This window comes from Ruegeria sp. HKCCD6426, assembly GCF_057221115.1.
Window position 1 is genome coordinate 1 of the sequence record NZ_JBWVBF010000010.1, and the last position, 113,462, is coordinate 113,462.

Genomic DNA, 113,462 nt, shown 5'->3' on the forward strand with positions numbered 1-113,462 from the left:
CACCGGCGATGATCAGCTTGGGGTTATGTTCCTTCGCCAGCGCCTCGACCTGATCGTAATCCAGCATGTTGTCCTGCTGGCGCACGCCGTATTGCACCGCGTTGAACCACTTGCCCGACTGGTTCGGGCGCGCGCCGTGGGTCAGGTGGCCGCCGGCATCCAGGCTCATGCCCAGAATGGTGTCACCGGGTTTGATCAGCGCCTGAAACACGCCCTGGTTGGCCTGGCTGCCCGAGTTCGGCTGTACGTTGGCGAAGTTGCAGCCAAACAGCTGCTTGGCGCGGTCGATGGCCAGGTTCTCGGCGATATCAACGAACTGGCAACCGCCATAGTAGCGACGGCCCGGATAGCCTTCGGCGTATTTGTTGGTCATCACGGAACCCTGCGCCTCCATCACGGCGGCAGAGACGATGTTCTCGGACGCGATCAGTTCGATCTCGTCGCGCTGGCGGCCCAGTTCCGATGTGATCGAGCCAAACAGCTCAGGGTCACGGTCCGAGAGGGACTGGGTGAAAAAACCGGTGTCACGAAGGTTGGCGTTCATGGGGGCTCCGAATGGCTGGGGTATCGTTGGCGGATTTCCTATCGGAAACCGGGTACTCTAAAAAGACTGTAAAGCGACGAAATGGCCCGCTATGGCGTCAAGTCTGGCGTAATGCGGAAAGGTGTGTTTGTTTCGGAACCAAATGTGCAGCACCGGAAACCACAAATCATGACTAAGAGAATCGCCTTTCTTGCCAGCGACGTCCAAGTGGCGCAATCCGCGCGGGACGTGCTGGTGGCGCGCTATGGGAATGTGGCGCCCCGGGACGCAGATGTTGTGGTTGCCCTTGGTGGAGATGGGTTCATGTTGCGCACGTTGCATAATACCCAGCATCTGAACACTCCGGTTTATGGCATGAACCGCGGCACAATCGGTTTTTTGATGAATGAGTTTTCCGACACCGACCTGATGACCCGGTTGGCGGAGGCCGAGGAAGAGGTAATCAACCCTCTGATCATGACAGCGATGGATCAATCGGGGAAGCTGCATGAGGCGCTGGCAATCAACGAGGTTTCTCTGCTGCGCGCCGGCCCACAGGCCGCACGCCTGAAAATCTCGGTCGATGGCCGCGAGCGTTTGGACGAACTGGTCTGTGATGGGGCGCTTTTGTCCACGCCGGCGGGGTCAACGGCTTACAACTATTCCGCGCATGGTCCGATATTGCCAATTGGCTCTGACGTTCTGGCCCTGACAGCCATTGCTGCATTTCGACCGCGGCGTTGGCGAGGGGCATTGCTGCCCAAGACGGCTCAGGTGAGATTTGATGTCATTGAGGCGGACAAGCGTCCGGTCATGGCGGATGCCGACTCGATCTCAATTCCCGATATTGACTGGGTCGAAATTAGATCGGAGCCAGCAGTGCAGCATCGCATTCTGTTCGATCCGGGTCATGGGTTGGAAGAACGCCTAATATCTGAGCAATTCACATAAAAATTCTCTCAGATCGCACATTCGAGCACATTGTGTGAACCAGTTCACATGCAGGGTAGAAGCCGTTTGTTACCGTGAACTTGCCCGGAGAACACGCCAGGATGGAAGTGAGTGGCCATCCAACGGTGTTTTCGAACGATTGCGCAGTTTACGCGCTGGCGAGGGTGGGTGGTGCTACGCTCGTCATCAGAAATCCGGGCATATTTTAGTATGCGGACCCCGGGCACAAAAACCCGGGGTCTATTTTTTGTGGGGGGGGTGAGCTGCCGGCTCACGCTTCCGCTGCCATCTTATCCCACAGGATCGGCGCCATTTGTCCGACTCGCGCTTCGATTGCAACGGCGGCGTCCACTGCCAAATCTTCGCGCCAGCGCTGTGCTGCGATTTGCACGTTGATTGGTTGAGGCCCCAGCGGTAGTTCCGCCAACCCGGCAGGGACGCATGCCGCGGGTAACCCAAGAAAGTTCATCGCATAAGAATAGACGGCGCAGCCAAGAACTTCGTGTACGCCTTCAACCCCTTCGGTGTCCCGGTCAGGTTTGAAAAAGGGCTGGGGTAGGAAAGGCGAAAGCACCAAGGGGTAATTCTGCAGAAACAGTGACCACTCGCGGGCGTAGTGGCTGCGTTTTGCCATCATGCGAAGCAGATCGGCTTCAACGATAGGTGGGAATTCCTGAAAGTAGACCTCAAATACATTGCGGATCGTTTCAGACCCGGCGGCCTCGATGTCGCCTTTCATCAGGGTCAGAACCTCGCCCATCAAAGCGCGATAGCCGTTGCGGCCACACTCGAATACATCAGGCGGATCGATTTCTTCCACTAGGTAACCGGCATCGACCAGCGCGTCCCGCGCTGTATCGAGGGCTTTTTCGACTTCCGGGTGCAGAGCGTATCCGAAAGTGTTTTTGGTAAACGCCACCCTGATCGGGCCTTCCAATTCCTCTCCGCGCCACGGCATCGGAACATGGAAAGGATCACGCGGATCGGAGGCGATCAGACTGGGCATGGACAGGTGCAAATCCGCGGCCGAGCGTGTGATCAACCCTTGAACCGACATGGACTGCGCCAGTAATCCCCGTTCGGCCTTTTGTCCGGGGTTCCACGCAGGGACGCGACCAAGACCAGGTTTGATCGTCACCGCTCCGTTGGCCGCAGCAGGAAAGCGCAGGCTGCCGCCGATGTCATTGCCATGACCCAACGCTCCGATGCCCGTCATCACCGCTGCCCCCGCGCCGCCGGACGAACCACCGGGCGAGATATGCCGGCCCCAGGGGTTATACGTGCGTCCGTGCAGGGGATTGTCGGTATCAGCGCGGAAAGAAAACTCCGGGGTGTTGGTGCGCCCGATCACCACAGCGCCTGCGTTTAGCAGATTGGTCACGACCGGAGCATCATCCGGCGCGACGGCCTCTTTCAAGGCTATCACCCCATTGGTCGTGGCGTGACCTTTCTGGTCAACGTTCACCTTGATGGTTACGGGAACCCCGTGCAGGGGACCTGCTGGTTTTCCACTTGCACGGGTCCGATCCAGATGCCGGGCGCGTTCCAGCGCTTCGGTACGCAGGTCTTCAACCACCGCGTTCAGGCCGGGATTTGCCTGATCCATCCGGTCCAGAGCGCTGTGAACGGCGTTTTCAGCGCTCAGCTCTCCGGTGCGTGTCAGTGCCGTCAGCTCTGTGGCGCTCAGACGCCAGAAGTCGGTATGTGTCATGTGCCCTCACTGCTTTGGCACGACACTAGGGGGACTGTGACGGGTTGCAAGAAAAACAAGAGAGTAGGGCGGCGTGGCCGCCCTTCCGTGTTTATTGTGCGTAGCCGATGGTTTGCAGGGCCGAGGTGATCTCGTCCAGAATGACCGGATCGTCGATTGTGGCCGGCATTTTGTAGTCCTTGCCATCGGCAATCGACACCATCGTGCCGCGCAGGATCTTGCCTGAGCGGGTCTTGGGCAGCCGATCCACTACGACCGCGAGTTTGAAGGCTGCGACCGGGCCAATCTTCTCGCGCACCAGCTTTACGACTTCCTGCACGACTTCGCCGTGCTGGCGCTCGGCACCAGAGTTCAGGCACAGGAACCCAACCGGCATTTGACCCTTCAGCTGATCAGATACTCCGATCACCGCGCATTCTGCCACGTCCGGGTGGGCTGCCAGAACCTCTTCCATCCCGCCGGTGGACAGCCGGTGACCAGCCACGTTGATCACGTCATCGGTGCGCGCCATGATGTAGAGGTATCCATCCTCGTCGATCATGCCCGCATCGCCAGTTTCGTAATATCCTGGGAAGTGTTCCAGATAGGATTTTTTGAATCGATCTTCTGCGTTCCAAAGGGTCGGCAAAGTACCGGGCGGCAGAGGTAGCTTGACCGCGATTGCACCCAGTTCGCCCGGCTTCATCGGATGGCCGCCTTCGTCCAGAATCTGCACGTCGTATCCGGGCATTGGTTTTGCGGGCGAGCCCAGCTTGACCGGCAATTCCTCGATCCCCATCGGGTTTCCGGCAATGGCCCACCCGGTTTCGGTCTGCCACCAGTGGTCGATTACCGGCACGTTCAGTGCCGCCTGCGCCCAGGTGATTGTGTCCGGGTCCGCCCGTTCGCCGGCCAGGAACAGGGCGCCCAGGCAAGACAGATCGTAGTTCGCCAGTAACTCGCCCTTGGGGTCTTCACGTTTGACAGCACGAATGGCCGTAGGAGCAGTGAAGAAGCTTTTGACCTTGTGTTCGGATATCACGCGCCAGAAGGTTCCGGCATCCGGAGTGCCAACCGGCTTGCCCTCGAACACGATTGTGGCGTTGCCGTGGATCAGCGGGGCATAGCAAATGTAAGAGTGTCCCACGACCCAGCCCACGTCTGAGGCCGCCCAGAAGACGTCACCCGGATCGACATTATAGATGTTCTTCATCGACCAGTTCAGGGCTACCAGATGCCCAGCAGTCGGGCGTACAACGCCTTTTGGTGCGCCGGTCGTGCCCGAGGTGTAGAGGATATAGGCAGGATCATTGCCATCAACCGGGACGCATTCCGCAGGCTCTACCCCGTACTGGAAACCGTGCCAGTTATAGTCGCGCCCTTCGACCAGCTGGGCTACCTCTTGCTCGCGCTGGAAGATCACACAAAACTCGGGCTTGTGGCTGGCCATGTCGATAGCGCCGTCAAGCAGGGGTTTGTAATGCACCACACGGCCGGGCTCCATTCCGCAAGACGCGGCGATAATCGCCTTGGGTTTCGCGTCGTCGATCCGTACCGCAAGCTCGTTACTGGCGAAGCCACCGAATACGACCGAGTGCACCGCCCCGAGCCGTGCACAGGCCAGCATTGCCTCCAGGGCTTCGGGGATCATCGGCATATAAATGATAACCCTGTCGCCCTTTTCGACACCCTTCGCACGCAACGCGCCTGCCAGATTTGCCACGCGGTTGCGGAGCTCGACATATGAGATTTCCCGTTTGGTGTGCGTGATCGGGCTGTCGTAGATTATCGCTGTCTGTTCGCCTCGCCCGTTTTTCACATGGCGGTCGACTGCGTTCCAGCAGGTGTTTACCTTGGCGTCGCAGAACCATTCGTAGAGCGGCGCATTGTCATCAAACAGCGCTTTCGTGGGCTTTTGAACCCAGTCGATCCCCTTCGCGGCTTCCATCCAGAACGCCTCGGGATCGGATTTCCAACTCTCATAAACGTCCTGATACGTCATGGCGTCCTCCTCCTGATATCCTCGGGCATTGTGTTAAGCATCCCCGACTCAGTGGACAAGCTGTGCGATAGAAGGCGCGTCAGTTTTTCGCAAAATCTTTGCAGAATGTTACGAAAACGGCTGCAAATTTTTGCAAATAGGTTAATTTTAGTCGATCTGGTTCGGGTTTCCCTCGCATTTTGCAAATGTGCAAACTCTGGGATGCAAAGCTGATAGCGCCCCCAGAATCACACTGGTCCCGATTTTCAGCCGCGACAATGCCACGTGGAGTATCAGCCAAGCTTACGCGTAGTGCGTGACAGGTGTTCCAGCAATAGCTGCCATATTCAGTAGCCCGCGAGCCGTGATCGACGGTGTCACGATATGAGCCCTATTGCCCATACCCATCAAAATCGGCCCAACCTCCAGGCCGTCGGCCTTCATCTTCAGAATGTTGCGAACACCGCTGGCCGCGTCCGCATGCGCGAAGATCAGGACATTCGCGGCGCCCTGTAGTCGCGAGTTTGGAAAAATGCGGTCGCGCAGTACAGGGTCCAGCGCGACGTCCAGGTTCATTTCCCCTTCATAGACAAAATCCTGCTGTCTGGCGTCCAGAATTTCAATCGCTGCACGCAGACGTTTCCCGGACCCTTCGGCCTGGTTGCCGAATTGCGATTGCGAGCAGAACGCGATCTTAGGCTCGATCCCGAACCGTCTCACATGTCGTGCGGCTCCGATGGTGCTTTCAGCCAATTCTTCTGGCGTCGGTAGTTGGCGCACATGTGTATCAGCGATGAACAGCGGGCCGTCTTCGAGGATCATAAGTGACATCGCGCCATGCGGGTACATGTCGCCATTACCCAAGACCTGTTCGACATAATTCAAATGCCAGCGGTATTCGCCAAACGTGCCACAAATCAGGCTGTCCGCTTCGCCACGTTGCACCATGATTGCGCCAATTGCGGTCGAGTTCGTGCGCATAATGGCCTTGGCCAGATCAGGTGTCACGCCGCGCCGCTGCATGATCTCGTGATACGAATTCCAATAGTCGTAATAACGCGGGTCATTTTCCGGGTTTACGATTTGGAAATCCTGACCAGGACGTACAGTCAGTCCCAACCTTTCGCAGCGAGCGCTGATCACGTCCGGACGTCCGATCAAGATCGGTGTTTCGGTTGTTTCTTCCAGAATGGCCTGCGCCGCACGAAGCACGCGCTCGTCCTCACCCTCGGCAAAGACGATCCGTCGAGACGCGGCTGCGGCAGCTTCAAAGACAGGCCGCATCAGTAAGGCGGATTTGAAGACGGTCTGGTTCAGTTTTTCCTTATAGGCTTCGATATCATCGATGGGCCGTTTCGCCACGCCGCTGTTCATCGCGGCCTTTGCCACAGAGGAGGACACCACTCCGACAAGACGCGGATCAAAGGGTTTGGGGATCAGGTAATCGGGGCCGAATGTCAGTTGTTCACCCTTGTAGGCAGCGGCCGCCTCGGCGCTGGTCGTAGCGCGGGCCATCTCGGCAATTCCGTCTACGCAGGCGATCTGCATTTCGTCGTTGATTTCTGTCGCGCCAACGTCCAGCGCACCCCGGAAAATGAAAGGAAAACACAGAACGTTGTTGACCTGATTGGGAAAATCGCTGCGTCCGGTCGCGATAATTGCGTCTGGTGCGACCTCGCGTGCGGCCTGCGGCAGGATTTCCGGAGTGGGGTTGGCCAGCGCAAAAATGATTGGTGTCTTGGCCATTTTCTTGACCATTTCGGGTTTCAGCACATTGGGGCCGCTGAGCCCAAGAAACAGATCCGCGCCGTCCATCACATCATCCAGTGTACGCAGGTCGGTTTTTTGTGCGAACTGATCCTTGTGCGGATTCATGTCCTCGGCCCGGCCTTGGTAGACCAGCCCGTGAATATCACACAGCCAGATGTTCTCTCGTTTGACGCCCAGTTTGACCAACATACTCAGGCAGGCGATCCCCGCAGCGCCCCCCCCGGTCGAGACGATCTTGATGTCCTCGAATTTCTTTCCAGCCACGTGTAGGGCATTCTTGGCAGCTGCACCGACAACAATGGCGGTGCCGTGCTGGTCATCATGAAAGACGGGGATATTCATCCGCTCGCGGCACAGTTTTTCAACGACAAAACAATCCGGTGCCTTGATGTCTTCAAGGTTAATCGCGCCAAAGGTCGGTTCCAATGCACAGACGATATCAGCCAGCTTTTCCGGATCGGGTTGGTCAACCTCAATGTCAAAACAGTCGATGCCGGCAAACTTCTTGAACAGGACGGCCTTGCCTTCCATCACTGGCTTGGAGGCCAGCGCGCCAATATTGCCAAGACCCAGTACCGCCGTTCCGTTGGAAACCACAGCCACCAGATTCCCACGCGACGTATATTTTTCGGCGTTGTCCGCATTATCTTTGATTTCAATGCTGGCCTCTGCCACACCCGGCGAATAGGCCCGTGCCAGATCGCGACCGTTAGCCATCGGTTTGGTAGCCTTGATTTCAAGCTTTCCGGGCTTTGGATAGGCGTGATAGTCAAGCGCGGCCTGTCGCAGGCTGGGTGTATCGGACATCGTTGGACTTCCCGTTTTGCAATTTAGTTTAGTGTTAAACTAGTTTTGACGCCGGGGAAACCTTGAATTGGAATTGATCGACGCTCGGCTGTGTCTTGCAAATTCCCAAACCGACCCCCACTGTCCGGCGCAGAGGAGAACAGCATGACCGACACCATAGCCGAGTTTCGTATTCCCACAAACGAATTGCGCGATGACATTCCCTTTTATACCAAGGTGCTGGGTATGCGGATGGACATGATTTATCCGGCGGATGATCCGCGGGTTGCCGTGTTTTCCGGCCACGGTTTGCGGTTGCGTGTCGAAAAGGACGCGCCCGAAGCGCCCGGTACGTTACGCATTCTCACCGAGGATCCGAACAGTTTTGCCGACGGTAAAAGAAGCCTGGTGGCGCCAAATGGCACGCGCATCGAAATCGAAGAGCGTCATCCGCCGCTGGTGATGCCTGAGACGGTTCACTCGTTCGTAGTACGCAGGCTCAAGGATCAGGCACCATGGATTATTGGGCGCGCCGGGATGCACTATCGTGATCTGGTGCCGGATCGTCTGGGTGGTTCGATTATCGCCAGCCATATCCGTATTCCGGACGGTGGACCCGTGCCCGACATGGTGCATTTTCACAAAGTCGGGTTTCAGCTGATCTTCTGCATCCATGGCTGGGTCGATGTGGTTTACGAGGATCAAGGCGAAAAGATGCGTTTGACTGCTGGCGACTGTTTCATCCAGCCGCCGGAAATCAGGCATCGTGTGCTGGAAGCGTCTGACAATGTGCAAGTGATCGAGATTGGTGTCCCGGCCGAGCACGTCACGGAGATTGACCACGATATGGAATTGCCGACTCCGCATCTGCGGCCGGATCGCGAATGGCAGGGTCAGCGGTTTGTTTACAATCAGGCCAAGGATGCCGAGTGGATGCCGTTCCGTCTGCCGGGTTACATTTGCCGGGACACGACGATTGCCGAGAATACAAAAGGAGTCGCGGGTGTTCAGGTGGTGCGCCGGGGGCAGGGTGACCCGGTCTGGGCTACCCACGACACGGATATTCACTTTACCTTTGTGATGAATGGTGAGGTGACGCTCGAGGGTGAAGGCCGCGAGCCCTATCGATTGGAACAAGGCGATGCCTTTGTCATTCCGCCTGGAATGTGGACGCGGCTTTCTGATCCGTCAGATGACGTTGAACTGCTCGAGGTCACTCTGCCCGGAACCTTCAACACGACCCTAGGTTAGGCTGAAAATCGCTGTGGAAAAAGGTCAGGTGGGGCTTCAATTCCCCGCCTGCTTTCATTTAGGGTATGTCATTCTGACCAGATGATCAAAAATTGGGGAATCGCCATGCCTCTTAAAGATGCTGCCTTGTCTGTCCGCGAAAACGCCTATGCGCCCTACTCGAACTTCAAGGTCGGAGCGGCGATCCGGTCTGCGTCTGGGGTGGTTTATTCGGGCTGCAACGTCGAAAACGTGGCTTACCCCGAGGGAACTTGCGCCGAGGCCGGAGCGATTGCCGCCATGGTTGCCGCCGGTGAACAGGACTTGGTAGAAGTTTACGTGGTCGCCTCTAGCCCGCAGCCGGTGCCGCCTTGCGGCGGATGTCGACAAAAGTTGGCCGAGTTCGGCAAAGGTGATGTTCCGGTAACGCTTGCGACAAAGGACGGCGCGGAGTTTAAGACGACAATTGGTCAGTTATTGCCGGGCGCGTTCGACGCCTCGCATATGGAGGGCGCGTGAACCTATGGATGCGCGCTCGATTATTTCCAAACTGCGTCGGCACGAAGTTCCCAATCGCGATGAGTTGATTTGGTTCGCGCAGGGGTTGGCGGACGGTGGAGTCAGCGATGCGCAGGCCGGGGCGTTTGCCATGGCCGTATGCATGGGCAGCCTCGGCGCCACGGGACGGGCCGATCTGACCGTTGCCATGCGCGACAGCGGTGAAGTTTTGTCCTGGGATATGGGCGGCCCGGTAATCGACAAGCACTCGACCGGCGGTGTCGGAGATTGCGTCAGTCTTGTACTTGCCCCAGCGCTGGCTGAGTGTGGGGCCTACGTTCCGATGATTTCTGGGCGTGGATTGGGGCACACGGGCGGAACGCTCGACAAACTTGAGGCTATTCCCGGCGTGACGACGCAGATCGGGCAGAGCCGCCTGACGCAAATTCTGAAAGAAACCGGGGCGGCTATCGTCGGTGCAACGGGCCAGATCGCACCTGCTGACAAACGCCTCTACGCGGTGCGCGATGTAACGGCGACGGTGGAAAGCCTCGACCTGATCACCGCGTCGATCCTATCCAAGAAACTTGCGGCCAGTCCGGATGCTCTGGTTCTGGACGTCAAGGTTGGCAGCGGCGCGTTCATGAAATCACATGAAGAGGCCCGAAAGCTGGCGCAGGCGTTGACCGAGACGGCCAATGCTGCCGGGTGCCGGACCTCGGCCGTGATCACCGATATGAACCAGCCTCTGGCTTCTGCTCTGGGTAATGCGTTGGAAGTGGCCGAGGTGATGAAGGTTCTGACAGGCGGGGGCGTGTCGCCTCTTGCTGAAGTCTCTGCCGAACTCGGAGGTACACTGCTGGTCGATGCCGGCATGTGCGATTCATTCGAGGAGGGATATTCACGGATTGCAGGTATCATTCGCGACGGTCGCGCAGCAGAGCGCTTTGGTCGCATGATGGCGGCAGTCGGAGGGCCAGTTCATTTCGTCGACACGTGGGAACGCTTTCTGCCCGAGGCGAACGTCATTCAGGAAGTGCCTGCACCTCAGGATGGGTACGTCACAGCAATCGATGGTGAGGCGCTGGGCCTCGCCGTAGTCTCGCTGGGGGGCGGGCGGCAGGTCGAAAGCGATGAGATTGACCCGGCTGTTGGCCTGTCAGATATCGTACGGCTGGGAGAACGCGTTGTTAAGGGCGCACCGTTGGCCGTTGTCCACGCCGCCCGCGAGGAAGCTGCGCGCCATGCGGCGACGACAGTCTTGCGGGCAGTGACCATCGGTAAAAAGGCCGACGCCATGCCAGATCTCGTTCACGAAAGGATCACTGCATGAGCCGCGCATTTTTGGTGGTGATGGATTCGGTCGGCATCGGTGGCGCTCCGGATGCGGATAAGTTCTTCAACGGCCAAATACCGGACGAGGGCGCGAACACGTTAGCGCATATTGCGCAAGCCTGCGCTGAGGGGCGCGCGGAAGACGGGCGCTCTGGTCCCATGCATGTACCGCACCTTGATTCATTAGGGCTAGGGGCCGCCACTCGTTTGGCGTCAGGCGCCACGACTCCTGGCCTCGAGGCTGACCCGACAGGCCTATGGGGCTGCGCGCGTGAGCATTCACCAGGCAAGGATACCCCCTCAGGCCATTGGGAGCTGGCTGGATTGCCTGTGCCGTGGAATTGGCACTATTTCCCGGAAACCGTTCCGACCTTTCCCGCTGATCTAAGCCGTGCTGCGGCCGAGGCTGCAGGGACGGATGGAATCCTGGGAGATTGCCATGCATCGGGTACGGCTATCATCGCCGAGCTGGGTGCCGACCACATGCGAACTGGTCGACCGATCTGCTATACCTCTGCTGACAGCGTTTTCCAGATTGCCGCGCATGAAGAGAGCTTTGGTCTGGACCGGCTGTTGGAAATGTGCCGTACCCTAGCGCCGCGTCTGCACGAGATGAAGGTGGGTCGTGTCATCGCCCGCCCCTTCGTCGGCTCGCCCGAGGCGGGTTTCACACGAACCACAAACCGCAAAGACTTTGCAATTCTCCCGCCTGCGCCGGTTCTGACCAACTGGGTGCAGGATGCGGGGCGTCGGGTTCACGCTGTTGGCAAGATCGGCGACATCTTTTCGATGCAGGGGATCGATACCTTGCGCAAGGGATCGGACGCCGAGCTGATGAACCACCTGTCCGACCTTGTAGATGAGGCCGAAGACGGCAGCCTGACCTTTGCAAATTTTGTCGAGTTCGACAGCCTTTATGGCCATCGGCGCGATATCAGCGGCTATGCCCGCGCGTTGGAGTGGTTTGACCATGAGATTGGTTCGATCCTGCAAAAGTTGCGCCCGGACGATTTGCTGTTGCTGACCGCAGATCACGGCAATGATCCAAGTTGGACCGGTACCGACCATACGCGTGAACAGGCACCGGTATTGATCGCTGGTCAAGTTTCGGGCCAGATCGGCCAGGTCGATTTCGCCGACGTCGCTGCCAGCATCGCGCATCACCTGAATATTCCGGCCCAAGGGTCGGGAAGGACCTTCCTATGACCGTCGCTGACCTACCGAAGATCGAATTGCACCTGCACCATGAGGGCGCTGCTCCACCTGCCTTTATTCGGCAGCTGGCGCACGAAAAGCGCATTGACCTGAGCGGTATTTTCAAGCCAGACGGGTCGTATGATTTCCGCGACTTTACGCATTTCCTCAGCGTTTATGAGGCTGCCTGCGAGGTGTTGAAATCGCCCGAGGATTTTCGTCGCCTGACGTTGGCAATCCTCGAAGAAAGTGCTGCAAATGGAGTGGTTTATACCGAAACCTTCCTCAGTCCCGATTTCTGCGGGGGTGGTGACCTGCAGGCCTGGCAAGACTATCTAAGCGCGATCCGTGATGCCGCCGACCAAGCCGAGCGCGAATTCGACATTACGCTGCGAGGCGTTGTCACTTGTGTGCGCCATTTCGGGGCGGAGCAAGCCAAACGCAGCGCTTATTGTGCCGCTGAAACCGCTGGCGACTGGATCACCGGCTTTGGCATGGGGGGAAACGAATCCGTTGGTACGCAGGGCGATTACAAATGGGCCTTTGATTGCGCGCGCGAGGCGGGGCTGCGCCTGACTACACATGCCGGAGAATTCGGTGGACCCGAAAGCGTCCGCGACGCAGTACGCGATCTGGGCGTGGAACGGGTCGGTCATGGCGTTCGGGCCATCGAAGACCCGGATCTGCTGTACGAACTGAAGGACCGGGGCGTCACGCTTGAGGTTTGTCCGGGTTCGAATGTGGTTCTGGGCCTGTTCCCTGACTTCAGCTCGCATCCTATTGCCCAACTTCGGGACGCAGGTGTCAAAGTCACCGTGTCCACCGATGACCCGCCGTTTTTCCATACTACAATGCGGCGCGAATATGAGATGCTGAACCAAGCCTTCGGTTGGGAAGCCGAGGATTTTGCTGCGCTGAACGAAACTGCCCTGAATGCGGCCTTTTGCGATGAAGATACCCGCGAGCGGGTCAAGAAAAGACTGGAGAAATCATGAGCGAACATCTGACCGTCGTTGATCACCCGTTGGTGCAGCACAAGCTGACGCTCATGCGGGACAAGGGCACCTCAACCGCCGTGTTCCGTCAGCTGCTGCGCGAGATCACGCTTCTGCTGGCCTATGAGGTCACGCGCGAGCTGAAACTGACCACGCGCCATATCGAAACGCCAATGGAAGAAATGGACGCGCCTATTCTTGCGGGTAAGAAACTGGCACTGGTCTCGATCCTGCGTGCGGGCAACGGGATGCTGGATGGCGTTCTGGAGCTGATCCCCTCGGCGCGCGTAGGCTTTGTCGGCCTTTATCGCGATGAAGAAACGCTGAAACCCGTGCAGTACTATTTCAAGGCTCCCGAAGGGTTGAAGGATCGTTTGGTCATCGCCGTAGACCCGATGCTGGCGACTGGCAACAGCTCGGCGGCGGCGATCGATCTGCTGAAAGAGGCCGGTGCGACCGATATCCGCTTCCTTTGCCTGCTGGCCGCGCCCGAAGGGGTTGCGCGAATGAAGGAGGCCCACCCGGACGTCAAGATCGTCACCGCAGCGCTGGATCGAGAGCTGAATTCCAAGGGCTATATTATGCCGGGATTGGGCGATGCAGGCGACCGGATGTTTGGTACCAAGTAGTCGAATTATTCGCCGCAGATGTTTTGCAGCCGGACCCAGTCGCGGTCCGGCAGAACTTGCTCCAAAGTCCGGCCTGCCATCGGGTCGGCCTCGATCAGCCCCAGAACCGTCTCACCGGTTATGTCGCGCGCATAGGCGTAGGGCGTCGTGGGCAGGGCGGCTTGGGCAAAGACAGCCAGCAGATCGTCATCGTTGATTTCCGGGCGGGGTTCAGTGAGAACCAGTTCGGTATATGCATCCACGTTGTCGGCAGTGAGCTCACCGGTTGTCAGTAAACGAAACGCTGCTGTTGGACCGGTCCGATCCAGCAGATCATCCAGAGGGTCCTTTAGTTCTGCGCGTGCACGGGCCGCAATGATGTAACCAGCCGCGACCGCCGGATCTTCGTGGTCCTCGATCAGTGCGCGGTTCAGCAGAACTGTACCACCCGGCAGGCTGAGGCTGTCCGGTACACCAGCCGGAAGAATGACAATCTGACGAACGCCTGTGCGTCTCGCCAATTGGTCCAGAGATGTCTGAGCGTCTCGGGACGAACAGGCCTGTCCCGAAACCCGTTCGATACGCTGCAAAATCGTCGCGCCGATCTCCTGCCGTTTTATGTCAGGCACCACGGAAACTACGTGGCGCTGAAGCGCAATCGGCAACCATAGCAGCAGAACGGCCAGCACGGCCAACACGACCCCAGCGACCGACAACCATCGCAGCCGCCCAGGGTGTGGACGCGCGCGGTCGATGGCGCGTTGCAGACGGTCGATGGCCTCGAGCATTGTCGTCTCGGACTGCGCCAGTTCCAGTGTTTCGCCGGGGTCGCCATCGGGATTGAAAAGCGCCGGGTAAGCACCGGGATTCTGCCGTTCCAGTGCAGCCAGCGACCAATGCGTTAACGCCCGGTCGTTGAAATCCGAAATGGTCAGCGTAGCCTCACCAATAGACACCACAACCTCGCGCCGCTGTTCCTCGGGCGAGGGGCGCCACAGACCGGTAGCTTCGATCCGCTGGTACTGTTTTAGGGCCGTCATCTGGATGAGGTCTGCTCACTTTTTTGTTTTCCGAAGCATAGCATGGTGAAATCGAAAGGCGCAAACCAGTTGCGTCGCAATTCGGATTTGTGCTGGATAGCGCGGAAGGTCAGAGCAGCCGAGACTCAGATTTCAACCGAGGTGCAGATTGCAGTCAGTTAAAACCACTTCTCCAGTACTGGCGTCGATGCTGATGGTCGGTGCCATGGCGATCATCGGCGTGATCGACAATGTTGTGATCCTGCTGGCCGATACTATCGGCCTATGGCAGTTCCACCTCAGCCGGGCATTGCTAATGTTGCCTCTGATCATTGGATTGTCTCTCTTGGGGCTAGGAGGGTTGCGCCCGAAGCGTCTGGGCCCTGTCGTGTTACGCAGTGTTTTGATCACGACGGCCATGCTGTTCTATTTTTCTTCTTTGGCCTTAATGCCAATCGCGCAGGCATTGGCGGGGCTGTTCACATCGCCGATTTTTGTTTTGTTGATTTCCGCATTGGGGATGAAGCAAACTATTGGCCCGTGGCGGATAGCTGCCGTGATGATCGGATTCATGGGCATTTTGTTTGTGCTGCAACCAAACCCGGCTGATTTTGATTTCCTAACATTGCTTCCGGTTGCAGGTGGGTTTTTCTACGCCTTTGGCGCGATTATCACACGCAGCCATTGTTCAGAAGAAAGCACTACCGCTTTGCTGGCCAGCATGTCTGTTACGCTTGGTCTGGCCGGTGCAATTGGATTGGCATTTTTTACTGTTCTGCCTGTTGCAACTCTTGATGGGGCAGACGGATTTGTCACCCGTGGCTGGGTTTGGGCCATGCAACCAGCTTTGCCTTGGATTTTCATTCAGGCATTTGGTTCGACTATCGCTGTATTCATGTTGATCAAGGCCTATCAAGTTGGGGAGCCATCCTATGTTGCGGTCTTTGAGTATTCAGTGATGATATTTGGCCCACTCTTCGCTTGGGTGGCCTTGGGTCAGACGATTGGCATTATGCAGGTCGCCGGTATTGGATTAATCGCAGTCGCTGGTGCATTGCTGGGGTGGCGGGCAGGGCGTTCACCCGTGGAACTGGAAGCCTCGTGACCAACTGATTGGGTAGCGACCATGAAATTTTCTCGAACACCGCTAGGAAATCGCAGATGTTTTTTGGATCAGCGAGAGAAGAAGAATGACACGTGCACAGTGAGTGATCAGTGTTGTGGATTAACCATTGATCTGGACGCCGAACCGTTGTTCAGCCTCTGAAGCTCTGGTCCGAAACCGCATCAAAACCCGGCGGAGCATTATTTCGATTACCAGTCGTGGTAATCCCGACGGACCAGAAAACGGTTGCGCAAGCCAGCGTCGAAGACCTTCAGATATTCGGAATATGGCTGCATCATTTCGTTGTTGGCGATAGTTTCCAATTTTGAGCTAAATCCAGCCTTTAGATTGCTGTTGTTTGGATTAAAGGGCTAAAAAGGTCCCTGCATTGCCTCAATTTGGACAAAATGTGGCAAAACTAAGTCGGTCGCTTGTTTTCCATGATAGCTCTTTTGGATCGTTTTGTTTGTGCCATAAGGGGGTGAGGCACGTGTTAGAAGTAGTGAGTATTTCAAGTTTTTCTGATCGCTCGGCCAGTGTTGAGCCAACTATTCAGCGTAATGCTGTTACTGCGCGTAGAGGTGGTCTTGTGCATGGCACCAAAATCGCGACGACCAGTGGCTGGAAGAGGGTAGAGCGTCTTAAAGTCAGTGATCTGGTGCGTACACTTGATAATGGTTTCAAAGAGGTGCGCCGAATCTCAACTGATTTGATTACCATTCCCGCAGGTGAAACACGTCCCGAGAACCTGCCGGTTCAGGTACCGTCGCGCGCGGCATATAATGGTCGCGTTGTCTGGTTGATGCCGGAACAGGGGATGGCAGTGGATCATAAAAAGATTGATCCGTCCCAGGTCGGTGTTTCAGTTGTTTCAGCAAGGTTGCTGAGCGGTATCTGCCGGCTCAGGTCCCGGGCACCGGGGGCAGGTTTCGAAGTCAGCACGCTGTTTTTCGACGAAGACGAAGTGATCTATATCGAGGGAGGTCTGCAAGCCTATTGCGCTGCCGCGAGATTTGGGACGCGGGCCGGGACCAACCAAAAGATCTATCCGGTAGTAGATGGTGAGATCGCCACATCAATAATTGATGCTATTGCCGACACGGGAAGCATTTCCGCTCTTGCTAATCCGTTGGGCGCGCTGCCTGTTCCTGTTCCCGAAGAACCGATCTTTCCGATAAAGCCTTTGAAGGGGCGACGGCGTCCCGGGCGCCCCGGACGGCCTCCGCCGCCAGTACTATTTCTGCGACCCGAGTGGATGATGTTGACCCACCAGTAAAATGACGGGGGCACATGAATACATGTGCCCGCACCAATAATTCAGGCTGCTTTCGCAGAGGTATCGAAGCGACCGTAGAAGCTCTGACCTTTGTCGGCCATTTCGCGTAGCAACGCAGGGCAGGCAAAACGATCGCCAAATTTCTCAGCCAATTGATCGCACCGTTCAGCTGCGTATGGTGTGCCGAGGATGTCCAGCCAGCTGAGTGGGCCACCTGACCACGGCGCAAAGCCCCAGCCCAGGATAGCGCCCACGTCGCCTTCGCGGATGTCTTCGAGAACACCTTCCTCCAGTGCTCGGACGGCTTCCAGCACCTGTGCGAACATCAGGCGTTCCTGCACTTCGATCAGGTTAGGCTGGTCCTCGGCCAGCGGGTATTTTTCCTGCAGCCCTTTCCAGTATTCGACGCGTTTGCCCTTCTCATCATAGTCGAAGAAGCCGGCATTCGCTTTGCGTCCCAGGCGGCCCTGTTCCTCCATCCAGAAGATCAGATCATCCGAGGGACTTTCCGGATAGGCATCACCCATCGCTGCCTTGGTGGCACGGGCGATCTTGGCGCCCAGATCGATCGAGGTTTCGTCTGTGAGTTGGATAGGTCCAACCGGGAATCCCAGCTGACGCGCGGCGTTGTCGATCAGCACGGGGCTGACACCTTCTGTGACCATCCGCGCACCTTCATTGATGTACGGAATGATGCAGCGGTTTGCGTAGAAAAAGCGCGCATCGTTGACCACGATTGGCGTTTTGCGGATTTGGCGGACATAGTCCAGCGCCTTGGCCACAGCGCGATCACCGGTTTCCTTACCTTTGATGATCTCGACTAGGAACATCTTCTCGACCGGTGAGAAGAAATGGATGCCGATGAATTGGTCCGGGCGCACGCTCGCTTTGGCCAGATCCGAGATCGGTAGGGTCGATGTGTTCGAGGCAAAGATGCAGTCCTCGGGTATGATCGCCTCGACCTTTTTGGTCATCTCGGCCTTGACGCCCATGTCTTCAAACACGGCTTCGATGATCAGGTCGCAGCCTTTCAGATGGTCCAAATCCGGGGTCGCAGTGATGCGGCGCAGCATGGCCTCTTTTTTCTCGGCCGTGACCTTGCCGCGCTTCATACCCTTGTCCAGATAGGTTTCGGTATAGGCTTTGCCCTTGTCCGCCGCTTCCTGATCGCGGTCGACCAGCACGACTTCCATGCCAGCCTGAGCAGACACCAGCGCGATACCCGCACCCATCATACCTGCACCCAGAACGCCGATCTTCTTGACTGACTGATCCGGCACCCCTGCAGGGCGCACCGCGCCTTTTTCCAGCGCTTCCTTGTTCAGGAACAGCGAACGGATCATGGCTCCAGAAGATGGATTCATCAATACAGAGGTAAACCAGCGCGCTTCGATCTTCAGCGCAGTGTCAAAATCAACCAGCGCGCCTTCGTAAACCGCGCTCAGTAGAGCCTTGGCCGCCGGGAAGGCGCCTTGGGTCTTGCCGTTCACCATCGCCGAGGCACCGACGAAGTTCATGAAGCCAGCTGGATGATAGGGCGCGCCTCCGGGCATCTTGTAGCCTTTGGCGTCCCAAGGTTTAACGATGTCGGCATCCGTGGCGTTCAGCACCCATTCTTTGGCTGCGGCAACCGGATCAGCGGCGATATCGTCGATGTATCCCGCGCCCTTGGCTTTCTTGACGTCCAGCATCTTGCCTTCCAACAGCAGCGGAGCCGCCGCGAGCGGACCAACCTTGCGCACCATGCGGGTAGTACCCCCTGCGCCGGGGAAGATGCCGACCATGATCTCGGGCAGGCCATACTTTGCCTTGGGGTTTTCAGCGGCAAAGATCCGGTGCGTGGACAGCGGCAGTTCCATCCCAATGCCGGCGGCAGTACCGGGCAGGGCTGTGGCAATCGGCTTGCCACCCTTCTTGGTCTTGGGGTCCATACCCGCCATCTCGATCTTGCGCAGCAGGGCGTGCATTTGCATCGTGCCCTCGAACAAACCTTTGGCCGGGTTGTCGCCCGCCTGCTCCTTCATCACGGCCAGCAGGTTCAGGTCCATGCCGCCGGCAAAAGACCCTTCCTTACCCGAGGTGATGACAATCCCTTTGACTTCATCATCAGCCAGCGCCTGATCAATCAGGTCACTCAGCTGCGCCAGTCCGTCAAACGACATCACGTTCATGGTTTTGCCCGGGACGTCCCAGCTGATAATGCCAACGCCATCGGCGTCTTTGGTCAGAGTAAACTCGGTCATTCGTCTTCTCCAATCTGGTCAGCCGTCAGCGGGCTGCCGTCTTTGCGGGTGAAGGCGAATCCATTCTCATCATCCTTCACCATCATGTCTAAGTCGCTGTAATACGCAGTCTCGGTTGGGGTCCGTGTGCCCACCACAAGAAAACTCGCTGGCGCATTGGTCTTGTTCACAAGGTGGTGGCCGTTGGCCTCACCCGCAGGCCAAGCGGCGCAATCGCCGGGCAACATCTCATGCTCGCCATCATCATCGATCAGCGTGCAGGTGCCACTTAACATGATCGCAAATTCGTCCTGCTCCATATGGTAGTGGCGTAGAGACGACAGGCCGTTTGGCTCCAGCCGCACGATATTGACTCCAAACTGAGTCAGGCCGTTCGGATCGCCAATGCGTTGCACATAGCGGTCGTCACCGACCCTTGCGAGTTTACCGGGATAGCCCGAGCCGTTTTGAAACGGGATTTGAGAAAGATCGATCTTAGGCATCAGACGCGCTCGATAATCGTTGCCGCGCCCATTCCGGATGCGATGCAGAGTGTGGCCAAACCGGTTTCTTTGTCTTGACGCTCCAGCTCGTCCAGCAATGTGCCGATGATCATCGCACCGGTCGCGCCCAGCGGGTGACCCATCGCGATCGAGCCGCCGTTGACGTTTACCAGTCCGGGATCGACGTCGAACGCCTGTTGGAACCGCAGAACGACCGAGGCGAAGGCTTCGTTCACTTCGAACAGGTCCAGATCGCTGATCTTCATGCCGTTGTCGGCCAGAATCTTTTCGGTCACCGGAACCGGGCCGGTCAGCATGATGGTCGGGTCGGTGCCGATCTTGGCGGTTGCCTTGATGCGCGCGCGGGGCTTAATGCCGTGTTTCTCACCGAATTCCTTGTTGCCGATCAGGACCGCCGCCGCTCCATCCACGATGCCCGAGCTGTTGCCGGCGTGGTGGATGTGGTTCACGCGCTCAAGATGCGGGTATTTCAGCATCGCCACCTTGTCGAAACCCGGCATTTGTTCACCCATCATCGCAAAGGACGGGTTCAGCGCGCCAAGGCTTTGCATGTCGGTGCCGGGGCGCATGTATTCGTCGCGGTCCAGAATGGTCAGGCCGTTCTGGTCCTTGACGGTGATGACCGATTTTTCGAACCGGTTGTCTGCCCATGCTTCCGCGGCGCGTTTTTGCGATTCAACCGCCAGAGCGTCTGCGTCATCACGGGAGAATCCGTATTCGGTCGCAATAATGTCGGCCGAGATGCCCTGCGGCACGAAATAAGTGTCCATCGCCAGCGAGGGGTCGACGGCAATCGCCGCACCGTCGCTGCCCATGGCCACGCGGCCCATCATTTCGACGCCACCAGCGATGTAGGCCTCGCCCGCTCCGCCTTTGACCTGATTTGCGGCCAGGTTCACGGCTTCCATGCCCGACGCACAGAAACGGTTGATCGCCAGACCGGGGATCGATTCATCCAGATCCGAGGCTAGAACGGCCGAGCGAGCCAGACAGCCGCCTTGCTCCATCACTTGCGTGACGTTCCCCCAGATCACGTCTTCCACGGCGTGGCCTTCGAGGTTGTTCCGCTCTTTCATCGCGTTCAGGGTCAATGCAGACAGACGCACCGAGGTTACCTCGTGCAGGCTGCCATCCTTGCGGCCCTTGCCGCGCGGAGTGCGCAGGGCGTCATAGATATATGCTTCGGTCATAGGGGTCTCCTCAGGCGCGGTCCGACGGTTTGCCGGGCATCAGGTCATAGGGGTGTTTCCAGCCGGGCTGCTCGGACATGCGTTGCAGCCAGGCGTCGATGTGGGGCCAATCGGAACGGTCAAAGCCGAATGGTTCGGGATAATAGAGATAGCCACAGCAGCTGATATCAGCGTTGGTTATGCCGTCGCCGACGATCCATTCGCGGCCGTCCAGATGGTTGTTCAGCACCTGATACGCCGCCTTCAAGCGCCCTTGGTTGAAGGCGATGACGTCAGGATTGCGATGTTTTTCGGGGAGGAAATTGATCAGGAAACGAGTCAATCCAGCCATCGAACTGAGCTTATGGTTGTCCCATAGCACCCACCGCAGGATGTCATAGTTTTCTTCGTGGGTCTTGCCGCCGAACTTCCCCGATTTTTCTGTAACATATGCCTGAATTGCACCAGATTGACTGGTGCGGAAATCACCGTCAACCAGTACGGGCGCTTCGCCCATTTCGTTAACTTCAGCGCGGTACTCAGGGGTGCGGGTCACACCATTGAAGAAATCGACAAATACCGGCTCCCACTCCAAACCGGACATCTCCAAGGCAAGTGCGCCTTTGTATGAGTTCCCGCTTTCTCCGAAACAATGAAGTTTGATGGTCATGCGATTGCCCCTCCCAAGGCGCAGATTGCAGATGCTGAATTCCGCGTATTTCGAGCAAACCGAACCATCTGGACCGTTGCCAGCCACGGTCATCATTGTGGGGTTCGTCTTGCTGAAAACACGCCGTCCCAATTCAGGAATGGCAGTATTGGTTAGCGCTTTCGCGCCTCAAGTTCGGAATTGAAGATGCGTAGCCGGTGGGTCAGGTTCTCCTCATCTATGACGCTGTTGAAATTTTCGAACAGAAAGGACAGTGCTTCGCCTTCATCCAAGCCAGCCTCGCGCGCGAAACCCTTGAGTTTTCGATACCCGTCTTCGGTCATCGCGACGGGAAAGCGGCGTGTCAGGCGAAAGCGCTTTGGCATTTAGGTCCTCCGGTGAACTGGTTCCGGGCGATGTAGCCCGGAACCAGAGTGAGTTCAGAAATTCGCCGCGTCCAGTACCATTACTGTGTCCGCGCCGGTTTGAATGCGCGCCAGATGCATGCCCGTGGCAGGCAGACGGCGCGCCATGTAGAAGCGGCCAGTATTGATCTTGGTTTCATAGAAGTCTTTGTCCGATGCCCCGCCGTCCAGTGCTTCCTGTGCAGCCTTGGCCATCTGTGCCCACATCAGGCCCAGGCAGACATGGCCGAACATGTGCATGAAGTCATAAGACCCGGACAGCGCGTTGTTGGGGTTCTTCATGCCTTCCTGCATGAAGTACATTCCAGCAGCCTGCAGATCCTTGGATGCGGTTTTCAATGGTTCGATGAAGGCCTTGTCATAGGCTTCGTTCTGCCCGCCATTCTCTTTGCAGAAGGATTTGACCATCTCGAAGAACGCCATAACGTGCTTACCGCCGTCCTGCGCCAGTTTGCGCCCCACCAGATCCAGCGCCTGAACGCCGTTTGCACCTTCGTAGATCATCGCGATACGGGCATCGCGGGTATATTGAGACATACCCCATTCTTCGATGTATCCGTGACCGCCATAAACCTGCTGCGCCTGAACGGTCATGTCATAGCCTTCGTCCGTCAGGAAACCCTTGATGACCGGGGTCAGCAGCGAGATGAGACCATCCGCATCCTTGTCACCCGAACGGTGCGCCTTGTCGATCATCGATGCGCCCCACAGGATGAACGCGCGTGCGCCTTCGGTGAAGCTTTTCTGGTCCATCAGGTTGCGGCGGATATCCGGGTGCACGATCAGCGGGTCGGCGGGGCCATCCGGGTTCTTCACTCCAGTCACATCACGACCCTGCAGTCGGTCCTTGGCGTATTCCAATGCGTTTTGAAATGCAGCTTCGGCTTGAGCCAGACCCTGCATGCCGACACCCAGACGCGCTTCGTTCATCATGGTGAACATGGCGCGCATGCCCTTGTGCTCTTCTCCCAGCAGCCAGCCGGTGGCTTCGTCATAGTTCATGACGCATGTCGAATTGCCGTGGATGCCCATCTTCTCTTCGATCTTTCCGACCGAGACGCCGTTGCGTTCACCCAGCGAGCCGTCTTCGTTGACGATGAACTTGGGCACGATGAACAGCGAGACACCCTTGATGCCTTCAGGGCCACCGGGGATTTTGGCCAGCACCAGATGGATGATGTTGTCGGCCATGTCGTGATCTCCGGACGAAATAAAGATCTTCTGACCGGAAATCTTGTAGCCGCCATTGCCTTGCGGTTCCGCCTTGGTGCGCATCAATCCCAGATCCGTACCGCAATGCGGCTCGGTCAGGTTCATGGTGCCGGTCCATTCGCAGCTGACCATGTTGGGAAGATAGGTATTTTTCTGCTCGTCGGTTCCATGCGCCAGAATGGCCGAGGCCGCGCCATGGGTCAGGCCCTGATACATGGTGAATGCCTGATTGGAAGCCGAGAACATCTCGCCCACGGCAGTGCCCAGAACGTAGGGCATGTTCTGACCGCCATATTCTTCGGGCATATCCAGACCGGTCCAGCCGCCTTCTTTCATCTGCTCGAAAGCATCTTTGAAACCGGTGGGGGTATAGACCACGCCGTTTTCCAAACGGCAGCCTTCGGTGTCTCCAACCACGTTCAGTGGATGCAGGACGTTGGTGGCAACCTTGCCCGCTTCTTCCAGAACCGCGCCTGTGAATTCGGTTTCAAGCTCGCTGTACCCTGGAATATCCGATTCCGAGACTTTCAGTACATCGTGCAGAATGAACTGCATATCTTTGGTCGGCGCGTTATAGACGGGCATGTGAATCTCCCTTTTTTCATATGTCCGGACGGGCGTGCGATCTTACTCGGCCGCCTTCTTTTCCTGTTTCATCGAGGCAATGACCTTTTCGCCCCAGCGCAACTGCTCTTTCAGATCGTCAATCGCCTGTGTCAGTTCCTCGCGACGGGCCTCCATATCTGCCAAACGCTCGCACGCGATCTCAAAGGTGCGGGACATCTGGGTTAGTTGCTGGTCCCCCACGTGGTAAAGATCCAGAAGCTGGCGGATTTCTTCGAGGCTGAAACCAAACCGCTTGCCGCGCAGGATCAGTTTCAGGCGTGCACGGTCCCGTTTGGTGAACAGGCGTTTTTGCCCCTCACGGATCGGAAACAAAAGCTCCTTGGCCTCGTAAAACCGCAAGGTGCGCGGCGTGACGTCATAGGACTCGCACATTTCGCGGATGGTCATCAGATCTTCGGTCATGGTTCAAACTCTCATCACTTGCGTCATACTGATTGAGTTGCGCAGTCGATGAGCGTTTTACAACATACAATTGACGTTTACGTAATGCGGACGCTGCGTCACAAATTGGTTGACGTAACATCCGAACGCGTAAGTCGCGTAAAACGCAATTTTCTTACCCTACGTAAAGGGTCGGAGCGACTAATCCCGATAACATAATTCCTGAGAAATAGGGCAGACGCGGCCTTGGTTGGCCCCTCGGGGAAGTCTATTCAAGCAGGTCCATTGTTTGGTTTCGCAATTGCTGCAGTGCGTCCATCGCCTCGTCCAATTGCTGGCGCTGCTGGCGCAACTCCTCCATCTGTCGGTCGGCCATTTCGATAAAGGCAGCCATCTGCGCCTGATTGCCCTGATCTTCATAGATCAAAAGCCACTGACGAATCTCTTCCAGCTGGAATCCGAATTTCCGGCCTCGAAGGATCAGTTTCATGCGCGCGCATTCCCGCGGGCCATAAAACCGAGACCGACCTTCGCGGTCGGGCTGCAGCAATTCGATATATTCGTAGTAACGCAGCGTGCGCGGGGTTACATCGAACTCGGCGCACATCTCTTTGAATGACAAACGGTTGCCGGACATTCCTGATCTCCTCGGCAGCAACCTAGGGCGTCGGTGCGGCAAGCGCAACAGGTGGGCTTGCCCTTTACGCAGAAGCAGTCTCATAAAGGGGCAGGCAAGAGGACAGGATCCACCCCATGGTCGACAAGACAGTACTGGCGCGGCAATTCATCGAAGCGATTCCGCATGCGAAGGCGCTGGGGCTTGAGCTGACCTACATCGGAGAGGGCGAGGCGGAACTTTCCATGCCCTACAACGAACAACTGATCGGTGATCCCAGAACGGGGGTGATACATGGGGGGGCTGTTTCGACCATGTTGGATACGTGTTGCGGAGCGGCAGTGATGAGCCATCCATCGGCGCCGGGAGGTACGGCCACAATTGATCTGCGGATCGACTACATGCGGGCGGCAACGCCGGGGCAGAGCATACATACCAGCGCCACCTGCTATCACATTACTCGCAATGTCGCTTTCGTACGGGCGACGGCCACTGACGAGGATTCAGGTCGTCCGGTGGCCACGGCCTCCGGCGCATTCACGGTGGAGGGCGTATAAATGGCGCGTCCTCGTCCTGAACCCATGCAGGTGGTCAAACAACGCCGTGACGCGGCGCTGACGGCGCTGGTCAAAGGTGTGCCATATATCCGGTTCCTGAACATCAGCTTTGACCGTCGCGGGGATGAGCTGACCGGTGTTCTTAATTTCGATGAAAAACTGATAGGTAATCCGTTCCTGCCCGCACTGCACGGCGGTGTTACAGCCGCGTTTCTTGAGGTGACAGCCGTAATCACGTTGAGCTGGGAGAACATGTTCCCGCGCATCGAAAGTGGAGAAATCGGGGCCGACGACATTTTGACTGATGTGAATATTCGGTTTCCCAAGACAATTGACTTTACTGTCGACTACCTACGATCAGGCTTGCCGCGCGATGCTTATGCGCGTGCGTTTATCAATCGGTCGGGCCGACGTTATGCTTCAGTCCGGGTCGAAGCCTGGCAGGATAATCACGCGAAACTATTCGCGCAGGGGACCGGTCATTTCCTGTTGCCGCAAGCCCCGGCGATTAAAGAGTAACCGTGCAGGGCTCGGCAGCGCCAATAACGCATCGGCGCGTTCTGAAAATTGCGCTGCCGATCGTGTTGTCCAACGCGACAGTGCCCATCCTCGGCGCGGTGGATACCGGCGTGGTCGGCCAGCTGGGGCAGGCGGCTCCAATTGGCGCCGTTGGCATGGGGGCGGTGATCCTGTCGGCGATCTACTGGATCTTCGGCTTTTTGCGTATGGGTACAACCGGGCTCGCGGCTCAGGCGCGCGGGGCAGGGGATACTGCAGAAACCGGTGCACTGTTGATGCGTGGCCTGCTGTTGGGGACTGCAGCCGGGATGGTGTTTGTGCTCACACAGGTCGGTTTGTTCTGGGGGGCCTTTGCGCTGTCTCCAGCCAGCCCTGAGGTCGAGGCGCTGACGCGGGATTATCTGGAGATCCGCATTTGGGGCGCCCCGGCAACGATTGCGCTTTATGCCGTAACCGGATGGTTGATTGCGATTGAAAAGACGCGTGGCGTATTTGTCCTGCAGGTTTGGATGAACGGCCTGAACATCCTGTTGGATTTATGGTTCGTCCTGGGGCTTGGTTGGGGCGTCGAAGGCGTTGCCATCGCGACGCTGATCGCTGAATGGACCGGGTTGGCACTGGGACTTTGGCTGTGTCGAGAGGCGTTTTCTGGAAACCAGTGGAAAGACTGGCCACGCATTTTCGACGCCGCTCGGTTGCGTCGGATGATGCAGGTCAATGGGGACATCATGGTGCGTTCGGTCCTGCTGACCGGTGCTTTCACCACTTTTCTGTTCGTAGGTTCGGATCTGGGAGATGTGAATCTTGCGGCCAATCAGGTGTTGCTACAGTTTCTTGAGATTACTGCTTTCGCACTGGATGGGTTCGCGTTTTCGGCCGAGGCGCTGGTGGGCGGAGCAGTTGGCGCCCGGGACCGCCATAAAGTGCGTCGAGCGTCAATAATGGCCTCGCAATGGGGCGTTGGCGGAGCCTTCGCGCTGGGCCTCGTGTTCTTTCTGACCGGACCTGCGCTGATCGATGTGATGTCGACATCGCCCGAGGTCCGCGCGGCAGGGCGCGAGTACCTGTTCTGGGCTGCAATTGCGCCAGCGATTGGTGTGGCCAGCTGGATGTTCGACGGGATTTACATCGGCGCGACCTGGACCCGGGCCATGCGCAACGCCATGATCCAGTCGGTTGCGATTTATGTGGTCGCGCTGTTCATTCTGGTGCCGACATTCGGCAATCACGGGCTTTGGGCCGCGCTGATGGTTCTGAACATTACGCGCGGCGTGACCATGGGCTGGCGCTATCCTCGGCTCGAAGCGCAGGTCGCCTAGAGAAGATCCAGCAATGTCTCGGGCGGGCGACCTATCGCAGCCTTATTTCCGGAAATAGCCAAAGGACGCTCGATCAGGATCGGGTTTTCAGACATGGCGCTTATCAGGTCTTCTTCGCTTGTCGTTTTGGTCAGGCCCAGCTCTTTGAACCGCTTTTCTCCGGTGCGCATCATTTCGATGGCCGAGCGGTCCAAAAGCGCCAGCGCAGCACGCAGCTCATCAGCAGACGGCGCGTCTTCAAGGTATTTGCGCACGTTCACCTGCGCACCTTTTTCCTTTAGCAACGCAAGCCCCGCCCGGGATTTGGAGCAGCGGGGATTGTGCCAGTATTCGATCATAACCATTCCTCACGTTTGCTGCCCACAGCCTGCGCGACCGTGTCGAAGCCGTCACGGGCCAGCAACTGGTCCAGACCTTCGGCAATCTCGGCGGCCAAAGATATACCGCCATAAACCATGGCAGTGTAGAACTGAACGGCCGAGGCCCCGGCGCAGATTTTGGCATAGGCCTGCTTGGCGGTGCTGATCCCGCCTACACCAATCAGGGGTACGTCATCGCCCATCACTTGGCTGAGCTGCGCGAGAACGCGCGTGGACTTTTCGAACAGAGGCGCCCCTGACAGGCCACCTGCCTGATCCTTGTGAACGCTTTGCAACCCATCCCGTGACAGGGTTGTGTTTGTAGCGATCACAGCGTCCACACCGCTTTCACGGGCGACTTCGGCTATATCCTGAAGCTCGGATTCGGTTAGGTCCGGTGCAATTTTCAGGAAAACCGGCAATGGGCGAGGCAAACCGTTGCGCGTTTCGATTACTCCGGCTAGCAGCGCGCCAAGCGCGTCTTTGCCTTGCAGATCGCGCAGCCTTTCGGTGTTGGGAGACGAGACGTTGACCGTGGCGAAATCCAGATACTGAGCGCAATGGGCCAGCACTTTGGCGAAATCCCCGGGCCGGTCGTCGCTGTCCTTGTTTGCACCAAGGTTCAGACCGATCACCGCGTCTTTAGGGCGATTGGCCAGACGCGAGGCCATAACCTCCATCCCTTCATTGTTAAAACCGAACCGGTTGATGGCGGCCTTGTCTTCGGACAGACGGAACAGGCGTGGTTTAGGGTTTCCCGGTTGCGGGCGCGGGGTGACAGCGCCAACCTCGATAAATCCAAACCCGGCGCGCGACAGAGGACCAAGAACTTCGCCATTCTTGTCAAACCCGGCAGCCAATCCCACGGGGTTGGGTAGGTCAAGCCCGGCAACATTAGTTCTTAGCCGCGAAGACGTCACCGGCCCGGGTGTGGGCGCAAGCCCAGCTTTCAACGCTTTGATCGAAAGCCCGTGGGCAGCTTCCGGGTCCAGTTTGTGAAGGGCAGCAAGCCCCAGTTTCTCAGTTAGTTTCATCCGAATGTGGTTCCACTTGTTTCGGGGGAGCAGCGGATCAGCCGTGAGGTTTGAACCGCAGCCTGCCTGTGAACAACTGCCTTTTGGTAATCGGCGTCAGTCACCATCTTTAGAAAAGCGTGGGCGGTGGGGTAGCGTGCAATAAAGACTTCATCCCACTCTTCGTTTTCAGGCCCGATCAGCATGGTCTGATACGTTCCGCGCCATAGGATCGATGCGCCCAAGCGGGAGATTATCGGAGACGTTTCGGCCCCATAGCGGTGATAGGCTTCGGCACCGCTCAGCCTTACGTCAGCCAGCTCGTGGCCTTCAGGGTACACGGCGAATTCGCGAAACCGGACAAGGTTCAGCATCTCGATCGGATGGTCCCGGTCCAGTGCTTTGAATGCTTCGAATTGGGACCGTTCCGGATCGACGAAAGCAGTCATTCCATCTCCTTCGGGAACTTATGTGCGGCGCCATCAAAGGGAAGGGCGCGTGACCAGATCACATCCGACATCCGTAGTTGGCGATAGAGATGCGGAAACAACGCGCCGCCACGTGACACTTCCCATTTCAAATCGTCACCCATTGCATTCGCGTCACAAGCCAGAAGGGTTAGTCCTTCAACCCCGGAGAAATGTTTGGCTGCGGTTTCAGCGGCCTGTTCTGCAGTCGAGAAATGGACATAGCCGTCTGAAACATCAATTGGCGCGCCGTCGGTAGCACCTTCGGCCTGCAGGGTGGCCCATTCGTCGGCCCGGAAAATCTTATAGATCAACATGGGGTCGTGATGCCTCGCGCTGCGGGTAGAATCAAGCCGGATTTCCCCCTTTGACTCTTTGCTGTCCTCGGCGCACGATCTGCTCAATCAATAATAGGGAGTCTCATATGTTTACCCGTTTTCTGACGTCTGTTGCCGTCTTGGGCCTGACTGCGGGCATGGCCGCCGCTGAATACAAGCTGACCATACTGCACACCAATGATTTTCATTCCCGCTTTGAGCCGATCAACAAATACGACAGTGGCTGTGGCGATGAAGATAACGCCGAGGGCAAGTGTTTTGGTGGCTCGGCTCGTCTGGTGACCGCGGTGGAAGAGGCACGCGGTCGGGCTGAAAACTCGATACTGGTGGATGGCGGGGATCAGTTCCAGGGGTCGCTGTTCTATACCTACTATAAGGGCAAGGTTGCGGCAGAGTTCATGAACAAGCTGGGCTATGACGCGATGACCGTGGGCAACCACGAATTCGACGACGGTCCGGAAGTTCTGCGCGGCTTTATCGACTCGGTTGATTTTCCGGTGCTGATGTCGAACGCCGACATCACCGACGAAGAGCTGCTGACTGACAAGATCAAGAAATCCACAGTGATTGAAGTAGGCGGTGAAAAGATTGGCCTGATCGGTCTGACACCCGAAGACACCCATGATCTGGCGTCGCCCGGTCCAAACATCACTTTCTCGGACCCGGCTCCAGCAGTCCAGGCCGAAGTGGATAAGCTGACCGGTGAGGGCGTGAACAAGATCGTCGTACTCAGCCACTCTGGCTATGGCGTCGACCAGCGCGTTGCGCAAGAGACGACCGGAGTAGACGTGATCGTCGGTGGCCATTCCAATACCTATCTGTCGAACGAGTCGGACAAGGCTGCGGGCCCGTATCCCACGGTCGTCAACGGCGTGCAAATCGTGCAAGCCTATGCCTATGGTAAGTTCCTCGGCGAACTGAACGTAACTTTTGATGATGACGGCAATGTCGTTGAGGCATCAGGTGAACCTCTGATCATGGACAATTCCGTGGCCGAGGACCAAGGAGCGCTGGACCGTATCGCTGAGCTGGCGCAGCCACTCGAGGAAATCCGCAACAAAGTGGTTGCCAGCGCGGCGGACTCGATTGAAGGCGACCGTGCGATTTGCCGGATTCAGGAATGCCAGATGGGCAATCTGGTAGCAGACGCCATGCTGGCACGTGTTGCCGATCAGGGCGTTCAGATTGCCATTGCCAACTCGGGTGGCTTGCGTGCTTCGATTGACCCGGGCGACGTGACTATGGGGGAAGTTCTAACGGTTCTGCCATTCCAGAACACACTTTCAACCTTCGAGATCAGCGGTCAAGGCGTCATTGAAGCGCTGGAAAATGGTGTCAGTCAGGTCGAAGAAGTCAAAGGCCGGTTCCCGCAGGTCGCAGGCATGACCTTTGTCTGGGATCCTTCGGTAGCACCGAACGAAGGCCGCGTCAGCGAGATAATGGTGGCCAGCGGCGATGGGTTCGAGCCTATTGACCCAGCCGCCACATACCTGGTTGTGACCAACAATTACGTTCGCAATGGCGGGGACGGCTACAAGATGTTCTCGGGCGACGACAAGAACGCCTATGACTTCGGTCCCGATCTGGCGGATGTAACAGCGGAGTATCTGGCAGAAAATGCGCCTTACCAGCCTTACCTGGATGGGCGGATCAAGCAGAAATAATAGCTTGGACACAATAGCATAGGCCGCCTTTCCAAGGCGGCCTTTTTTCGTTTTGGTTGTCAGCTGAAATCGTATTCCGGCCAGAGTTCTGCGTCGAAACCGTTCAGCATCGGTTGGATTTGATCTGCAACTTTGCGCCATCCACCGATGGATTTGGTGGAGATTTTGTTGCGCACCTGATCGATGCTCGCTGTTAGAACCTGCTTGGTGTTTTCTTCCGGACGCAGCATCCGCTCGTGCCACGCAATTCCACAGAATTCGGCAACCTTACGGCTGTATGTATCAGGGTCTGCGACCAGTTCTTCGTAGGGGACAGTCAGAATACGGTCGCCAAACACCCGATCCCAATGCGCCATGTATTTACGGTACATATTGGCAGAATGCGCGATCGCCTCCAGGTTCGACGCGTAGCGCAAACCCGGAGCCGGGAACCGCCTGATCCATTTCGACAAACCGACATCGCGCGGATCGCGCATCATGTTGATCACTTTGGCATTCGGGAATGCCGTCAATAGGAATCCAACCCTTTGGTAGTTGTGGGGCATTTTGTCGACAAATGCCGTTGAGCTTTCAGGGATCGGCGGCATAAGCTCTCTGAATTCCCGCGCGAATTCCTTGGCAGCAGCTGCGTCGAATGTCTTCTCTTCTTCGACAAAGTGGTGCGACAGATCTGCGCCAATCTTCAATTCACCGCACCCTGCGATATTAGGCGCTGAACTCAGCATCATTTCCATCAAAGTGGTGCCTGAGCGAGGTTGGCCAATTACGAAAACTGGCGACGGCTCTTCGGATAGACCGGATGTAACAGCTGACGAACCGTCCGGGAACAGGTCGCAGACCTTCTGAAGGTTCCTCTCTTCCGCTCCAAAGTCATAGGGGTTTGTTTCATGCTGCGATGTATTGGCAATGTTGAATAGTGGCATTGCGGCCTCTAGGCCATCGCGCTTGGAGATCAGCTGCGCCTTGGCAAATTCCAGAACAGAGTTGACATGGTCACTTTTGGAAATTGCCTCATCAATGGCATCCATTAGGTCATCCAACTTATCAGAAGGCGCCATGTCGGACATTTGCAACAATGTGGCAGGATGAAGAGGTTCCCTTTCCAGAATGCTCTGAAGAATATCGGCACTTCCCTTCTTGTCACCCGACTGATGCAAATCAATCGCTTTTCTGAATGCGATACCAGTACTTTCTGGTTCCAGTTCATAAGCGCGCGAAATGTCCTTGGAACTGCGTTCGACAAACCCGATAGATGCATAGGCGCGGCTGCGTGATGACAGCAACTTGGCGTTGTCTGGGTCGCTCTCCAGCTTTTGCGTCGCATAATCAATGATCATGCGCCAGTTATGCCCTTTCAGCTGAATTTCGTCGATGACGCGGACCAGTTCCTTATTGTCCGGAAACTGTTCCAGTTTTTGTTCGGCATAAGCCAGCGCACGTGGAATCTGGGCAGTCTGCATCAGGGCGTTGGCCAGGTTTTCCACAAATTGCGGATCATCCGGTTTCATACGTGCGGCTTCGACGAAATGCGGAATGGACTGTTTGTAGCGTTTCATCTCTGTCAGGACGAAACCAGCGATGGCGTGGTAATCCGAATCCTTGGGGAACTTTTTGACACCCAACTGGGCTTTCTTCAGCGCCTGCGGTAGTTTGCCTGCATCCAGATCGCCGAGGGCTTTGCTCTTGAGGGAAGTCGCTGTTTGTTGTGCCATATGACCGCGTGGAACCCTGTGCCTGTGTGAAACAATTGTCGAAAGTTCATTACCGATGTGCGGACGGTTTGCAATAACTCTTCCGAATGACGCGATGGCGCAGCTGTTTGCCGCCCGCCCAGCCAATGCGTTGCCTGACGTGCCGAATTACAATGTTTGTCCGACCAATCAGGTCCACGTTGTCCGTTCGGATCAAAATGGGCGCAAGCTGGATTCTCTGCGCTGGGGGTTCCTACCGCACTGGTACAAGGCGGAAAATGCCGGACCACTTCTTATCAATGCGCGTGCAGAAACGCTTGCGGAAAAACCCGCCTTTCGGGCAGCGTGCCGCGAACGTCGATGTCTGATAGCGGCGACCGGGTTTTACGAATGGACCAAGACCGAGGATGAACAGCGGCTGCCGTGGTACATCCACAGACGCGACGGAGCCTCGATTGCGTTTGCAGGGGTATGGCAGGACTGGGGGCCGGAAACCGCGCGGCAGGGTACATGCGCAATCGTGACCACGCCTGCCAATTCCCATCTCCGAACGATCCATCACCGCATGCCGCTGATACTCGAACCAGAGGACTGGCCATTGTGGCTGGGAGAGGCAGGCAAAGGGGCGGCGCGCTTGATGCGGCCCGGCCCCGACGATGTACTGACGTTTCACCGTGTCGGGCGGGATGTGAATTCCAATCGGGCCAGCGGACCAGAGTTGATTGATCCAGTATCGCCAGACTGAGCCCCAACCGGCTTTCCATTCACTTCTATGCAGATTAGATCACGGGTATGGTTCTGAAATTCTCCAACTTGCCTGAGCTTTACGCGCATTCATTCGACACAGTGATCGACGTGCGTAGCCCGGCGGAATATGCCGAGGATCACTTGCCGGGCGCGATCAATCTGCCTGTGCTGGACAATGAAGAACGTGCGCGGGTCGGCACCATATACGTTCAGGAAAGCCCGTTTCTGGCGCGCAAGCTGGGGGCTGCACTAGTGTTTCGCAACGCTGCCAACCACATCGAAAACAGCCTAAGCCACCACGAGGGCGACTGGCGTCCCTTGGTATACTGCTGGCGTGGCGGTCAGCGTTCTGGCTCATTCACTTGGATGTTGCATCAGATCGGTTGGCGAGCCGACGTGGTTGAGGGTGGATACCGGACTTACCGCCGTCTCGTGAACCGATACATGTATGACGATCCATTGCCGCACCGTTTGATTGCAGTTGATGGGTATACAGGCACAGCCAAGACCGAATTGCTGGCCCTTTTGCACCAGCGCGGCGTTCAGGTTCTGGACCTTGAGGCGCTGGCCAACCATCGTGGTTCGCTGTTGGGGGAAATGCCGGGCGGGCAGCCCAGTCAGAAAGCGTTCGAGTCAGCGCTGGCCGCTGCCCTGTGCCAATTGGAGCCGACCTGCCCGGTAATCGTCGAGGCCGAATCCTCCAAGATCGGAAATCTGAATCTACCACCGAGCGTTTGGGCCGCATTACGTGCGGCACCTAGGATCCGGATTTGCGCACCGATTGAGGTCCGCGCACGTTACTTGGTGGAGGCCTACGACGACATCCTGTCAGATGCCGAGCGGCTCCGTGACCGCTTGTCGCCGCTCCGGTTCCACCGTGGCCATGACGTGGTAGACGGCTGGCTGGCTCTGATCGATGCCGGGGATAAACAAAGTTTGACGCAGGCGTTGATGCAGGACCATTACGATCCGGCCTATACCAAATCGCGCAGGACACAGAACGCGGATGTGCTGGCGAAAATCGAGGCCACGACCCTGGACGCCCCCGGACTGTCAGAAGTAGCTGATCAGATCGGACAGGTTCTGGATCAATTCTGAAGACGCAGCCCAGGCGAGTCTGTAAGGCTCCCGATGATGGCGGCCGGATAGCCAGCGTTTTGGAGGCCGGAACACAGCTTTGCCGCTTGATTGGCAGGTACGGCGGCCAGCAATCCCCCAGCGGTTTGCGGATCAAACAACAAATCGGCTTTACCGCCGATTGGCAGTTCCGGCGTGATTGAACGGTTGGCGGTGAAAATTGTGGACCTGTATCCACGGTCATTAAGCACCTGCGCGCCAGTCATTATCGGTACGGCATCAAGATCGAGTTTGGCACCGCACCCTGAGGCTTCGCACATGCCATTCAGGTGACCCGCCAGTCCAAACCCGGTCACGTCGGTCATCGCATGGGCTTTGGCCAGAATATGGGCGGCCTCGGCTTGAGGTTGGACCATGTGACGGAAAGCATCCACTATCCATGCGCCTTCGGCTTGGCCTGCCATTTCCGCGGCCATTAATACACCGCTGCCCAAAGGCTTGGTCAGGATTAGCGTGTCGCCCGGTTGGCCGCCAGTCAGGGTAATCGGATCACAGTGGCACAGGCCGGTCAGGGTAAAGCCGATGGTCATCTCGTCGCCCATCGAACTGTGGCCGCCGACGATTTCCGCTCCTGCTTCACGCATGACCATGTTTGCCGTCGCCATGATCCCAGACATAGTTCGATGCTGTAAGTCCGCCGACATTCGAGGCAAGATGACTGTGGCAGTTGCAGCCTGCGGAGCGGCGCCCATTGCCCAAATATCCCCCAGTGCATGAACAGCGGCGATGTGTGTCATAAGCACTGGATCGTGCATGAAGCTGCGCAAATGGTCCGAGGTCATAACCTGCCTTACCTCACCCGTCCGCAGCAGTGCGGCATCATCTCCGGGCAGGGGGGTGACATCCGTCCGGACCGGGGGCGGAAGCGCCTGCAATGCAGTACGGAGTGCCTCGCGCCCGATCTTGGCCCCGCATCCGCCACACATGGGTTTGTCACCCAACGCCTCGATCAGCCCGGCGGCGTGCAGACGCGGGGCAGGTGGCGTTTTCATCTGCGGCAATTGTCGAAATTTGTTCATGAACTTCTGATCAATGTGGTCCTTCCATTTCCACATCAAGGGGCCGCTGAAAGAAGTTCCCAACCGTTCGGCCAGTGCGGACTTTTCACCCAGTGAGATCAGTTTCAGGTAATCCTTCTGGGGTTTGTAACGCCGCAAGCTTCCTGCACCCAGGGCGGCGCGGAGGTTGTTGAACAGTACTGGTGCTTCTCGCACCGCATAGACACCTGCTTTGGGGCGCGGGTTCTTTGTTAGATGCGCGCAATCCCCGGCTGCAAAGATCGCCGGATCGCTGGATTGCAGAAACCCATTGACCCGGATGTAGCCGTCTTGCAGGTCCAACCCGGTTTTTGCGATCCAGTCATAGGCGCGTGCGCCAGCGGCGCCCGTGACAAACTTTGCTGCAACACAGCGGCCATCATCCAGCTCTAAATGATCCGACGTGATCTGCGTGATCCCCACGTTTTCGATTACATCGATGCCCAGGGCATCCATGGCCCGCCTTATAGAGGCCGCCGCTTTTGGGCCGGTGGCTGTCAGGGCTGATGCATTGTCGATCAACGTAACCTGCGCTGCTCGGTTTCTGGCGCGCAAAGCATGAGCCATGGCCATGACCAGTTCGACACCGGCGACCCCACCACCTATTACCGCAACAGCAGCCGGACCGCTTCCGTTCAAATATGTCGCCCATCGGGCCGCGAAGGGTCCAAGGGGCTTGGCGGGAATCGCGTGTTCCGAGAAACCCGGCAGGGCAGGCATGTCAGACGTGATCCCGATATTGACCGAAGCAACATCGAACGCCACTGGCGGGTGCCCCGGTACTTGGACCACGCGTTCCCCGGTGTCGATCCCGGCCACCGGACCAAGTACAACGCGCGCACCGGCAAACCGTGCCAACCGGACCAGATCAATATCAAGGTCCGAACGTTCGTAGTGCCCCGCGACAAATCCTGGCAGCATTCCGGAATAGGGCGCTGTAGGGCCGGGGTTGATCACAGTCACACGCGCGCCGGGCAAGGGATTCATCCCCCATTTCCGCAATAGGAGGGCGTGAGTATGACCGCCGCCGATCAGAACCAGATCGCGGGTCAGGGGCAGCGGAGGTGTATGCATAATTCTCAGTTCGTGCTGTGGTCCGGGACGTCTTCGACCTGCTCGACCGCGTGGGTGGCCCAAAGCTCATCCTCACCCGCATCCGGCAGATTCTCAGGCTTTTCATGGCGATGTATGTGCCACTTTGCAATGAACAGCGCCGTGATAGGGGCCGTCAGGAACAGGAAAAGGGTGATCAACAGCTCGTGCAGCGACAAGTGGTTTTCGATCAAAACCGAATGGCCGATAGAGGCTAACAGAACGCCGCCCACCCCTAGCGTGGTCGCCTTGGTGGGTGCGTGCAGGCGCGACATTGGGTCTTTCAGCTTTATCATGCCAAACGAGCCCACAAATCCGAAGATTCCCGAGACAACGAGAAAGACTGTGATAAGCAGTTCGAAGATGACCGTCATTCCGCCCTCACTCGATAATGTTGCCGCGCAGCATGAAGCGTGCGTAGGCCACAGTTGAAACAAACCCGAGCATGGCGATGATCATGGCGGCTTCGAAGAAAATCTCGGACCCGATTGCCAGCCCATAGAGGATCATCAGGGCGATGGTATTGATGACCATGGTGTCCAGCGCAAGCACACGGGTGCCGACGCCTTCGGCGGTGATAATCCGCCACAGGCACATCATGATTGCGGCACCGAAACAGGCGAAAGCGAAGTAAACAGCATAGGTGATCATTCGAATATCTCCTTCAAGCGACGCTCGTATCGGCTTTTGATCTGGTCGCGGACGCTGTCGGGGTCAGGCGCGTCCAGACAATGAACCAGCAGGTTGTGACCCTGGGCCGACAGATCACAACTAACCGTGCCAGGCGTCATGGTGATGGTTCCGGCAAGGACGGTGATAGCCTCGGGTGTACGCAGCTCCAGCGGGACACAGATCCAGTTCGGTTGGCGGTCCGCGTCGCGTTTGAACAGGATGATCCGGGCGACCGTGATGTTGGCCATCACGATATCCCAGAGCACCACCAGCATGTATTCCACGATCATTGGCCAGTTTCGCAGTATCGGGCGATCCGGCCAGTAGGGTTGCGTGATGAACGGGATGATGATTCCAAGGATCAGCCCGAATACCAGCGAATTCAGCGAAGGCTCGTTCGCCAGCAGCATCCAGACCAGCGTCAATAGGACCGTCAGGTGAGGGTGTGGAAAAACTCGGCGCAGCAGCTTCATTACTCTTCCCTTCCCAATACGGCCGAGATGTAATCATCCGGCGTGAACAGTTGATGCGCAGTTTTGCTGGTATACTCCAAAGCCGGTCCAGCAAAGAGTGTAAGCAGGACGAGGCCTAAAACAGCACCAAAGACTGCGGTAAAGGCGAGCCCCGGCTGCGGTTCAGGTGCGGCAGATTGCTCGACCTCTTCTTCGGTCTCGGTCTGAGGGCCGTTTACCGTGTCATAGCTTTTCCAGAAGATCAGCGAGCCAGCACGGGCAAGACCAACGATCGTGACGAATGACCCGATCAGGATCACCGCCCAGATCACATTGGCGTCTGGGGCGTTCCGCGCGGCATCAAGTACGAGCAGTTTTCCGACGAAACCCGACAATGGCGGCATCCCTGCCATTGCAATTGCGCCCACAAAGAACAGCGAGGCGATAAGTCCGCTCTGCGGCATGGGTGGTTTGGCCGCGATTGCACCGCCCTGACGCTCCATCACCATGTCGGCCACAAGGAAAAGCAACGCCGTCGCCAACGTTGAATGGAAGATGTAATAGAGTGCGGCTGCCGTTGCCGTTTCGTCGAACAATGAGATCGCGATTAGCAAGGTGCCCATAGATGCAATGGCGCAAAAGGCCACCATCCGCGCGATATGCCGTGTACCCAGGATACCAATTGTTCCGACGGCCAACGTCAGCAAGGCGGCAGGTTGCAGCCAGTCGCCGATCAGACCTTCAGTCGCTGCAACGTCCGGTCCGAAAGCAAGAGTATAAACCCGCAGGATCGAATAGGCGCCCACCTTGGTCATAATGGCGAACAGCGCGGCCACGGGCAGCGGCGCGTTGGCATAGCTGGCCGGCAGCCAGAAATGCAAAGGCAAGACAGCAGCTTTGATGCAGAAGACAAGTAACAACAGGACGGCACCGACACGCAGCAGCGCGGTATCTTCTGGCGGTATCTCTGCGACGCGTACGGCCAGATCGGCCATGTTCAAAGTCCCGGTCACGCCGTAAATCGTGCCCAAGGCAAACAGGAACAGGGTCGATCCGATCAGGTTATAGGCGACATATTGCACCCCGGCCTTCAGTCGTACTGATCCGCCGCCATGGGTCATCAAACCGTAAGAGGCGATCAACAAAACTTCGAAGAAAACGAAAAGGTTGAAGGCGTCCCCCGTCAGGAACGCACCGCAAACGCCCATCAGCTGGAAATGGAACAGCGCGTGGAAATGTTTGCCCCGGTCATCCCATCCCGAAGCAATGGAATATAAGACAATGGGCAGCGCAAGCAGCGCGGTCAGCAGCACCATCATCGCCGACATTCGATCCAGCACCAATACGATGCCGAAGGGGGCAGGCCAGTTTCCGAGCTCATAAACCTGGATGTCTCCGCCCGAAGCCTGGGCGGTGATGGTCAGCGCAATACCCAGTAGGCCGATAACCCCGGCCACCGAGAAGATACGCTGCAGGTCCAGATGGTAACGAAGTACCATGATGATAAAGGGGGCCAGGATCGCGGGCAGGACGATCGGCGCAACGATCCAGTGGTTCATGCGTCTTCTCCCGGCGCGTCCACGCTGTCCTGTGCGGTCATGTCGATATGGTCATCCTTTGAGGACAGATAGGCGCTGAGCGCGATCATCACGATCACAGCCGTCATCCCGAACGAGATCACGATGGCCGTCAGCACTAGCGCCTGCGGCAACGGGTCTGTGTAAGGGACATCTTCGTACTTGTTCAGGACTGCTGGCGCGTTCAGCGCCAACCGTCCTGTTGCGAACAGAAAGACGTTAACGGCATAAGTGATCAGGGACAGGCCCAGAATGACGGGGAACGTCCGACGGCGCAGGATCAGGAAAATCCCGGCAGCGGTCAAAACGCCAACGGCAGAGGCTACGAGCGCTTCCATCAGGCCTGCTCCTTCTCTTGTTCTTCTTCCGGCGGATCATCCCGCAACGGGTTGATATCCATCGGATGTTCTTGCGCCATGCCCGGTTGCCAGGCAAAACGCGACAGGCTGTCGAGCGCCAGCATCACCGCGCCTAGAACAGCAAGAAACACGCCTGTGTCGAACAACATGGCCGTGGCCCATTCGAATTCTTCCAGTGGCGGCCAGTTGATGTAGCCGAAATCGCTGGTCAGGAAGGGCCGTTCGTTGAACCACGCGCCCAGACCGGTGGCAGCGGCAATAAGAACACCCCAGCCGATGGTGCCGTGATAGTAGAAACGTTGTCGCTCGATTGCCCATGTGTATCCGCTGGCCATGTATTGCATCAGATAGGCAATGGCGACTATGAGACCGGCGATGAAGCCGCCTCCGGGCTGGTTGTGCCCGCGGAAGAATATATAGGCCCCGACCATCAGTGCAATCGGCATCATTACTCGCGTTGCGACCACCATCATGAGCGGATGCGAGTCACCTGATTGCGGCCAGTGCGGTTTGCGGTTCAGCAAGTAGCTGCGGACATTGGTGCCCAACACTGCCTCGGTCAGGGCAAAGATGATCAGCGCGGCGATGCCCAGAACGATGATTTCGCCAAAAGTATCAAATCCCCGGAAATCCACGAGGATCACGTTGACGACATTGGTGCCACCACCGCCTTTGTACGAATTCGCCAGATGAAAGTCCGAGATCGTTGGAAAGGCGAAATCGCGCAACATCAGAGCATAGATCAAACCACCTGCGCCCAAGCCCGCCACGACCGAGATCGCAGCATCCCGCCAACGTCGGGGCGCCGTGCTGTCCCACGGTGTTTCGGTTGGAAGGAAGTTGAGCGAGAGCAGCAACAGGATCATCGTTACCACTTCGACCGAAATCTGTGTCAGTGCCAGATCCGGCGCGGACAGGTAGTTGAACGCCATCGAGACGATCAGGCCGACAACTCCGATCAGCACCAGCGACAACAGGCGGTTGCGGTGGAACCACATGATCGCCAGGGTCGCGCCGACAAGGCAAATCCATCCGATGATGGGAATGATCGGCGCCGGCAACGGCACCCGCGTTTCAAGGCCGATGGTGCCGGTGGCGTAGGCATAATACCCCAACCCAACCGTGAATGTGATCAAGATGATCGCATAGCGGCTGATGACGCCGTTATGCAATTCGTCCGTGATCCAACGGCTGACCCGAGTCATCGCACCGATCACCGCGTCAAAGATAGTTTTAGCCTCGGGGCGGGGCAGGGCGTTCCAGATTTGATCACCCCGACGATGCAGCGAAAGCAAGAAAAGACCACCGAGTGTTGCAACGACCGACATATAAAGCGCGGGCGTAAATCCATGCCATAGTTTGAGCGAGTAGTAGGGGAGCTTCTCACCACCGATCACCGCACTTGAGACGACCGCAACCAGGGGCCCGACAATTGCGGCAGAATACAGTCCGATCAGGACGACCAGAACCACCAGAAACGCGGGGGCCAGCCATAGGCCTACCGGCGGATCATGCGGGTGCGCGGGGTAGTCGTCACGCTGCGGTCCGAGGAAGACATGCCCGACAAACCGGAACGAATACGCGGCCGAGAACACTGCAGCCAGCAAGGCCAGGCCGGGCACCAGGTATTGTGAATGCAGCCATGTGGTGTGAACGGTTTCTTCCAGCATCATTTCCTTGGATAGGAAGCCGTTCAGAGGTGGCAGGCCTGCCATCGACAGGGCCGCAATCGTACCGATCGTGAATGTGATTGGCATCAGATGGCGCAGCCCACCCAGACGTTTGACATCGCGCGTGCCGGTCTCGTGATCGACGATACCGGCGGTCATGAACAATGCGGCTTTAAATGTTGCGTGGTTGATGATGTGGAAAACAGCGGCAACGGCCGCAATCTGGGTGCCAAAGCCCAGCAGCATTGTCACCAATCCCAAATGCGAAACGGTGGAAAACGCCAAAAGTGCCTTCAGGTCATCCTTGAACAGCGCAATCACTGCGCCGATCAGCATGGTCACCAGACCGGTCGTGGCCACGATATAAAACCACGCCTCCGTACCTGCCAGAACCGGCCACATGCGTGCCATCAGGAACAGACCGGCTTTCACCATCGTAGCTGAGTGCAAGTAAGCCGAAACCGGTGTCGGCGCTGCCATCGCGTGCGGCAGCCAAAAATGGAACGGGAACTGTGCGGATTTGGTAAAGCACCCTAGCAGAATCAGGATCAGCGCCGGGAGGTAGTAGGGCGAGTCCTGAATGAGTTCCTTGTTCTGTAAAATGACGCTCAGGTCATAGGACCCCACGATATTGCCCAGGATCAGCATCCCGGCGATCATTGCCAACCCGCCTGATCCGGTCACGGCAAGCGCCATTCGAGCACCTTGGCGACCCTCGGGCAGGTGCTTCCAATAGCCGATCAGAAGGAATGAACTTAGCGATGTAAGCTCCCAAAAAACAATAAGAAGTAGGATGTTGTCGGATAGCACAATACCGACCATCGCGCCCTGAAACAGCAGCAAATAGGTATAGAACTGCCCCATTGGGTCTTCGCGCGACAAATAGAACCGCGCATAGAGGATAATCAGCAGGCCAATGCCGAGGATAAGCAGCGCAAACAGGAACCCCAACCCGTCCAGCATGAAATTGGCGTTCAGCCCAAGCCCGGGGATCCAGTCAAAGCGGGCAGTCACCACCTCGCCACGCATTACGGCGGGAATGTGGATCAGCAGCCCGGCCAGCGCCAGGAAGGCGGTCAACCCTGCGGCCGAGGCGGCTGCGTTGCGTCCTGCGCGGATCAGCAGGGCGGGAAAGACAGCTCCGAGGAAAGGAAGGGCCGCGATAAGGAATAGGGACAACAGCGATACTCCGGAATTGGCGGTCATTGCGATAGAACTCGTAGCGATAATTTAATGACTGCTCAACAATTGCAAGGTTTCCAACGACCTCCCAATGCACCTATCACATATGTTTCCCCTGCGTGATAATGACGCGAACTTTACCTGCTGCTCCAAATTTGACGCGGTATCGGCCTTTTGGCTGTGGTAAAAGCAGCTGGCGAACTTGGAGAAAGCGGCGTGGCGGACAAAACGTACCGAACTCGGAGGTGGGTCATATTGGGCGGTGGTTCCGTCGTAGCCGCTGGATTTGCCATCCGCGAATACCGCCTGATTCCTCAGGATTATGCCGGCGGTCAGCTGAGTGTGTCAGACGCTCACGCTCAGGCCCTGTCTGGAAGCATCCTTCTCGTCGACATCCGAACACCGCGCGAATGGCGCGCGACTGGTGTCGGTGACGCTGCCATGCCGCTGGATATGCGTCGCGCGGATTTCGTGCAGGCGTTGACGCAACTGGTGAACGATAACAAGGCCGCCCCAGTGGCGCTGATCTGCGCCCGCGGTGTTCGGTCAGCGCGGCTGAGCAATCAACTAACCGAGGCCGGGTTTTCCAACATAATTGATGTGCCCGAAGGTATGCTTGGCTCAGCCGTCGGACCGGGTTGGGTGCGCGCAGGATTACCTGTCGACCGTTACACAGGGAACGAATGATGACAGTGAAATATTGGCTCGCCCTGGGTTTTGCGTTGGCTGCCCAACCTGCTTATGCCGCCTGTGACACAGACGAGGGGCTGTGCGAAACGCCCTCGGGGTCCTATCAGATCGAACTGCCCGATGTGGACAACCCACCCCTGGTCGTGTTCCTGCACGGGTACGGCGGCAGCGGCTCTGGGACGATGAAGAACCGCAATATGGTCGATCCGTTGCTGGAGCGAGGCTATGCGGTGATGGCGCCAGAAGGCGCGTTGCGCAACGGTCGAAAGAGTTGGAATTTTTATCCCGGGTGGGAAGGGCGGGACGAGACCGCCTTTTTAACCGAAGTGGTCGACGATGCGGCCGAGCGTTTTGGTATCGACAATAACCGGGTGATCCTGGGTGGGTTTTCGGCAGGCGGTTTCATGGTGAACTACCTGGCTTGTGCAGAGCCCGATGCATTTTCAGCCTATGCACCTGTGTCCGGTGGGTTCTGGCGACCGCATCCCGCAACCTGTGAAGGACCAGTGCGACTGTTTCATACTCACGGCTGGACTGACAATGTCGTCCCGTTGGAAGGGCGCATTCTGGGCGGAGGCCGGTTTCATCAAGGTGACATTTTTTCAGGGCTCGAAATCTGGCGGGTGGCCAACGAATGCCCTGACACCAAACCCGATGCATTTGCAACTACGGGTGACTTCATGCGCCGCAAATGGACACGATGCGCAGAAGGCAGTGCGTTGGAGTTTGCCCTGTTTCCCGGTGGCCATGGCGTACCCAAGGGCTGGGCGGACATGATGGTTGACTGGTACGAAGGGTTGCCCGGCAGCTAATCACTCTGCCGGGGTCATTGTGCCTTTGCCTTCGACCAGCCGTTTCAATTCATCTCTGTAACGGCGGGCCGAGCGGGTTATTGCGGGTTCCCTGAAATCCTCGCGCATGCCGACCATCCGGCGCGCCGCTCCGGCTGATACTCCGCTGAGCGCGGACAGAGGAATCGCTAACGCCAGACTGATGGCGATCGGGGCCAGCCAGACAGACACCAGCCCGGCCAGAATGCCGATGCTCAATGCGATTCCGCTGACGGTCTCCAACGCGTGACACAGGATCAGAGTCCGCAATCCATAAGTGCCACCGTCGCGGGCCTGCGGTGACCAACCCTTTTGAATGCCCAGCGCAGTGCGGAAGACGGCAATCATTTGCTGCACCATCAGAATGGGAGCGTAGAGAACGGACAGGACGACTTCGGACAGGAATGAAGTCAGAAACCGCCACCAGCCGCCGAAATCTGAGTAGCGCACACCGCTGAGTGGCAGTGCCGCAACGCCTAGAACCTTGGGGGCCAGAAGCATTGCGTACATAACCAGAATGATCAGAACATGGCGCGTTTCGGACATTTCCGGCCATTGCGGGAACAGTGGATTGTCCGGGCTGAAATAGTGCAGAACGGACGCATCCTTGCCCTGACCGATAAGTGCCCACATCACTAACAAAGCAAACCACAGCGGCGACATCAGGTACCCGACCGCTCCGTGGAACATGTGAAATCGTGACACGGCGCGGAACCCGGTCGAGCCCAGCAGTTTGAGGTGCTGCAGGTTGCCCTGACACCAACGGCGATCCCTCATGGCATGGTCGATCAGGGTCGGAGGTGTTTCTTCGTATGAGCCACGAATGCGCGGCAGGAACCGAACTCCCCATCCCGCGCGGCGTAGAAGACCCGCCTCGACGAAGTCGTGGCTCATGATCAGTTTGTCCTGACCACTGATCGAACGCAGTTTAGGCAGGCCCGCGCAGGACGCGAAGGCGCTGGTACGAATAATAGCGTTGTGACCCCAATAGTTGCCTTCCTGCCCGCACCAGCGCGCCAGGCCTTCGGCAAATGCTATACCGTAAACGCCATTGGCGAATTGCTGCATTCGGGCGAACACCGATTGCGCACCGATCAGTTGCGGATAGCTTTGGATCAGTCCCGCGCCGGGATCACGCGCCAGCGAGTCCGTCAGACGGTAAATGGCGCGACCAGTCATCAGGCTGTCGGCGTCCAAAACCAACATCGCGTCCCAATCGGCGCCCCAACGGCAAACCCAGTCGGCAATGTTACCCACTTTGCGGTCGGTATTCTGTTCACGGCGGCGATAATACAGCTCAAGCCCGGGCGCCAGAGTGGTGCGCAGCGCCTCGACGCTGGCTTGTTCCTGTGCTGCGATTTCCGGGTCACGTGTGTCGGATAAGATAAACATGGCGTAGTGATGCTGCCCGCCACGCGCGCGCAAGTCTTCCAGCATGGTGCGAGCATTGCCCAGAACGAACCACGGAACTTCGTTATACACCGGCATCAGCAAGGCCACCCGCAGAGGTTGGGGTCTGGTCTGGCTTTTAGGTTGGTCCTGACGGGAAAGCGATACCATGCCTAACAGAACGGTGCAGACGGTAAACGATATCCAGAAGAAATTGAACGAGATCAGCGCCAGCAGTATCCCCTCAATCAGATTGATCCCCTGTGCTCCGAACCAATCTGTCATTATCCAAAGCAACGCTATGGTCGCCGCCATGGCGGGTGAGAAGGCCAGTGCGCGCCAAAACCCTGCAGAAGGCTTGCTTCCGCCAATAGGTACCTGTGCATCGCGGAAATCAGTACTGAAATCCTGTGCCGGCATCGCCAGAGGTGCCTCAGGTGGCATGATATGAAGATCGTGGCTCATGCGGTCCATCTGTAAAGCCAGACCTCAGAGGCCGGCTGCTTATCTTTCAGCAACTGCGCCCGCAGTTCGACGTGATTGCGGTCGCCGGGCTCAAACGAAAACGCCAACCGCAAGCCACCTGTATCCGGGTTGTGCTGCAGGACTCCGTCCGATGTTTCGGCATGGGGCGAGTCAACAAAGATCGTCATCGTTTCGGGATCGTCGAACAGCTCGCTGGCTTCGAAATCGACGACGGCTAGACGACCTTCGCCAAAGGTGTTTTCACCCATTGCGGTATTGATTACGCGCGGCATCGGCGTCCGCTGGGGTTCTTCCCCCCAAATCAGGCGATAGGACATATCGAGCTGCTGGCCAGCGGCATACGGCTCGGCCGGGCGCCAATAGGCGACGATGTTGTCGTAAATCTCCTGATCGGCGGGAATCTCGACCAGTGTCACGGAACCTTTGCCCCAATCGCCGTTGGGTTCAACCCACAGTCCCGGACGTTTGTGGTACTTAGCCTCGAGATCGGCATAGTCCGAGAATTCACGCTTGCGCTGCATCAGGCCGAACCCACGCGGGTTCATGTCCACGAACGAGGAAATTTGCAGACGCGTCGGATTCGCCAGAGGACGCCAGATCACCTCTCCCGCACCGTTGCGGATAAGAAGTCCGTCGCTGTCATGCACTGCAGGTCGGAAATCGTCAAATCGACTGTGATTGGTCTGATCGAACAGGAACATCGACGTGCCGGGTGCGATGCCCACGTGGGTCAGCTCTTCTCGCGGGAATAGCGTAGCCTCGATGTCCATTACACAATCGGCACCTGCGGTGACATTGAACCGATACGCACCAGTTACACTGGGGCTGTCCATCAGGGCGTGAACCACCATATCGCGCTGACCGGGTTTGGGACGCTCCAGCCAGAACCGGATGAATTCGGGGAATTCCTCGCCATCCGGGTCGCCGGTTTTCAAGGCCAGACCACGTGCGGACAGGCCGTAAACCTCATGCAAGCCAATCGCGCGGAAATAGCTGGCACCTTGCCAAACGCAGAATTCATCGGTCTTGCCGGGACGGTGCATCTCGGTGCGCAGACGTAGCCCGGAAAAGCCCAGCGTGTCGTCGATGGGCAGATGCGGTACGTCCTCGGATTTGTCGAACATGGTCAGGTCGAAGGCGACCGGAGTGGCCATACCGTCTTCGATTGTCGAAACCTTAACGGTGCGCGGAAAATAAAGCCCGGGCGTGAAGAAATCGACATTGAACGGTGTATCGGTTTCATACCACAGCGCACGGTCCAACCGGAACCGGATCGAGCGGTACTGTTCATAGGTCAGGTCCTGCCATTCCTGCGGCACCATCTCACGCTCGGCGTAAGGGTGGTTGGCCAGATCGCGGGCCAGTGCAATCACGTCGTTGCGGTCAAAGGGCACCTCGCCACCCGTGGCATACGCGGACGGGGCGAAAGCCAAAGCCGTTGACGAGGCCAGAAATGCGCGGCGCGTAAAATTCATTTTTTCGTCTTCCAAGGATGTGACTTGAACCAGGCGGCCAGATAGGCCACGCCGATGATCATGGCAAAGCCAATCATGTTGGCGGCAAAAACACTGGCAACATCCCGCCCACTCAGGTCCAGTCCGACGCCGATAAGTCGTGCTGCGGCCATGGAAAACACGAACACAGCCAGCGATTGCTGCCCGACCTTGGAGATCACGGCCAGCAGCCATTGCCAAACCCGCGCACCCAGAGTGTGGCCTGTGGCGATCAGGCGTTGACCATGCTCACCAGCAGCGACCCAACCCAGATAAGCCAGCGACAGGAAGTGGAGATAGCGGAGCAGGCCAAACTCGGTCTTGCCACGCAGTTCCTCTGTCAGCGGCCAGGCCTTGCGGATCAGGGCACCAAGATCTGGCCAAACAGAATTGACCCACAGGAAAACTTTCCACGACCCGAAGGGCGCGGACAGGAGCAGGAACAGCGCTGCGGCCCAGATCAGGGTTTTTGAAACCGGAGGGGCAGGAATCCAGCCGCGCATAAGCGCGAAGCCGGTGAAGAACAGCAACTGCCAGCCGAAGGGATTAAAGAACCACTGTCGGTCTGACCAGGGTTCAGCGGGCAATGCCAGAACCCCGGTTTGTGCAACAAGCCAGATTGCTACAGATGCCCCGGCCATAGCCCAGAAGTTGATCCGGTACAGAGCCATGAACAGGGGCATCATCGCCAGCACCACCAGATACATCGGAAGGATGTCAAAGTAGTTCGGCACGTAGGTCAGCGTAAAAAGCCCCACTATCTGCGAGGCTGGGTCATTGAAGAAGTGCTGTAGGTTCAGGGACGAGATGTAGTTTTTTTCAAATCCACCGGACTGATTCAGCGCAGCCATAGTCATGGCGACAAAGAAAAACAGACAGATATGCGCCCAGTAGACCTGCCAGATCCGGAATGAGACACGCGCCGTGCCCATCAACCATCCTTTGCGCATGAATGCTCCGCCAAAGGCTATGGCTGAGGCCATGCCCGAACAGAAAACGAATATCTCTGTCGCGTCGGAATAACCAAACCTCGCGGGAATCCATTTGGCCCATGGGTCGTTTGGTATATGGGCGATCAGGATGATGAACATCGCGATGCCGCGATAAAAATCCAGCCGCGGATCGCGCGTGCCGGCAGCCGCTGCGGCCGAGGCCGCAACAGGTGCAAAATCAGAAGCGGGCGATGCAGTCGCCATACAGTTTCTGTCCTTCTTGGTTTTTTGTCTTTTTTGTTATTCGGCGGGGACGCTTTGTGCGTCGCCACTGTCGCGGGCCGCTTCGATCAATGCACGGCGCGCAAGTGCGTAATTGTCTTCGCCTCCGGCGCGTTTGGCGCGACGGTCATCCAGAATGCGCTCGACTTCATCCAGGCGACCGGCACGCAGGCCGGAATCAATTGTGATGCGCTCGAATACATCACGTTGGGCGTGGCTGCCACCAGCCAGCTGCATTGTACCACGGGCACTTGCAAGGTGGTCAAATGCAAGCCCATACTGACCGTCGCCAAAGGCTTCAAGCCCCATCGCGGCCGCGACACCCGGGTCGGCCATGCGGCGCGTCGTGTCATTGTCGGCTTGCGATGCGTCCTTGTGAATTCGGCTCAGCATCCTGGCTGTCGCCTCGTTGCGATTGTCACCAGTCAAGGCCAGCAGGTAATGCAGGTCGGCAAAGATCAGGCAGCCATCTTCGGTCCGCGCGGCACTGAGGTCCGCCAGTTCTTCCCAACGGTTGCCGACGTCAAAACCTTCAAGCTCCAGCCGCGACAACAGTGAAGTTGCGTTCGAGATATCGCGGTAGTCGTCGGTCTTATCCTTGCGAATATACTCGTCGTACAGGTTCATCACATGATCGACCTGCCCCAGATCCAGATGCATCAGGGCTTTGTGCCACCAGACGTGATAGCGGAAGTTGTTGCAATGCGCCCAGGCGTCCTCGCGCCCGGCCAGCCAATCGAGGCCCAGTTGAGCATTGCCGGTCATCTCGTGCACATGCGCGACTGCGTGCAGACCCCAGGCATCATCGGACACCATCCACAGAGCCTGGCGACCAGCGATCTCGGCCTTCTCGTAGGCGCCTGTTTCTTCCAACGCAAAGGAATGGCAACCCAGAAGGTATCCGCGGCCCGGGTGGTCCGGTTCATAGGCGGGCATGACCCGTTCCAGCGACCGGCGCATACCTTGCGCATCGCCCAGGACAAAGCGCGCCGCGTGGCTCAACTTCATTGCCAATGTGTCTTGCGGATGCTTGCGCAGGATCTCTTCGAATTTCTGAACAGATTGCGAGGGGTGACCTGCCAGCCAGATCGCCAGAGCGTCGACATACAAACGCTCGCGCTCAGACACCGGCTGTTGTTCCATGGCCGTGTTGGCGGCAGCCAGAGCCTCGACGGCAACCGGCAGTATCTCGCGCCGCCCCAGCAGAACAAAGAACAAGCCCTTGACCGCATGACCCAGTGCGAACTGGGGCTCAAGCTCGAGCACTTTGCCAAGATGCTGCGGAGTAACTGCGGCATGCGCCATGAACCCAAGCAGAACACCATTCCAGGCTTCGACACTTGTCGGCTGGCTCAGGGTATTCATCTGTCCAAAAACGTCTTGTTTCATGCTTGGGTCCAATCCGGTTGCAAAATTCTACACTGTTCGATGTAGCAGAGTGTGTCAGCGGGTCGTAACAGTATCGACCCTGCTCTCGAATTGGTGAAAAGCTGTGTGTGGAAAACGCGAAAAAAACCGCCGATTCAAGGGCATGTTTCAGCAACATGCCGCTTAAACCTGCGGAGTGTTTCAATCCTCAAAGGGGTTTTCGGCGTTCAAGACGGCCTCAGTATCCGCACCAAAGGTCGGCGGGGCACTGCGATATGTTACAGGTGTGCGGGATAGGTTCAGGGGATTTCCGATCAATTGCACTGCGCCCGGCGCAGCTTGCATGGTGATTTTCATCTGCCGCGCGGCCACCTGATCCGTTTCAAATACCTGATCCAAAGTTTGCACCGGACCAACTGGCACTTTCAGCGCTTCAAGCCCTTCGATGACCTTGCTGGTCGCAAGGGACTGAACTGCCGGACGCAGGACGGCGTTTAACGCATCCCGGTTTTCAAGCCGGGCGGGGTTGGTTGCAAAACGGGGGTCGTTGGCGAGATCGGGTTTTTCAATGAACCCGCAGAACCTTCGGAACTGGCTGTCATTTCCGACCGCCAATATCACATGCCCGTCGGAGGTTTCATAAACGTCGTATGGCACGATATTCGGGTGACCGTTGCCGCGCCTCTGTGGGACATTGCCCGATGTCAGATAGTTCACGCCCTCATTGATCAGCCAAGCAACCTGAGCGTCCACGAGGGCAAGATCAATCTGCTGGCCTTCGCCAGTCAAATCGCGGTGCCGCAGGGCAGCCAAAATCCCGACACATGCGTACATTCCGCACATGACGTCTGCAATGCCGACGCCGACTTTCATTGGCGGTCCTTTGGGGTCGCCCGTAAGGGACATGACCCCACCATAGCCTTGAGCCATAAGGTCGTAGCCTGGCTTAGAAGCGTTTGGTCCGGTCTGGCCGTAACCCGAGATCGAGCAATAGACCAAGCTCGGAAGCTCCTGCGACAGGGATGGATAATCCAGCCCATATTTGGCCAGACCGCCGGGTTTGAAGTTTTCGATCAGAATATCCGCATGTGACGCCAGCCGCCGGATTTCGGCCTGGCCTTCGGGTGTGGCGATATCGACGGCGACCGATTTCTTGTTGCGGTTCGAGGACATGAAGTAAGCGCTCAGGTCCGAACGGTTGCCGTCCGCGTCCTCGGCATAGGGCGGTCCCCATTGCCGCGTGTCGTCGCCCCCGGTGGCGGGGTTTTCGATCTTGATGACGCTTGCACCCAGATCCCCAAGCAACTGAGTGCAGGTGGGTCCGGCTAGAATGCGACTAAGGTCCAGAACCTTGACGCCCTTCAGGGGGCCTTCAGATGCGGCCATCGTAGCCTCCGCGGTCGATCTCTGCTGCGATAACTGTGAACTTGTCGGCTTTCATGGCCTCATTCAGTGCGGTGCGCAGTTCTGCGCGGTTGCGCACTGTATGTCCATTTCCGCCGAACGCGCGACCCATGGCGGAAAAATCGTGACGGTCGAAATCAACACCACGATTCCCCATCTGGCGCTGGCGCTGTTTCAATTCGATTAGCGCAAGGCTGGCATCCACAAAGACCAGAAAGATCGGGTTGCCGCCCATTTCGGCGGCCGTTGAGAGCTCACCAGCCACCATCAGAAATCCGGCATCGCCGGAAAAGCTGATCACGGGGCGCTCGGGTTCCGCCAGTTTAAGACCTATCGCCATCGGTATTGCACAACCCATGGTGCAGAGGGCCGAAGACTGGATCAATCCGCGTTCTTCGGAACATTCCCACATCTGGCTCAGCAGGATACGGTGCGCGCCGCTGTCCGCTGTCGCCAGCGTATCAGCGGGCAGGGCGGCTCGTGTTTCCGCAATAACGGCGGCAGGGCCCCAGTCTTCGTCGGTCGGAAAGGCTTTGACCAGCGCTGCTTTGACTTCCGCAGGTTCGCCACCAGACCATGTTTCGCGGGCCGGATTTCCTTTGGCAATGGCCTCCAGCGTTGCGCTGGTGTCTGCGACCAGATGCAACCCCGCCTGATGCATGTAGTGGTCATTGACCACGGCAGAGATATCGATGACGCGTTTTTCCTCGGGATCCCAGATCTCGCGCCAGCCGGGGCGCATCTCGATCGGGTCATAGCCCAGACACAAAACCAGATCGGCTTGTTCGATCAGAGGAACCAGATGCTTGTCAGCCAGCGGCGACAACCCTGCACCGCCCAGACAAAGCGGGTGATCCTCGGGAATAACGCCCTTGGCCTTGTAGGTCGTGACAAACGGTATGCCGAAATGTTCCAGAAATGCCCGCACCAGGCAGCGTGAGTCGTCGTACAGAATGTCCAGACCCAGAATTGCTATTGGGCGTTCGGCCTCGGCAACCCAGCGGCGGGCCCTTTCCAGACATTCTCCTTCGGGAGAAACAGGAGCAACCTTGGCCAACCTGCGCCGTTTCACGCCAGTCACACGGACATCTGCAACCGAGATCGGCACATCGACATGCACCGGGCCGGGGCGCGGTTGTGTTGCCAGAGATACCGCTTTGTCCGCGACTACGTCGGCACCTTCGGCGGTAAGCAGGTATGTACCCTTGGTGATCGAGCGATAGACCTGAGAATGGTCCATCACCTGATGGGTATAGGTCAGCGCCTCATGTGCATCGACACAACCGGTCAGCACGATCATTGGCACACGGTCTTGCAAGGCGTTCGCGACTACGTTGATTCCGTTCATCGCACCGGGGCCCAGCGTCGCGACAAGAATGGCTGGTGCACCGTCACGGTGATGTACGGCCTCGGCCATGAAACCTGCGGCGTTTTCATGTTTGGTCAGATGAAAGGTAATGCCTGCCGTCTCCAGCGCATCCACCAGTGTCAATACTTCGCCGCCGGGCATACCGAATGCATGGCGGCAACCGGCCTCGTACAACCTTTGGGCTAGAAGATCCGCGGCGCGGGGAGAAGGATCCTGCATCAGTCATGCTCCGAAGTGTTTATTGGCAAGCAGATTGCGGAGGACGCCCCCGGACGCAAGGTGGTTCACGCCAGTGTGACTATTTGACTGCGGATTCGGCCACGGCCTGAAACTTGGCGTCCAGCTCGTTGGCAATTTCGGCCAGAGCCTGCCCGCCTTCTGCCGCATAGGGTGCAAAGACAAAGCTGGGCGTTTTGTAAGACAGGGTGGCGTTTCCGTCCTCATTCTCGGTCACGTAGAACCGGATTGGAGCTTCGATCATCGCAGCGGTGGAGATTTCCAAAACGCGTACAGCGTAATCATTGTTGAAAGCACCGATCACACGGTTGCCCGGTATGGTGATGCCACGGGCCGCTGCTGCCTTGGTGGGACCAGCCTGCGTGACAACGATCAGGCCGTTTTCCTTCACAGCAGTCTTGGTGTCGTCCACCAACTGTTCATAGGTTTTTTCGGTCGGATAGACGGCCCACCCGGCCAAAGGCTCTTGGGCCAAGGCGGGCAAGGCCAGCATGAAAAAGACGGGTATGAGTGCTTTCATCGCTGCGCCTCCTATGGTTCGGGTGCGCGATTGTTGCCAGAATTTGCTGTGTGGCGCACTCACATTCTTGTGCGTGAAAGCGCGGCCGAGGCTTGCACCGCAGAACCGAAACACGCAAAAACGCGCAGATGCATCGATGTGAGGCCGAGTTGAACAAGATTCGTTTACTGATCTGTGAAAGCTGCGCCGGCACGCGCGATCGCGGTGCCGAACGTCAGGCCGTACAAGCGGCACTGACCAAGTCAGGCCTGGAGGATCGGGTCCAGATCAGTGCCCATGCCTGCTTCAGTGGCTGCGAAACGCCAACGGCTCTGGCATTGCAGGGGCAAGGGATCGCCTCATACGTTTTTACAGGAATTGATGTCGTTGCGGATGCAGAAGACATCGCGGCGACATGTCAGACGATTTTGAACAGCCCGTCCGGCTGGATTGACGACGCCCGACCATGCGGACGCCTTCGAATGTGTCTGCGTGCACGCATTCCGGCGTTTTAGTCGACCTGAACCGTAACTGCCGTACTGACCGGCACGTTATCAACCATCAGCGGGCTGTGGCTGTTGGCGTTCAACGAAACCGATACCTCGACTTCTCCCTTTGGCAGATCAGAGATATGCATCCAGTTGCCGTATAGCCGCGCCAGTTTTTCGCCATTGATATAAACGTGAGCGTGACCTTCACCGTCTTTGTCAGCCGCCGATGCGTTTTCCGGCGAGAACCGGAAGTTCTGAGGCATGACGTGCAAGTTCCATCCTGCCATGGGGTCCTGGATCACCGCGATCTCCAGACCGGGTGCGTTCGGGCCGGCTGGCAGATTAACAGCAGTGGAATGGTCGTGGGCCATCGCTTCGGCTTGGCCGCCGCCGTGTTGAGAAGGATCGGAATGGTCATGGCCGTCGAAAGTGACGCCATTGGCCGCGGCCAGTACAAAACCTGCGCCTCCGCCAAAGACCAGACCAATTGCAAACAGAGCGAGTGAGCGGGACATTTCTTATCCTTGAAAAACAAAAGCCCGCCGGGATTGTCCCGACGGGCATTATTTGAGGCTGATCAAGCGTTCGCTTCAGCGTGCTTAGATTCTTTCTGCCAAAAGTACCCGGCGAAAGAACCAACAAGAACCCACGCGACCAAACCTATACCAAAGGCACGGGCTGCAAACAGGGCACCGATTTCCGTTGGCACAGGACCGGTGAAGACATCAGGTTCCGGTGCACCGATCACATGCGGGGCCATCAGCAGAGCGGCCGCGACCACGTAACTGATGAGATTGCCTCCAAAGGCGATCAGCCACATGGCAACGCTGGCTGCAGCCACTGTCGCGAACCACCAGACTTGGCGGGCATAGACGTCGGCAGCCGCAACACCGGGAACTTCCGGTGCCAGTGTAAAGCCAGGTGCCATATGGAAGGCTATGAAACCCGCGAGGCCCCAAAGCACTCCAGTTCGGCCATCGATTTTATGTCCCAGACCTTCTGTCACCGACATCACGGCAATCAGCACGAGCGCATAACCGGTATAGGTCAGCATGGTGAAGATCACGCTCAGCGCGTCGCGGGTCAGGTCCGAGAACATGCCCGGCAATTCGGGATGGGCAGACACTGCCTCGGCCCCGAAATGCACCAGCTCTCCTGATTCATACAGTTCGGCGTGCAACAGAACAGGTTGCACAAACGCAAGCTGCAGCAAGGCGGCAATCAGCCCCGCTGCAGCACCAGCGAACAACGCGCTGGTCAGAATGCGACTGAACATTGTCTCAGTGGCAGGGGAAGCCGGTTGCGTGGCGTACGTCATGTGCCGCGTCATGCAGCGCAGCCGCCTGAACGTGGCCGGTCAGGGTGATGATGCCCAGACCCAGCGCAACAGCGAACAGAGCCGAGAGTACACCTGTGCGTGCGACTGATGCCGTTTGAGTTTGTGTTGTCATTTCTTGTCCTCCAATGCCGCCGCACCCGACGGCCGGTGTTTCTACGTTCGCCTGGCAGGTCTCCTGGCTCGCGGGTCAGTGCCTCTGTTCGCCTTCCCCCCAAGATCGGGAGTGGCTGGTTGAACAGGGCTCACCGCTTACAGTCGCGGGGGCGGCTTTGGATTTGACCTGCGCGCAGGCCGCACCAAATTCCCTCTTAGCATCCGGATGACTCCGGCAGGACCAGACGTTTTCATTTAGCCGCGATAAGCCCGTGCACGCAATGACCAATTGCGACGTTTTCGGTCAGTTCTCGCGCTTTTTCAGCAAATAGATATCCATGATCCAGCCATGCGCAGCCCTGTGCCGAGCGCGACTGGCCAGAATCTCTTCACATACATCATTCAAAGGGCCGTGGATCAGGATTTCCTCTTTCATTCCCACGTAAGCCCCCCACCAAATGAAGTATTCCGCCATCTCGAGGCTTTGAAAGGAGCACTCGCCGTCCAACATAACCGCTACGGTTGACGCCGCCTTGGGCCAGCCTTCGTCGCGCAATCGGCGTCCGGTCGTCACGACATAGGGCGCGCCGATGTCGTTGATCGGTATTGCGTGGGCGGCCGTCAGCGCTTGCAATGCCGTTATGCCTGGAATCACACGCGTTTTCGGCTGCGGGTTCAGCCGCGAGGCAATCCGAAGCGAGCTGTCGTAGAGCGAAGGATCGCCCCAAATCAATAACGCAACGGTGTGCGCTTCGGGATGGGCGTCAATCACTTCACTCCATCGCCGCGCGATGGCGTCATGCCATTCATCCACTCCGCGCAGGTATCCGTCTTCGGCCCGCCGTTGAGGGATGTCAAAATAGGCAATCTTTGGTTGCGTGTCTGCCACATGCGCGATGATTTGCTCGCGAATTCCGGCCAGATCGGCTTTGTCATCACCTTTACGGGGGATCAGAATCAGATCAGCCGCTCGAATCGCCTGCGCGCCCTGATAGGTCACGTGATCGGGATTTCCGGTACCAACGCCGACGAGGTTCAGTTCAATCATCGCCGAACTCAGCCAGCGGTCCATACAGGATCAGAGCAGGGGCGGTTCCGATTTCTGTTGCCAGCTTCTCTGACAGGGCGCCGATTGTGGAACGGTGCAACGCCTGATCAGGGGTCGAGACCGACTCGGCCATAAGAGCAGGCGTGTCCAACGACAGACCGTGCGCATGCAGAGCTTCGACCAGCAGCGGAAAAGTACGCTTGCCCATGAAAACAACGGTAGTCGCGCCGGAATCAGCCAATGCTGGAAGGTTGAGGTCTTTTGGTAACTTGCCGCTGACATCATGGCCGGTGACAAACTGCACACGCCGCGCGGTCATGCGACGGGTTAGGGGAATGCCTGCCGCGGCAGCTGCGGCAACTGCCGAGGGAATACCGGGAATGATCTCATATTCGATCCCGGCGTCGCGCAGCGCGACAAGTTCTTCTTCCAAACGCCCGAACATGCCGCCATCACCGGATTTGAGGCGCACCACATGCTGTCCGGTTTGTGCATATTCCACGAGCAAACGGCTGACATGGTCCTGCTTGGGCGAAGGACGGCCAGCGCGTTTGCCCACGCCCACCAGATCGGCGTCCGCGCGTGCATGGGTCAGGATTGGGCCGCTGCTCAGGTCGTCGAACAATACCGCATCGGCTTTTTGCATCCGGTCCACGGCTTTGAGTGTAAGCAACTCCGGATCGCCGGGACCCGAGCCGATGAATGAGACGAAGCCGCTCATGCCGATGCCTCTGCGATCAAGTGAAAAAACGTGCCGGTGACGTTGCCTCGTTGCGAGCCCGTCTGCGGGCCTTCTGCCCCTTCGGCATCAAAAACGCGTGCAAGCGGCGCGTCCGGCTGCTCAACAATCGACGAATAATGAAACTCATGACCGCGCATCGCTGTTCCGGCCGCAAAACCCGGCATCGGCGCCAGCAGTTCCGCCCGACGATAACCAAGGTTGAACTTGCGCTTTTCATACGAAGTCACCAACCCCAACAGGCCAGCCATCTGGTGTGCGGTCCCTTCCTTGTCAATCAGGACCTCGCCCAACGCCATATATCCACCGCACTCACCGTGTACGGGCCGTGTTTCAGCGTGCTTTCGCAGGCCGGTCAGGAACCTGTTGGCAGCCGCCAAAGTTCCCGCATGCAGTTCCGGGTAACCGCCAGGTAGCCAGACCAGATCTGCATCTTCGGCAGGTGCTTGGTCAGCCAAAGGGGAAAATGGCAGGATCTCTGCCCCTGCGGCACGCCAACCTTCCAGAAGGTGCGGGTAGGTAAAGGAAAACGCCGCATCCCGCGCCAGGGCAATTCGCTGAGCCGGAGGGCGCGGCAGCGCGGCAGACGATGGCCCAATTGGGCCTGAGGAAGCCGCACCCTTGATCGCCTCAAGATCTACGTGTTCGCGCAAAAAAGCGGCGTATCCGGCGATCGCATTTTCCAGATCTGGATGCTCGACCGCTTGGATAAGCCCCAGATGCCTTTCGGGCAGGGTCAAGTCGCCGCGCCGGGGCAGAACGCCCAGAACCGGCATGCCAGCACGTTCCATGCCCAGCCGGGTCAGGCGTTCATGCCTTGGGCTTGCACAGCGGTTCAGGATCACACCGGCAAACGGCAGGTCTGGGTTATACATGCGGAACCCCAGCGCTGTTGCCGCTGCAGATTGCGCCTGACCGCCCACATCCAGCACCAGAACCACCGGCCAGCCCATGCGCAATGCAGTCTCGGCGCTGGACCCGTGGCCCAACTCTCCGAGCTTGGCAACGCCGTCAAACAGGCCCATCGAACCTTCTGCGATGACGATGTCTGCCCCTTCGGCTTGGGTCGAAATCGCACTCAGCAAGGGCTCATTCATTGCCCAGCTGTCCAGATTGAACGAGGCCCGCCCCGCTGCCGCCCTGTGAAAGGCGGGATCAATGTAATCCGGTCCGCTTTTGAAGGGTTGCACGGTCATGCCGTCCTCAGCCAGCGCCCGTAGCAATCCCAGCATAACGGTGGTTTTTCCGGTGCCCGACGAGGGCGCGGAGATTAATAAGCCCGGAGGGTTAGTCATCGCCATGGCTCCAGCTCGACCACGGGCTGTCGGCGCTTTGCGGGCGGTAACGGCGGTCGTAGGTTTTGGAGTACAGGCAGCTTTCGTCAAACCCTTCACCGGCCAGCGCTGGGCCTACCAAGATCAGCGCGGTGCGCGAAATGCTCTCGTCCAATCCGTCTTTTAGCGTCTCCAGCGTCGCGCGAATGATCTGCTCATCCGGCCAGCTGGCACGGTAAACAACGGCCACCGGGCAGTCTGCGCCATAGGCTGGGGTCAGGTCAGCGATTACCTTGTCCAGATTGCCGATCGAAAGGTGGATGGCCAAAGTTGCCCCGGTCCGTGCGAAATTCTCCAAAGTCTCGCCTTCAGGCATTGACGAGGCGCGACCCGGTGTCCGGGTCAGGATCACCGACTGCGCCAAACCAGGCAAGGTCAGTTCTGTGCCAAGTGCGGCGGCTGCAGCGGCGAACGACGGCACGCCGGGGGTGACGCTGACTGGTATGCCCATCTCTTTCAGGCGGCGGATCTGTTCGCCCATCGCCGACCAGACAGACAGGTCACCTGAATGCAGCCGCGCCACATCCTGACCCGCTTTGTGCGCGGCTTCGATTTCGGCCATGATCTGATCCAAGTCCATAGGTGCCGTATTCACGATCTTTGCGCCTTCGGGGCAGTGGTCCAGAATTTCCTCTGGCACCAGAGACCCGGCATACAGGCATACCGGACAAGAGGCGATGATATCCCGTCCGCGCAGGGTCAGAAGGTCGGCAGCGCCCGGTCCGGCGCCGATGAAATGAACGGTCATGATTGTCCTCCGATGGCGACGGCGCAAGTGGCAAGCCGGTCGTCCGAGATTTGTCTGGGAGAGATCAGCCGCGCACCGGGTCCGGCGGCGGCAAGGGCGGATGCTTCGGCCACACTGCCAGTGCCATATGTGGCGCGGCTACGGGGCGAGCAGGTGAGGGTACGCTGCCCGGTTAGATCGTTGGTTTGAACGAAGTGCAGGGGCAGGCGAGCGGTCTCGGCGAATTCGGCAAGCGCCGGGTGTCCCTTTTTGTCTGCGGCTGTTGCCAGTGCTTCAATGTGTTGACCAACGGACGCCAGATTGAATGCGGCACGCAGGCTGTCCGCAGTTGCGGCGGAGGAAAATCCGATACCGGCCACGATCATAGTGTCGCGCTCCATTGCACCACCGGATATGCGGATTTCCAGCCACGCCGGGGACCAAGGGGGCCTGCTTGCGCCAGTTCGATACGCAGCATGTCCCCGCCCAGTTTCGCGTGCCACTCTGAAAGCAGAGATTCGCTTTCCAATGTAACGGCGTTGGCGACCAGACGGGTGCCGGGAGGCAGATTTTCGTGCAGCCAGCTCAGGAGTTGGGTACTTAATCCACCGCCGATGAAAACTACGTCCGGCCGGGGTAGACCAACCAAGCCTTCAGGCGCAGTGCCGTGCACCACGTCCAGCCGGTCCTGCCCCAGAGAGTCCGCATTGCGCCGGATACGCTCCGCGCGGTCCGCGCGCGGTTCAATCGTGGTGGCGGTCAGCGTCGGATCACACATCAGCCATTCGATGCTGATCGATCCAGTGCCGCCACCGATATCCCAGAGACGCTCACCTCTTTGCGGCGCCAGAGCCGACAATGTTAGTGCGCGGATCGGGCGTTTGGTGATCTGTCCATCCGTTTCGAAGATGTCGTCCGGCTTGCCCGAGGCCTTTGGGAAAGCGCGACCAGGACCCGTGACCTCAAGCCCGACGCAAACCGGATGGTCAAACGTCCCCATCAGCGCCTCGGTCAGCGACACAATCTGAGTGTTTTCACGCGGCCCGCCCAGAGCTTGCATGACGTGAAGCTTACTGTCTGCAAAGCCGGTCTCAGTCAGGTAGGAAGCTAGCTCGGCAACTGCCTTGCCGTCTCGCAGCAGCAGAATGGCATGTAGTCCAGTGGAAAGATGAGGTCGCAGGCGAGTCAAAGGCGCGGCGTGCAAGCCAAAGGTCAACGTGCTCTCCAGCGGCCAGCCCAGCCGGGCAGCTGCCAGCGAAAAGGTCGACTGGCCGGGCAGGGCGGTCCATTCTCCGGCTTCGAAATTGCGCGCGATAACCGATCCGGCACCAAACCAAAAGGGATCACCCGAGGCGAGAACGACTGTGCGGCGCCCACGCAGATCGTTCAGGATCGGTAAGCCATTGGCGAACGGAACCGGCCATTCAATGCGTTCTGCGCTGGTTTCAGGGATCAACGACAGATGTCGTGGCGGTCCCATGACAACTTCGGCGTTGTCCAGCACTTGACGGCTTGCGGGCGACAGGCCATCCAGTCCATCTTCGCCCAGTCCCAGAACGGTCAGCCACGGAGCCTCACGCATGTCCAACCTCCTGATCCTTGGTGGTACGACCGAGGCCAACGCATTGGCCAAAACTGTCGCAGAACAGGGTATTACAGCCACCTACTCTTACGCCGGTCGTGTAGACAGCCCGCGCCCACAACCCTTGCCGATGCGTATCGGCGGCTTTGGGGGTGCAGAAGGGTTGGTGCAATACATCCGCGAAAATGGTATCAGCCACGTGGTTGATGCAACCCACCCCTTTGCGGCGCAGATGAGCCGAAACGCGGATGTAGCGTGCAGCCTGACGAATACACCAATGGCGGCGCTGACGCGCCCCGCCTGGATCCCTCAGGCCGGGGATCGTTGGCACCACGTTCCCGATATCACGGACGCGGTCGATGCCCTGTCGGGTCACACGCAGCGTGTCTTTCTGGCTGTTGGTCGGATGCACCTTGAGGATTTCGCCGCTCAACCCCAACACAACTACTTGCTTCGGCTGGTGGACGAGCCGGGAGAGTTGCCTCTGCCGGACTGCGACGTGGTCGTTTCGCGCGGTCCGTTCACAGTGGAAGGTGACCGGGCGCTGATGGAACGCCACAGGACCGAACTTGTTGTGTCCAAGAATGCGGGCGGCACAGGCGCGCGGGCCAAGCTGGACGCCGCGCGGGCGCTGGGTGTGCCAGTGTTGATGATCGACCGCCCCGTCCTGCCGGAGCGGACGGAACTGTCGAGTGTGACGCAGGTTCTGGACTGGCTGGCTCATTCCGGAGTAAACCTCGGCGTGTAAACAATCGGGGTGTTGTTCCGTTCAATCACGCGTGTGCGCGAAGATCCGACGATCACCACAGTCTGCATGTCTGCCATGTCCGGTGTCGCCTCGGTCAGAGTCGAAATGCGGATCGCCTCATCAGCGCGCGAGACGGCGCGGGCGAACAGGATCAGGCGTTCGGGTTCGCATTCCTCACGCAGGATTTCCAGCGTCTTTACAAACCCTTCCGGCCGAGACTTCGACCGAGGATTGTAGAAGGCCATCGAGAAATCGGCCTGAGCTGCCAGACGTAGGCGCTTTTCGATCAGAGACCACGGTTTGAGGTTGTCGCTAAGGTTGATGGCGCAGAAATCATGTCCCAGAGGGGCTCCGGCGCGAGCGGATGCGGCCAGCATCGCGGTGATCCCCGGCAGAACGTCGATCTGAATATCGCGCCACTCTGTAGGGCCGTTTTCCAGGGCTTCAAACACCGCCGCCGCCATGGCGAAAACACCTGGGTCACCCGAAGAAACCACGACCACGCGCTTACCTTCGGCAGCCATCTGCAACGCGTGTTGAGACCGGTCGATCTCGACGCGGTTATCGCTGGCGTGCAAGGTCAACCCCTCGCGCTCTGCCACACGTGCAACGTAGGGAATGTACCCCACCACATCCGTTGCTTCAGCCAGCGCCGTCGAAACCTCTGGCGTCACCAAGTCTTCGTTGCCCGGCCCAAGGCCAGCGATCTTGACCCAGCCGCTCATGGACGACGTCCCTGACCATGCACGATGATAATTGAGAAATACGGTGTCACTTTCTCGCATGCCTCGGACAGTTTCGTCACGGTTTGGTTTGGCATCTGTGCGTATTCCACAATCCACGCGCGATCATAGAGGCCCGCCGTTTTCAGGGCACGCTTCACCTTGTCGATGTTGCGCCCGATCTTCATCACCACAAGAGCGTCAGTCTGAGCCATACGTTCTGCCAAAGTGTCTTCAGGCAAGGTGCCAACCAGCACCGTCAGAACGTCATCGCCCCAGGTGATTGGGTCGCCCGTCGCAGTCCAGGCCCCAGACATCCCGGTGATGGCAGGTACAACATTGACATCAACTTCATCGCGCAAGCGACTGTAAAGGTGCATAAAAGACCCGTAGAAAAACGGATCTCCCTCACAAAGAACAACAACGTCTTCTCCGCTGTCCGCCAGTGCTTTTAGATGCGCGGAGCAATCCTCATAGAATGCGGCGAGCAGTTCATTGTAGCGCGGGTCGGTCACGGGGATTTCCGTGGTTACGGGGTATTCCATAGGGAATTCCACTGCTTCGCTGGGGATCATGCCGTTTACGATCTTTCGCGCCTGCCCGCTGCGGCCAGGTTTGCGGAAGAACGCGACGTGGCGTGCATTTCGCAACAGTCGATCTGCCCGAACGCTCATCAAATCCGGGTCGCCGGGACCGAGGCCCAGACCATATATCTTGCCCGCGCTCATTCCGCACGGCTCGCAATGGCGTTGACGGCGGCGACAGTGATGGCGCTGCCGCCGAGACGGCCCTTTACGATGCAAGACGGCACGGGCTGAGCCTCCCACAAGGCGTCCTTGGATTCCACCGCGCCAACGAAACCTACCGGGCAGCCGATGATGGCCGCCGGACGCGGGCATTCAGGGTCTTCCAGCATGTTCAGCAGGTGGAACAGAGCTGTGGGTGCATTGCCGATTGCGACCAACGCGCCTTCCAGCTTGGGCCGCCATAGCTCCAGCGCGGCGGCGGATCGGGTGTTGCTCATTTCGGCCGCCAGAGGGCGAACGCGTTCATCATGCAGGGTGCAAATCACTTCGTTGTCCGCAGGCAGGCGAAAACGGGTGACGCCTTCGCTGACCATGCGCGCGTCACACAGAATCGGCGCGCCGTTTTCCAGGGCGGTACGGGCAGTCGAGACGAAGCCGGGCGAGAAATGCACGAATTCCTCCAGCCCGACCATCCCGGCGGCATGGACCATGCGGACGGCGACCTGTTCCTCATCAGCTTCAAAGCGGGCCAGATCGGCCTCGGACCGGATCGTGGCAAAGCTTTCTTTGTAGATCGCCGCGCCATCAGTTTCGTATTCATAGGGCATCAGGTCAGGTCCATGGTCAAAAGTGTTTCGGGGGTCAGCCCGCGCTGGCTGGGCTCATCCCCTGCGCGGCCTTGTTTGACAAGATCAAATCGTCCGGAATTGCCAACCAAAGTTACATCCGCCGGGCGCGTCCGGGCGCAGCCCTTGGCGCAGCCAGACACGTGCAGGCTGCCAGATACGCGCGGCGCCAAACTGCGGGCAATTTCGCGTGTTGTCACCTGCGCCTGCGGGCAGAAAGGCGCGCCGGGGCAGGCATCCGTGGTCATCAGTGCGTCTGCACTATCGGTAACAAAGTCCAAGGTCGGAACCGTCGCGCCGCCCTCCAGCAGGATCAACCGCCAAGGGGAGACCCGCAAAGCGGAAGCACTCGATTTTTCAAACAGATCTTTCAGTTGCAGGGCGGGCAATTGACCAAAAGGTGCGCCATAAAGCGTGCCTAGGGAATGATCGCCCGGCTCGATACGCTCTCCGACTGGGCCGGGGTCGCTGCCCTGCCAGTCTTGCGGCAGGCTCAGCTCTGCCACCAGTCGCGCCATACGGCGGGTGTCGGGCGTGAAATTTCCGGCGAACCAACCGGCCAGATCGATCAGGCGGTCGATAGCTTCGGCTTCGGTCACGCGGCGTCCGGTCCCGGATCCGTCTGCCCGAAGAATTAGCCCATCCGCGCCAAGCTCCAGCCGGATATCTGCCGAATCTGATACCAACAACCGTGCCGGGCCGGTGTCGATGGCAAAACCAAACTTGGCGGGTAGGCTGGGCAATTCCTCCAGGCGGTCAGTCAGTTCCTGAGCCAGCCGCGTGGTCAAATCACCCGCTTGATACAGAGGAGAGACCAGAATGTTGCGCCGTACTTCGATGCCGGGCTCAGAGTCCAGCAGGTTCAGGGCAGCCAGTTCTTTAAGCAGAGGCCCATGGTCAGATTCCTGAACGCCACGCAGTTGCAAGTTGGCGCGATTCGTCAGATCGATGGTCCCGTTGCCAAACCGAAGGGCCAGATCGCACAGACCCAACGCTTGATCCGCGTCCAGCCGCGCTAGTCTGGGTCGCACTCGTACGACCAGGCCGTCGCCCGACATCATTGGTCGATGTGCACCAGGGCACCAGCCTTTTACGATCGGAGCGCTCATCCCAATCCCTCCAGATCTGCCCGTATCGAGTTACGGCGCGTGTTCCACAAACCGGCATCGAGCAGAGCCCGAAACCGATCCTGCATGGCTTGATAGGCTTGCGGATTAGCCTCCTGCAGGAAGGCATCCACTTCGGCATCTCCCAGCGTTGCATCGTGGTAGAGATCGAACAAATGCGGTGCAACAGTGCCTGACAGATGTGCAAATGAGGCCATGTGATCCAGCGTTGCCGCTATCTCGGCGGCGCCACGGAATCCGTGACGTTGCATTCCGGCGATCCAGTCGGGGTTGGCAGCCCGAGCATGGACTACGCGGCTGATTTCTTCTGGCAAGGTGCGCGCACGAGGGTTTTCCGGGTTCGTGTTGTCGAGGTGATAAAGCTGCGCGGCGCCGCCGGTAATCTTTTTGGCCGCCGCAAACCCGGCCTCATGGGTGGCGTAGTCGTTGGCGAGCAGAAGATCTGTCTCGGTCAAGTCTTGCAGGTGCACAAAGCTGTCGGCGTCGCTGACGCGTTGCGTGATGCCTTCAACGTCCTGTGCGATATGTTCACCTTCCAGCGCAAAGGAACTGGCATCCAGCCACGCTTGTCCGGCCTGGGCGCGGGCCTCGTCCGTGTAGGTCTCGGATAGGTGGGTCATACTCAGACCATAACTGCCTGGTGCCGGACCATAGACTCGGGCCGCAGGGGCATGTCCCGCATATGGATTCCAGTCGGGCGCCTCGTCGCGTTCGGACAGTGCGCGCACTGCCTGACCAAAAAGTGCCGACAGCGTCGGGAACACATCCCGAAACAGACCTGAGACGCGCAGGGTCACATCCAGGCGCGGGCGGTCCAGATCGGTGATCGGCAGAACTTCGATACCTGAAACCCGTTCCGATCCTTTGTCCCAAACGGGTTTCACGCCGAGCAGATGCAAAGCCATAGCGAACTCTTCACCTGCCGTACGCATGGTGGCCGAGCCCCAGAGATCGACGATCAGACCCTTCGGGTAATCGCCTTCTTCCTGTAGGTGCCGCCTGACCAGTTCTTCGGCTAGCTTCACACCCTGCGTATATGCTGCGCGAGTTGGCACTGACCGCGGGTCGGTCGTAAAAAGGTTGCGCCCGGTCGGCAGCACATCAGCCCGCCCACGATGAGGCGAGCCTGACGGACCTGCCTCGATCCGCTGTCCAGCCAGAGCGTCCAGCAGCGCGGCGCGTTCGGCATGCGCAGACGGCGTAGCATTGAAATTACTTTTCGCTTCGGGCACGCGACCAAAGATATGCAGCCCGTCACCGAACTGGCTTTCCTTGATATCGCAAACAAAGCGGTCGATGCGAGTGATCGCCTCGGCGGTGCTGGTGGCTTGATCAAGACCCAGATCGTTTTCCAGCCCGATGGCCTGCGCCTCGTCCCGGATATCGGCTTGCAACCGGTCGCGGCGCTTGGGATCCAGCCCGTCGGCGTTCGAGAATTCATCGAGCAGAGATTCCAGCCGCACCATGCGATCCGGAGTGCCGCTTTCCTTCATCGGAGGCGGGATGTGGCCCAGCGTAACGGCCCCGATCCGGCGTTTGGCCTGCGCGGCCTCTCCGGGATCATTGACGATAAAGGGATATATTACCGGCAGGTCGCGGATCAGTGCTTCGGGCCAGCACTCAGATGACAAGGCAACCGATTTTCCCGGCAGCCATTCCAGCGTTCCGTGCGCACCGATGTGGATCAGCGCATCTGCGCCGAGGCCTTGGCGTAGCCACAGATAGAACGCGACATAGCTGTGGCGCGGGGTGCGCGACAGGTCATGGTAGTCGTCATCGCGCAGCTCGGGTATGCCGCGTTCGGGTTGCAAGGCCACAAGGGCCTTACCGCGACGAAGGGCGGTAAAATGAATTGCGCCTTCTGCAAAGGATGGGTCGTCCTCAGGCTTTCCCCAGACCGTTTCGAGATCCGCGCGCAGCTGTGCAGGTAAACCCGATAGGGCCGAAAGGTAGTGGTCCAATGGCCATGAAATCTGCGCGTCCAACAACGTAGCGGCAATAGGTTCAGCGGGGGCAGTGTCGTAGCCTGCGCCTTGAAGGTCAGACAATATCGCTTCGGCAGATGCCAGTGCATCCAGACCAACCGCATGCGCCATCTGCCAGTCTTTACCGGGGTATGTGGACAGCACCAAGGCTGGTGTTTTCTGTGAATTGGGCGTGTCTGACAACTTCAGCCAGCCGGAAACGCGATCGACGATGGCCTCGATCCGCTCTGGCTCGGCCCGATGGGCAAAGCGAGAATATTCCAGGTGCGGATCGCGCTTTCCCGGTTCCTTGAACGAGGCGATGCCTGCTGAGATCCGCCCGTCCACTTCGGGCAGCACTACATGCATGGCCAGATCGGCAGGTGACAGACCGCGTTCTGCCTCGATCCATGCCTTGCGGCGAGAGGTGGCCAGCGCAACCTGAAACACCGGAACATTGGCAGCGTCCAACGGAGAGGTGCCCGACGCGCCTTTGCCTGAAAAAGAGGTGGCGTTGATGATCGCCGATGGGGCCAATTCGACGACCTGTTCGCGCAGCCAGCCGGCAGCTGCCGGAGCTTTTAGTGAAGGAGCGAAAAGCCCGATCGCCTCGAAGCCACGTGCACGCAGGCACCGTATCAGGGCGGCAACGGGAGCGGTGTCGGCCGACGTCAGGTAGGCGCGATAGAATGTAACCAAGACGCATTTGGCGTTACCCGTAAACGCGGTTTCCACTGGAATTACCCCGCGATCCGGGCACCACGCGCCGCAATCGGGCAAGGTTTTTGCGCCCATCACCGGTCCGGCGTAAAGCCCAGCCGCCAACGCCAACTGCGCAAGCGCCGCTTGTGCCGCAACTTCTCCTCCTGTGTCACACAGGTGCGCAAGTCTTCGTAGGGTCGAGACAGGCAAGGTGGAATACTCGTCCAGCCGTGTATCCTCGCGCCCGTCGGCTGGTAGCACGGCCAGAGCAATGCCTTTGGCCTGCGCTAGCGCCAGAACTTGCTGTAAGCCGTATGCCCAATAGGGGACACCGCCGATGAGACGGATCAGGATACCCCTGGCGCCTTCAAGCGTGTGCTCGACATAGGTGTCGACAGACAAGGGGTGCTTCAACGCTGTCAGGTTGGCCAACCGCATCGTCGGCATCCGACCATCAGGTCCCCCGCCGCGATGCCAGCCTGCCGCGAAAGCACCGAGGTCGCTGTCGGAAAAGGACAAAACCACCAGATCCGCCGGGCTCTGACCCAGGTCGGTTGGGGTTTCTGTCTCTTCTAGCCCGTGGCTTTCGCGGAAGACGACGTGCATTTTCTTTTACTCAGCAGCTTCGGTGACACCGACAAGGATATCGCGAATCGCGACCTCGTTGATGTCGTCATGCTCGGCAATCACCACCAGACGCGAGCGACGCTCTTCACCCGTTTTCCAGGGGCGGTCATACTGGTGGCGAACGCGGGCGCCAACAGCCTGAATCAGCAGGCGCATAGGTTTGCCGGAAACAGCAGCGTAACCTTTGACGCGTAGGATGTTCAGTTCATTGGCGAGACGCTCGATATTGGCAACCAGATTGGCGGGATCGGTCTGTTCGGGCAGTTCAACCACGATGCTTTCGAAATCGTCGTGTTCATGGTCATCATGATCGTCGTGATGCGACGGACGAGCGTCCATGTCATCCTCGGCGGCCGCCTCAAGCCCCAGTACAACCCGGACATCCACGGCACCTTCGGCAACCTCGACAACCGGCAGAGGGCGAGGGGCCTCGGCGGCAATGATCTCTTTGGCTTTGGCTACGCCTTCGGGGCCCGCAAGATCTGGTTTTGTCAGCAGAATGATATCTGCGCAGGAAATCTGATCCTCGAACACTTCGGAGAGGGGTGTTTCGTGATCGATCGAGTCGTCGGCCAAGCGCTGGGCGTCTACAGCTTCGACATTCGGCGCAAAGCGACCGGCTGCAACAGCTTCGGCATCGGCCAGGGCGATTACACCATCCACGGTAATTTTCGAGCGGATATCGGGCCAGTCGAACGCTTTCAGCAGCGGTTTAGGCAGCGCCAGCCCAGAGGTTTCGATCAGGATATGATCGGGGCGCGGCTCCAGTGCCATCAAGGCCTCGATGGTTGGAATGAAATCGTCGGCCACGGTACAGCAAATGCAGCCGTTGGCCAGTTCCATTATGTTTTCCGCCGGGCAGTCCGGGATAGCGCAGGATTTCAGGATGTCGCCGTCGACGCCAACGTCGCCGAACTCATTGACCACCACTGCCAGACGCTTGCCTTGCGGGTTCTGCATCAGGTGGCGGATCAGAGTGGTTTTACCCGAGCCCAGAAAGCCGGTGATAACGGTGACGGGGAGTTTTTCGAGGTTGCTCATTCATCAGGCTCCAATCGGGGGAATACGGGCCGCACAGTTCTTGCGGAAATGTTCAGGACGTTCGCGCCACTTCACCAGACCATCTTCAGTGGCCAGGTATTTGGTTGCGCCTTCGACGATGATTTCGACATCGTTGGCTTCGTTCAGGTTTTCATAGACAAAAGTCCAGCGCGCGGGCCCACCGCGCAAGACGATCGAGCAGCCCTGGTCGCAGTTCGACAGACACTCGACAGGTTTCAAAGTGATGCCCTCGGGCCACTCGACACCAGCCAGAGCCTTGTGCAACAGCGCTCCGGGTCGCTGTGCGTCCTCTTCGACCGGCTCACCGCGTCGACAGGTTGTGCAGACCAGCAGTTCGACTGATGCGGTCTCGTTCAAGTCTCTCATCCACCCAAACCTCTCGTGGGGGACGGGGTCTCATGCGGGCCACGTGTCTCGACATGGACCCGACACCGGAACACCCCGTCCGGTTTCTACTTCGGGTGTTGGCAGGTCTCCCGGCTTGCAGATGTCAGGGTGATTACCCTGTCGGATGTCCCGCCTTCCCGGCCTGCAGGCCAGTGGCATTGGGCACCCTCTCCGGTCACGGTCGCGGGGGCGGCTGCGTTTGACGGTAGACCGCTGACGCATTCCCTTTTCATCCATAAAATGGACACCAACGGAAGCGACATGCGGTACGGGCGGGCGCCTTGTCAAGCGAGTCGCGTGCATCTTGTGCATAAGGGGGTAAAAAGCGACGTGACGGCGTCGCTGGGCGGCATGACGCGCCGTGGATGGATGTGGTGCCATGAACTGCTGAACTCGAATGGGGAGTACTTATAAATGAAAGTTGGTTTTATCGGCTTGGGGAATGTGGGTGGTAAGCTCTCGGGTTCACTGCTGCGCAACGGGGTCGATCTCACGGTGCATGACCTGAACTCGGATCTGGTTTCAGGTGCTGTAGCCAATGGGGCGAAGGCCGCAGACGGACCAGCCCAGTTGATGCGCGACTGTGATGCCGTCATCACCTGCCTGCCTTCTCCAGCCGCATCTGATGCGGTCATGCAAGAGATGCTACCCGAAGTCGGTCTGGGCAAAATCTGGATGGAAATGTCCACAACCGACGAAGCCGAAGTCAAACGTCTGGGTGCCCAAGTGATCGCGCGTGGCGGTGCGGCGGTTGACTGCCCCGTTTCTGGAGGGTGTCACAGGGCAGCAACCGGCAATATATCGATCTTCGCGGGTTGTGATCGCGATACGTTCGAGCAAATTTTGCCATTTCTGACAACGATGGGTCGGCGCATCCTGCATACGGGAGACCTCGGTTCGGCCTCAGTTCTGAAGGTGCTTACCAACTATCTGGCCACTGCCAACCTCATCACCTGCGCCGAAGCGCTGGTCACGGCCAAGGCCGCGGGGATGGACCTGAGTACGACATATGAGGCGATCAAGATTTCCTCGGGAACCTCTTTCGTGCACGAAACGGAAAGCCAGGTCATCCTGAACGGTTCGCGCGATATTTCCTTTACTATGGACCTTGTGAAAAAAGATATTGGCCTATTTCAGGACGTCGCGGACCGCGCTGGGGTGCCGTTGGAAATTAATCCGGTAATGATCAAGATATTCGAGGATGGAATAGCGCGGTTTGGTGAACGGGAACTGTCGCCCAACATCATCAAACGATTGGAAGAAGTTACTGGTTTGGACGTACGCGCACCTGGTTTCCCGCCTGAGATGCTGGATGATGAACCCGAAGAGCCAGGGTATGAGGTAATCCCGAATAACAGGGTGACTTATTAACCGTGTAATGCTCTGCCCGGATGCCGGTAATCCATAGACCAACATATGTGGGCCGTTGTATTGAATGTAGCGGCCGCACAATCTGAGCAGGTTGATTCAGGAGGGATACCCGCACATTCACTCCCTTGTCCGTAAGTTCCGTCAAAAACTGCCTGCGTCCGCTATGCGAGCTAGCGCCCTTAATGCCTGCCGCGCAAAATTTGGCAAACAGGTTCACAATCGTCTGAGGGCTGAACCTGCCACGCTTTGCACTGAAGAACAATGGAGCGTCAGGTTTGCTAACGTGGCGTAGATAGGTGTTTGCGTAGACAGTAAGAGCTTTGCCCAGCCTTTTGCTGACGAGAACGGTGCCAGCTTCATCACCCTTGGTTTGTGCCGCCGCAAGAAAAACTGTGTCACGAGGTTCACCGTTGCCATCAAAAACATCACTAACCTTCAATCCTGCAATCTCACACGCGCGCAGGCCAGCAAAGAAGCTGAATGCGAAAATGGCGCGGTTGCGAGCGCTGTAACGGTGCGCATCAATGACGGCATATGACCTGCGGCTTTACGACGCCCGTGGTGCGGCAGCCACGAGGCTTTTGCGGCAGGTCTATCGCTCTCACAGATTGCAGGATGCATGGGGTGGTCTCTACGCACTGCTGCGGTAATGGTTGAGCGTTACGCGCAGGTTTCGCCGGGTGAAACTGATGACGTTTTGACGCTTCTAAGTGAGGCCAAAGAGAGCAATGCGTGAACGGAATTGTAAAATGGATTGTAAAATGCGCTTCGGCAGAAATTGCCAATGCTTCTAACCCATTGAAAAGTAGTGGAGGCGAGTACCGGAATCGAACCGGTGTACACGGATTTGCAATCCAAGTAGTAGCAATCGTAGCGCCAAATCACGTCAATCAGAAACGTGATTATCGCTCATCATCAGTGGTTTACAACTTTTATATCCGCCCAGAAAGCGCACAAGTGTACTCGCCGATCTTTTTGTGGCCCCGTGGCGGCCCCATCGGTCGACACAGTTTAGCCAAAGAGTTCGCCGGCCTTGCGAGCAGCCTCAGCAGCTGCTTCTTGATCTTCCGCAACGTAGAGATCGAGAGTTGTAGTCGAACGGGAATGACCCATCAACGTTTGCAGAGTCTTAATGTCCGTCCTTGCGACATGATGTTGCGTTGTCCCAAAAAGGTGCCTCAGCCCATGCACTCCTTGAACACCTTTAGGCAAGCCAAGCTTCTCGCGCATTCTGCGAGCGCGCGCGGACAAAGCATCGAGATTAAACGGTTCTCCATATGGTGTACAGAAAACCAGGTCGTTGTCTGTCCAAGCTGAGCCGGCAGCGAGCCGACTTTCCTTCACCTGTTGTTGACAAGTCCGGAGTAGTGCGATCGCCTGTGGTGGCAGTGGGATGGTTCGCCGTGAGGAACGCGACTTCGGCTCACAGAAGATCCAGACGGATCTTCCGCCCTCTGATTGCCGAATGAGCGTTTGCCGGACATAGAGACGACCAAGAGAAAGATCCACAGCACCCCATGTCAATCCTCCCACTTCGCTGCGGCGCATACCCGTATGCGCCATTAGGCGGAAAAGCGGGCCATCATTCGTTGCGTCCATTGCCTCAAGGAACCGTTTCGCATCTTCGATGGAGTCCACTTTGGGGCGCGGACGTGCAGGAGCACTGGGTGTTTCGACGGCGTCAACCACGTTGAATGGAAGGTACCTACGCCGTACAGCATCACCGATTGCCTTGTGCATTATTGCGCGGCTCTGGGAAATTGTTGATCCGGAAAGCCCTCTTTGGCGCAAATCGGCCAGCCAAGCCTCTATGTCTTCTGCAGCCAATGCAGAGAGCCTGACGTGTCCAATTGAACGGATCGCTGTCGCAATTTTACTTCGGTAGCCTGAGAGAGTGTTGGGTCGGATACTACCGGACTGTTCCCTAGCACAGAGCCACTCTCTAAGAAATTTACCGAGAGTGCCTTTGCCGAGATTGCCGCCATGCGAGCCAAAATGGACCTGCTCCGCTAGCCAAGTCTTGGCCTCAGAAATGCTGTCGAAGGACTTTGATGCTCGTTGGCGTTCCCCAGTTCGAGTTGTAGACTTGATGGACGCTCGGAAGCGTTTTTTACCTTTGGGCGTGACATAGCGTTCGACGTGTCCACTCACCTGTCTGTCGCCTTGTTTTTTGCAGCACGATGGCGAGCAGTTGCGTGGGAAGAGCGACAGGCGGATCGGCAATATTTTGAGTCTCGACGTGCCGGAGCGAAGATCTCACTGCAGAAAGCACAGCGCCGTATCGGCAACCCGGCAATCGCCTGGTCAACTCCATCGGTGATAATGCGTCCGATCCGATCTTTTGCAACCAATCTCCAGACGCCCGTTGTGTCGAGTTCCATCCGTACTTTACTAGGTATGAGGCTAGGAATTTCGGAAATAGTTGGTAGATCAGTGCGCTCAGGCCACCACTCCGATGGGTTCGGTGATTTGAGGGATGCTTTGAAGAAGACAAACCAAATCTTACAGCTGGCTGATATCAAAGTCCGAACTTGCAGGCCCTTTTGACGGTCCACGTCCTCACCAACTAGCTCTGAGAGTGCTAGTTTCGCAACCGTCTCATTCGCCGGTTCGTCATCCTCGAGACCTAGTTGCGCGAAATGCCAGAAGGCCGCGCGTTCTCGCGCATCCTCACCAACTGACCGTGATATGCGCTGCAAAACCAGTTTGCGATCGCCCATGGGGCCCATCTTCACACCTACATTGCTTCAGATCACTCATAGCGATCATAGGCGTGAGCACAATACTTGCAACATAAAATATGCTCATGTAATAGTTTTATATTACTAAAAGATGTCTCACATCATTGCAGGGAGTAGCCTAAAATGAAAGAAACAAAGACACTTACGGTTCAAGAAGCGGCCATTCGGTTGAGGGTCTCGGTTGCTACCGTACGGCGCTGGCTTCACGATGGAACCTTGCGTGGGCGTCGGGTAGGTCCGCGGTTGCTCAGGATCGAGACCGCATGCGTCAAAGACCTTGAGACTTGCGACATGGCGGGCAGTGCCGAAGAAAGCGGCCAACGTTGATGGGAAACAAGGAACAAGAAAACGGGAAAAAGCCCAGCGTGGCGCTTCCGGTGATCCATATAGATCATGCAGCCTTTGATCCATCGACAAAGAAGTTGTCATCTCGCCCTAACCCTTTTGGCCGCCGAGCCATGATAGTGGAATATCTTTTCCAATACCCCTCCGCCGACGTACCAGAGGCGGTTATGGCTGGGATTGGGAACCACGACTGGAAGACCCCAGGTATCAAGGCGATGGCGCTTGCGCTGGGCATGTCCACCGGCGCTGTCGAGAGCAACCTTCTATGGCTCCGGAAACACGGGCTAGTTGAAGGTTGCAGGGTCGAATACATCGGTCCGGGTCAAGCATACTACCGCCTGATCGATAGTCTCGAAGCCTGGCATTTCATCAACGCGCATGTCGAGAAGGTCAAGAAGCTAAAGTCTGACTAACAGGCTGATACGCGGAACCCCCGAGAGGTCATTCTCGAGGGTTCATCTTTTGATTGGTCCCAGCATCGAGCAAGATACCGAGGCTCAGAAATGGTATCCAAATACCTCCTGCAGAGCAAGTCCAAGGATCCGGAAGGGATTTCTCACCACTCATATACCTACTGCCAAGCAGCCGGGAGCCTTGGCGGAGGTATGGTGTTAATGAACCTCGACAGATGGTGGCGCAATTCCCGACTGTATATCGATGGTTACCGCTGGTCTGTAATCAATATCGCTAGAATGGCAGACGAGTTCGGTGTGGACCGAAAAACGATCGAAAGGCATATACAGCGGCTGGAGAAGGCAGGCATCCTCCAATCTGCGCATTACCGGCGCGGTGGTCGACACAAGAAGGCTATTCGGGTCTTTCATGAAGATATGGAGGCTGTACCTACACCGGATGAAAAAAACATTCTGGCGAGTATCGAGGTCATGAAATGTTCCTAGCCCTGGGGTCACTTTGCACCCAGTAAAAAGACGACTTGCCCGTAGTCTGCACCCATTTTGGTGCCGGAAATTGGACAACTCGCCCCGTAATAGGGGAAAGGCTATCTCTGAAAAAATAAAGGAAACAGCAATACCCAGTCCGCCTCGAGTGAGGCGGCGGGTTTTCCGCCTGAATTTTTCAGGGAGAAAGGGGGAGGGGCAAGCCACTCCCTGACCCACCCCACTCCCCCAGCCCCCTCGCCCCTCCCGTGCGAATTCGGACAAATGCACCATGGCTCAGAGATCCACAGTGAGATGCCTTGGCCCCAAAGGGACGATGGAAGCGTCGAACACAATGAGCACGCAATCCCAAAGGCATAATTGTCATGGAAGGATTTCGGCCAGGCGCCGTGTGCCGTTAGCTCTTGTTCCTAGGAATGGTAAAGTTGGCCGCCCGACAAGAGAGGAAGGGCATAAAGACAGATATTGTTAACCCTGGGTTCTAAAATTTGAACTCAAGTTCAATTTTGGGTAAGCTTGGCTGACCCTTATCTTGCTCGACACCGATATGAACAAAGCGACTGAAAATACAGATCAGAAACAGGCGAAGCCTCCAAATAGCGGAGAGTTTTCGAAGGGCAAAAGCGGCAATCCTAAAGGCCGGCCCAAAGGTGCGCGCAACAAGGCCACGCTGGCGGCGGAAGCGTTGATGGATGGTGAGGCTAGCGCGATCACAAAGAAAGCCATCGAGTTGGCAACGGCGGGTGACATGACCGCTATACGACTTTGTCTCGACCGCATTCTCCCGCCGCGGAAGTGCCGTCCCTTTCAAGTGACAATGCCGAAGATTGAACAACCGGAAGACCTTCTGAAGGCGGTGAATACGGTCCTTTCCGCTGTAGCATCCGGCAAGATTACGACAGACGAGGCAGAAACCCTTCTGCGCACTGTCGAGGCGGCTAGGAAAGCCATAGAGACGGAAGGATTACATCAGGAACTTGATGAAATGCAGAAACGATTGGAGTTGATCGGTGCGTGAAAATCCAAGCACGCGCTTGGCAAGACTGAAGAAGCGGCTAGCAATCCCGCGAGAACACTATCTTGCTGCGGTCGAACGACAAGAACGCCGGGCATGGGCAAAAAAAACGGACCCGCGAAGATCATTTGAACTGCTTACGCGCATTAAGGAAATCAAGAACAATTACCTAATCGCTGACGGCAAAGAACCCGAGCCGTTGCCGGACCCGGAGACGGCAGAAGCACCTGACCCGGCGGTGTTTGATTCCGAGGAAGAAATCAGGCGCGACGACTACGTCATCGAGGCCTATCTCTCTGATACGCCTGACGAGCAGCGCCGACCCAACGCGCGCGGACATACGCATGAAGAGCTTCTCAGTTCATGGTGCCAGAGCCCCGATGGCAAGCGGTGGCACGAGATCTTTTGGCGCGCGTTTCGACCAAAGGTAATGGAAATCCGCAATCGCATTCTGGCCGAGTAGTCCTAGCTTAAGCGAAACCCGCAATCTACCGCTGTCTTAGAGTTCCGCTTCCACCATGTACGGCAGGGCGTGCGCTGCGGGAGCTCCAACTCTCTCTATTTGATAAACAAAGAGGCGCTACAATTTGCAGCGCCTCTTACTTAAGCTTCAAAAAAGTTCGACAATATTACTCGTCTGAACCAGGATGAAAGATCATCTCAGTACTCCAAGAAGTGTTTCGTCGTTCTAACGGAACCTAGTTACGATTGGGTTACTTGTCTAGTAACAATCACCGCAAGTGGCGGAGCTAGAAGGTTGATTTATTCTAAGTGGTTTTCTTCGACCCGCATGAAGGGTGGGGTGACCTTGCTTCCTTCGTTCGCAAGCGTCCTCATTTCTTGTAGCTGTTGGGTGAGCTCCTCACTTGGCGTATTTAAGTAAGTCCAGCAGCTAAATGCAGTTTCTCCAGGTTTAAGCAGTTGTTCTGCAATTGAAATTTGCTCTATGGCTTCGTCATGTGCGCCCAGTGCCATTTGAGCCAAGCCTAGACATTGTCTTGCATTAACAGACAGGTTTGAGTTGTGAGATTCTGCTCGCTCGATAATGTTTTGCAAGAGTTCAATGGGCGGTTCTCCGTCAATAGCCCACGTTGCCATAGCGCGATTAAACAGGTTCTCAACCACGTATTCGGATGGGTCAGAGGTGGAGAACTTATCAATATACTCAAGTGCTTGATGGAATTGCCCAGAGGCGACTAAGCACAAAACAGCGTAGTTGCGAACTTGTGTTCTCTGATCGGTCGGCATTCCGCTGAAGTTGGACAGCGCCAAAAGTCGCTGGGCACAAAGTGGTGTCGCTTCGCGCCACGACATTAGATTCGAAACAACTGACAGCAATATGGCGAATTGCTCGTCTGGACGATCTAGGGCGACCGCTACAGCTGCCAACCATTCGTCAGAAAGCTCTTTCAAAACTTGAATTGCAGGAATGAGTTCGAAGACAGTTGCCGTCTTTGACCGCAATACCGCTACCAAGTCAGCTAAAGAGTCCCTAGTGCTATCGGAGGATGATAGGGATTTTACTCCTCGGATCAGGAGCGCCCTATCAACCTCGTGGCCACAATCAATAGCAATGCTGAGCGCTTCGATCTCTTCGGACTGATCGCCAAGAGCGTCGAATGCTTGAGCTGCCAAAAATCCTACTTCCCCGTCATTAGGGTGAAGGAACAAAATATTGCGTGTTTGTTCATGCAGTCGTTCGCGTTTCTCTACATTTCCTTGTTGCCTTGCAGTATCTAGTTCGGAAGGAACTAAGCTAAGAGTGTAAAGAGCTCCTTCTCGATCTGCTAAATTTCTGCCAACGATCTTAAGTCGCAGTTCATCCAGCTCCCGCGATAGTTTGGAATTTGGTCGAGCAATCGAAAAAGGGCTCTTTGAGAGAATATCAAGACTTTGATAGTGGTGAATTGTGGTTGAGAATTCTTGGCTTTTGTTCAGTTTTTCCGAGGCATCATGAAGTAGTTCCGCCAGTATTCCTTTCTCGTCGTCCAAGTCTGGAACGTTCGTGGGAGTAATGTGCAGGTCAATTTTTGAGTGCCTACGATGGTTTTCATCGCGAATGCTTTTCACAATTGGAGTTAGGCCTGTGATATTGGAATCATTTGGCAAAAACATAATACTCACGGCATCAGGTAGATGGCGCGTGCAAATACCTCCAACATCAGTGTGTCCGGTCCTGCTATCAATGAGGACGTAGTCAAATCCATGTCCTTTGTATTGTGCCCACTGTTGCTTCATGTCTTCAAAGAAGAGATAGCCGTCTTGCTTTTCGTACAGGGTGCTCCAGTCAATGGAATTTAAGTCTTCTGTATAGCTGTCATCAGAATGGCGTCCTGCTGGCATCACCCAAATCGGGTTATTTTTGACATCACATTCAACGATGAACTCTTCACAGTTCGGAGCGATACCAGTGTTGCGATACGACGAAACGTAGTCCACCAACCCTTGCGAGTTCTGGGCATTCTGAAATATATCAAAACTAGGCAGGCTGGGGGCTTCTAGATCAAAGTCAACCGCGAGCACTTTTCTACCAGATTCAGCAAGCATCGCGGCAATGTTGACCAGAGCCAATGTTCTACCGACTCCCCCTTTGTAGGAGTAGAATGTTACGATGTACATTATGCGGCCTCGAGTTTTCTACTGTGGCTTGGTCTTAGGGAAAAGCTGCGTGCTCTCTGGCGTGTTGCTTCAGAAATCTCTGTGCGGAAGACCGAGGTCCAAGACTGAGCATTCCTGACAACCAAGTCTTCCATTAGGGCCCGAAGTTGGTTGTCAAAGGCTTGCCCCTGAATCACTATGCCAGTTTCCCAGCGTTTGATTGACGCGACGCCAATTCCTGTGTGCCTCGCAAATTGAGCTTGCGACATACCCAGTTGTTCGCGCAGTCCTGATATCTCCTTGGGTGTGAGCCTTCCCAGATAATTACAGACAGCCTCGTGCTTTATTGTTTCGGCGCCTTCTGCAAAGTATCCGTCATCACAAGAATCGCATTCGACCACTGGTACGCGTACATTCAAGGTTACCAGTCTATCCCCGACTCTATAGTCAAATTCATGATCTACCATGGAAATCGCAGCGCCATCTGCGCCGCAAATCTCACAAACCTGAGTGGGTATTGCAGGTCCATTAAGTGCATTATCCATATCAGTAGTTCCTTTTCTCACTTACGTGAAAGCTACGACCAAATACCTTGTTTTCTGCGATCTCCAGCTTGATGTAGATGCTTTCATTGTGGTTTCCCGGAACAAGCATCACATACCCCGTTTTTCCAGGCGGCTTTTCCAGCGTCATAACTTCGACATCAACGCCGTCATCTAGGCATTGAGCAATGAACTCCCAAGCTCCCGCGTTGGTAAACGCGTCAATTGTGCCCGGTACGCAAATGGTTTCCGGCGACCATCGGTTTGGCCTCTTTCTCGTCCAAGTTTCCGTCCGTGTCCGGGTCGAACGGCATAGTCTGGCGAGTTGCTTGCGTATTTCGTCAGGCACTGCCATTCCAAAATGCTCGTTCGCTGAGATGTTCTCTGGTATCATATGATACCGACCTTCTTGGATGTCAACTGCATTCTTTGCTCTGAGTTTTAACTATTCAGAAAACATCTCTAACAAGAAAAGAGAGTGCAATTACTTTATTTATGGGCGAATTGACGTTCTTTTTCGTGTGAGAAAACATTAGGTTATCGGTCGTTGCTCATTCGCCTGTATTGTGTCCAGCCCTATGCTGGAAAGCAGGTCGTCATATGATTCCATCACATCTTCTTCTGATATCTCAGGGCCTTCTCCGGATATCCTCTAGGCCGAAAGAGCTCGACACTCTGGCACCATAACCTTTGTAGGAGGCTGCGGACCATAGGTTCCAGCGTTGCTGTGGTAAGGCGAGCATCGCGACACTCAACAGCCATACAGTTGCTGCTGTCGCGCAACCCAGTTTGATTTCATAGATTGATACTGCTCAATAATACTCTCGGATGTAGCCGTAAGCACGCTCAAACATCTCTGCGTCCTGGTGGAGCTTGTACTTGAAGAGGGTCTGCCTGAGCGCCTTCTTCACCTCACGCTCGCCTGCATGGGTGGCCTGCCAACCATCAAAGCGCACGGCCCGGACGATCTCGTCGATGTCGTCCACGACTCGCTTTACCATGATCGGCGTTTCTCCGGTCTTCGCCTCCTCGAAGAGTTCGGTGAGCGCTGCCTTGCCGCGGTCCATCTCGTCTTTGAACGGGGTCTCGCGCTCCATCATCACGACGTCCTTGGCGAGCGCGAGCAGCTCTTTCAGAAAGTCGATGCTGAGCAGCAGGCCCTGCTGGTGCCGGTTCTTCAGGTCTTCCAGACGCTCGGCCAGCGCTTTGTAGTTCGGGTTCCCGGCGTGCTTTCTTAATCGGCCTGTCAGCTTGACTGAGATCTCCTTGGCTTTCTTCTCGGGGTCCGGGTTGCCAAGAACAGCCTCGAGCAGTTCTGCATCCATCACTAGCTTGTCGAGATCGTCCCGCACTGCATCGACGTGGACGTTCTCGTGGATCAACTCGATAGTCTTTGCGCCGAGCCGGTGCCATAACAATCGACCCGTGCCGGTAGACGGTTTGAGCGACTCGTAGACCTGCGCCAGCCAGCGATAGTCCTTCTCGTGGGGCGTCAACACTGGGTCCGGCGAGAGCGCCTCCCAGATGCGGCTCAGCACGCTGAAGTCCGATGCGAAGGCGTCACGGCGCTCGTCATTCGGCAAGCAGTCCTGTGCTGCAATGAGCCCCTCATAACCGATGAGAGTGCGGTCTACGCCGGCAAAGTACTCGAGGCACTTCTGGATCGCGGACGGAAGCATCGCGGCCAGTTCGGCGATGTCGGAGACGGCCTTTTGGACGCCCTTCTCATCGAACTTCAATGCCTGTGCGACGTCGTCGAAGATCCCGAGGTAGTCGACGATCAAACCGTGCGTCTTCTGCTCGCTATAAGGGCGGTTCGTCCGGCAGATCGCCTGTAGCAGCGTGTGGTCACGAAGCGGCTTGTCCAGGTACATCGTTTGCAGGATCGGCGCGTCGAAGCCGGTCAGCAGCTTCGATGTGACGATGATGATCTTAAGCGGGTCTTTTGGGTCCCGGAAGCGGTCGAGCAGCTTTTCCTCGGCATCCCGGTCGCGTTTGTAGTCTGCGTATTCAGGCTCACCGCTATTCACCGATATGACGATATCGGAGGTCTCCGGCGGCAGGTGTTTGTCGAGTTCGTTCTTGTAAAGGAGGCAGCTCTCACGGTCGAATGTAACCAACTGCGCGCCGAAACCGTTCGGCTGCACCTTCGCCTGGAATTGCTGCGCGATGTCAGCGCAGATCGCGCTGATGCGCTCCGGCGCTTTCACCAGGATCGACATCTTGGCAGCGGCGCGGCCGAGCTTGTCCTTGTCCTCGTCCGTCAGCCCCTCGGTCAGCTCGGCATAGGCTGCTTCGATCGCCTGCTGATCGATGTGCAGATCCACCAACCGCGGCTCGAAATGCAGCTCCTTGGTAGCACCGTCGCGGATCGAGTCGTTTAGCCCGTAGCGGCTCATGTAGCCGTTCTCGTCGATCTCCGAACCGAAGGCATAGAAGGTGTTGCGATTGGCGCGGTTGATGGGAGTCCCCGTCAATCCGAACAGGAATGCGTTCGGCAGCGCCTCGCGCATCTTGCGGCCGAGGTCGCCTTCCTGCGTCCGGTGCGCCTCATCGACCATGACGATGATGTTGTCACGGTCATTCAGCACGCCGTCCGCCTCGGCAAACTTGTGGATCGTGGTGATGACTACCTTGCGCACGTCCTTGGCCAGCAGGTCGGACAGCTCCTTGCGGCTGTCGGTGCGCACCAGGTTGGCCATGTCGGCGGCATAGAAGGTGCCGGCGATCTGACTGTCGAGGTCGATGCGGTCGACGACCACCAGCACTGTCGGGTTCTTCAGCGCCGGGTGCAGACGCAGCTTCTTGGAGGCGAACAGCATCAAAAGCGATTTGCCGGAGCCCTGAAAGTGCCAAATCAGACCCTTGCGCACCTGTCCGGCGACGACGCGTTCGACGATCTTGTTGACGCCTTCGACCTGCTGGTAGCGGGCGATGATCTTGATGCGTTGCTTGCCCTTCTGCGTGGCGAAGGCGGTGAAGTTGGCGAGCAGGTCCAGCACCATGGCCGGGCGCAACATGTCGGTAACGGCCTTCTCAACCTCTCCCATCGATTGCAGAACATCGTCATCGGTGCGCCAAGGACCCCAGAGATCGACGGGCATGCGGACAGAGCCGTAGCGGTATTCCTTCCCCTCGGTGGCGACCGAGAAGACGTTCGGCACGAACAGCTCTGGAACGTTCTGCTCGTAATCGTCATGGACCTGCAACGCGCCATCAAGCCAACTTTGGCTGGAGCGGACCGGCGTCTTGGCCTCAATCAGGACGAGCGGCAGGCCGTTGACCAGCAGCATCAGGTCTGGGCGTTTCTCGGTCTTGCCGGCGCGGAAGGTGAACTGCTGGGTGACGACAAAGCTGTTGTTCTCGATGTCGTCGAAGTCGATCAGCCGGATGGTGACGTGCTGGCCATCCGCGCCGAAGGGCATGGAGCGTTCGCCGAGCATCCAGGCAGCGAATTCCTCGTTCGCCTTCACCAGCCCGTCCGAGCGCGCGCTCATGACAATGGCGCGCAGGCGGTAGAGCACATCGTCCACGCGGGACGGGTTGGCGGCGATGTCGGGGTTCAGGCGGATCAGGGCGTCGTGCAGATAGGGCTCGACCAGCGCCTCCTGCGACTGGCGCGGAAGGTCGGCGGGGCCGACGAAATGCCAGCCGAGGCCTGAGATTGCGCCACCCTGCCGGGCGAGGCCAGGGGCGGCGGTGGATGAACCGGTGCTGCCCGCGAGGCGGTCACGGATGAAGGCTTCTACGGTGTTGGCTTCGTTGAATGACACGATCAGCCCTCAAGAAATGCTTGGGTTGCAATGCGATTGAAGACGCTTCGGAATTCTTCGCGCCGTTCGGAGGCTCGCCGTACCTCGGTTTCCAGCTGCAACACGGCATTTGTGATCTCGAGTTGTGTCGCTTTGTCTGGAAGCCAAATTGGAAACTCGGAGACAAGCTTTGTGTTCAATGCGTGTTGGTTTGAGCCATGGCTCCAATGTCGCAGCGGCTCATAGCAGGCGTCCAATTGATAGAACAGAAACTCCGGAAGAATTTCCGGACCGGGCGTTACGGCGGCAAAATTCTGATTGATCGTGGACTCAATTTCAAGGAAGGCAGATTTGCCTCGAGTTTTACCTTGGCCAATCATCGCTACCAATGTTGACTTGGCGGGAATTAACCGCAGCGAGCATTTTGCTAACGCCAGTTGTGTGATGAATTCGTCAGGTTCGGCTATGTAGCGTTCGTTGACTTTACCAGTCGGAAGCCACGGAACATCACCTTCCCAGAAGTCAGGATTTTTTCGGCTTGGCGTAGTGCCGTTTCGGACAGTTGCAACATCACCGACACGAGCCTTGGCTTTGGTCGTGCGGTCAGTGAGGAAATAGTTGAGGTAGATGGAAAGACGCGCCGTGTTGGTAGCTTTCTCGAGGTCAAACAGCCGCGACAGCAGTTCTTCAGCGGCGCCTAACGTTTCTACTAAACGCGCTTGTTCCTGGATTGGTGGCAGTAGGAACTCGAAATCAGCGAGGCTTTTCCAGTTCGTGCGCGGGGAAAGCGAGCCCGCAGACGTGCCGACGGCGTGATCGAAGAATGCATCAGTCTGGCAGATAAATGGCAGCAGCTCCGGCATCAGTGCATCGCTAGATGGCTCAAGCACATAGATGTCGCCCGAGCAGACGCCTGCAAAATCCGCCACGGCAACCTTGCGCTGATACGCGCGCCGTTTCCCGAACAGGACCTGTCCGGGCTTGAAAACGGATGTGAAGGTCGTCCCGTCCGCAATGTCGGCCCAACGGCGAATGCGTAGATCGCCGGTATCGATGTGTTCGAGCCCGACAACACGCTCATAACCTTCAGCTTCCGGGGCTTTCGCGCGCGTTTTTGACAACCGCACAACATCGCCGAACGCCACGCGCGCCCAGCCGGCCTTGTTGGAGATCACCTGCTCAAGCATCGGCGTCCTCCGCCGGGGCAAGCCCATCGAGCATGTCGACCAATGCATCCATGCCGGTCCAAAACTCTCGCCCCTCGGCATCGAAATTGCCCCAGGCCAAGGCCAGCGACACGGCGTCCTCTGCGGCGACCTCCGCCTTTGGCTTTTTCACATAGCGTGCGATGGACAGGTTACCCTCTGCCGCGAGCACATCGGCATTGCTGACCACAGCGGCAAAACCGGCTTCGTCCGCGAAAGCCTGATAGGTCGCGAAGATGCGGTCCTGATGCGCGTCACGCAGAAAGCTCTGCGCCCGCTCGCGTGCAATCTCGGCCACCGCGTCGATGAACAGGATGCGACCCTGCCGCTCGGCCGGTTTGCGGCTGCGGCAGATGATGACGCAGGCCTCCATCGGCGAGTTGTAGAACAGCCCTGGCCCGAGCCCGAGCACGCATTCCACCAGATCGGCCTCGATCAGCTTGCGCCGCATCTCAGCCTCTTCATTGCGGAAGAGCACGCCATGCGGGAACAAGATCGCGCAGCGCCCGGTCTCGGGGTCCATGCTTTGCAGGATGTGCTGGAAGAAGGCATAGTCCGCGCGCCCCTGCGGCGGGGTGCCGAGGAAATTGCGCCCCCAGACATCTTTCTCCCACGCGCCGCGGTTCCACTTTTTGATGGAGTACGGCGGATTGGCGAGGACCACGTCGAAGGTGCGCAGCGCGTCACCTTCCGCAAAGGCGGGGGCGGCCAGCGTGTTGCCGCTGGAAATCTGGAAGTCCGACACGCCGTGGATGACGAGGTTCATCCGGGCAATGGCGGCGGTGATGGTGATGAGCTCCTGCCCGTAAAGGCCCATGCTGCGCGTCTCGCCGCCGCGCCGCTTCACCTCGGCCAGGCAGGAGATCAGCATGCCGCCGGTGCCGCAGGTCGGGTCGTAGATGCTCTCGCCCGACTTCGGCTCGAGCATCTGCGCCATGAGGTGGACGAGCGTGCGGTTGGTGTAGAACTCCTGCGCGGTGTGGCCGCTGTCGTCGGCGAATTTTTTGATCAGGTATTCGTAGCCGTTGCCAAGCTCGTCCTCGGGGACGGCGGCGAGCGTCAGATCGTGCTTGGAGAAGTGTTCGATCAAGTTCTTGAGCGTGGCGTCAGGCATCTGGCCCTTGTCCGTCCAAGGCGCGTTGCCGAAGACACCTTGCAGCCGCTCGGGGTTGGCCGCCTCGATGGCCAGGAAGGCCGAGAGCAGCGCCCGCCCGACATCCTTCGGCGCACTGCGCACGTCGTTCCAGTGCGCGCCCTCGGGGATGACGAAGCGGTCGTTCGCCGTGTCGGTCGCGTAGCCCTCGTCGCCGGTGTCGTCGAGCGCCTCCTGGTAATCCTCGTCCCAGACGTCGGAGAGGCGTTTGAAGAACATCAGCGGGAAGATGTACTGCTTGTAGTCGCTGGCATCGACGAGGCCGCGGAGTAGCGTCGCCGCGCCCCAAAGGTAGCTTTCGAGCTCGCGCTGGGAGAGGTGGTCGGTCATGGGGTCAGCACCAAGTCCTTTCTGCGAACAGGCAATCGCGTATACAGATCGACACCGTTTTGGGCTGAGAAGTTGACTACGGCACTCGACGCATCCAGCAAACAGTCTCGCCGCGTCTGTGCGTAATGTACGCCAGTGGTCGCGCTTATGCCGTGTATCAATTTGTGGCGCAGCGGGAACGCTTGATCTCTTAGAAAAGCCCAATCTGGAACCAGATCTGGCAAAGATTTCCCAAACCTTGGTTTCACTTGCCGATTCCAGGCTTTCTTATATGCAGTTAGTCCGGAACAGTATCTCAGCTCCTGCTGTCGTATTGTTGTGTTTTTATGGTAACCCAACGCAATGATCGCTCTGCGGAGGGTCCATTCGAAATCCATTGTTGCCAGAAGCACCCCGATGAAGACGTCATTACTATCGAATGAGCGAATTCTCTTTTGTCGTTCCACAAATGTGTCCGAAGTCAAGAACATCAGATCCAGCCTCCCTCAGTCAGCACCTTGCGCAAGTGTTCCTCGGACGTTTGCGCGTCGGCAAGGGCGGTCTTAAAGGCCTCGACGGCCTCGGGCAGTGGGGGGACGTCCTCGCCGATGGGCGGCAGCACGTAGCGGGAGATGTTGAGCGTCCAGCCTTCCTTCTTGATCTCGTCGATGGTGGCGACCTTGGCGCGATCCTCGACATCTTCGAAGGCGCGATACCACGCGACGATCTGGTCACTATGCTCCTGGTCGAGGAAATTCTGCGCGCGGCCTTTACGGAACAGGCCCGACGCGTCGATGATCAAGACCTTGTTCTTGCGCTCGGTCGGCTTTTTGCGCCGGAGTACGACCACGCAGCCGGCTAGTTGGGTGCCATAGAACAGGTTCGGGGCCAGACCGATGACGGCCTCGATCATGTCGTTTTCGAGCAGGGCCTGACGGATGGTCCCCTCGGCCGACTTCCGGAACAGCGCGCCCTGCGGCAGGACAACGGCCATCCGGCTGTTCCCGGCTGGCGCCATGGATGCGATCATGTGCTGGACGAAAGCATAGTCGCCGTAGCTTTCTGGCGGAATGCCGTATTGGGCCCGGCCCCACGGATCAGCCTCCCAAAGCTCGCGCCCCCATTCCTTCAGCGAGAACGGGGGGTTCGCGATAACGCAATCGAAGGTGGCGATGCCGCTCGTGCTCGGGTCGGTGAAGGCGGGACTGCGGAGCGTGTCCTCGCGGGCGATCTGGAAATCCTCGATCCCGTGCAGGACTAGGTTCATGCGCGCGATAGCGGAGGTGGTGAGGTTCTTCTCTTGGCCGTAAATCTTACCGTAGAAGGTTCGCGGGTCGCCGCCATTGCGCATGACGTGCTCGATCGCGCCCAGCAGCATGCCACCTGTTCCGCAGGCGGGGTCGTAGATGCTCTCACATTCCTGGGGTTCTAGAATCTCTACCATCATCCGCACGACGCTGCGCGGAGTGTAGAATTCGCCGGCCTTGTTGCGACGGGTCACGTCGGCGAACTTGCCGATCAGGTATTCATAAGCATCGCCGAGGACATCCGTACTCACTTCCTTGTTGCCGAGCCCAACATCGGAAAAGCCCTCAATCAGGTCTTTTAGCAGCTCGTCCGAGAACTTTTCCTTGTTGCCCCAGTCGGCGGTGCCGAAAACGCGGAATAGCGTGTCGGGGTTGGCCCGCTCGATCTCCTGCATCGCGCGATGAAGCGCGGCCCCGACATTCGTCGCCGTTTCACGAACATCGTTCCAATGACACCCTTCGGGAACGACAAAGCGGTGTATTTCGGGGAACAGCGAAGGATCGGCCTCGCCGTAAATCTCCTGTGCTTCGGCTGTCTCCTCATCCCAAACGTCAGAAATACGTTTGAAGAAAAGGAGCGGAAGAATGTAGCCTTTCCAATCTGTTCTATCGACGGCCGAGCCTCTAAGGGTATTAGCTGCATCCCATAGAGAGGATTTGAAATCTGGTGCCTTATTCATCATTTCGGCAACGTATGACGATATTCGGAGATTCTACAATGCCAAGACATCTGCAGGCAGAACAGAGCAGGCCGCTGTAGCTGACCGTAAGTTAAGCAGTGATCAATAAATGCGGGCCAGCTTCTAGGTCGTTGGCTTGATCAACACTTCAAAAAGAGCAGGCAATGACAAACGCCAAAACAATTCGCCTTCTTGACATCGATCTCGATGCCTTTCAGAGCGACACAGAGCATTTTAAGTCGGGTGGGGCTTGAAGTTTTAACGCTGCTGCGGCCGCAATTAGACAACAGTTGCGCCGCGCATCTCTGAGTTTAATTTGCTTCTCGTCTTATCCGTCTTGTCTCCTGTCATTTAGGAGTTGAAGGTCCGACAAAACCGCCCGGTACAACCAGTTTTTTAATGAAAATCTAGAACCGGGCCCCATAGCGGCCCCATCGTTACTTCAACTCGGACCGAAACATTGTGGTAACTGCTTGAAATGAAATGGAGGCGAGTACCGGAATCGAACCGGTGTACACGGATTTGCAATCCGCTGCGTCACCACTCCGCCAACTCGCCTTTTCAAGTAAAATCAATTACTTAACGTGGTGTGATAGGCGTTCTAACAGCTTTCGCAAAGAACGTCCAGAGGGTAGGTTGCAAAACCATCATGGCCAAGTGGTTCTGCCAAGTGTTTCCGCCGGTGAAATCGACTGCACAGTTTTGCCGCGGCATGATTCAGTTCATGGCCCGTTGCCGCAGGGAATTGGATGTGGCACAAGCTCGTCAGACTTGGGAATATGGAAGAGCGATCATATGACAGATTTCGCAGCTCGGCGCCTTACGATGGTTGATACGCAAATTCGTCCCTCGGACGTGACAAAATTCCCCATAATCGATGCGATGCTATCCGTTGAGCGAGAGAAATTTGTGCCGGATACACAGCGCGAAGCAGCTTATGCCGGAGACCTGATGGAATTAGGCGAGGGCCGCTGCCTGCTGGAACCGCGGACCCTGGCAAAAATGCTGGATGTGCTGAACATCTCCGGCGATGAAATGGTGTTGGATATCGCTCCGGCCTTTGGGTATTCGACCGCTGTTGCAGCCCGTATGGCGCAGCTGGTGGTTGGGGTTGAAGACGACGATTCCCTGGCGTCAGAGGCGCAGACTGTCCTGATGGAATCGGACGTAGACAACGCCATCATTCACACCGGTCCGCTGGATCAGGGCGCCGCCGAGCATGGACCTTATGATGTGATAATGATTCAGGGCGGGGTCGAGCGTCTGCCCGACACCTTGCTGGATCAGTTGAAAGAACACGGAAGGATCGCATGCCTGTTTATGGAGGGCGAGTTGGGAACCGTTCGAGTTGGTCGCAAATCAGGCGGGCGCGTCACCTGGCGCTATTCATTTAACGCCAGCGCTCCGGTCTTGCCTGCATTTTGCGCCGAGTGTGCATTTTCGCTATAGTACCGTATTAGATTTTTTTGGCGCCTTGATTACTTGAAAGTAAGGGCGCAAAGTGCCTGTGAGGCAGTAAAAAAATAAATTTGAGAGGGTTTGAGATGCGTGGGACAGCACGAGGTAAGCTGGCCAAAGCCTTTGTGATGGCAGCCGGATTGGCGATTAGCGTTTTGCCCGGGAGGCCTGTTTGGGCCGATAATCTGACCGATGCTTTCATTGGAGCGTACAACACAAGCGGCTTGCTTGAACAGAACCGCGCGCTTTTGCGAGCTGCTGACGAAGATGTGGCAATTGCGCTTTCTGCATTGCGCCCGATCATAAACTGGACCGTTCAGGTCAGCGATAATTACAACAAGAGGAGAGTTGGCACCGTTGTTTCAACAACCAGGCCAACGAACTTCTTTTCCGGCCTTACGCTCAGCCAACTGATTTATGACGGTGGTTTTTCGGTCCTTGGCAAGCAATCGGCGCAGGAAACTGTGCTGTCCACCCGCCAAACCCTGCTTGATATCGAACAACAGGTTCTGATCCGTGCGGCAAATGCCTACTTGGGTGTGCTGCTGCAGGAAGAAACCGTGGCAATCCGGCTGAACAACGTGGATGTATCCGCGGAGGAACTCCGGGCTTCTCAGGATCGGTTTGAAGTTGGCGAAGTCACACGTACAGACGTGGCGTTGTCCGAAGCCCAGCTGGCCAGCTCGCAAGCGGATTTGGCTGTGGCACGCGGTAATCTGAGTATCGCACAGGCAGAATATGTAAATGCGGTCGGCAAAACACCGGGGCGGACCGCAGGTCAGCCCAGCTTACCCAACCTTCCGCGATCCGAGGGCGAAGCCGTCAGCTTAGCGCAGCGCAATCACCCCGCCATTCTTTCGGCGCAACATCAGGTGCGAGCGCTGGATTTGGTCGTTCAGCAACAGCGTGCGAATCTGGGCCCCAATGTCAGTCTGAATGCTGATGCCGGGATCACCGAAAGCTACGACAATGATGACTACATTAACGACGCGCGGATCTCGTTGAACTTCAACCAGCCGATTTATTCGGGCGGTGGCCTGGCCGCCGCAGTGCGTCGAGCAATGGCAACACGCGATGCATCCCGCGCAAATCTTTTGAATGTTCAGAAGAATATAACTCAAGGGGTGGCCGATCGTTATGCCGCTTACCAAGCCGCCACCGCCAGCCTGAGGGCTTCGACGGAACGGGTTCGGGCGTCGCAGGTCGCCTTTGACGGTATTCGGGAAGAAGCGACTTTGGGTGCACGAACCACGCTGGATGTTCTGAATGCTCAGCAGGATTTGCTGGATGCACAGTTGGCCGAAGTGGCATCGCGGACCGAGCGGTCTCGGGCGGCCTATGAACTGTTGCAGGCGCAAGGATTGTTGACAGCGGAACGTCTGGGGCTTGCGGTGCAAATCTATGACCCGACACTGTATTACAACCTTGTTAAAAAGGCTCCGTCCCAGGTCAGCAAGCAGAGCCGCGATCTGGATCGGGTGCTCAAGGCCTTGCGTCGCGACTAAGTAGCATTACTACCGGTTGTTAGCTTTGACAGGATTGGCTACACTTGTGCCAAGGCTGAGAGCGGTAGAAAAAAATGTCAGATAGTCTCGTCAATACAGATGCTGAGGACGTTCTGTCTTCGATCAAACGTTTGGTCAACGAAGATGGGCGTGAAGAATCGGAGTTTATTTTTATTCCGACGCCACCGGCGCCAAAACCCGGCAGACTGGTTCTGACCGATGCCTTGCGTGTCGGTGACGAGCCATTGCTCGGGGATAAACCCTCACCGTTAAAGCTGAGACGCGAGGATAGTGCTGATTCCGCGCGGCAGCTCGGTGCGGCAAACGCACCAGAAAGCCCTATAGAGCCCATGCGTCTTGAGCCCTGCGACGCTATTCAGGCCGAGAGCACTGTATCGCCCAGCAAGGCCGCGAAAAACGTACAACCCGTCCCACAGGATGAAGAAGTTGAACCGGAGGTCGGTAGTGCCAAACGAGACTTGGCGGGCAGTCTCAGCGCAAAGATCGAAGCGCTGGAAGCGGCTATAGCCCGAACCGAAGATCAGTGGGAACCCGACGGCGAAAGCAATGATGCTTATTCAGGCACCCGGACACGGTCCGTGAACTGGTCCGTTCATGGAGGCTTTGACAAGCCGGAATCAGAGTCACAAGAAAGCGCTGATTCCACAGGTGCGGCGACACCTGCGACGTTCATTCGTCATTCAGAAAACGCTATGCCTCAGCCTTCCGAAGGGGAGGGTGCGCAGCCTTCCGCCGAATTCCCGGACGAAGACGCGCTGCGCGAATTCATAGCGCAAGTCGTGCGGGAAGAGTTGCAAGGCGCTTTGGGTGAACGGATCACCCGGAACCTGCGCAAGATGGTTCGGCGCGAAATCTACCGGGCAATGGTGGCTCAAAAGCTGGAATGAACCTCACGCCCGATTGGGCGTTTGGGCCAGCGATAGCAAAAGATCCAGATCCAAGTTCTGCTCCAGATGATCAGCCAGTGAGTCCAAAACCTGATCGATGCCGTCTTCGTAGGCGATTTCCGACGTGACGCCCAGAATTGACAGATAGCTGGCGCGAAACGCGTCCGACGTGAAAATCCCGTGCAGATAACTACCTCGTATGCGCCCATTTGCGCTAGCCGCGCCTTCAGGGCGGCCTTCGACCTGCAACCATGCACGAGCGCAATCGGTACCCTCGGTGCGTCCCATATGGATTTCATAGCCGCTGACGGGCTCGCCTCCGGGCAGGGCCGTGGCCGCGCGAAGAGTAACCTGTTTTTCACCTGCCATGACCGTTTCAACGTCTAGCAGGCCGAGACCTTCGACCAATCCCGGGTTCCCGTCGACGCCGTCTGGGTCCGAGATTGTCTTGCCCAGCATCTGATAACCGCCGCACAGCCCCAGCACGTGGCCCCCTCGACGTACATGAGCGTACAAATCCACATCCCAACCTTGTGCACGAAAATAGGCAAGATCACCGATTGTCGATTTGCTGCCTGGCAAGAGAACCAGATCGGCGTCACCGGGCAGGGCGCGCCCGGCCGGAACGATTTCGACCGCAACGCCGGGCTCGGCTGACAGTGGGTCGAGATCATCGAAATTGGCCATCCGTTCGAGCTGTGGAACGACAACCTTGCAAGTTCCTCCGCTATGAGAACGGATATCCATCATGTCCTCTGCGGGCAGCCTCCAAGCATCCTGAAACCAGGGCACCACACCAATACAAGGCCAGCCCGTCCGCGTTGCGATATCGTCGCGCCCCTCATCGAACAACGACACATCGCCCTTGAACCGATTGACTGCAAAGCCCCGTATCATCTCGAGGTCATTTACATCCAGCACGGCTTGCGTGCCGACAATCTGGGCGATCACGCCGCCCCGGTGAATGTCACCAACCAGCACAACGGGTACGCCGGCAGCGCAAGCAAAACCCATATTGGCGATGTCGCCTTTTCGCAGGTTGGTCTCAGCCGGGCTGCCGGCACCCTCGATCAACACCAGATCGGCATCAGCGCAGAGCCTGTCAAAGCTCTCGAGTGCCGCACCCAGCAGCTTGGATTTGTCCTTGCGATAGTCGCCAGCCTTCATCGTGCCTGCGCGCTGCCCTTGCACGATGATCTGCGCGCCGGTGTCAGTTTCCGGCTTTAGTAGTATCGGGTTCATGTCCGTATGAGACGGGCGATTTGCCGCGCGTGCCTGCAAGGCTTGGGCACGCCCGATTTCACCTCCGTTTTTCGTGACGGCGGCATTATTCGACATGTTTTGCGGTTTGAACGGTGCAACGCGTAAGCCACGTCGCGTGTAGGCGCGTGCAAGCCCGGCCACCAAAACCGATTTTCCGACATTGCTGCCGGTGCCCTGAATCATGATGGACCGAACCATGGCCTGTCTCCTATGTTGACGCGCAGATGACCCGATTTGCGCGTAAAGGAAAAGCCCCTGATGAATACGCCCGCGCATCTTTTGATCGGTGCCGCCGTCTTTGCCCGCCCGGCCAGAGGTCGTGTATTGGCTGCGGCTTTGTTCGGGGCGTTGCTGCCTGATCTGTCCCTTTATTTGATAGCGAGTGTAACCATTTTCATCCAGGGAACCCCAGACAAGGTGGTTTTTGACGAACTCTATTCACCGGCCTGGCAGACAGTTTTTGCAGTCGACAACTCTTTTTTTCTGTGGGGGCTTGCGCTTGGATTTGGGTGGTTATGCGCATGTCGCACCTTGATCGCAGGCGCGGGGGCAGGGCTGCTGCATCTGGCGATGGGCTTTCCGTTGCATGCAAGTGATGGTCGGCCGCAAGTCTGGCCGTTCAGTGACTGGGTTTTTCACAGCCCGGTCAGCTACTGGGACAGTGCTCACTATGCGCCTTGGGTTGCCTTGTTGGGCGTCTTGGCTTGCGTGGCATAATTCATAATCTTATGGCGGCGCGGTATCGCAGATTGGGCCAAGGTATTCTTTGCCGCCCTGCTCGCGGCCGAGTTCTGGGTGGCGCGGCAGTGGGTGTTGTTCTTCTGAAACTTGACCGGCCAAAAGAAAAACGCGCTCCGATCCCAGGAGCGCGTTTTTTCCAAAGAACGTCGCCTTGAATCAGGCGGCTTCCGCTTGCTGAGCGGCATTGCGACGCTCACTTTCCTCACGCGACAGAGCCACCGAGGTACGCACGCCGCGACCAACGAACTCCATCAAACCGCCAACGACCCGCTCATTCGGGTCGATACCTGCGCATGACAGTACTTCGCGACCATCACGCGACCGTGCCCAACGGGCGATCTGTTCCGGGCCATTGCCGTACTTCTTGTCGTCGGCGATGGCATCATCCAGCGCAGCCAACACAACGGCCGCAAAAAGTTTCCGAGCACGATTGCCTTGCTCATTGTTAAAGGCAGTGCCGTCAACGAAATCTCTCATCTCGTCTTCCTTGTTTTTCTTGCTCTTGCAATTTTCGGCGTGACGGTCCTTATGACCTATTAGTTATGATTCGGATACACCTAAAATGCATAGTTGCGTTGCGTCATTTGCATAGCTTGCTGCAAGTGCAGCACTAGGTGTCGTTGTCTTGTCAGGTGTGGTCCCGCCAGATATAGGGGCGACAACTGACGCATCAACCGTTTGTGAAGGATTTATGTAATGCCCAAGATAAATGGGAATGAAATTCGCCCTGGCAATGTGCTTGAGCATAACGACGGGCTTTGGGCAGCGGTCAAGGTAGACCATGTAAAGCCCGGAAAAGGCGGCGCATTTGCTCAGGTCGAGCTGCGCAACCTGCGGAACGGGTCCAAACTGAACGAAAGGTTCCGTTCGGCGGACAAAGTCGAACGCGTACGGCTGGAGCAAAAAGATCAGCAATTCCTGTACGAATCCGACGGAATGTTGGTGTTCATGGATGCCGAAACCTATGAACAGATCGAGCTGCCGGCGGATATTCTGGGTGATCGTCGCCCGTTTTTGCAGGATGGCATGACCATCGTCGTCGAATTTCACGAAAGCGAGGCGCTGAATGCGACGCTGCCGCAGAAAGTGACCTGCAAGATCGTCGAGACCGAGCCGGTGGTCAAAGGTCAGACAGCGGCGAATTCGTTCAAGCCCGCGATTTTGGATAACGGCGTCAAAGTGATGGTGCCACCCTTTGTCGGGCAGGATGAATTGATCATCGTCAACACCGAGACCATGGAGTATTCCGAGCGCGCATAATCTCAGGCGCAGAAGTCCCCAAAGACCGCGCAGCGCAGGCTGCCGCGGTCTTTTTTATTCCGGCTTGCGCTTTAGCTGCCGATAGCGCGCAGGGTCGGGACCAAACAGTTCAAGCATCAGTTCGAATTTTATGCGATTGGCGCTGACTTGCCGGTAAAAGGCGATCAGAAAGGCAGTAGGACCCTGAATGCGGGTCAGGCCGGTGGTGGCTGCGACTACAGTGCCAACATCGGTTTTACCGTTTAGAACCAGCCATCCACCCAGCATCAAAATGCCGACAGTCCCGGCACCGTTAATTACGCTAAGAAGGAATTTGGCCGAGAGTTTCCAGATGAACATCTGACGGCGCGTCTCGTAAATATCGTCGAAGAGCGCGTCTATATCCCGCGCGGCAGCTTCGATATCCTCGGTTGTCAGGCGGTCGGTTGAGTTGCGCAATATTCGGACACGCTCCGCCACAAATACGTTCACCCTACGTTGTGAAACCAACACAACGATGATCTGAGGGACAATCATCGAAAACGCGATCAGACCCAATCCAGGCTGGGTCGAGGAAATGTAGCCAATTACACTGATCAAGGTTCCGATCTGCACAACAGGATCGGAAAAGGCACCACCTGCAAACTTGCCCAGCTCTTCCGCCTCGGCGGAAATCGCGGTGGTCATTGTGCCTTTTCGGAACGGTTGACCTTCGTCGTTCAGATCCGTCGTACGGGCCAATAGGCGCTGGCGGATCATGCGGATCAGATCCTCTCCCAGTGTTCCTGCTCGGTATCCCAGCACCCATTTCAACACGAGACTCAGCAGGATCACAGCGAGCATTCCCGCACCCAGCTTCACGAGCCGATCGGTTCCAACGTCGTCTGATGTCAGGTGGTTGATGATGTCGCGCTGAAACTCCAGCGGTACAGCGGCAAGGGCTGCAACGGCCAGTGATAGCAGTATGAGTATGATTTGCCGCCCGGCGCTGGCGCGCCAGATCGCCGTGTAGAGGCGAAGCATGCTCGTGTTCCCTAAATATCCACCGTTCCCAGTGATAGCGTGCTAACCGGCTGGTTCAAATGCGTTGAGAATTCAAGGGAACAAGACGTGCCACCCGGGCAACAAGTCTCAACCCGGCAGGCGCAGTGTCGCGCCACCTGCTTGCATATCACCACTTGCGCGATCGAGGCGCAAATAAGCAATCGCTTTTCCATGGGATTGCGTGAATAACGTCCCTACCGGTTTCCCCCCGGACAGGATTTCTGTCCCAATAGGAGCCGACCCGGAAATCTCGACCGTGCGAAGACCTTTGCGCAATTCGGTCTTGTGCTTCATGCGGGCGGTAACTTCCTGCCCGACGTAGCATCCTTTTTTGAAGTCCAGACCATTCAGTGCCTCGAACCCCGATTCCAGAATGTAGCTGTCGGGTGTCAGTTCAATCCCGGTTTCCGGGATGCAGTGGCGCACGCGGATGGCGTCCCAATCCGTCCCGTCATCGCTTTCTTGGTCAGATGAATAGGTCCTCCATCCCATTTCAGGATGCCGGGGGTCGGGCAAGGCGCCGTCTGGTGTGCTGCCCGTACCGCGTTGCAGATTCAGATCGGTGTCTTCAATGTCCACATCCGCGCGCAGCTTGTACATCGACAGACGTTTCGCCAAACCATCGGCCAAATCGTCGGCCACGTCCAAAAGGACCTCACTTCCGTCCCGCTTTAGAAAGAAATCTGCCAGATACTTGCCCTGCGGCGTTAATAGAGCGGCATAGACCAGCCCACTATCCAAAAGCTGAACGTCATTGGTGATCAACCCCTGCAGAAAGCTGTCCGTGTCCGTCCCGGTCAGGCGCAGGATGCGGCGTTTGGGCATGGGTTGGTCCTCGTCATTTGGTCTGGCTCCGTGATATAGGAGTTACCGTCGCCATGACCAGAGGGTAACAGACGTGTCTGCTCCGATCAGTGTTGTAATTCCGACCCTGAATGCAGGCGCGGACCTGCCGAAAACCCTGCAATCGCTTATGGAAGGGCTTCACGCCGGGTTGATCCGCGAACTGATTGTTTCTGATGGCGGTTCGGATGATGCGACGCTGGAGATTGCCGAGGATGCAGGTGCCGAGGTTGTGACGGGTCCGCCTTCACGCGGAGGGCAACTGCGGCGAGGTTGCGCTGTGGCCAAAGGGGACTGGATGTTGATCCTGCACGCAGACACGGAATTGCAGCCAGAATGGAGCGCTGCGGTTGCCGCTCACCTGCACCTCAGCTCTCCGGCTGCTTTTCGGCTTCGTTTTCGCGCCAATGGATTTGGTCCCACTTGGGTGGCCGGGTGGGCCAATCTGCGCAGTAGGCTGTTTGGTTTACCCTACGGTGACCAAGGGTTGCTGGTTCGGCGATCAGACTATCTGTCGGTAGGGGGCTACCCGGATCAGCCACTAATGGAAGATGTCGCGTTGATCCGCGCGTTACCGCGTGCAGCGCTCTTGAAGGCAGATGCGGTCACGAGTGCGGAGCGCTATATCCATCAGGGTTGGGTCCGGCAGGGGGTGCGGAATCTTTGGACTCTGACACGGTATTATTTTGGAGCTGATCCTGAACGGCTGGCACAGGCTTACCGGCGCTGAAAGCGCTGCGTAGTTCGACAATCGACTTACCCAAACGGAAAGGTGCGGCAAAGCTGACAAGGCACAACGCGATGATCTGAAGAACCAGAATATGCGCGTTGGCCTGAAGGTATTCCCACTCGTTCTTGAGCTTTCCCACCTGCTCGATCAGATCGTCATAACTTTGGGCAATGATCAGGTAATCCCCGGCGATGGCGGGCACTTTACGGCGCATATTGTCGATCGCGACCTGCGTGGCATCGTCCAGCGACGTAAAGACAAGGAACTGTTCTATATCAAAAGCATCGGCCTTGGCAGCCATGCCGCGGGCCTGTTCCATTTCGTCTTTTGCCTGCCGTCCGAATAAGAAATGCAGGCCCTGTAGGGGCGCGACTTCGTTCGTTACGGCAATAAACAATGGCAGGTCTGCGTTGCTTGCCGTCGAGGCAGAAAGGAATTCAACTTTTTCGCACAAGACGGCGGTATCGGGATCAAAAGCCGGATCACAAAAGCGCAGCCGGAACCGAGCAGCGTCACGGTCGAATGCCAGCGTCGCGGCATAGGCCACATCGATCTGGCGATCTAGTCTTGAGCTGTCGGAGGTATAAAGCCCCGCCAGCACCGCAACCAAGGCGCCGACACCGCCCAGCACAACCCAAACCAGGTCGGCCAGTTTCCAGGCCCGGTGCCCGGCGGGTTTGCGGAACAGGAATCCCGTACCAATCATGCCGATCAGAAAGAAAGCGATCAGCAGCGGCAATTGGTTCTCGGCAATAAATGACATGGGTCCGAGTGTACGTCTTGCGCGCAGACTGGCAACAGTGCTCACGCGCAGTTGTAGTGTCTGAAAGCTTCAAGACCCTGAGCTTTGGCCAAACTTGCGAAACAATTTGGTCCGGTCAAAAGCCTGTTCCAGCTCATCTGTGCGGTCTTTGACGCTGTCCCAAAGGCGTTCCTGCAATTCGGCGATAACACATTCCAGCAGAACCATTAGCGAAGCCATTGAATCCCATGCGGAAGGCACAGCTATGCGCGCCGCGAAAGTATGTTTCGCAAGCCGGTGAATAGGGGATCGCCATTGGTCGGTCAGAAGTACCACTTCAGCCTTTCGTTCATGGCACAACTGACCGATCAGGAGAGTGGTGTTTTCATAACGACGGACATCCAGTGCGACGAGAACGTCGCCCTCCCTTACCTCCAGCAGGTCATGTGTCCAGGATGCGGCGTCGGATAACAGTTTCACATCCGGACGGATCATCTGCATATGCAGGTACAGATAACGGGCGAGTGTCCCGGTTATGCGCCCTCCGGTAATGAAAATACGTCGTTTCGGGTCGCACAGCAGACGGCAGAAACTGTCAAACTCTTCCGGGTCCACCTCGTCTATTGAACGCCTTTGGTTGACCAGCGCCTGACGGGAGTAGCGGTTCAGGATGTGTTCTTCCGGCAGGTCATTTTGCCAGACATCGCGTTTGGCTTCGGGCCCCGAGATCATCTCTTTGACTTCGCCACGCACCGCCGACTGGAATTGCGGATAGCCCTCAAACCCCGTTTTCTGCAACATGCGCGCAACCGTAGTTGTCGAGACCGAGGCCACACTGGCCAGTTCGGTGATGCTGCCCAGACCCGCCATCGGGTAATCGTCCAGCAGCACATTTACCAGTTGCCGTTCCGATGGTGTCATCTTGTCCCGATGCGACAGGAGTTTTTCGGTCACTCGCACAGAGTCTCTCCCTCAGTTGCAGTCTGAAGTTGTGTAAATTTTTACGTCTCATTCAAGCCTGTTGAATTTTGTACAGGAAAAATATTGACAGGTGAATGGTGAGTGTGGAGATTTTCCCACATGGAATCACAAGACAGCAAACTTGACTTTGGGCCGGTTGTTCACAAGGCGCAGGCCGGCGGCGGGCCTTCGGTGCTTGTGGTTTGCGAACATGCCTCAAACCGGATTCCGGGTTTTTTGGGCGACATGGGTTTAAGCCGCGACGCGTTGCAAAGCCATATTGCTTGGGACCCGGGCGCGTTGCCGGTGGCCAAAGCGATTGCAGACCAGATGTCGGCGTCACTGATTTTTGGCGGCGTGTCGCGGTTGGTTTATGACTGCAACCGCCCTCCGGAAGCTTTGGACGCCATGCCGGCGCGCAGTGAGAATATATCGATCCCTGCGAACGCTGAACTGACGGCCGATGAGCGGGCAGAGCGGATCGAGCAAGTTTACACCCCATTTGCGGCGGCTTTGTCGAACGAAATCGCTATGCACCACGAAACGCTGGACCTTATGGTCACAGTACACAGTTTCACCCCGGTTTATCGTGGCCAAAATCGCAGTGTCGAACTGGGATTGCTGCACGGCACTGACGGCCGTTTTGCCGAAACGATGCTGACCATGGCGCCAGCTCAATTGCCCTTTGTCACACGTCTGAACGAACCCTACTCGGCTGCGGACGGGGTTGCTCATACATTGGATGTACAGGCCTTTCCCAACGGCTTGCTGAACGTGATGATCGAAATCCGGAATGACCTGGTCCAAACGCCCGAGCAGCAACAGACGATGGCTGATTGGCTGGCGCCCTGGATCGAAAGAACTTTGGCGGCACTCCACGAAAGGGGGCTCGCATGATCAGGATGATGGCCGGATACGTACATGTCGTGGACGCAATCAACTACCGGATTGGTCGGGCCATGATGTGGGGCCTGTTCGTGATGATGGGTATCCTTCTATGGTCTTCGATCTCAAAGACCTTCTTCCTGCCATCACTCTGGACGCTGGAAATGGCACAGTTCGCGATGGTGACCTATTATATCATTGGCGGGCCGTATTCGATCCAGTTGGGTTCGAATGTTCGCATGGACCTGTTCTATCATAACTGGAGCCCCCGCCGGAAAGCGTGGTTTGATGCCTTCACGGTGCTTCTTCTGATCCTGTATCTTGGCGTGCTGTTCTACGGAGGGCTGGGCTCAACTGCTTATAGTCTGGGTTATTGGGGCGATGAACCGGTTTCGTATTTTACCGGGCTTCTGACGGGCAGCGAAGAAATTGGCCGGCTTGAACGCTCATCGACGGCGTGGCGGCCGTACATCTGGCCGATCAAGGCGATCATGGTTTTCGGCTTCTTCCTGATGTTGCTGCAGGCGATTTCAGAATTTTTCAAAGACATAGCCCGGATCAACGGGCAAGAAATCGGGGTCCGTCGGGCATGAGCCAGGAATATATTGCCATCTTCATGTTCGCATTGATGATGCTGATGCTGTTCACGGGACAGCGTGTCTTTGGCGCGATCGGAGCTGTGGCCACGATTGCCGCGCTGGCACTTTGGGGAACGGGTGGGCAGGATATCACGTTCTCGGCAGCGATGAAGCTGATGAAATGGTACCCGCTGCTAACGCTGCCGATGTTCATTTTCATGGGTTATGTCCTCAGCGAAAGCCGTCTGGCCGATGACCTTTATCGGATGTTCCATGTCTGGATGGGGCCGGTAAATGGCGGTCTGGCGATTGGCACCATCGGGTTGATGGTTCTGGTTTCTGCCATGAACGGCCTCAGCGTTGCCGGGATGGCCATCGGTGCAACGATTGCTTTGCCCGAGTTGCTACGACGCGGCTACGACAAAACCATGGTAACCGGCGTCATTCAGGCGGGGTCCAGTTTGGGAATTCTGGTTCCGCCTTCGGTGGTTCTGGTTCTGTATGCCATGATCGCACGCCAGCCGGTTGGGCAGCTCTGGTTGGCCGGCATTCTGCCCGGACTGCTGATGGCAGCGTTGTTTATTCTGTACATCTGGATACGTTGCCGCATTCAGCCACAGCTTGGCCCCGCAATGGAAGACGCGCACGAAGTCCCCCGAGCCGAGAAAATCAGGTTGCTGGGCGCAGGGGCGCTGCCATTGATCATCTTCGCCGCAATGATGGTGCCATTCGTGAACGGGTGGACTTCGCTGGTGGAAAGCTCGGCCATTGGCGCGCTGACTGCATTGGTTGTCTCGGTCATCAAACGCCGGATGACGTGGAAGATTTTCGAGGACTGCACCAAGCAGACGCTGGCGATATCCTGCATGTTCATGTGGATCATTCTGGCCGCACTCGGTTTCGGAGCCGTATTTGACGGGTTGGGTGCGGTAAAGGCCATCGACAATCTGTTCACCGAACAGCTGGGCCTGTCGCCATGGATGATTTTGATCCTGATGCAACTCAGCTTCATCGTTATGGGCACGTTCCTTGATGACACGGCGATGCTGGTCATCGTGGCCCCGCTTTATGTGCCATTGGTTGGCGCACTGGGCTTTGATTTGATCTGGTACGGCGTGCTTTACACAATCACCACACAGATCGCGTATATGACGCCGCCTTTCGGCTATAACCTGTTCCTGATGCGAGCGATGGCGCCACCGGAAATCAGTCTGCGGGACATCTATCGTTCGATCTTTCCCTTTGTAGCAGTGATGGTCCTGGCCCTGGTGATTATCATGGTTTTCCCGGAAATCGCCCTTTGGCTGCCCGGTTATATCTATGGAAACTAATAAGAAGGCCCACCAAACGGGCACGCAAACTTTAACGGAGAGGAATTAGACATGACAACAAGACGTAAGTTTTTGAAAACGGCAGGGGTCGGCGTTGCAGCTGCACCGCTGGCGACGCCAGCATTGGCGCAAAACACGATCACGTGGCGTATGCAAACCTATGCAGGCCCGGCACTGGCCGAACACGTGATTGATCCAGCCATCAAAATGTTCAACCAGATCGCTGGCGATCGTATGCAGATCGAGCTGTTTTACGCCGACCAGCTTGTACCCACCGGAGAGCTGTTCCGCGCCATGCAGAAGGGGACGATCGACGCGGTTCAGTCGGACGATGACTCGATGGCCTCTCCGACCGAAGTTACCGTTTTCGGCGGCTACTTCCCATTTGCGTCGCGCTATTCGTTGGATGTACCGGTGCTGTTCAACCAATACGGCCTGAACGAGATCTGGGATGAGGAATACTCCAAGGTTGGCGTCAAACATATCAGCGCGGGGGCCTGGGATCCCTGCCACTTCGCCACCAAGGACCCGATCAACTCGCTGGCCGACCTTAAGGGCAAACGCATCTTCACCTTCCCAACTGCGGGCCGGTTCCTCAGCCAGTTCGGAGTGGTTCCTGTCACTCTGCCGTGGGAAGATATCGAGGTCGCCGTACAAACCGGAGAGCTGGATGGTATCGCTTGGTCCGGCATCACCGAGGATTACACCGTCGGCTGGGCGGATGTGACCAACTACTTCCTTACTAACAACGTTTCGGGTGCTTGGGCCGGGCATTTCTTTGCCAATATGGACCGCTGGAACGAGCTGCCTGAAGATCTGCAAACCCTCTTCAAGGTCTGCTGTGATCAGTCGCATTACTATCGCCAGTGGTGGTATTGGGGTGGCGAAGCCAGCCTGCGTGTCAATGGGGACAAGATGCAGCTGACGACAATCCCGGATGAAGAATGGGCACAGGTCGAACAGGCTGCTGTGAAATTCTGGGACGAGATCGCCGCCGAAAGCCCAACGAAGGCGAAAGTGGTCGAAATCTTCAAAAAATACAACGAAGTCATGCAACAGGCCGGACGGCCCTACCGCTACGGCTAATAACATAAGATCCCGACGCAAGACTACGAACTTGCGTCGGGATTGGACAACAGGAACCAACACCTCGTATGCTGTTAATCTTTCAGAAAGCAAAAAACAAAACCCGGACGTTTTTCGGCGTTTCGCGGGTTATCGAGGTGTAAGTAGATGGCCATCGCAAGCTTTTTGATTGAAATCTTTGCAGCGACCATGTTGCTGCTCTTTGCCGTGCGTTTGGTGCGTACCGGGATCGAGCGGCGGTTCGGTGCCTTGTTTCAATCAATCCTGACGCAGCACTCTAACAGCTTTGTCGCAGGTGGTGCAGGGATGGTTCTGGCCACGATCCTGCAAAGTTCGGCTGCAGTCGCAGTATTGCTGACCGGGTTTGCCGCTGCAGGAATGGTCAGCTTTGGCATGGCTCTTGCAGGTGTTTTGGGGGCTGATCTCGGCTCGGCTCTGGTTATTCAGGTCCTGTCATACGATCTGGGTTGGTTGCAACCCATGTTGCTGGGGTTGGGGGGCTGGCTGTATCTCAAATCGGACCGTGCGAATGTACGTCTGATGGGGCGGATCATCGTGGGTGTCGCGTTCATCCTAATCTCGCTGCAGTTTCTTCGAGACGCCGTTGAACCTATCCGTGAAAGCGCCTTTTTGCCCGCAATTGCTGGGTATCTCGAAAGTGACTACTTCAGCGCCTTTATTGTTGGCGCGGTTCTGGCATTTGTCATGCACAGTTCGGTCGCCACCATTCTGATGTGTGTCACGCTTGTACAGATCGGAGCGATACCATTCGCGGCTGGTCTGTCATTGGTGCTGGGGGCCAATCTGGGTTCGGCCTTTATCCCGATCTGGTTGACGCGGGATATGACGATTTCGGCCCGGCGCATACCGCTGGCCAACCTCTTTCTGCGCGGCAGCGCAGCCTTGGTATTGCTGATTGTTGTCAATGTATCTGGCGCGGAACAGGCGTTGATGGTGGCCAGTGCAGGGCAGTCCCTGATCCTGTCACATATCGGATTTAACCTTGCGGTCTTTTTGCTGGCCACTGGATTTGTCTCGTGGATGGAAAAGCCAATGTCGGTGATCCTGCCTGAGCCGGAGACCGAAAAAAACCCGCTGGATCAGTTTTCGGGCGCTCTCAGCCCGCTTGGCGATCCCAGCGCATCCGGTGCCAGCGTGGCGATGTCATCCGTGCGCCACGAACTGCTGCAGATGGTTACGCAGGTCGAGCGAATGTTCCGCCCGGTTTTGGATATCTATGAACAGGACGACAGCGATGCGATCTCGGCCCTTTGGCAGCAGGATGAAAGGGTCAACGCGCAACTGACCGAGATCCGCCGGTTTGTCGCACGGATGCCAAGGCAGAACATGAGCAAGGCGCAGATCAAGACCGCCCGCGGGCTGGTGGAATACGCCATCCGCCTTGAAGCCGCGGGTGACGTGGTGTCGAACCGCATGACGCGCACGGCACAGATCAAACACACGGATCGTACGGAGTTTTCAGCGCAGGGCTGGAAAGAGCTGAAAGATCTTCATGGCACGATACTCGAGAGCTTCTCTCTGGCGCGCCATGTGCTTCTAGTCGACGATATGGACTGTGCCCGCCGGTTGGTTCTGGACAAGGCCGAGGTCAAACGGTTGTCCCGCGATAGCCGCAAGGCCCACCTCAAACGGCTGGAGCGTGGTCAGACAGAGAGCTTCCAATCCAGCGATCTGCACTTGGAAACATTGCGTTCGATGCGTGATTTGCACGGGCATGTGGCCGCAATAGCTTATCCGATACTTTACCGGAGCGGACAGGTTCTGGAGACGCGTCTGGTTATGGAAATGGAAAAAGAAGCGGCCGAAGATTGACGGTGAACAGGGGAAACCGAGACCGGGATAACTCGGGGCAACAAAGGGTGACTACGATGGGCAAGAACGCTAAATTGGCCGATCTGAAGGCCAAGGTCGATGCAGGTGATATCGACACTGTATTGGTCTGCATGGTTGACATGCAGGGTCGTTTGATGGGCAAGCGGTTTCATGCGGGTCATTTTGTGGCGGGAGCGTGGGAAGAGACGCATTGCTGCAACTATCTGCTGGCGACGGATCTGGAGATGGCGACGCCTGATGGGTATGCCTCGACCAGTTGGGAACGGGGTTATGGCGACTATGTTATGAAACCTGATCTGGACACATTGCGCCCGGTTCCTTGGCTCGAGGGCACGGTGATGGTGATGTGTGATGTGCTGGATCATCACACGCATGAGGAAGTGCCCCATGCGCCGCGTTCGATCCTGAAGAAACAGGTGGGCCGCCTGAAGGCGATGGGCTATGACGCGATGACCGCGACCGAGCTGGAGTTTTTCCTGTTTGAGAAAAGCTTCGATGCGATCCGCAAGGAGGGGTTCCGCGATCTGGAGCCGATCTCGGGGTATAACGAAGACTATCACATCCTGCAGACCACCAAGGAAGAGCATGTGATGCGCCCAATCCGCAACCATCTGTGGAATGCGGGGATTCCGGTCGAGAACTCCAAGGGCGAGGCCGAGACCGGGCAGGAAGAGCTCAACATCAAATACGCCGCGGCGATGGACACCGCCGAGTATCACTCGATCGCCAAAAACGCGATCAAGGAGATTGCATGGCAGCACGGCCATGCCGCGACATTCCTGCCGAAATGGCACCATGACAAGGTGGGCAGCTCGTCCCATGTGCATCAGTCACTATGGGCCGATGGCAAGCCTGCATTCTATGACGCGAATGACGAGCTGGGCATGTCGGCACTGATGAAAAGCTACATGGCCGGTTTGCTGAAATACGCCCCCGATTACACCGCTTTCATGGCGCCTTACATCAACAGCTACAAGCGCTTCATGAAAGGCACCTTCGCGCCGACGCGGATCATCTGGTCGGTGGACAATCGCACCGCTGGATACCGGTTGTGCGGCGATGGCACCAAGGCGGTTCGGGTCGAGTGCCGCATACCAGGTTCCGACATGAACCCTTACCTGGCGATGGCTGGGATGCTGGCGGCGGGGATCGCGGGCATTGAAGAGGGGTTGGAGTTGCAGCCGCCCACCACCGGCGATGTCTATCAGGGCGAGAGCGGCATGATTCCGGGCAACCTGCGCGCGGCACGCGATGCGCTGCTTGGCTCGGCCATGTTGCGGGCGGCCATGGGGGATGAAGTGGTCGATCACTATGCCCGTGCGGCCGAGGTCGAGATCGAAGAGTTCGAGCGTGTAGTGACAGATTGGGAAGTGGCCCGCGGGTTCGAGCGGGCATAACGGACAGCGTGCGAGGTCGGCCTCTCACACCCCCGGTTACTTTTGGAAAGAGGAAGCAGGGCGCGGACGCCCTCAATGTGGAGTTGATGGCATGAGCCAGACACTGAAATGCATCTCACCGATTGACGGATCGGTTTATGCAGAACGCGAAACACTGTCGCGCGCGGCGGCATTTGAGGTTGCGGAGCGTGCGCGGGCGGCGCAGGCGGGCTGGGCAGCGCGACCGTTGCAAGAGCGTATCGATCTCGTGATGGCGGGTGTGGCCGCCGTGGGAGCGATGAACGACGAGATTGTACCGGAACTGGCGCATATGATGGGCCGACCGGTGCGTTATGGCGGTGAGTTCGGCGGCTTCAACGAGCGCGCGAGCCATATGGCCGAGATTGCGGAAACGTCGCTGGCCGATATTGAGGTGGGTGAGGACGAGACGTTCAAACGCTATATCAAGCGTATTCCGCATGGGGTGGTCTTTGTGGTGGCACCCTGGAACTATCCCTATATGACGGCGATCAACACGGTGGCCCCGGCGCTGATCGCGGGCAATACGGTGATCCTGAAACATGCCACGCAGACCCTGCTGGTGGGTGAGCGCATGGCGCAGGCTTTCCATGCGGCGGGTGTGCCCGAGGATGTGTTCCAGAACGTCTTTCTGAGCCATGACGTGACCAATGATCTGATCGCGGGCAAGGCGTTCAACTTTGTGAATTTTACCGGCTCTGTCGGCGGTGGTCAGGCGATGGAACGTGCCGCGGCGGGCACCTTCACCGGTGTAGGTACCGAATTGGGCGGCAAAGATCCCGGCTATGTGATGGAGGATGCCGACCTGGACGCGGCGGTCGAAACGCTGATCGACGGAGCGATGTTCAACGCGGGCCAGTGTTGTTGCGGGATCGAGCGGATTTACGTGCATGAAAGCCTCTTTGACGACTTTGTCGCCAAGGCGGTCGAGATCGTGGAGGGATACAAGCTGGGCAACCCGTTGGAAGCGGAGACAACGATTGGCCCGATGGCAAATGTGCGTTTTGCCAATGAAGTGCGGGCGCAGATCGCCGAGGCGATTGAAGCCGGAGCGGTGGCGCACATCGATACTTTCGCCGAAGATGATGGCGGCGCCTACCTGACACCGCAAGTCCTGACCAACTTGACCCACGATATGCGGGTGATGCGGGACGAGAGCTTTGGCCCCGTCGTGGGCATCATGAAAGTGTCTTCGGATGACGAGGCTATAGCACTGATGAATGACAGCGAGTTTGGCCTGACTGCCTCGCTCTGGACCCGCGATGTGGATCGTGCGGCGCGAGTGGGTGATGCGATCGAGACCGGCACCGTGTTCATGAACCGCGCCGATTATCTGGACCCGGGGCTGTGCTGGACCGGATGCAAGAATACCGGGCGCGGCGGCGGTCTGTCCGTCATCGGCTATCACAACCTGACCCGTCCTAAATCCTACCATCTGAAAAAGGTGACAACATGAGCCTTGTTGGAAACTGGTCTTATCCGACCGCAATCAAGTTTGGTGCCGGCCGCATCAAAGAGCTGCCCGAGGCCTGCGCGGCGGCGGGGATGAAAAAGCCCCTGCTGGTCACTGACAAGGGGCTGGCCGATCTGCCGATTACCACGGCGACGCTGGATATCCTCGAGGCCGCCGGTCTGGGCCGCGGCCTGTTCGCTGATGTGGACCCGAACCCCAATGAGAAGAACCTCGATGCCGGTGTTGCGGCTTATAACGCTGGCGGTCATGACGGTGTGATTGCCTTCGGCGGCGGCTCGGGGCTGGATCTGGGCAAGATGGTGGCCTTCATGGCCGGTCAGACGCGCTCGGTCTGGGATTTTGAGGATATCGGCGACTGGTGGACCCGCGCCGATGCCGATGCCATCGCGCCGATCATCGCGGTGCCAACAACCGCCGGGACCGGGTCCGAAGTGGGCCGCGCCAGCGTCATCACCAATTCCGAAACACACGCCAAAAAGATCATCTTTCATCCCAAGGTGCTGCCCACGGTGGTGATCTGCGACCCGGAACTGACCGTGGGTATGCCGAAGTTCATCACCGCAGGTACTGGTCTGGACGCGTTCGCCCATTGCGTCGAAGCCTTCTCCAGCCCGCATTACCACCCGATGAGCCAGGGTATCGCCTTGGAAGGAATGCGGCTGGTCCAAGAGTATCTGCCGCGCGCCTATGCCGACGGTACGGACATCGAGGCCCGCGCCCAGATGATGAGCGCCGCGGCGATGGGCGCGACCGCCTTCCAGAAAGGCCTCGGCGCGATACACGCCATGAGCCACCCCGTAGGTGCGCACTTCAACACCCATCATGGCACCACCAATGCGGTGTGCATGCCCACAGTGCTGGAGTTCAACGCGCCGGCCATCGCGGACCGGTTCCAATCGGCTGCGGCCTATCTGGGCATCGACGGCGGGTTCGACGGCTTTCGCACGTTCGTGCAGGAACTCAACGACAGCATGGGTATCCCACTAAAGCTCTCTGATCTGAGCGTCACCGAAGCTGCAATCCCCGAACTGGTCAAGGGCGCGATCATCGACCCGTCTTGCGGCGGTAATCCCATCGAACTGACCGAAGAAAACCTGACAGAGTTGTTCAGAACTGCGTTGTGAAACCGGCGGCTCTATTGATGTCATTGAAGGTTCGGTTTCAAACTCAGGGTTGCGTCGCAAACTTTGGATCTGGATTAACAGGCAGGTAGGCTTCGACGTTATCGCTCTGCTGTCTCTTTCAATGAGCAATGCCCGCGTAGATTAAATACGCAGCGTTAGGTGTTTGATCCCAGGGTTTTATGGTGCGATCCATTCGAGGGAATGGAAGGAAGCACTATGGGACAAGTTCGTCATGGCAGCGCCACGACCATGCACGCTATCCGAGCAGCGATACAGCGACCGCAGAGCTGAGCCGAGAGCTTAGCATCAGCCCCAAGACGGTCGCGAAGTGGCGGAAGCGGCAGGCCGCGCCTTTCCCCTGCCGGAAGGCGGCGTTTGGCATGTCCAAATCCCGCCTGACCCACCAAAAAAAGGCCAAAGGATCTTCGATCCTGCGGAGACGCAAAAGGGATCGTCACCCGAATAGGCAGATCACCACGGCATGGACCGACTATGACCCAAAGCCCCTGCCCCGGCTCGCAAGAGACGGTCCAGGGGCTACTGGGACAGGGAGATCATGCTGGGGTGATCTGGGTGGAAGCCGGCATGCCGGCTGGAACCAAGGGCCCCGGTCACGAGCCGACAGGCTCGGGATTTGCTACGGAAACAGATTGCAACCCGAAGTCACTCACCGACCGGGACGTAGCCTCGTCGGCGCTTTTGCCCTTCGAGTTTTTGGAGCGCTTCATTGGCCTGGGCTTCGTTATCATACGTCACCATCATGGCTTGCCCGTTTGAGCCAATACGCCCCCAGGTACGAAGGATGGACACTTCCTCAAACAACGTTGGCTGTAACTCTATCCCATAGAACCGCGCCATGTTGACGTCTGGATCCACATGGATCAGGTGGACAGGTCTGGTTGCCGTCAGCTCCATAACGTGATTGTCGGTCAATTCAGCCATACTGTCCAATGACATTGCGAAATCAATTCCCGAGAAAGGATTCTGATCCTGAATGGATTCCGATATCGACATTACCTGCCGTCGCACCCTCACTTCCGCCATTTTCGAGAAAACCAATTAGGTGGATACGTGACATTCGCCGGCCGGGTGTTTCACTTGGTTAGCTAGTACGCCAATCGGAAAACGGCCCTTTGTCGCAGGAAGGGACACAAGACTTGTAGCTTAGAGGCCGCACAGCGGCGGCTCGCAAGAAGCCAATCAGATGGTAACCACTGATCGCAGAGCGGGCTTCAAGCTACCGGTTATCTGAGCCGAAAAGGCGTTCGCCCTGCTCGTCAATCACCTGCTTCGCCTTTGCGATGCTGAAGCTCTCGGCTTGGTCCCGGCTGTCAAAGACATCTGCCCGGATCACCGAATGGGTCTTGCGATCTCCGTCGATAGTCTTTTCGATACGTGCCAAAAGCCGGTATTTGCCACCTTCAGGCATCAGGTCGGGGAAGATTTCGAACCCTTTGTAAGAGACCGGCTCCGGTTCAGACTTTTCGCCGCCGCCAAAGAGTTTAGAGAAGAAGAACATTGGGCGGTTCCTTTCAACATGTTTGAACCGGAGACTAGCGCCGCTAATGGCAGGCGTGAAGCACGTCGTACTATCAGATCGCTGGTCGTCGATCCGATAGTACGCTCCGTGCGTGGTTTAAAACGTCCCGATCCGCCGCGAAAACCCGTTCCTCCGCATCACTCTCCCTCGTACGGAACGGCCCATTGCCGACATCCAGCAGCAGGTCGCAATGCTGCGGCCGCAGCCCGCATTGCCGCCATTCGCTGCAGGAGCAAAGCCGAAGGTAACTCGAAATCACGGTCTGCCTAACAAAGCGGAAGTGGCTGCTCATTGCCGCGAGGTTCGCGTGAAAGCCATTGCGGCCATCCAAAAGGCTCCAAGCCCATTCTGGCTTGAAGCGAACAACCCCGATCGTAACGGTCCCACGTTCTTCGATGCATCGTATGATGCCCTCAGCCAATTTAGCGGCGGTGTCGCCCCTATAAACCCATCTTTACTGTTCCTGACTCATTTGACGAGCCTCCAATGCCATCTCGTCGAGAATACCGAAAGCCACAGGATAAAAATTCTCGAATAATTCGATCACCGCAGTTTCCTCCTCGGGATGGTGTATTCCCTCGGCATCAGTAAGCCGCCCCATTCGAAACACGATCTCGGTGCCTTCATCTACAGGGATTAACTCATAGGTCTCCAAATTAGTAAGACCCTCAATAGACGAATTGTGTAGAATATCAGTCACATAATCGAATGGATGCCAGTCGACGATCAGCATCTGAAAGTGAGCGGCTTCATGAATGCAGTGCAAACGAATGCCGACCGAAGTGCGCGACGCATCCCCTTCCCGATAGGCGTCTTTCAACATCATCCAGCGCATCTTGAGCCGCGGATCTGTGAGCATTTCCCATACCACTACCGGTGGCGCGTTTAGTGTGTGCCGGGTTGTGAACACAGCATCCTCGTCGGTAACGCGGACGGGTCCGGCGACTTCTCGGTATCGTTGCCAGGCCGCAGCAAGGTCGTAGACCCGCATCGGCACGTCGCCAAAGTGCTCGAACTGAGCGCTGTATTGCATGAGGTCAGACTCGATACCCATTGCCCGGAACGCGTCTTCCGAGAACAGGGCGTAGCTGAGGATACCAGTATCCTCCTTCACATCGGTCTTCGCCATACGATGCACGAGTATGACGTCAGCACCGGAAATATCCTTCATCGGTCCGATCGACAGTTCTTCAAAATTCCCGTGATGCGCAAGGACCTTTAGATCGAGATCGGCTACGTTGCGACATGCGTTGCAGGGGCAAGTCGTGTTTTGCACAATGTTCCGACGGCGTTCGGCGAACGCCCGATAAAGGCTTTCACATATATTGAGGAAAGTTTCGCCAGAAGGGAATGGCCCACTCGAATAAGCGAGAACGGCATCACCCTCGAGGCCCCGCAACTTCATTGGGTCCTTCAATTCCATCACAATTGCCTCCAGCAAAGAATGGATGATCGGGTTGGCGTGTTCCAACTCTGACCGGGTCAAGTATTCAGTGTAACCAGTGATATCGGCGATGAGCAGATAGCCTGACTGAATAGACATAGTCACAAAGATCCCAATTTCGTGCATCAATACATATGGTAGACAACGAATTTGTTCCGAGCAACGTAGTTCAGGAACAGGAACTGAATGTCCGGAAATGGCGCCAGATCGGCATTAGTTTTTGATATTTTATCATCTTCTTCGGGCTCGCACCTGCCGTCCGAGACGGCGCAGCATCTGGGCCATCGCTGAAGAATGGGTAATCAATGGTGGCCCATATTTGTCACTGAACGTGCCAATAGTTTTTTGCAAGTGCAGCCCGCTATTCGGACATACGCCGCCGGTGCGAGATTTTGAAGCTGATGAACTCACACATCGCGCAGCAAACCTGCCATTTAACTCAACCGCAACAACTATCGCCTATCTGAATTGGCGGGCACGGAACGGTGGCATAGGAGCAGTACACACAGCCGTCGCCCTCGAGCGGCTTCAATACTGTCTCGCACGCCTTGCACTTATAGAACCACTGGCAGGCGTTTGTCGGCATTTCCTCTGTCTCGGCATGTCCGCATTTGGGACAAGTCAATGTGCTTTCAAGCACCACGGTATGTTCTGTCATAGTCTCACATCTGCATAATCAGATAATTGTTGATCCGAGCCTCATTGAACACGATGACCCATGCCAGTCCGGTCATTGCTGTGCTTCCGGCAAACCACCATTTCAGCCGCCCAATTGATCCGCGTCGAAGCGATACCGACCAAGACAACGCGACCAGCGCAGTCGATATTGTCAGCACATAAAAACTTACCGTCGCGATTTTCCCGAATATTGCCAGCCAACTGCCGCCCAACCCGAGCAACATCATGGCCATGGGTAGAACACAGCAGGTCGCCACGCCAAGTGCTGAAACCGATCCTAAATAACTGAGGCCAAGGTATTTCTGCATCCTTCTTCTCCACTGGTCTTCACGGCACGGCTTTGCAGTGATGACCCAAGCGGTGTATAAATCCTGTAGCCACTACAGGATCAAGCAGGACAATTTCATATGATTGCGATTGGAGAGGCTTCCCGGCAAAGTGGAGTCGGTATTGAAACCATCCGCTATTATGAACGCGAAGGAGTTGTGCCAAAACCCGAGCGCGGCTCCAACAATCGCCGTCTCTACTCACAACGTGATGTTGGAAGGTTGCGGTTTTTGAGAAAGTGCCGGGATTTAGGATTCCCACTTGCAGACGCGAAGACGCTGCTCAACCTGTCAGAAAGCAGTGGTGCAGACTGCCAAACCGTGAAGGAGATGGCAGAGCGTCATGTCTCCAATGTGCGTCGTAAGATCAAGGAGTTGACAGTTCTGGAAGCGGCGTTGAATGAACTTACTGCTAACTGCGATAGCGGAAACATATCCTGCCCAATGCTCTCCCAACTGAGGACAACAGATAGCCACTAAGTCCTCGGTCCAGACTTGCGGCGATGCGGCACCCAAGGTTGAACACCAGAGATGAACATCAACCCGAGCTCCTGTGATAGCCTGAGGGCACCAGCAAAAAACTCGGGAGTAAACAATGTCGGATATTGATACTGTAAAAGCACTCGACGCGGCTATCATCCAGGGGATCAATGCAAAGGACGCAAGTAAGGCGACAGCACCCTATGCTGAAGATGG

At 57.2% G+C, this 113,462-nt stretch carries 108 protein-coding genes, 1 tRNA gene, 2 pseudogenes and 2 riboswitches (1 of these 113 running past the window's edge); of the genes and pseudogenes, 43 read left to right on the forward strand and 68 right to left on the reverse strand.

Annotated features, from left to right (window positions below; all coding sequences use genetic code 11):
• Positions 1-544 (reverse strand): annotated as a pseudogene (locus AC2TDA_RS21080) (PLP-dependent aminotransferase family protein); the annotation flags it as partial.
• Positions 545-712: 168 nt separating this feature from the next.
• On the opposite strand from AC2TDA_RS21080, the gene AC2TDA_RS21085 reads away from it, so the two are divergent.
• A complete protein-coding gene (locus AC2TDA_RS21085; protein ID WP_480881006.1) occupies positions 713-1,474 on the forward strand; it encodes an NAD kinase in 762 nt (253 codons plus the stop codon).
• A gap of 271 nt (positions 1,475-1,745) precedes the next feature.
• Here the strand turns inward: AC2TDA_RS21085 and AC2TDA_RS21090 are convergent, their stop codons facing one another.
• The 3 genes from AC2TDA_RS21090 to AC2TDA_RS21100 all read right to left on the reverse strand — a co-directional run bounded on the left by AC2TDA_RS21090 (position 1,746) and on the right by AC2TDA_RS21100 (position 7,722).
• On the reverse strand, positions 1,746-3,185 hold the full coding sequence (locus AC2TDA_RS21090; protein ID WP_480846352.1) for an amidase family protein: 1,440 nt from the start codon (positions 3,183-3,185) through the stop codon (positions 1,746-1,748).
• Positions 3,186-3,276: 91 nt separating this feature from the next.
• Positions 3,277-5,166, reverse strand: coding sequence for a propionate-CoA ligase PrpE (gene prpE / locus AC2TDA_RS21095; RefSeq protein WP_480881002.1), 1,890 nt, complete (start codon positions 5,164-5,166; stop codon positions 3,277-3,279).
• Between the two features lie 282 nt (positions 5,167-5,448).
• Complete coding sequence (locus AC2TDA_RS21100) at positions 5,449-7,722, reverse strand: NADP-dependent malic enzyme (RefSeq protein WP_480880999.1); 2,274 nt, start codon at positions 7,720-7,722, stop codon at positions 5,449-5,451.
• 144 nt (positions 7,723-7,866) lie between these two features.
• Here AC2TDA_RS21100 and AC2TDA_RS21105 point away from each other — a divergent pair, with 144 nt between their 5' ends.
• The 6 genes from AC2TDA_RS21105 to upp all read left to right on the forward strand — a co-directional run bounded on the left by AC2TDA_RS21105 (position 7,867) and on the right by upp (position 13,582).
• Complete coding sequence (locus AC2TDA_RS21105) at positions 7,867-8,952, forward strand: cupin domain-containing protein (protein ID WP_480880998.1); 1,086 nt, start codon at positions 7,867-7,869, stop codon at positions 8,950-8,952.
• A gap of 105 nt (positions 8,953-9,057) precedes the next feature.
• Positions 9,058-9,450, forward strand: coding sequence for a cytidine deaminase (locus tag AC2TDA_RS21110; RefSeq protein ID WP_480846347.1), 393 nt, complete (start codon positions 9,058-9,060; stop codon positions 9,448-9,450).
• Between the two features lie 4 nt (positions 9,451-9,454).
• Positions 9,455-10,762, forward strand: a complete 1,308-nt coding sequence (locus tag AC2TDA_RS21115; protein WP_480880996.1) for a thymidine phosphorylase — start codon at positions 9,455-9,457, stop codon at positions 10,760-10,762.
• Complete coding sequence (locus tag AC2TDA_RS21120) at positions 10,759-11,970, forward strand: phosphopentomutase (protein WP_480880994.1); 1,212 nt, start codon at positions 10,759-10,761, stop codon at positions 11,968-11,970. The genes AC2TDA_RS21115 and AC2TDA_RS21120 overlap by 4 nt, the downstream gene beginning before the upstream one ends.
• Positions 11,967-12,953, forward strand: a complete 987-nt coding sequence (locus AC2TDA_RS21125) for an adenosine deaminase (protein ID WP_480880993.1) — start codon at positions 11,967-11,969, stop codon at positions 12,951-12,953. Before AC2TDA_RS21120 ends, AC2TDA_RS21125 begins: the two co-directional genes overlap by 4 nt.
• Positions 12,950-13,582 carry a uracil phosphoribosyltransferase gene (gene upp, locus AC2TDA_RS21130; RefSeq protein WP_170741068.1) on the forward strand — a complete coding sequence of 211 codons (633 nt, stop codon included), beginning with the start codon at positions 12,950-12,952 and terminating at the stop codon, positions 13,580-13,582. Before AC2TDA_RS21125 ends, upp begins: the two co-directional genes overlap by 4 nt.
• 5 nt (positions 13,583-13,587) lie before the next feature.
• Here the strand turns inward: upp and AC2TDA_RS21135 are convergent, their stop codons facing one another.
• On the reverse strand, positions 13,588-14,601 hold the full coding sequence (locus AC2TDA_RS21135; protein WP_480846342.1) for a hypothetical protein: 1,014 nt from the start codon (positions 14,599-14,601) through the stop codon (positions 13,588-13,590).
• Between the two features lie 148 nt (positions 14,602-14,749).
• On the opposite strand from AC2TDA_RS21135, the gene AC2TDA_RS21140 reads away from it, so the two are divergent.
• Together AC2TDA_RS21140 and AC2TDA_RS21145 are read left to right on the forward strand one after the other, a co-directional pair.
• A complete protein-coding gene (locus AC2TDA_RS21140; RefSeq protein ID WP_480880991.1) occupies positions 14,750-15,685 on the forward strand; it encodes a DMT family transporter in 936 nt (311 codons plus the stop codon).
• A gap of 490 nt (positions 15,686-16,175) precedes the next feature.
• Positions 16,176-16,961 (forward strand): Hint domain-containing protein, encoded by a 786-nt coding sequence (locus AC2TDA_RS21145; protein ID WP_480880989.1) that lies wholly within the window; start codon positions 16,176-16,178, stop codon positions 16,959-16,961.
• Positions 16,962-17,002: 41 nt separating this feature from the next.
• On the opposite strand, the gene AC2TDA_RS21150 is transcribed toward AC2TDA_RS21145, so the two are convergent.
• The 8 genes from AC2TDA_RS21150 to AC2TDA_RS21185 form a co-directional block, all read right to left on the reverse strand.
• On the reverse strand, positions 17,003-19,204 hold the full coding sequence (locus AC2TDA_RS21150) for a 3-hydroxyacyl-CoA dehydrogenase NAD-binding domain-containing protein (RefSeq protein WP_480880988.1): 2,202 nt from the start codon (positions 19,202-19,204) through the stop codon (positions 17,003-17,005).
• Positions 19,201-19,686: a cupin domain-containing protein gene (locus AC2TDA_RS21155; RefSeq protein WP_480880986.1), complete on the reverse strand. Its 486-nt coding sequence runs from the start codon at positions 19,684-19,686 to the stop codon at positions 19,201-19,203. Before AC2TDA_RS21155 ends, AC2TDA_RS21150 begins: the two co-directional genes overlap by 4 nt.
• Positions 19,686-20,897: an acetyl-CoA C-acetyltransferase gene (locus tag AC2TDA_RS21160; RefSeq protein WP_480880985.1), complete on the reverse strand. Its 1,212-nt coding sequence runs from the start codon at positions 20,895-20,897 to the stop codon at positions 19,686-19,688. The genes AC2TDA_RS21155 and AC2TDA_RS21160 overlap by 1 nt, the downstream gene beginning before the upstream one ends.
• Before the next feature lie 10 nt (positions 20,898-20,907).
• Complete coding sequence (locus tag AC2TDA_RS21165) at positions 20,908-21,546, reverse strand: glutathione S-transferase family protein (protein ID WP_480846336.1); 639 nt, start codon at positions 21,544-21,546, stop codon at positions 20,908-20,910.
• A gap of 152 nt (positions 21,547-21,698) precedes the next feature.
• A complete protein-coding gene (locus AC2TDA_RS21170; RefSeq protein WP_005981899.1) occupies positions 21,699-21,911 on the reverse strand; it encodes a hypothetical protein in 213 nt (70 codons plus the stop codon).
• Between the two features lie 54 nt (positions 21,912-21,965).
• Complete coding sequence (locus AC2TDA_RS21175) at positions 21,966-23,747, reverse strand: acyl-CoA dehydrogenase C-terminal domain-containing protein (RefSeq protein WP_480880983.1); 1,782 nt, start codon at positions 23,745-23,747, stop codon at positions 21,966-21,968.
• 42 nt (positions 23,748-23,789) lie between these two features.
• A complete protein-coding gene (locus AC2TDA_RS21180; protein WP_480846332.1) occupies positions 23,790-24,191 on the reverse strand; it encodes a MerR family transcriptional regulator in 402 nt (133 codons plus the stop codon).
• A 247-nt stretch (positions 24,192-24,438) separates the two neighbouring features.
• Entirely contained in the window at positions 24,439-24,807 is a 369-nt protein-coding gene (locus AC2TDA_RS21185; protein WP_480846331.1) for a MerR family transcriptional regulator, read from the reverse strand.
• A 116-nt stretch (positions 24,808-24,923) separates the two neighbouring features.
• Here AC2TDA_RS21185 and AC2TDA_RS21190 point away from each other — a divergent pair, with 116 nt between their 5' ends.
• Genes AC2TDA_RS21190 through AC2TDA_RS21200 form a run of 3 tightly spaced genes read left to right on the forward strand, consistent with a single transcriptional unit; the run spans position 24,924 to position 27,181 of the window.
• Positions 24,924-25,343, forward strand: a complete 420-nt coding sequence (locus tag AC2TDA_RS21190) for a PaaI family thioesterase (protein ID WP_480880982.1) — start codon at positions 24,924-24,926, stop codon at positions 25,341-25,343.
• Positions 25,344-25,862, forward strand: a complete 519-nt coding sequence (locus tag AC2TDA_RS21195; RefSeq protein ID WP_480880981.1) for a PaaI family thioesterase — start codon at positions 25,344-25,346, stop codon at positions 25,860-25,862. It abuts the gene before it with no gap.
• Between the two features lie 2 nt (positions 25,863-25,864).
• On the forward strand, positions 25,865-27,181 hold the full coding sequence (locus AC2TDA_RS21200) for an MATE family efflux transporter (RefSeq protein ID WP_480880979.1): 1,317 nt from the start codon (positions 25,865-25,867) through the stop codon (positions 27,179-27,181).
• On the opposite strand, the gene arsC is transcribed toward AC2TDA_RS21200, so the two are convergent.
• The 4 genes from arsC to AC2TDA_RS21220 are packed head-to-tail and all read right to left on the reverse strand — an operon-like array spanning position 27,178 to position 29,337.
• A complete protein-coding gene (gene arsC / locus AC2TDA_RS21205) occupies positions 27,178-27,519 on the reverse strand; it encodes an arsenate reductase (glutaredoxin) (RefSeq protein WP_480880978.1) in 342 nt (113 codons plus the stop codon). The genes AC2TDA_RS21200 and arsC overlap by 4 nt on opposite strands.
• Positions 27,516-28,574: a quinone-dependent dihydroorotate dehydrogenase gene (locus AC2TDA_RS21210; protein ID WP_480880976.1), complete on the reverse strand. Its 1,059-nt coding sequence runs from the start codon at positions 28,572-28,574 to the stop codon at positions 27,516-27,518. Before AC2TDA_RS21210 ends, arsC begins: the two co-directional genes overlap by 4 nt.
• Positions 28,571-29,002 carry a DUF1330 domain-containing protein gene (locus tag AC2TDA_RS21215; protein WP_480880974.1) on the reverse strand — a complete coding sequence of 144 codons (432 nt, stop codon included), beginning with the start codon at positions 29,000-29,002 and terminating at the stop codon, positions 28,571-28,573. Before AC2TDA_RS21215 ends, AC2TDA_RS21210 begins: the two co-directional genes overlap by 4 nt.
• Positions 28,999-29,337 (reverse strand): DUF952 domain-containing protein, encoded by a 339-nt coding sequence (locus AC2TDA_RS21220; RefSeq protein ID WP_480880972.1) that lies wholly within the window; start codon positions 29,335-29,337, stop codon positions 28,999-29,001. Before AC2TDA_RS21220 ends, AC2TDA_RS21215 begins: the two co-directional genes overlap by 4 nt.
• A gap of 107 nt (positions 29,338-29,444) precedes the next feature.
• Between AC2TDA_RS21220 and AC2TDA_RS21225 the strand changes: the two genes are divergently transcribed.
• A complete protein-coding gene (locus AC2TDA_RS21225) occupies positions 29,445-31,022 on the forward strand; it encodes a bifunctional metallophosphatase/5'-nucleotidase (RefSeq protein ID WP_480880971.1) in 1,578 nt (525 codons plus the stop codon).
• A gap of 59 nt (positions 31,023-31,081) precedes the next feature.
• Here the strand turns inward: AC2TDA_RS21225 and AC2TDA_RS21230 are convergent, their stop codons facing one another.
• A complete protein-coding gene (locus tag AC2TDA_RS21230) occupies positions 31,082-32,734 on the reverse strand; it encodes a tetratricopeptide repeat-containing sulfotransferase family protein (protein ID WP_480846319.1) in 1,653 nt (550 codons plus the stop codon).
• A 55-nt stretch (positions 32,735-32,789) separates the two neighbouring features.
• Between AC2TDA_RS21230 and AC2TDA_RS21235 the strand changes: the two genes are divergently transcribed.
• Together AC2TDA_RS21235 and mnmH are read left to right on the forward strand one after the other, a co-directional pair.
• Entirely contained in the window at positions 32,790-33,458 is a 669-nt protein-coding gene (locus AC2TDA_RS21235; RefSeq protein WP_480846317.1) for an SOS response-associated peptidase, read from the forward strand.
• Positions 33,459-33,505: 47 nt separating this feature from the next.
• Positions 33,506-34,558 carry a tRNA 2-selenouridine(34) synthase MnmH gene (mnmH, locus tag AC2TDA_RS21240; protein WP_480880969.1) on the forward strand — a complete coding sequence of 351 codons (1,053 nt, stop codon included), beginning with the start codon at positions 33,506-33,508 and terminating at the stop codon, positions 34,556-34,558.
• On the opposite strand, the gene selD is transcribed toward mnmH, so the two are convergent.
• Genes selD through AC2TDA_RS21275 form a run of 7 tightly spaced genes read right to left on the reverse strand, consistent with a single transcriptional unit; the run spans position 34,549 to position 42,635 of the window.
• On the reverse strand, positions 34,549-36,708 hold the full coding sequence (gene selD, locus AC2TDA_RS21245) for a selenide, water dikinase SelD (protein WP_480880967.1): 2,160 nt from the start codon (positions 36,706-36,708) through the stop codon (positions 34,549-34,551). The genes mnmH and selD overlap by 10 nt on opposite strands.
• 5 nt (positions 36,709-36,713) lie before the next feature.
• Positions 36,714-37,100 (reverse strand): Na+/H+ antiporter subunit G, encoded by a 387-nt coding sequence (locus AC2TDA_RS21250; RefSeq protein ID WP_480846313.1) that lies wholly within the window; start codon positions 37,098-37,100, stop codon positions 36,714-36,716.
• 7 nt (positions 37,101-37,107) lie between these two features.
• Positions 37,108-37,377, reverse strand: a complete 270-nt coding sequence (locus AC2TDA_RS21255; protein ID WP_480846312.1) for a K+/H+ antiporter subunit F — start codon at positions 37,375-37,377, stop codon at positions 37,108-37,110.
• Positions 37,374-37,871: a Na+/H+ antiporter subunit E gene (locus AC2TDA_RS21260; protein WP_480846311.1), complete on the reverse strand. Its 498-nt coding sequence runs from the start codon at positions 37,869-37,871 to the stop codon at positions 37,374-37,376. The genes AC2TDA_RS21255 and AC2TDA_RS21260 overlap by 4 nt, the downstream gene beginning before the upstream one ends.
• Complete coding sequence (locus AC2TDA_RS21265; RefSeq protein WP_480846310.1) at positions 37,871-39,409, reverse strand: monovalent cation/H+ antiporter subunit D; 1,539 nt, start codon at positions 39,407-39,409, stop codon at positions 37,871-37,873. Before AC2TDA_RS21265 ends, AC2TDA_RS21260 begins: the two co-directional genes overlap by 1 nt.
• Positions 39,406-39,765: a Na+/H+ antiporter subunit C gene (locus AC2TDA_RS21270; protein WP_480842597.1), complete on the reverse strand. Its 360-nt coding sequence runs from the start codon at positions 39,763-39,765 to the stop codon at positions 39,406-39,408. Before AC2TDA_RS21270 ends, AC2TDA_RS21265 begins: the two co-directional genes overlap by 4 nt.
• Positions 39,765-42,635 carry a monovalent cation/H+ antiporter subunit A gene (locus tag AC2TDA_RS21275; protein WP_480881017.1) on the reverse strand — a complete coding sequence of 957 codons (2,871 nt, stop codon included), beginning with the start codon at positions 42,633-42,635 and terminating at the stop codon, positions 39,765-39,767. Before AC2TDA_RS21275 ends, AC2TDA_RS21270 begins: the two co-directional genes overlap by 1 nt.
• A gap of 219 nt (positions 42,636-42,854) precedes the next feature.
• Here AC2TDA_RS21275 and AC2TDA_RS21280 point away from each other — a divergent pair, with 219 nt between their 5' ends.
• The gene (locus tag AC2TDA_RS21280) at positions 42,855-43,325 is read left to right on the forward strand and encodes a rhodanese-like domain-containing protein (RefSeq protein WP_480846308.1); all 471 of its coding nucleotides are present in this window, start codon (positions 42,855-42,857) and stop codon (positions 43,323-43,325) included.
• On the forward strand, positions 43,325-44,140 hold the full coding sequence (locus AC2TDA_RS21285) for a CE1 family esterase (protein ID WP_480880965.1): 816 nt from the start codon (positions 43,325-43,327) through the stop codon (positions 44,138-44,140). The genes AC2TDA_RS21280 and AC2TDA_RS21285 overlap by 1 nt, the downstream gene beginning before the upstream one ends.
• Here the strand turns inward: AC2TDA_RS21285 and mdoH are convergent, their stop codons facing one another.
• From mdoH to AC2TDA_RS21320, 7 genes are all read right to left on the reverse strand, one after another.
• The gene (gene mdoH, locus AC2TDA_RS21290) at positions 44,141-46,012 is read right to left on the reverse strand and encodes a glucans biosynthesis glucosyltransferase MdoH (RefSeq protein ID WP_480880963.1); all 1,872 of its coding nucleotides are present in this window, start codon (positions 46,010-46,012) and stop codon (positions 44,141-44,143) included.
• A complete protein-coding gene (locus tag AC2TDA_RS21295) occupies positions 46,009-47,508 on the reverse strand; it encodes an OpgD/OpgG family glucan biosynthesis protein (protein WP_480880961.1) in 1,500 nt (499 codons plus the stop codon). Before AC2TDA_RS21295 ends, mdoH begins: the two co-directional genes overlap by 4 nt.
• Positions 47,505-48,722 carry an OpgC family protein gene (locus AC2TDA_RS21300; RefSeq protein WP_480880959.1) on the reverse strand — a complete coding sequence of 406 codons (1,218 nt, stop codon included), beginning with the start codon at positions 48,720-48,722 and terminating at the stop codon, positions 47,505-47,507. Before AC2TDA_RS21300 ends, AC2TDA_RS21295 begins: the two co-directional genes overlap by 4 nt.
• Positions 48,723-48,758: 36 nt before the next feature.
• On the reverse strand, positions 48,759-50,129 hold the full coding sequence (locus AC2TDA_RS21305; RefSeq protein WP_480846302.1) for a tetratricopeptide repeat protein: 1,371 nt from the start codon (positions 50,127-50,129) through the stop codon (positions 48,759-48,761).
• Between the two features lie 180 nt (positions 50,130-50,309).
• Positions 50,310-51,494 (reverse strand): CaiB/BaiF CoA transferase family protein, encoded by a 1,185-nt coding sequence (locus tag AC2TDA_RS21310; RefSeq protein ID WP_480880957.1) that lies wholly within the window; start codon positions 51,492-51,494, stop codon positions 50,310-50,312.
• On the reverse strand, positions 51,481-53,100 hold the full coding sequence (locus tag AC2TDA_RS21315; RefSeq protein WP_480880956.1) for a thiamine pyrophosphate-binding protein: 1,620 nt from the start codon (positions 53,098-53,100) through the stop codon (positions 51,481-51,483). Before AC2TDA_RS21315 ends, AC2TDA_RS21310 begins: the two co-directional genes overlap by 14 nt.
• 79 nt (positions 53,101-53,179) lie before the next feature.
• Positions 53,180-53,638 carry a DUF302 domain-containing protein gene (locus AC2TDA_RS21320; protein ID WP_480880954.1) on the reverse strand — a complete coding sequence of 153 codons (459 nt, stop codon included), beginning with the start codon at positions 53,636-53,638 and terminating at the stop codon, positions 53,180-53,182.
• A 149-nt stretch (positions 53,639-53,787) separates the two neighbouring features.
• Between AC2TDA_RS21320 and AC2TDA_RS21325 the strand changes: the two genes are divergently transcribed.
• Positions 53,788-54,132, forward strand: coding sequence for a DUF1636 family protein (locus AC2TDA_RS21325; protein ID WP_480846295.1), 345 nt, complete (start codon positions 53,788-53,790; stop codon positions 54,130-54,132).
• Here AC2TDA_RS21325 and AC2TDA_RS21330 read toward each other — a convergent pair.
• The 9 genes from AC2TDA_RS21330 to cbiE all read right to left on the reverse strand — a co-directional run bounded on the left by AC2TDA_RS21330 (position 54,129) and on the right by cbiE (position 60,970).
• Positions 54,129-54,623: a hypothetical protein gene (locus AC2TDA_RS21330; RefSeq protein ID WP_480880952.1), complete on the reverse strand. Its 495-nt coding sequence runs from the start codon at positions 54,621-54,623 to the stop codon at positions 54,129-54,131. The genes AC2TDA_RS21325 and AC2TDA_RS21330 overlap by 4 nt on opposite strands.
• Positions 54,624-54,685: 62 nt before the next feature.
• A complete protein-coding gene (locus AC2TDA_RS21335; RefSeq protein ID WP_480846372.1) occupies positions 54,686-55,384 on the reverse strand; it encodes a CbtA family protein in 699 nt (232 codons plus the stop codon).
• 4 nt (positions 55,385-55,388) lie between these two features.
• Positions 55,389-55,559 carry a CbtB domain-containing protein gene (locus AC2TDA_RS21340; RefSeq protein WP_480842572.1) on the reverse strand — a complete coding sequence of 57 codons (171 nt, stop codon included), beginning with the start codon at positions 55,557-55,559 and terminating at the stop codon, positions 55,389-55,391.
• A 36-nt stretch (positions 55,560-55,595) separates the two neighbouring features.
• Positions 55,596-55,801, reverse strand: a riboswitch (cobalamin riboswitch).
• Positions 55,802-55,844: 43 nt separating this feature from the next.
• On the reverse strand, positions 55,845-56,588 hold the full coding sequence (cobF, locus tag AC2TDA_RS21345; RefSeq protein WP_480881014.1) for a precorrin-6A synthase (deacetylating): 744 nt from the start codon (positions 56,586-56,588) through the stop codon (positions 55,845-55,847).
• On the reverse strand, positions 56,581-57,309 hold the full coding sequence (cobA, locus tag AC2TDA_RS21350; RefSeq protein ID WP_480880950.1) for a uroporphyrinogen-III C-methyltransferase: 729 nt from the start codon (positions 57,307-57,309) through the stop codon (positions 56,581-56,583). Before cobA ends, cobF begins: the two co-directional genes overlap by 8 nt.
• A complete protein-coding gene (locus AC2TDA_RS21355; protein WP_480880948.1) occupies positions 57,306-58,628 on the reverse strand; it encodes a cobyrinic acid a,c-diamide synthase CobB in 1,323 nt (440 codons plus the stop codon). The genes cobA and AC2TDA_RS21355 overlap by 4 nt, the downstream gene beginning before the upstream one ends.
• Positions 58,615-59,409, reverse strand: a complete 795-nt coding sequence (gene cobM / locus AC2TDA_RS21360; RefSeq protein ID WP_480880946.1) for a precorrin-4 C(11)-methyltransferase — start codon at positions 59,407-59,409, stop codon at positions 58,615-58,617. The genes AC2TDA_RS21355 and cobM overlap by 14 nt, the downstream gene beginning before the upstream one ends.
• Complete coding sequence (locus tag AC2TDA_RS21365) at positions 59,406-59,774, reverse strand: cobalamin biosynthesis protein (RefSeq protein WP_480881012.1); 369 nt, start codon at positions 59,772-59,774, stop codon at positions 59,406-59,408. The genes cobM and AC2TDA_RS21365 overlap by 4 nt, the downstream gene beginning before the upstream one ends.
• Complete coding sequence (cbiE, locus tag AC2TDA_RS21370) at positions 59,771-60,970, reverse strand: precorrin-6y C5,15-methyltransferase (decarboxylating) subunit CbiE (protein WP_480880944.1); 1,200 nt, start codon at positions 60,968-60,970, stop codon at positions 59,771-59,773. The genes AC2TDA_RS21365 and cbiE overlap by 4 nt, the downstream gene beginning before the upstream one ends.
• On the opposite strand from cbiE, the gene AC2TDA_RS21375 reads away from it, so the two are divergent.
• On the forward strand, positions 60,969-61,718 hold the full coding sequence (locus tag AC2TDA_RS21375) for a cobalt-precorrin-6A reductase (RefSeq protein ID WP_480880942.1): 750 nt from the start codon (positions 60,969-60,971) through the stop codon (positions 61,716-61,718). The two genes, cbiE and AC2TDA_RS21375, sit on opposite strands and share 2 nt — an antisense overlap.
• Here AC2TDA_RS21375 and cobJ read toward each other — a convergent pair.
• From cobJ to AC2TDA_RS21410, 7 genes are read right to left on the reverse strand one after another with little or no spacing between them, the layout of a single operon-like run.
• Positions 61,691-62,443 (reverse strand): precorrin-3B C(17)-methyltransferase, encoded by a 753-nt coding sequence (gene cobJ / locus AC2TDA_RS21380; RefSeq protein ID WP_480880941.1) that lies wholly within the window; start codon positions 62,441-62,443, stop codon positions 61,691-61,693. The genes AC2TDA_RS21375 and cobJ overlap by 28 nt on opposite strands.
• Positions 62,440-63,168: a precorrin-2 C(20)-methyltransferase gene (locus AC2TDA_RS21385; protein ID WP_480846282.1), complete on the reverse strand. Its 729-nt coding sequence runs from the start codon at positions 63,166-63,168 to the stop codon at positions 62,440-62,442. The genes cobJ and AC2TDA_RS21385 overlap by 4 nt, the downstream gene beginning before the upstream one ends.
• Positions 63,165-63,794, reverse strand: coding sequence for a precorrin-8X methylmutase (locus AC2TDA_RS21390; RefSeq protein ID WP_480880939.1), 630 nt, complete (start codon positions 63,792-63,794; stop codon positions 63,165-63,167). The genes AC2TDA_RS21385 and AC2TDA_RS21390 overlap by 4 nt, the downstream gene beginning before the upstream one ends.
• A complete protein-coding gene (locus AC2TDA_RS21395; protein WP_480880938.1) occupies positions 63,794-64,921 on the reverse strand; it encodes a cobalamin biosynthesis protein CobG in 1,128 nt (375 codons plus the stop codon). Before AC2TDA_RS21395 ends, AC2TDA_RS21390 begins: the two co-directional genes overlap by 1 nt.
• The gene (cobN, locus tag AC2TDA_RS21400) at positions 64,918-68,211 is read right to left on the reverse strand and encodes a cobaltochelatase subunit CobN (RefSeq protein WP_480880936.1); all 3,294 of its coding nucleotides are present in this window, start codon (positions 68,209-68,211) and stop codon (positions 64,918-64,920) included. Before cobN ends, AC2TDA_RS21395 begins: the two co-directional genes overlap by 4 nt.
• Before the next feature lie 6 nt (positions 68,212-68,217).
• Positions 68,218-69,273 (reverse strand): cobalamin biosynthesis protein CobW, encoded by a 1,056-nt coding sequence (gene cobW / locus AC2TDA_RS21405; protein ID WP_480880934.1) that lies wholly within the window; start codon positions 69,271-69,273, stop codon positions 68,218-68,220.
• A gap of 3 nt (positions 69,274-69,276) precedes the next feature.
• Positions 69,277-69,660, reverse strand: a complete 384-nt coding sequence (locus tag AC2TDA_RS21410) for a DUF1636 family protein (protein WP_480880932.1) — start codon at positions 69,658-69,660, stop codon at positions 69,277-69,279.
• A gap of 83 nt (positions 69,661-69,743) precedes the next feature.
• Positions 69,744-69,948, reverse strand: a riboswitch (cobalamin riboswitch).
• A gap of 147 nt (positions 69,949-70,095) precedes the next feature.
• Between AC2TDA_RS21410 and AC2TDA_RS21415 the strand changes: the two genes are divergently transcribed.
• Positions 70,096-71,052 carry an NAD(P)-dependent oxidoreductase gene (locus AC2TDA_RS21415; protein WP_480880930.1) on the forward strand — a complete coding sequence of 319 codons (957 nt, stop codon included), beginning with the start codon at positions 70,096-70,098 and terminating at the stop codon, positions 71,050-71,052.
• Here AC2TDA_RS21415 and AC2TDA_RS21420 read toward each other — a convergent pair.
• Positions 70,946-71,578, reverse strand: coding sequence for a tyrosine-type recombinase/integrase (locus AC2TDA_RS21420; RefSeq protein ID WP_480881009.1), 633 nt, complete (start codon positions 71,576-71,578; stop codon positions 70,946-70,948). The two genes, AC2TDA_RS21415 and AC2TDA_RS21420, sit on opposite strands and share 107 nt — an antisense overlap.
• On the opposite strand from AC2TDA_RS21420, the gene AC2TDA_RS21425 reads away from it, so the two are divergent.
• A complete protein-coding gene (locus tag AC2TDA_RS21425) occupies positions 71,577-71,702 on the forward strand; it encodes a hypothetical protein (RefSeq protein ID WP_480880928.1) in 126 nt (41 codons plus the stop codon). The two genes, AC2TDA_RS21420 and AC2TDA_RS21425, sit on opposite strands and share 2 nt — an antisense overlap.
• A 361-nt stretch (positions 71,703-72,063) precedes the next feature.
• Here the strand turns inward: AC2TDA_RS21425 and AC2TDA_RS21430 are convergent, their stop codons facing one another.
• Complete coding sequence (locus AC2TDA_RS21430; RefSeq protein ID WP_480880926.1) at positions 72,064-73,203, reverse strand: tyrosine-type recombinase/integrase; 1,140 nt, start codon at positions 73,201-73,203, stop codon at positions 72,064-72,066.
• 713 nt (positions 73,204-73,916) lie between these two features.
• Between AC2TDA_RS21430 and AC2TDA_RS21435 the strand changes: the two genes are divergently transcribed.
• The 5 genes from AC2TDA_RS21435 (at position 73,917) to AC2TDA_RS21455 (ending at position 76,515) form a co-directional block, all read left to right on the forward strand.
• Positions 73,917-74,120, forward strand: coding sequence for an excisionase family DNA-binding protein (locus AC2TDA_RS21435; protein WP_480880924.1), 204 nt, complete (start codon positions 73,917-73,919; stop codon positions 74,118-74,120).
• Entirely contained in the window at positions 74,120-74,551 is a 432-nt protein-coding gene (locus AC2TDA_RS21440; RefSeq protein ID WP_480880922.1) for a hypothetical protein, read from the forward strand. The genes AC2TDA_RS21435 and AC2TDA_RS21440 overlap by 1 nt, the downstream gene beginning before the upstream one ends.
• Positions 74,552-74,752: 201 nt before the next feature.
• Positions 74,753-75,037 (forward strand): HTH domain-containing protein, encoded by a 285-nt coding sequence (locus AC2TDA_RS21445; RefSeq protein WP_480745371.1) that lies wholly within the window; start codon positions 74,753-74,755, stop codon positions 75,035-75,037.
• Positions 75,038-75,569: 532 nt separating this feature from the next.
• Positions 75,570-76,055, forward strand: a complete 486-nt coding sequence (locus AC2TDA_RS21450) for a DUF5681 domain-containing protein (protein WP_480880920.1) — start codon at positions 75,570-75,572, stop codon at positions 76,053-76,055.
• Positions 76,048-76,515 carry a hypothetical protein gene (locus tag AC2TDA_RS21455; protein ID WP_480880918.1) on the forward strand — a complete coding sequence of 156 codons (468 nt, stop codon included), beginning with the start codon at positions 76,048-76,050 and terminating at the stop codon, positions 76,513-76,515. Before AC2TDA_RS21450 ends, AC2TDA_RS21455 begins: the two co-directional genes overlap by 8 nt.
• Positions 76,516-76,814: 299 nt before the next feature.
• On the opposite strand, the gene AC2TDA_RS21460 is transcribed toward AC2TDA_RS21455, so the two are convergent.
• From AC2TDA_RS21460 to AC2TDA_RS21495, 8 genes are all read right to left on the reverse strand, one after another.
• Entirely contained in the window at positions 76,815-78,671 is a 1,857-nt protein-coding gene (locus AC2TDA_RS21460) for a KGGVGR-motif variant AAA ATPase (RefSeq protein WP_480880916.1), read from the reverse strand.
• Positions 78,671-79,195, reverse strand: coding sequence for a type II TA system antitoxin MqsA family protein (locus tag AC2TDA_RS21465; protein WP_480880913.1), 525 nt, complete (start codon positions 79,193-79,195; stop codon positions 78,671-78,673). The genes AC2TDA_RS21460 and AC2TDA_RS21465 overlap by 1 nt, the downstream gene beginning before the upstream one ends.
• 1 nt (position 79,196) lies before the next feature.
• On the reverse strand, positions 79,197-79,547 hold the full coding sequence (locus AC2TDA_RS21470) for a hypothetical protein (protein ID WP_480880911.1): 351 nt from the start codon (positions 79,545-79,547) through the stop codon (positions 79,197-79,199).
• Between the two features lie 457 nt (positions 79,548-80,004).
• Positions 80,005-82,965, reverse strand: a complete 2,961-nt coding sequence (locus AC2TDA_RS21475) for a type I restriction endonuclease subunit R (RefSeq protein ID WP_480880910.1) — start codon at positions 82,963-82,965, stop codon at positions 80,005-80,007.
• Positions 82,966-82,967: 2 nt separating this feature from the next.
• The gene (locus AC2TDA_RS21480) at positions 82,968-84,131 is read right to left on the reverse strand and encodes a restriction endonuclease subunit S (protein WP_480880909.1); all 1,164 of its coding nucleotides are present in this window, start codon (positions 84,129-84,131) and stop codon (positions 82,968-82,970) included.
• Positions 84,124-85,632, reverse strand: coding sequence for a type I restriction-modification system subunit M (locus AC2TDA_RS21485; RefSeq protein ID WP_480880907.1), 1,509 nt, complete (start codon positions 85,630-85,632; stop codon positions 84,124-84,126). Before AC2TDA_RS21485 ends, AC2TDA_RS21480 begins: the two co-directional genes overlap by 8 nt.
• A gap of 469 nt (positions 85,633-86,101) precedes the next feature.
• Entirely contained in the window at positions 86,102-87,601 is a 1,500-nt protein-coding gene (locus tag AC2TDA_RS21490) for a type I restriction-modification system subunit M (protein WP_480880905.1), read from the reverse strand.
• Between the two features lie 481 nt (positions 87,602-88,082).
• A tRNA-Cys gene (locus AC2TDA_RS21495) sits at positions 88,083-88,156 on the reverse strand.
• 237 nt (positions 88,157-88,393) lie between these two features.
• Here AC2TDA_RS21495 and AC2TDA_RS21500 point away from each other — a divergent pair.
• The 3 genes from AC2TDA_RS21500 to AC2TDA_RS21510 all read left to right on the forward strand — a co-directional run bounded on the left by AC2TDA_RS21500 (position 88,394) and on the right by AC2TDA_RS21510 (position 91,469).
• Entirely contained in the window at positions 88,394-89,047 is a 654-nt protein-coding gene (locus AC2TDA_RS21500; protein WP_480846272.1) for a protein-L-isoaspartate O-methyltransferase family protein, read from the forward strand.
• Between the two features lie 95 nt (positions 89,048-89,142).
• Complete coding sequence (locus AC2TDA_RS21505; protein WP_480880904.1) at positions 89,143-90,561, forward strand: TolC family outer membrane protein; 1,419 nt, start codon at positions 89,143-89,145, stop codon at positions 90,559-90,561.
• A gap of 74 nt (positions 90,562-90,635) precedes the next feature.
• A complete protein-coding gene (locus AC2TDA_RS21510; RefSeq protein ID WP_480880903.1) occupies positions 90,636-91,469 on the forward strand; it encodes a hypothetical protein in 834 nt (277 codons plus the stop codon).
• A 3-nt stretch (positions 91,470-91,472) separates the two neighbouring features.
• Here AC2TDA_RS21510 and AC2TDA_RS21515 read toward each other — a convergent pair whose 3' ends face one another.
• Complete coding sequence (locus AC2TDA_RS21515) at positions 91,473-92,930, reverse strand: cobyric acid synthase (RefSeq protein WP_480880901.1); 1,458 nt, start codon at positions 92,928-92,930, stop codon at positions 91,473-91,475.
• 60 nt (positions 92,931-92,990) lie between these two features.
• Between AC2TDA_RS21515 and AC2TDA_RS21520 the strand changes: the two genes are divergently transcribed.
• On the forward strand, positions 92,991-93,449 hold the full coding sequence (locus AC2TDA_RS21520) for a cobalamin biosynthesis protein CobQ (RefSeq protein WP_480880900.1): 459 nt from the start codon (positions 92,991-92,993) through the stop codon (positions 93,447-93,449).
• Positions 93,450-93,629: 180 nt separating this feature from the next.
• On the opposite strand, the gene AC2TDA_RS21525 is transcribed toward AC2TDA_RS21520, so the two are convergent.
• Positions 93,630-93,950, reverse strand: a complete 321-nt coding sequence (locus tag AC2TDA_RS21525) for a DUF6280 family protein (protein ID WP_008757056.1) — start codon at positions 93,948-93,950, stop codon at positions 93,630-93,632.
• Between the two features lie 219 nt (positions 93,951-94,169).
• Between AC2TDA_RS21525 and efp the strand changes: the two genes are divergently transcribed.
• Positions 94,170-94,733, forward strand: a complete 564-nt coding sequence (gene efp / locus AC2TDA_RS21530; protein WP_480846266.1) for an elongation factor P — start codon at positions 94,170-94,172, stop codon at positions 94,731-94,733.
• A 54-nt stretch (positions 94,734-94,787) separates the two neighbouring features.
• On the opposite strand, the gene AC2TDA_RS21535 is transcribed toward efp, so the two are convergent.
• Positions 94,788-95,735, reverse strand: coding sequence for an ABC transporter transmembrane domain-containing protein (locus AC2TDA_RS21535; protein ID WP_480880898.1), 948 nt, complete (start codon positions 95,733-95,735; stop codon positions 94,788-94,790).
• 108 nt (positions 95,736-95,843) lie between these two features.
• Positions 95,844-96,581: a CAF17-like 4Fe-4S cluster assembly/insertion protein YgfZ gene (gene ygfZ, locus AC2TDA_RS21540; protein WP_480880896.1), complete on the reverse strand. Its 738-nt coding sequence runs from the start codon at positions 96,579-96,581 to the stop codon at positions 95,844-95,846.
• Positions 96,582-96,654: 73 nt separating this feature from the next.
• Between ygfZ and AC2TDA_RS21545 the strand changes: the two genes are divergently transcribed.
• On the forward strand, positions 96,655-97,329 hold the full coding sequence (locus AC2TDA_RS21545; protein WP_480880894.1) for a TIGR04283 family arsenosugar biosynthesis glycosyltransferase: 675 nt from the start codon (positions 96,655-96,657) through the stop codon (positions 97,327-97,329).
• A gap of 832 nt (positions 97,330-98,161) precedes the next feature.
• Here the strand turns inward: AC2TDA_RS21545 and AC2TDA_RS21550 are convergent.
• The gene (locus AC2TDA_RS21550) at positions 98,162-99,025 is read right to left on the reverse strand and encodes a MurR/RpiR family transcriptional regulator (protein ID WP_480880892.1); all 864 of its coding nucleotides are present in this window, start codon (positions 99,023-99,025) and stop codon (positions 98,162-98,164) included.
• 126 nt (positions 99,026-99,151) lie between these two features.
• Here AC2TDA_RS21550 and AC2TDA_RS21555 point away from each other — a divergent pair, with 126 nt between their 5' ends.
• From AC2TDA_RS21555 to AC2TDA_RS21595, 9 genes and pseudogenes are all read left to right on the forward strand, one after another.
• The gene (locus tag AC2TDA_RS21555) at positions 99,152-99,928 is read left to right on the forward strand and encodes an N-formylglutamate amidohydrolase (protein ID WP_480880891.1); all 777 of its coding nucleotides are present in this window, start codon (positions 99,152-99,154) and stop codon (positions 99,926-99,928) included.
• Positions 99,925-100,509, forward strand: coding sequence for a TRAP transporter small permease subunit (locus AC2TDA_RS21560; RefSeq protein ID WP_480880889.1), 585 nt, complete (start codon positions 99,925-99,927; stop codon positions 100,507-100,509). The genes AC2TDA_RS21555 and AC2TDA_RS21560 overlap by 4 nt, the downstream gene beginning before the upstream one ends.
• Positions 100,506-101,825 carry a TRAP transporter large permease gene (locus tag AC2TDA_RS21565; RefSeq protein WP_480846257.1) on the forward strand — a complete coding sequence of 440 codons (1,320 nt, stop codon included), beginning with the start codon at positions 100,506-100,508 and terminating at the stop codon, positions 101,823-101,825. The genes AC2TDA_RS21560 and AC2TDA_RS21565 overlap by 4 nt, the downstream gene beginning before the upstream one ends.
• A 51-nt stretch (positions 101,826-101,876) precedes the next feature.
• Positions 101,877-102,911, forward strand: a complete 1,035-nt coding sequence (locus AC2TDA_RS21570) for a TRAP transporter substrate-binding protein (RefSeq protein WP_480846256.1) — start codon at positions 101,877-101,879, stop codon at positions 102,909-102,911.
• A 147-nt stretch (positions 102,912-103,058) separates the two neighbouring features.
• The gene (locus tag AC2TDA_RS21575) at positions 103,059-104,744 is read left to right on the forward strand and encodes a Na/Pi cotransporter family protein (RefSeq protein WP_480880887.1); all 1,686 of its coding nucleotides are present in this window, start codon (positions 103,059-103,061) and stop codon (positions 104,742-104,744) included.
• 56 nt (positions 104,745-104,800) lie between these two features.
• A complete protein-coding gene (locus AC2TDA_RS21580) occupies positions 104,801-106,162 on the forward strand; it encodes a glutamine synthetase family protein (RefSeq protein WP_480896874.1) in 1,362 nt (453 codons plus the stop codon).
• Between the two features lie 91 nt (positions 106,163-106,253).
• Entirely contained in the window at positions 106,254-107,636 is a 1,383-nt protein-coding gene (locus tag AC2TDA_RS21585) for an aldehyde dehydrogenase family protein (protein ID WP_480881406.1), read from the forward strand.
• The gene (locus AC2TDA_RS21590) at positions 107,633-108,778 is read left to right on the forward strand and encodes an iron-containing alcohol dehydrogenase (protein ID WP_480896875.1); all 1,146 of its coding nucleotides are present in this window, start codon (positions 107,633-107,635) and stop codon (positions 108,776-108,778) included. The genes AC2TDA_RS21585 and AC2TDA_RS21590 overlap by 4 nt, the downstream gene beginning before the upstream one ends.
• A gap of 216 nt (positions 108,779-108,994) precedes the next feature.
• Positions 108,995-109,122, forward strand: a pseudogene (locus AC2TDA_RS21595) (IS481 family transposase); the annotation flags it as partial.
• Positions 109,123-109,441: 319 nt separating this feature from the next.
• On the opposite strand, the gene AC2TDA_RS21600 reads toward AC2TDA_RS21595, so the two are convergent.
• From AC2TDA_RS21600 to AC2TDA_RS21620, 5 genes are all read right to left on the reverse strand, one after another.
• Positions 109,442-109,807 (reverse strand): WGR domain-containing protein, encoded by a 366-nt coding sequence (locus tag AC2TDA_RS21600; protein ID WP_480881282.1) that lies wholly within the window; start codon positions 109,805-109,807, stop codon positions 109,442-109,444.
• Between the two features lie 208 nt (positions 109,808-110,015).
• Complete coding sequence (locus AC2TDA_RS21605) at positions 110,016-110,297, reverse strand: HlyU family transcriptional regulator (protein ID WP_480881242.1); 282 nt, start codon at positions 110,295-110,297, stop codon at positions 110,016-110,018.
• A 475-nt stretch (positions 110,298-110,772) separates the two neighbouring features.
• Positions 110,773-111,861: a DUF2652 domain-containing protein gene (locus AC2TDA_RS21610; protein ID WP_480881243.1), complete on the reverse strand. Its 1,089-nt coding sequence runs from the start codon at positions 111,859-111,861 to the stop codon at positions 110,773-110,775.
• A gap of 340 nt (positions 111,862-112,201) precedes the next feature.
• Positions 112,202-112,420 carry a GDCCVxC domain-containing (seleno)protein gene (locus AC2TDA_RS21615; protein WP_480881245.1) on the reverse strand — a complete coding sequence of 73 codons (219 nt, stop codon included), beginning with the start codon at positions 112,418-112,420 and terminating at the stop codon, positions 112,202-112,204.
• Positions 112,421-112,424: 4 nt separating this feature from the next.
• On the reverse strand, positions 112,425-112,748 hold the full coding sequence (locus AC2TDA_RS21620) for a hypothetical protein (RefSeq protein ID WP_480881246.1): 324 nt from the start codon (positions 112,746-112,748) through the stop codon (positions 112,425-112,427).
• A gap of 99 nt (positions 112,749-112,847) precedes the next feature.
• Between AC2TDA_RS21620 and AC2TDA_RS21625 the strand changes: the two genes are divergently transcribed.
• Together AC2TDA_RS21625 and AC2TDA_RS21630 are read left to right on the forward strand one after the other, a co-directional pair.
• Positions 112,848-113,246 carry a MerR family transcriptional regulator gene (locus AC2TDA_RS21625; RefSeq protein WP_480881248.1) on the forward strand — a complete coding sequence of 133 codons (399 nt, stop codon included), beginning with the start codon at positions 112,848-112,850 and terminating at the stop codon, positions 113,244-113,246.
• A gap of 115 nt (positions 113,247-113,361) precedes the next feature.
• Positions 113,362-113,462, forward strand: the 5' portion of a protein-coding gene (locus AC2TDA_RS21630) for a YybH family protein (protein WP_480850910.1). 262 nt of this gene lie beyond the right edge of the window; the window shows 101 of its 363 coding nt (coding positions 1-101); it begins with the start codon at positions 113,362-113,364; its stop codon lies beyond the right edge, outside the window.

Coding starts and splice junctions, on each gene's coding strand:
- AC2TDA_RS21085 (WP_480881006.1), top strand. CDS start 713: ATGACTAAGAGAATCGCCTTTCTTGCCAGCGACGTCCAAGTGGCGCAA.
- AC2TDA_RS21090 (WP_480846352.1), bottom strand. CDS start 3,185: ATGACACATACCGACTTCTGGCGTCTGAGCGCCACAGAGCTGACGGCA.
- prpE (WP_480881002.1), bottom strand. CDS start 5,166: ATGACGTATCAGGACGTTTATGAGAGTTGGAAATCCGATCCCGAGGCG.
- AC2TDA_RS21100 (WP_480880999.1), bottom strand. CDS start 7,722: ATGTCCGATACACCCAGCCTGCGACAGGCCGCGCTTGACTATCACGCC.
- AC2TDA_RS21105 (WP_480880998.1), top strand. CDS start 7,867: ATGACCGACACCATAGCCGAGTTTCGTATTCCCACAAACGAATTGCGC.
- AC2TDA_RS21110 (WP_480846347.1), top strand. CDS start 9,058: ATGCCTCTTAAAGATGCTGCCTTGTCTGTCCGCGAAAACGCCTATGCG.
- AC2TDA_RS21115 (WP_480880996.1), top strand. CDS start 9,455: ATGGATGCGCGCTCGATTATTTCCAAACTGCGTCGGCACGAAGTTCCC.
- AC2TDA_RS21120 (WP_480880994.1), top strand. CDS start 10,759: ATGAGCCGCGCATTTTTGGTGGTGATGGATTCGGTCGGCATCGGTGGC.
- AC2TDA_RS21125 (WP_480880993.1), top strand. CDS start 11,967: ATGACCGTCGCTGACCTACCGAAGATCGAATTGCACCTGCACCATGAG.
- upp (WP_170741068.1), top strand. CDS start 12,950: ATGAGCGAACATCTGACCGTCGTTGATCACCCGTTGGTGCAGCACAAG.
- AC2TDA_RS21135 (WP_480846342.1), bottom strand. CDS start 14,601: ATGACGGCCCTAAAACAGTACCAGCGGATCGAAGCTACCGGTCTGTGG.
- AC2TDA_RS21150 (WP_480880988.1), bottom strand. CDS start 19,204: ATGACCGAGTTTACTCTGACCAAAGACGCCGATGGCGTTGGCATTATC.
- AC2TDA_RS21155 (WP_480880986.1), bottom strand. CDS start 19,686: ATGCCTAAGATCGATCTTTCTCAAATCCCGTTTCAAAACGGCTCGGGC.
- AC2TDA_RS21160 (WP_480880985.1), bottom strand. CDS start 20,897: ATGACCGAAGCATATATCTATGACGCCCTGCGCACTCCGCGCGGCAAG.
- AC2TDA_RS21165 (WP_480846336.1), bottom strand. CDS start 21,546: ATGACCATCAAACTTCATTGTTTCGGAGAAAGCGGGAACTCATACAAA.
- AC2TDA_RS21170 (WP_005981899.1), bottom strand. CDS start 21,911: ATGCCAAAGCGCTTTCGCCTGACACGCCGCTTTCCCGTCGCGATGACC.
- AC2TDA_RS21175 (WP_480880983.1), bottom strand. CDS start 23,747: ATGCCCGTCTATAACGCGCCGACCAAAGATATGCAGTTCATTCTGCAC.
- AC2TDA_RS21180 (WP_480846332.1), bottom strand. CDS start 24,191: ATGACCGAAGATCTGATGACCATCCGCGAAATGTGCGAGTCCTATGAC.
- AC2TDA_RS21185 (WP_480846331.1), bottom strand. CDS start 24,807: ATGTCCGGCAACCGTTTGTCATTCAAAGAGATGTGCGCCGAGTTCGAT.
- AC2TDA_RS21190 (WP_480880982.1), top strand. CDS start 24,924: ATGGTCGACAAGACAGTACTGGCGCGGCAATTCATCGAAGCGATTCCG.
- AC2TDA_RS21195 (WP_480880981.1), top strand. CDS start 25,344: ATGGCGCGTCCTCGTCCTGAACCCATGCAGGTGGTCAAACAACGCCGT.
- arsC (WP_480880978.1), bottom strand. CDS start 27,519: ATGATCGAATACTGGCACAATCCCCGCTGCTCCAAATCCCGGGCGGGG.
- AC2TDA_RS21210 (WP_480880976.1), bottom strand. CDS start 28,574: ATGAAACTAACTGAGAAACTGGGGCTTGCTGCCCTTCACAAACTGGAC.
- AC2TDA_RS21215 (WP_480880974.1), bottom strand. CDS start 29,002: ATGACTGCTTTCGTCGATCCGGAACGGTCCCAATTCGAAGCATTCAAA.
- AC2TDA_RS21220 (WP_480880972.1), bottom strand. CDS start 29,337: ATGTTGATCTATAAGATTTTCCGGGCCGACGAATGGGCCACCCTGCAG.
- AC2TDA_RS21225 (WP_480880971.1), top strand. CDS start 29,445: ATGTTTACCCGTTTTCTGACGTCTGTTGCCGTCTTGGGCCTGACTGCG.
- AC2TDA_RS21230 (WP_480846319.1), bottom strand. CDS start 32,734: ATGGCACAACAAACAGCGACTTCCCTCAAGAGCAAAGCCCTCGGCGAT.
- AC2TDA_RS21235 (WP_480846317.1), top strand. CDS start 32,790: ATGTGCGGACGGTTTGCAATAACTCTTCCGAATGACGCGATGGCGCAG.
- mnmH (WP_480880969.1), top strand. CDS start 33,506: ATGGTTCTGAAATTCTCCAACTTGCCTGAGCTTTACGCGCATTCATTC.
- selD (WP_480880967.1), bottom strand. CDS start 36,708: ATGCATACACCTCCGCTGCCCCTGACCCGCGATCTGGTTCTGATCGGC.
- AC2TDA_RS21250 (WP_480846313.1), bottom strand. CDS start 37,100: ATGACGGTCATCTTCGAACTGCTTATCACAGTCTTTCTCGTTGTCTCG.
- AC2TDA_RS21255 (WP_480846312.1), bottom strand. CDS start 37,377: ATGATCACCTATGCTGTTTACTTCGCTTTCGCCTGTTTCGGTGCCGCA.
- AC2TDA_RS21260 (WP_480846311.1), bottom strand. CDS start 37,871: ATGAAGCTGCTGCGCCGAGTTTTTCCACACCCTCACCTGACGGTCCTA.
- AC2TDA_RS21265 (WP_480846310.1), bottom strand. CDS start 39,409: ATGAACCACTGGATCGTTGCGCCGATCGTCCTGCCCGCGATCCTGGCC.
- AC2TDA_RS21270 (WP_480842597.1), bottom strand. CDS start 39,765: ATGGAAGCGCTCGTAGCCTCTGCCGTTGGCGTTTTGACCGCTGCCGGG.
- AC2TDA_RS21285 (WP_480880965.1), top strand. CDS start 43,325: ATGACAGTGAAATATTGGCTCGCCCTGGGTTTTGCGTTGGCTGCCCAA.
- mdoH (WP_480880963.1), bottom strand. CDS start 46,012: ATGAGCCACGATCTTCATATCATGCCACCTGAGGCACCTCTGGCGATG.
- AC2TDA_RS21295 (WP_480880961.1), bottom strand. CDS start 47,508: ATGAATTTTACGCGCCGCGCATTTCTGGCCTCGTCAACGGCTTTGGCT.
- AC2TDA_RS21300 (WP_480880959.1), bottom strand. CDS start 48,722: ATGGCGACTGCATCGCCCGCTTCTGATTTTGCACCTGTTGCGGCCTCG.
- AC2TDA_RS21305 (WP_480846302.1), bottom strand. CDS start 50,129: ATGAAACAAGACGTTTTTGGACAGATGAATACCCTGAGCCAGCCGACA.
- AC2TDA_RS21310 (WP_480880957.1), bottom strand. CDS start 51,494: ATGGCCGCATCTGAAGGCCCCCTGAAGGGCGTCAAGGTTCTGGACCTT.
- AC2TDA_RS21315 (WP_480880956.1), bottom strand. CDS start 53,100: ATGCAGGATCCTTCTCCCCGCGCCGCGGATCTTCTAGCCCAAAGGTTG.
- AC2TDA_RS21320 (WP_480880954.1), bottom strand. CDS start 53,638: ATGAAAGCACTCATACCCGTCTTTTTCATGCTGGCCTTGCCCGCCTTG.
- AC2TDA_RS21330 (WP_480880952.1), bottom strand. CDS start 54,623: ATGTCCCGCTCACTCGCTCTGTTTGCAATTGGTCTGGTCTTTGGCGGA.
- AC2TDA_RS21335 (WP_480846372.1), bottom strand. CDS start 55,384: ATGTTCAGTCGCATTCTGACCAGCGCGTTGTTCGCTGGTGCTGCAGCG.
- AC2TDA_RS21340 (WP_480842572.1), bottom strand. CDS start 55,559: ATGACAACACAAACTCAAACGGCATCAGTCGCACGCACAGGTGTACTC.
- cobF (WP_480881014.1), bottom strand. CDS start 56,588: ATGATTGAACTGAACCTCGTCGGCGTTGGTACCGGAAATCCCGATCAC.
- cobA (WP_480880950.1), bottom strand. CDS start 57,309: ATGAGCGGCTTCGTCTCATTCATCGGCTCGGGTCCCGGCGATCCGGAG.
- AC2TDA_RS21355 (WP_480880948.1), bottom strand. CDS start 58,628: ATGGCGATGACTAACCCTCCGGGCTTATTAATCTCCGCGCCCTCGTCG.
- cobM (WP_480880946.1), bottom strand. CDS start 59,409: ATGACCGTTCATTTCATCGGCGCCGGACCGGGCGCTGCCGACCTTCTG.
- AC2TDA_RS21365 (WP_480881012.1), bottom strand. CDS start 59,774: ATGATCGTGGCCGGTATCGGATTTTCCTCCGCCGCAACTGCGGACAGC.
- AC2TDA_RS21375 (WP_480880942.1), top strand. CDS start 60,969: ATGTCCAACCTCCTGATCCTTGGTGGTACGACCGAGGCCAACGCATTG.
- cbiE (WP_480880944.1), bottom strand. CDS start 60,970: ATGCGTGAGGCTCCGTGGCTGACCGTTCTGGGACTGGGCGAAGATGGA.
- cobJ (WP_480880941.1), bottom strand. CDS start 62,443: ATGAGCGGCTGGGTCAAGATCGCTGGCCTTGGGCCGGGCAACGAAGAC.
- AC2TDA_RS21385 (WP_480846282.1), bottom strand. CDS start 63,168: ATGAGCGCGGGCAAGATATATGGTCTGGGCCTCGGTCCCGGCGACCCG.
- AC2TDA_RS21390 (WP_480880939.1), bottom strand. CDS start 63,794: ATGCCCTATGAATACGAAACTGATGGCGCGGCGATCTACAAAGAAAGC.
- AC2TDA_RS21395 (WP_480880938.1), bottom strand. CDS start 64,921: ATGAGCGCTCCGATCGTAAAAGGCTGGTGCCCTGGTGCACATCGACCA.
- cobN (WP_480880936.1), bottom strand. CDS start 68,211: ATGCACGTCGTCTTCCGCGAAAGCCACGGGCTAGAAGAGACAGAAACC.
- cobW (WP_480880934.1), bottom strand. CDS start 69,273: ATGAGCAACCTCGAAAAACTCCCCGTCACCGTTATCACCGGCTTTCTG.
- AC2TDA_RS21410 (WP_480880932.1), bottom strand. CDS start 69,660: ATGAGAGACTTGAACGAGACCGCATCAGTCGAACTGCTGGTCTGCACA.
- AC2TDA_RS21415 (WP_480880930.1), top strand. CDS start 70,096: ATGAAAGTTGGTTTTATCGGCTTGGGGAATGTGGGTGGTAAGCTCTCG.
- AC2TDA_RS21425 (WP_480880928.1), top strand. CDS start 71,577: ATGACGGCATATGACCTGCGGCTTTACGACGCCCGTGGTGCGGCAGCC.
- AC2TDA_RS21435 (WP_480880924.1), top strand. CDS start 73,917: ATGAAAGAAACAAAGACACTTACGGTTCAAGAAGCGGCCATTCGGTTG.
- AC2TDA_RS21440 (WP_480880922.1), top strand. CDS start 74,120: ATGGGAAACAAGGAACAAGAAAACGGGAAAAAGCCCAGCGTGGCGCTT.
- AC2TDA_RS21445 (WP_480745371.1), top strand. CDS start 74,753: ATGAACCTCGACAGATGGTGGCGCAATTCCCGACTGTATATCGATGGT.
- AC2TDA_RS21460 (WP_480880916.1), bottom strand. CDS start 78,671: ATGTACATCGTAACATTCTACTCCTACAAAGGGGGAGTCGGTAGAACA.
- AC2TDA_RS21465 (WP_480880913.1), bottom strand. CDS start 79,195: ATGGATAATGCACTTAATGGACCTGCAATACCCACTCAGGTTTGTGAG.
- AC2TDA_RS21470 (WP_480880911.1), bottom strand. CDS start 79,547: ATGGCAGTGCCTGACGAAATACGCAAGCAACTCGCCAGACTATGCCGT.
- AC2TDA_RS21480 (WP_480880909.1), bottom strand. CDS start 84,131: ATGCTTGAGCAGGTGATCTCCAACAAGGCCGGCTGGGCGCGCGTGGCG.
- AC2TDA_RS21485 (WP_480880907.1), bottom strand. CDS start 85,632: ATGACCGACCACCTCTCCCAGCGCGAGCTCGAAAGCTACCTTTGGGGC.
- AC2TDA_RS21490 (WP_480880905.1), bottom strand. CDS start 87,601: ATGATGAATAAGGCACCAGATTTCAAATCCTCTCTATGGGATGCAGCT.
- AC2TDA_RS21500 (WP_480846272.1), top strand. CDS start 88,394: ATGACAGATTTCGCAGCTCGGCGCCTTACGATGGTTGATACGCAAATT.
- AC2TDA_RS21505 (WP_480880904.1), top strand. CDS start 89,143: ATGCGTGGGACAGCACGAGGTAAGCTGGCCAAAGCCTTTGTGATGGCA.
- AC2TDA_RS21510 (WP_480880903.1), top strand. CDS start 90,636: ATGTCAGATAGTCTCGTCAATACAGATGCTGAGGACGTTCTGTCTTCG.
- AC2TDA_RS21515 (WP_480880901.1), bottom strand. CDS start 92,930: ATGGTTCGGTCCATCATGATTCAGGGCACCGGCAGCAATGTCGGAAAA.
- AC2TDA_RS21520 (WP_480880900.1), top strand. CDS start 92,991: ATGAATACGCCCGCGCATCTTTTGATCGGTGCCGCCGTCTTTGCCCGC.
- AC2TDA_RS21525 (WP_008757056.1), bottom strand. CDS start 93,950: ATGAGAGATTTCGTTGACGGCACTGCCTTTAACAATGAGCAAGGCAAT.
- efp (WP_480846266.1), top strand. CDS start 94,170: ATGCCCAAGATAAATGGGAATGAAATTCGCCCTGGCAATGTGCTTGAG.
- AC2TDA_RS21535 (WP_480880898.1), bottom strand. CDS start 95,735: ATGCTTCGCCTCTACACGGCGATCTGGCGCGCCAGCGCCGGGCGGCAA.
- ygfZ (WP_480880896.1), bottom strand. CDS start 96,581: ATGCCCAAACGCCGCATCCTGCGCCTGACCGGGACGGACACGGACAGC.
- AC2TDA_RS21555 (WP_480880891.1), top strand. CDS start 99,152: ATGGAATCACAAGACAGCAAACTTGACTTTGGGCCGGTTGTTCACAAG.
- AC2TDA_RS21560 (WP_480880889.1), top strand. CDS start 99,925: ATGATCAGGATGATGGCCGGATACGTACATGTCGTGGACGCAATCAAC.
- AC2TDA_RS21565 (WP_480846257.1), top strand. CDS start 100,506: ATGAGCCAGGAATATATTGCCATCTTCATGTTCGCATTGATGATGCTG.
- AC2TDA_RS21570 (WP_480846256.1), top strand. CDS start 101,877: ATGACAACAAGACGTAAGTTTTTGAAAACGGCAGGGGTCGGCGTTGCA.
- AC2TDA_RS21575 (WP_480880887.1), top strand. CDS start 103,059: ATGGCCATCGCAAGCTTTTTGATTGAAATCTTTGCAGCGACCATGTTG.
- AC2TDA_RS21580 (WP_480896874.1), top strand. CDS start 104,801: ATGGGCAAGAACGCTAAATTGGCCGATCTGAAGGCCAAGGTCGATGCA.
- AC2TDA_RS21585 (WP_480881406.1), top strand. CDS start 106,254: ATGAGCCAGACACTGAAATGCATCTCACCGATTGACGGATCGGTTTAT.
- AC2TDA_RS21590 (WP_480896875.1), top strand. CDS start 107,633: ATGAGCCTTGTTGGAAACTGGTCTTATCCGACCGCAATCAAGTTTGGT.
- AC2TDA_RS21605 (WP_480881242.1), bottom strand. CDS start 110,297: ATGTTCTTCTTCTCTAAACTCTTTGGCGGCGGCGAAAAGTCTGAACCG.
- AC2TDA_RS21610 (WP_480881243.1), bottom strand. CDS start 111,861: ATGTCTATTCAGTCAGGCTATCTGCTCATCGCCGATATCACTGGTTAC.
- AC2TDA_RS21615 (WP_480881245.1), bottom strand. CDS start 112,420: ATGACAGAACATACCGTGGTGCTTGAAAGCACATTGACTTGTCCCAAA.
- AC2TDA_RS21620 (WP_480881246.1), bottom strand. CDS start 112,748: ATGCAGAAATACCTTGGCCTCAGTTATTTAGGATCGGTTTCAGCACTT.
- AC2TDA_RS21625 (WP_480881248.1), top strand. CDS start 112,848: ATGATTGCGATTGGAGAGGCTTCCCGGCAAAGTGGAGTCGGTATTGAA.